General features: G+C 57.7%; 92 protein-coding genes, 2 tRNA genes and 2 pseudogenes (1 of these 96 running past the window's edge). 49 read left to right on the plus strand and 47 right to left on the minus strand.

The features are described 5' to 3' along the window. Positions 1–335: 335 nt before the first annotated feature. Positions 336–2,906 (minus strand): hypothetical protein, encoded by a 2,571-nt coding sequence (locus tag GC165_20035; protein ID MBI1335161.1) that lies wholly within the window; start codon positions 2,904–2,906, stop codon positions 336–338. Here GC165_20035 and GC165_20040 point away from each other — a divergent pair. From GC165_20040 to GC165_20050, 3 genes are all read left to right on the plus strand, one after another. Further along, entirely contained in the window at positions 2,900–3,616 is a 717-nt protein-coding gene (locus tag GC165_20040) for an SGNH/GDSL hydrolase family protein (GenBank protein MBI1335162.1), read from the plus strand. The genes GC165_20035 and GC165_20040 overlap by 7 nt on opposite strands. A 45-nt stretch (positions 3,617–3,661) precedes the next feature. Continuing rightward, the gene (locus GC165_20045; protein MBI1335163.1) at positions 3,662–4,327 is read left to right on the plus strand and encodes a CAAX prenyl protease-related protein; all 666 of its coding nucleotides are present in this window, start codon (positions 3,662–3,664) and stop codon (positions 4,325–4,327) included. Positions 4,328–4,593: 266 nt separating this feature from the next. Next, entirely contained in the window at positions 4,594–6,198 is a 1,605-nt protein-coding gene (locus tag GC165_20050; GenBank protein ID MBI1335164.1) for a DHA2 family efflux MFS transporter permease subunit, read from the plus strand. Positions 6,199–6,363: 165 nt separating this feature from the next. Here GC165_20050 and GC165_20055 read toward each other — a convergent pair whose 3' ends face one another. Continuing rightward, on the minus strand, positions 6,364–6,897 hold the full coding sequence (locus GC165_20055) for a hypothetical protein (protein ID MBI1335165.1): 534 nt from the start codon (positions 6,895–6,897) through the stop codon (positions 6,364–6,366). A gap of 124 nt (positions 6,898–7,021) precedes the next feature. Here GC165_20055 and GC165_20060 point away from each other — a divergent pair, with 124 nt between their 5' ends. Then, a complete protein-coding gene (locus GC165_20060) occupies positions 7,022–7,516 on the plus strand; it encodes a DNA starvation/stationary phase protection protein (GenBank protein MBI1335166.1) in 495 nt (164 codons plus the stop codon). Between the two features lie 161 nt (positions 7,517–7,677). Here GC165_20060 and GC165_20065 read toward each other — a convergent pair whose 3' ends face one another. After that, positions 7,678–9,201 carry a DUF1501 domain-containing protein gene (locus GC165_20065; GenBank protein ID MBI1335167.1) on the minus strand — a complete coding sequence of 508 codons (1,524 nt, stop codon included), beginning with the start codon at positions 9,199–9,201 and terminating at the stop codon, positions 7,678–7,680. Between the two features lie 2 nt (positions 9,202–9,203). Next, positions 9,204–12,131 carry a DUF1553 domain-containing protein gene (locus GC165_20070; GenBank protein ID MBI1335168.1) on the minus strand — a complete coding sequence of 976 codons (2,928 nt, stop codon included), beginning with the start codon at positions 12,129–12,131 and terminating at the stop codon, positions 9,204–9,206. Positions 12,132–12,225: 94 nt separating this feature from the next. On the opposite strand from GC165_20070, the gene GC165_20075 reads away from it, so the two are divergent. Together GC165_20075 and GC165_20080 are read left to right on the plus strand one after the other, a co-directional pair. Further along, positions 12,226–13,857, plus strand: coding sequence for a formate--tetrahydrofolate ligase (locus GC165_20075; protein MBI1335169.1), 1,632 nt, complete (start codon positions 12,226–12,228; stop codon positions 13,855–13,857). Between the two features lie 308 nt (positions 13,858–14,165). Continuing rightward, complete coding sequence (locus GC165_20080; protein ID MBI1335170.1) at positions 14,166–15,764, plus strand: FAD-dependent oxidoreductase; 1,599 nt, start codon at positions 14,166–14,168, stop codon at positions 15,762–15,764. On the opposite strand, the gene GC165_20085 is transcribed toward GC165_20080, so the two are convergent. Continuing rightward, positions 15,761–16,942, minus strand: coding sequence for a hypothetical protein (locus GC165_20085; GenBank protein MBI1335171.1), 1,182 nt, complete (start codon positions 16,940–16,942; stop codon positions 15,761–15,763). The genes GC165_20080 and GC165_20085 overlap by 4 nt on opposite strands. Before the next feature lie 73 nt (positions 16,943–17,015). Between GC165_20085 and GC165_20090 the strand changes: the two genes are divergently transcribed. The 3 genes from GC165_20090 (at position 17,016) to GC165_20100 (ending at position 22,063) form a co-directional block, all read left to right on the plus strand. Next, a tRNA-Ala gene (locus tag GC165_20090) sits at positions 17,016–17,091 on the plus strand. Beyond that, a complete protein-coding gene (locus GC165_20095) occupies positions 17,047–17,415 on the plus strand; it encodes a hypothetical protein (protein MBI1335172.1) in 369 nt (122 codons plus the stop codon). Before GC165_20090 ends, GC165_20095 begins: the two co-directional genes overlap by 45 nt. Positions 17,416–17,848: 433 nt before the next feature. Continuing rightward, on the plus strand, positions 17,849–22,063 hold the full coding sequence (locus tag GC165_20100; protein MBI1335173.1) for an alpha-mannosidase: 4,215 nt from the start codon (positions 17,849–17,851) through the stop codon (positions 22,061–22,063). Positions 22,064–22,080: 17 nt separating this feature from the next. Here the strand turns inward: GC165_20100 and GC165_20105 are convergent, their stop codons facing one another. The 3 genes from GC165_20105 to GC165_20115 are packed head-to-tail and all read right to left on the minus strand — an operon-like array spanning position 22,081 to position 23,754. Continuing rightward, complete coding sequence (locus tag GC165_20105; protein ID MBI1335174.1) at positions 22,081–22,929, minus strand: alpha/beta fold hydrolase; 849 nt, start codon at positions 22,927–22,929, stop codon at positions 22,081–22,083. After that, positions 22,929–23,411, minus strand: a complete 483-nt coding sequence (locus tag GC165_20110; protein ID MBI1335175.1) for an ATPase — start codon at positions 23,409–23,411, stop codon at positions 22,929–22,931. The genes GC165_20105 and GC165_20110 overlap by 1 nt, the downstream gene beginning before the upstream one ends. Then, positions 23,398–23,754: a helix-turn-helix domain-containing protein gene (locus GC165_20115; GenBank protein MBI1335176.1), complete on the minus strand. Its 357-nt coding sequence runs from the start codon at positions 23,752–23,754 to the stop codon at positions 23,398–23,400. The genes GC165_20110 and GC165_20115 overlap by 14 nt, the downstream gene beginning before the upstream one ends. Before the next feature lie 441 nt (positions 23,755–24,195). Between GC165_20115 and GC165_20120 the strand changes: the two genes are divergently transcribed. Beyond that, a complete protein-coding gene (locus tag GC165_20120; GenBank protein MBI1335177.1) occupies positions 24,196–25,392 on the plus strand; it encodes a DUF4236 domain-containing protein in 1,197 nt (398 codons plus the stop codon). A gap of 130 nt (positions 25,393–25,522) precedes the next feature. Continuing rightward, positions 25,523–26,935, plus strand: a complete 1,413-nt coding sequence (locus tag GC165_20125) for a hypothetical protein (protein MBI1335178.1) — start codon at positions 25,523–25,525, stop codon at positions 26,933–26,935. Between the two features lie 52 nt (positions 26,936–26,987). Here the strand turns inward: GC165_20125 and GC165_20130 are convergent, their stop codons facing one another. The 3 genes from GC165_20130 to GC165_20140 form a co-directional block, all read right to left on the minus strand. After that, complete coding sequence (locus tag GC165_20130) at positions 26,988–28,937, minus strand: hypothetical protein (GenBank protein ID MBI1335179.1); 1,950 nt, start codon at positions 28,935–28,937, stop codon at positions 26,988–26,990. Between the two features lie 85 nt (positions 28,938–29,022). After that, positions 29,023–30,288: a glycosyl hydrolase gene (locus GC165_20135; protein MBI1335180.1), complete on the minus strand. Its 1,266-nt coding sequence runs from the start codon at positions 30,286–30,288 to the stop codon at positions 29,023–29,025. 259 nt (positions 30,289–30,547) lie between these two features. Continuing rightward, positions 30,548–32,767, minus strand: coding sequence for a prolyl oligopeptidase family serine peptidase (locus GC165_20140; protein MBI1335181.1), 2,220 nt, complete (start codon positions 32,765–32,767; stop codon positions 30,548–30,550). A gap of 131 nt (positions 32,768–32,898) precedes the next feature. On the opposite strand from GC165_20140, the gene GC165_20145 reads away from it, so the two are divergent. Beyond that, entirely contained in the window at positions 32,899–33,528 is a 630-nt protein-coding gene (locus tag GC165_20145) for a VOC family protein (GenBank protein MBI1335182.1), read from the plus strand. A gap of 5 nt (positions 33,529–33,533) precedes the next feature. On the opposite strand, the gene GC165_20150 is transcribed toward GC165_20145, so the two are convergent. Further along, positions 33,534–34,253, minus strand: a complete 720-nt coding sequence (locus GC165_20150; GenBank protein MBI1335183.1) for a hypothetical protein — start codon at positions 34,251–34,253, stop codon at positions 33,534–33,536. A 37-nt stretch (positions 34,254–34,290) separates the two neighbouring features. Between GC165_20150 and GC165_20155 the strand changes: the two genes are divergently transcribed. From GC165_20155 to GC165_20215, 13 genes are all read left to right on the plus strand, one after another. Beyond that, positions 34,291–35,439, plus strand: a complete 1,149-nt coding sequence (locus GC165_20155; protein MBI1335184.1) for a helix-turn-helix domain-containing protein — start codon at positions 34,291–34,293, stop codon at positions 35,437–35,439. A gap of 54 nt (positions 35,440–35,493) precedes the next feature. Beyond that, positions 35,494–36,522, plus strand: a complete 1,029-nt coding sequence (locus GC165_20160; protein MBI1335185.1) for an alcohol dehydrogenase catalytic domain-containing protein — start codon at positions 35,494–35,496, stop codon at positions 36,520–36,522. After that, on the plus strand, positions 36,519–37,466 hold the full coding sequence (locus GC165_20165) for a gfo/Idh/MocA family oxidoreductase (GenBank protein ID MBI1335186.1): 948 nt from the start codon (positions 36,519–36,521) through the stop codon (positions 37,464–37,466). Before GC165_20160 ends, GC165_20165 begins: the two co-directional genes overlap by 4 nt. Before the next feature lies 1 nt (position 37,467). Continuing rightward, positions 37,468–39,813 (plus strand): DUF1080 domain-containing protein, encoded by a 2,346-nt coding sequence (locus GC165_20170; protein ID MBI1335187.1) that lies wholly within the window; start codon positions 37,468–37,470, stop codon positions 39,811–39,813. A 3-nt stretch (positions 39,814–39,816) separates the two neighbouring features. After that, the gene (locus GC165_20175) at positions 39,817–41,778 is read left to right on the plus strand and encodes a glycoside hydrolase family 127 protein (GenBank protein ID MBI1335188.1); all 1,962 of its coding nucleotides are present in this window, start codon (positions 39,817–39,819) and stop codon (positions 41,776–41,778) included. A 90-nt stretch (positions 41,779–41,868) separates the two neighbouring features. Next, positions 41,869–42,813 carry a diguanylate cyclase gene (locus GC165_20180; protein ID MBI1335189.1) on the plus strand — a complete coding sequence of 315 codons (945 nt, stop codon included), beginning with the start codon at positions 41,869–41,871 and terminating at the stop codon, positions 42,811–42,813. 191 nt (positions 42,814–43,004) lie between these two features. Beyond that, entirely contained in the window at positions 43,005–44,138 is a 1,134-nt protein-coding gene (locus GC165_20185; protein MBI1335190.1) for a PAS domain S-box protein, read from the plus strand. 27 nt (positions 44,139–44,165) lie between these two features. Further along, positions 44,166–45,398, plus strand: a complete 1,233-nt coding sequence (locus GC165_20190; protein ID MBI1335191.1) for a PAS domain S-box protein — start codon at positions 44,166–44,168, stop codon at positions 45,396–45,398. Further along, positions 45,399–45,884 carry a response regulator gene (locus GC165_20195; GenBank protein ID MBI1335192.1) on the plus strand — a complete coding sequence of 162 codons (486 nt, stop codon included), beginning with the start codon at positions 45,399–45,401 and terminating at the stop codon, positions 45,882–45,884. Next, positions 45,754–46,707 carry a response regulator gene (locus GC165_20200; protein MBI1335193.1) on the plus strand — a complete coding sequence of 318 codons (954 nt, stop codon included), beginning with the start codon at positions 45,754–45,756 and terminating at the stop codon, positions 46,705–46,707. Before GC165_20195 ends, GC165_20200 begins: the two co-directional genes overlap by 131 nt. Further along, positions 46,701–46,985, plus strand: a complete 285-nt coding sequence (gene kaiB / locus GC165_20205) for a circadian clock protein KaiB (GenBank protein ID MBI1335194.1) — start codon at positions 46,701–46,703, stop codon at positions 46,983–46,985. The genes GC165_20200 and kaiB overlap by 7 nt, the downstream gene beginning before the upstream one ends. A gap of 14 nt (positions 46,986–46,999) precedes the next feature. Further along, positions 47,000–48,535, plus strand: coding sequence for a circadian clock protein KaiC (gene kaiC / locus GC165_20210; protein ID MBI1335195.1), 1,536 nt, complete (start codon positions 47,000–47,002; stop codon positions 48,533–48,535). Next, positions 48,532–50,400: a response regulator gene (locus GC165_20215; protein ID MBI1335196.1), complete on the plus strand. Its 1,869-nt coding sequence runs from the start codon at positions 48,532–48,534 to the stop codon at positions 50,398–50,400. The genes kaiC and GC165_20215 overlap by 4 nt, the downstream gene beginning before the upstream one ends. Here GC165_20215 and GC165_20220 read toward each other — a convergent pair. The 4 genes from GC165_20220 to GC165_20235 form a co-directional block, all read right to left on the minus strand. After that, on the minus strand, positions 50,397–50,777 hold the full coding sequence (locus tag GC165_20220; GenBank protein MBI1335197.1) for a glyoxalase: 381 nt from the start codon (positions 50,775–50,777) through the stop codon (positions 50,397–50,399). The two genes, GC165_20215 and GC165_20220, sit on opposite strands and share 4 nt — an antisense overlap. Continuing rightward, a complete protein-coding gene (locus GC165_20225; GenBank protein MBI1335198.1) occupies positions 50,774–51,964 on the minus strand; it encodes a hypothetical protein in 1,191 nt (396 codons plus the stop codon). The genes GC165_20220 and GC165_20225 overlap by 4 nt, the downstream gene beginning before the upstream one ends. 60 nt (positions 51,965–52,024) lie before the next feature. Next, a complete protein-coding gene (locus GC165_20230; GenBank protein ID MBI1335199.1) occupies positions 52,025–54,538 on the minus strand; it encodes a DUF4965 domain-containing protein in 2,514 nt (837 codons plus the stop codon). 150 nt (positions 54,539–54,688) lie between these two features. Next, a complete protein-coding gene (locus GC165_20235) occupies positions 54,689–55,402 on the minus strand; it encodes an SDR family NAD(P)-dependent oxidoreductase (protein MBI1335200.1) in 714 nt (237 codons plus the stop codon). 38 nt (positions 55,403–55,440) lie between these two features. Here GC165_20235 and GC165_20240 point away from each other — a divergent pair, with 38 nt between their 5' ends. From GC165_20240 to GC165_20250, 3 genes are read left to right on the plus strand one after another with little or no spacing between them, the layout of a single operon-like run. Then, positions 55,441–56,862, plus strand: coding sequence for a carboxylesterase family protein (locus GC165_20240; protein ID MBI1335201.1), 1,422 nt, complete (start codon positions 55,441–55,443; stop codon positions 56,860–56,862). A gap of 24 nt (positions 56,863–56,886) precedes the next feature. Then, positions 56,887–58,044 carry an amidohydrolase gene (locus GC165_20245; GenBank protein ID MBI1335202.1) on the plus strand — a complete coding sequence of 386 codons (1,158 nt, stop codon included), beginning with the start codon at positions 56,887–56,889 and terminating at the stop codon, positions 58,042–58,044. A 31-nt stretch (positions 58,045–58,075) separates the two neighbouring features. Beyond that, entirely contained in the window at positions 58,076–58,270 is a 195-nt protein-coding gene (locus tag GC165_20250) for a DUF1289 domain-containing protein (GenBank protein ID MBI1335203.1), read from the plus strand. On the opposite strand, the gene GC165_20255 is transcribed toward GC165_20250, so the two are convergent. After that, complete coding sequence (locus GC165_20255) at positions 58,259–58,807, minus strand: DUF1439 domain-containing protein (protein ID MBI1335204.1); 549 nt, start codon at positions 58,805–58,807, stop codon at positions 58,259–58,261. The genes GC165_20250 and GC165_20255 overlap by 12 nt on opposite strands. A gap of 77 nt (positions 58,808–58,884) precedes the next feature. Here GC165_20255 and GC165_20260 point away from each other — a divergent pair, with 77 nt between their 5' ends. Next, the gene (locus tag GC165_20260; GenBank protein MBI1335205.1) at positions 58,885–59,913 is read left to right on the plus strand and encodes a LacI family DNA-binding transcriptional regulator; all 1,029 of its coding nucleotides are present in this window, start codon (positions 58,885–58,887) and stop codon (positions 59,911–59,913) included. A 231-nt stretch (positions 59,914–60,144) separates the two neighbouring features. On the opposite strand, the gene GC165_20265 is transcribed toward GC165_20260, so the two are convergent. Both GC165_20265 and GC165_20270 read right to left on the minus strand, forming a co-directional pair. Further along, positions 60,145–60,993, minus strand: coding sequence for a prepilin-type N-terminal cleavage/methylation domain-containing protein (locus tag GC165_20265; protein MBI1335206.1), 849 nt, complete (start codon positions 60,991–60,993; stop codon positions 60,145–60,147). A 128-nt stretch (positions 60,994–61,121) separates the two neighbouring features. Continuing rightward, positions 61,122–62,405 carry a DUF4832 domain-containing protein gene (locus GC165_20270; GenBank protein ID MBI1335207.1) on the minus strand — a complete coding sequence of 428 codons (1,284 nt, stop codon included), beginning with the start codon at positions 62,403–62,405 and terminating at the stop codon, positions 61,122–61,124. Positions 62,406–62,535: 130 nt separating this feature from the next. Here GC165_20270 and GC165_20275 point away from each other — a divergent pair, with 130 nt between their 5' ends. After that, positions 62,536–63,789, plus strand: coding sequence for a gfo/Idh/MocA family oxidoreductase (locus GC165_20275; GenBank protein MBI1335208.1), 1,254 nt, complete (start codon positions 62,536–62,538; stop codon positions 63,787–63,789). On the opposite strand, the gene GC165_20280 is transcribed toward GC165_20275, so the two are convergent. Next, on the minus strand, positions 63,790–64,359 hold the full coding sequence (locus GC165_20280) for a peptidylprolyl isomerase (protein MBI1335209.1): 570 nt from the start codon (positions 64,357–64,359) through the stop codon (positions 63,790–63,792). It abuts the gene before it with no gap. A 55-nt stretch (positions 64,360–64,414) separates the two neighbouring features. Here GC165_20280 and GC165_20285 point away from each other — a divergent pair, with 55 nt between their 5' ends. Beyond that, positions 64,415–65,332, plus strand: a complete 918-nt coding sequence (locus tag GC165_20285; protein ID MBI1335210.1) for an aldo/keto reductase family oxidoreductase — start codon at positions 64,415–64,417, stop codon at positions 65,330–65,332. A gap of 16 nt (positions 65,333–65,348) precedes the next feature. Beyond that, positions 65,349–66,728, plus strand: a complete 1,380-nt coding sequence (locus tag GC165_20290) for a sulfatase-like hydrolase/transferase (protein ID MBI1335211.1) — start codon at positions 65,349–65,351, stop codon at positions 66,726–66,728. Here GC165_20290 and GC165_20295 read toward each other — a convergent pair. Continuing rightward, complete coding sequence (locus GC165_20295; GenBank protein ID MBI1335212.1) at positions 66,718–67,578, minus strand: SUMF1/EgtB/PvdO family nonheme iron enzyme; 861 nt, start codon at positions 67,576–67,578, stop codon at positions 66,718–66,720. The two genes, GC165_20290 and GC165_20295, sit on opposite strands and share 11 nt — an antisense overlap. 119 nt (positions 67,579–67,697) lie before the next feature. On the opposite strand from GC165_20295, the gene GC165_20300 reads away from it, so the two are divergent. The 6 genes from GC165_20300 to GC165_20325 all read left to right on the plus strand — a co-directional run bounded on the left by GC165_20300 (position 67,698) and on the right by GC165_20325 (position 75,237). After that, a complete protein-coding gene (locus tag GC165_20300) occupies positions 67,698–69,173 on the plus strand; it encodes a sulfatase-like hydrolase/transferase (protein MBI1335213.1) in 1,476 nt (491 codons plus the stop codon). 94 nt (positions 69,174–69,267) lie between these two features. After that, the gene (locus GC165_20305) at positions 69,268–70,377 is read left to right on the plus strand and encodes a substrate-binding domain-containing protein (GenBank protein MBI1335214.1); all 1,110 of its coding nucleotides are present in this window, start codon (positions 69,268–69,270) and stop codon (positions 70,375–70,377) included. Between the two features lie 19 nt (positions 70,378–70,396). Next, the gene (locus GC165_20310) at positions 70,397–71,275 is read left to right on the plus strand and encodes a prepilin-type N-terminal cleavage/methylation domain-containing protein (protein ID MBI1335215.1); all 879 of its coding nucleotides are present in this window, start codon (positions 70,397–70,399) and stop codon (positions 71,273–71,275) included. Between the two features lie 42 nt (positions 71,276–71,317). Continuing rightward, positions 71,318–71,557 carry a hypothetical protein gene (locus tag GC165_20315; protein ID MBI1335216.1) on the plus strand — a complete coding sequence of 80 codons (240 nt, stop codon included), beginning with the start codon at positions 71,318–71,320 and terminating at the stop codon, positions 71,555–71,557. A 5-nt stretch (positions 71,558–71,562) separates the two neighbouring features. Next, positions 71,563–72,861, plus strand: a complete 1,299-nt coding sequence (locus GC165_20320) for an alpha-amylase (GenBank protein ID MBI1335217.1) — start codon at positions 71,563–71,565, stop codon at positions 72,859–72,861. Positions 72,862–72,885: 24 nt separating this feature from the next. After that, complete coding sequence (locus GC165_20325; GenBank protein MBI1335218.1) at positions 72,886–75,237, plus strand: DUF4968 domain-containing protein; 2,352 nt, start codon at positions 72,886–72,888, stop codon at positions 75,235–75,237. Between the two features lie 26 nt (positions 75,238–75,263). On the opposite strand, the gene GC165_20330 is transcribed toward GC165_20325, so the two are convergent. From GC165_20330 to GC165_20340, 3 genes are read right to left on the minus strand one after another with little or no spacing between them, the layout of a single operon-like run. Next, on the minus strand, positions 75,264–75,674 hold the full coding sequence (locus GC165_20330) for a hypothetical protein (protein ID MBI1335219.1): 411 nt from the start codon (positions 75,672–75,674) through the stop codon (positions 75,264–75,266). After that, positions 75,655–76,209, minus strand: coding sequence for a GNAT family N-acetyltransferase (locus GC165_20335; protein MBI1335220.1), 555 nt, complete (start codon positions 76,207–76,209; stop codon positions 75,655–75,657). The genes GC165_20330 and GC165_20335 overlap by 20 nt, the downstream gene beginning before the upstream one ends. Next, a complete protein-coding gene (locus tag GC165_20340; GenBank protein ID MBI1335221.1) occupies positions 76,206–76,556 on the minus strand; it encodes a hypothetical protein in 351 nt (116 codons plus the stop codon). The genes GC165_20335 and GC165_20340 overlap by 4 nt, the downstream gene beginning before the upstream one ends. A 35-nt stretch (positions 76,557–76,591) precedes the next feature. Here GC165_20340 and GC165_20345 point away from each other — a divergent pair, with 35 nt between their 5' ends. Then, complete coding sequence (locus GC165_20345) at positions 76,592–77,629, plus strand: M20/M25/M40 family metallo-hydrolase (protein ID MBI1335222.1); 1,038 nt, start codon at positions 76,592–76,594, stop codon at positions 77,627–77,629. A gap of 49 nt (positions 77,630–77,678) precedes the next feature. On the opposite strand, the gene GC165_20350 is transcribed toward GC165_20345, so the two are convergent. Next, positions 77,679–78,728, minus strand: a complete 1,050-nt coding sequence (locus tag GC165_20350; GenBank protein MBI1335223.1) for a hypothetical protein — start codon at positions 78,726–78,728, stop codon at positions 77,679–77,681. A 97-nt stretch (positions 78,729–78,825) separates the two neighbouring features. Here GC165_20350 and GC165_20355 point away from each other — a divergent pair, with 97 nt between their 5' ends. The 4 genes and pseudogenes from GC165_20355 to GC165_20370 all read left to right on the plus strand — a co-directional run bounded on the left by GC165_20355 (position 78,826) and on the right by GC165_20370 (position 81,716). Then, the gene (locus GC165_20355) at positions 78,826–79,938 is read left to right on the plus strand and encodes an alcohol dehydrogenase catalytic domain-containing protein (GenBank protein MBI1335224.1); all 1,113 of its coding nucleotides are present in this window, start codon (positions 78,826–78,828) and stop codon (positions 79,936–79,938) included. Between the two features lie 602 nt (positions 79,939–80,540). After that, the gene (locus GC165_20360; protein MBI1335225.1) at positions 80,541–81,224 is read left to right on the plus strand and encodes a redoxin domain-containing protein; all 684 of its coding nucleotides are present in this window, start codon (positions 80,541–80,543) and stop codon (positions 81,222–81,224) included. Between the two features lie 139 nt (positions 81,225–81,363). After that, positions 81,364–81,614: pseudogene (locus GC165_20365) on the plus strand (GIY-YIG nuclease family protein). A 26-nt stretch (positions 81,615–81,640) separates the two neighbouring features. Further along, positions 81,641–81,716, plus strand: a tRNA-Ala gene (locus tag GC165_20370). A 383-nt stretch (positions 81,717–82,099) separates the two neighbouring features. Here GC165_20370 and GC165_20375 read toward each other — a convergent pair. From GC165_20375 to GC165_20395, 5 genes are all read right to left on the minus strand, one after another. Continuing rightward, entirely contained in the window at positions 82,100–83,701 is a 1,602-nt protein-coding gene (locus GC165_20375; GenBank protein MBI1335226.1) for a hypothetical protein, read from the minus strand. Further along, positions 83,670–84,251: a hypothetical protein gene (locus tag GC165_20380; protein MBI1335227.1), complete on the minus strand. Its 582-nt coding sequence runs from the start codon at positions 84,249–84,251 to the stop codon at positions 83,670–83,672. The genes GC165_20375 and GC165_20380 overlap by 32 nt, the downstream gene beginning before the upstream one ends. Then, entirely contained in the window at positions 84,248–84,652 is a 405-nt protein-coding gene (locus GC165_20385) for a hypothetical protein (GenBank protein MBI1335228.1), read from the minus strand. The genes GC165_20380 and GC165_20385 overlap by 4 nt, the downstream gene beginning before the upstream one ends. Before the next feature lie 472 nt (positions 84,653–85,124). Then, entirely contained in the window at positions 85,125–85,577 is a 453-nt protein-coding gene (locus GC165_20390) for a hypothetical protein (GenBank protein MBI1335229.1), read from the minus strand. A 108-nt stretch (positions 85,578–85,685) separates the two neighbouring features. Further along, positions 85,686–86,519, minus strand: a complete 834-nt coding sequence (locus GC165_20395) for a helix-turn-helix domain-containing protein (protein ID MBI1335230.1) — start codon at positions 86,517–86,519, stop codon at positions 85,686–85,688. Positions 86,520–86,630: 111 nt separating this feature from the next. Between GC165_20395 and GC165_20400 the strand changes: the two genes are divergently transcribed. Continuing rightward, complete coding sequence (locus tag GC165_20400) at positions 86,631–87,506, plus strand: NAD-dependent epimerase/dehydratase family protein (protein ID MBI1335231.1); 876 nt, start codon at positions 86,631–86,633, stop codon at positions 87,504–87,506. Here the strand turns inward: GC165_20400 and GC165_20405 are convergent. Together GC165_20405 and GC165_20410 are read right to left on the minus strand one after the other, a co-directional pair. After that, positions 87,503–88,171, minus strand: coding sequence for a DNA alkylation repair protein (locus GC165_20405; protein ID MBI1335232.1), 669 nt, complete (start codon positions 88,169–88,171; stop codon positions 87,503–87,505). The genes GC165_20400 and GC165_20405 overlap by 4 nt on opposite strands. A 53-nt stretch (positions 88,172–88,224) precedes the next feature. Further along, positions 88,225–88,938, minus strand: coding sequence for an AAA family ATPase (locus GC165_20410; protein MBI1335233.1), 714 nt, complete (start codon positions 88,936–88,938; stop codon positions 88,225–88,227). Between the two features lie 456 nt (positions 88,939–89,394). Between GC165_20410 and GC165_20415 the strand changes: the two genes are divergently transcribed. Together GC165_20415 and GC165_20420 are read left to right on the plus strand one after the other, a co-directional pair. Beyond that, positions 89,395–90,414, plus strand: coding sequence for a LacI family DNA-binding transcriptional regulator (locus GC165_20415; protein ID MBI1335234.1), 1,020 nt, complete (start codon positions 89,395–89,397; stop codon positions 90,412–90,414). A 21-nt stretch (positions 90,415–90,435) separates the two neighbouring features. Beyond that, on the plus strand, positions 90,436–91,239 hold the full coding sequence (locus GC165_20420) for a prepilin-type N-terminal cleavage/methylation domain-containing protein (protein MBI1335235.1): 804 nt from the start codon (positions 90,436–90,438) through the stop codon (positions 91,237–91,239). A gap of 190 nt (positions 91,240–91,429) precedes the next feature. On the opposite strand, the gene GC165_20425 is transcribed toward GC165_20420, so the two are convergent. Next, positions 91,430–92,371 carry a hypothetical protein gene (locus tag GC165_20425; GenBank protein ID MBI1335236.1) on the minus strand — a complete coding sequence of 314 codons (942 nt, stop codon included), beginning with the start codon at positions 92,369–92,371 and terminating at the stop codon, positions 91,430–91,432. A gap of 70 nt (positions 92,372–92,441) precedes the next feature. Then, positions 92,442–94,184 carry a hypothetical protein gene (locus tag GC165_20430; protein ID MBI1335237.1) on the minus strand — a complete coding sequence of 581 codons (1,743 nt, stop codon included), beginning with the start codon at positions 94,182–94,184 and terminating at the stop codon, positions 92,442–92,444. Between the two features lie 87 nt (positions 94,185–94,271). On the opposite strand from GC165_20430, the gene GC165_20435 reads away from it, so the two are divergent. Both GC165_20435 and GC165_20440 read left to right on the plus strand, forming a co-directional pair. Continuing rightward, positions 94,272–95,408 (plus strand): GntR family transcriptional regulator, encoded by a 1,137-nt coding sequence (locus GC165_20435; protein ID MBI1335238.1) that lies wholly within the window; start codon positions 94,272–94,274, stop codon positions 95,406–95,408. After that, positions 95,405–95,566: pseudogene (locus tag GC165_20440) on the plus strand (prepilin-type N-terminal cleavage/methylation domain-containing protein). The gene GC165_20435 and the pseudogene GC165_20440 overlap by 4 nt, the downstream one beginning before the upstream one ends. Positions 95,567–96,297: 731 nt before the next feature. On the opposite strand, the gene GC165_20445 reads toward GC165_20440, so the two are convergent. From GC165_20445 to GC165_20490, 10 genes are all read right to left on the minus strand, one after another. Continuing rightward, positions 96,298–96,528, minus strand: a complete 231-nt coding sequence (locus tag GC165_20445; GenBank protein ID MBI1335239.1) for a hypothetical protein — start codon at positions 96,526–96,528, stop codon at positions 96,298–96,300. 277 nt (positions 96,529–96,805) lie between these two features. Then, positions 96,806–98,695 carry a Xaa-Pro dipeptidyl-peptidase gene (locus GC165_20450; protein ID MBI1335240.1) on the minus strand — a complete coding sequence of 630 codons (1,890 nt, stop codon included), beginning with the start codon at positions 98,693–98,695 and terminating at the stop codon, positions 96,806–96,808. 29 nt (positions 98,696–98,724) lie between these two features. Next, entirely contained in the window at positions 98,725–99,594 is an 870-nt protein-coding gene (locus tag GC165_20455) for an esterase family protein (protein ID MBI1335241.1), read from the minus strand. 30 nt (positions 99,595–99,624) lie between these two features. Then, on the minus strand, positions 99,625–101,976 hold the full coding sequence (locus GC165_20460) for a glycoside hydrolase family 95 protein (GenBank protein ID MBI1335242.1): 2,352 nt from the start codon (positions 101,974–101,976) through the stop codon (positions 99,625–99,627). Positions 101,977–102,011: 35 nt separating this feature from the next. Further along, entirely contained in the window at positions 102,012–103,610 is a 1,599-nt protein-coding gene (locus tag GC165_20465; GenBank protein MBI1335243.1) for a hypothetical protein, read from the minus strand. 293 nt (positions 103,611–103,903) lie between these two features. After that, a complete protein-coding gene (locus tag GC165_20470) occupies positions 103,904–105,217 on the minus strand; it encodes a hypothetical protein (protein MBI1335244.1) in 1,314 nt (437 codons plus the stop codon). Positions 105,218–105,390: 173 nt separating this feature from the next. Then, the gene (locus GC165_20475) at positions 105,391–106,950 is read right to left on the minus strand and encodes a family 43 glycosylhydrolase (GenBank protein MBI1335245.1); all 1,560 of its coding nucleotides are present in this window, start codon (positions 106,948–106,950) and stop codon (positions 105,391–105,393) included. A gap of 110 nt (positions 106,951–107,060) precedes the next feature. Continuing rightward, positions 107,061–107,849, minus strand: a complete 789-nt coding sequence (locus GC165_20480; protein ID MBI1335246.1) for a PEP-CTERM sorting domain-containing protein — start codon at positions 107,847–107,849, stop codon at positions 107,061–107,063. A 118-nt stretch (positions 107,850–107,967) separates the two neighbouring features. Beyond that, positions 107,968–108,867 carry a DUF5050 domain-containing protein gene (locus GC165_20485; protein ID MBI1335247.1) on the minus strand — a complete coding sequence of 300 codons (900 nt, stop codon included), beginning with the start codon at positions 108,865–108,867 and terminating at the stop codon, positions 107,968–107,970. 29 nt (positions 108,868–108,896) lie between these two features. After that, positions 108,897–110,849: an alpha-N-arabinofuranosidase gene (locus tag GC165_20490; protein ID MBI1335248.1), complete on the minus strand. Its 1,953-nt coding sequence runs from the start codon at positions 110,847–110,849 to the stop codon at positions 108,897–108,899. A gap of 100 nt (positions 110,850–110,949) precedes the next feature. On the opposite strand from GC165_20490, the gene GC165_20495 reads away from it, so the two are divergent. Next, positions 110,950–111,912, plus strand: coding sequence for a DUF2891 family protein (locus tag GC165_20495; GenBank protein MBI1335249.1), 963 nt, complete (start codon positions 110,950–110,952; stop codon positions 111,910–111,912). On the opposite strand, the gene GC165_20500 is transcribed toward GC165_20495, so the two are convergent. The 3 genes in view from GC165_20500 to GC165_20510 are tightly spaced (at most 15 nt apart) and all read right to left on the minus strand, a layout consistent with a single transcriptional unit that may run on beyond the window. Then, positions 111,890–113,596, minus strand: a complete 1,707-nt coding sequence (locus tag GC165_20500) for a beta-galactosidase (protein MBI1335250.1) — start codon at positions 113,594–113,596, stop codon at positions 111,890–111,892. The two genes, GC165_20495 and GC165_20500, sit on opposite strands and share 23 nt — an antisense overlap. A gap of 15 nt (positions 113,597–113,611) precedes the next feature. Continuing rightward, on the minus strand, positions 113,612–115,096 hold the full coding sequence (locus GC165_20505; protein ID MBI1335251.1) for a PH domain-containing protein: 1,485 nt from the start codon (positions 115,094–115,096) through the stop codon (positions 113,612–113,614). After that, positions 115,089–115,343, minus strand: the 3' portion of a protein-coding gene (locus tag GC165_20510; GenBank protein MBI1335252.1) for a PH domain-containing protein. Its footprint extends 246 nt past the window's final position; 255 of the gene's 501 nt are visible here — the last part of the coding sequence; the start codon falls outside the window, past its right edge — the gene reads right to left on this strand; the stop codon is at positions 115,089–115,091. Before GC165_20510 ends, GC165_20505 begins: the two co-directional genes overlap by 8 nt.

Below are 115,343 nucleotides of genomic sequence, written 5' to 3' on the forward strand. Positions count from 1 at the left end.
ACAAATCCAAAAAGACCGTCATCGTCGCATGCGCAAGGAAACTCGCACACGTCGTCTGGGCAATCCTAACGAACGACGAAGACTACAGCCAAGAGATATTCATGAAACAGGCAAGGCTCACTTGACAAGACAGCATCTAAGCTCTGCGATCCCTCCGGGATCGTTCCTGCATGGTAGTCGGCATTGGGTGCAGGGTGCTAGCTTTGCAAGAGCGCAGAACACAGTGTGCGGTAGAGTGGGAGTTGGGGGCGGCAGTCGGCAATTGGTGTGTCATCGCGGCCGCTCGGACCATCCTTTGTGCCAAGGGATAGCCTCGTTTTCGAAGGCTTTCGGCTTCAGGATTCTTTTGTTCGGTGGATGGTGGCCCAGACTTCGCGCTTGGCGTCGAGGTCGCGGAATTGTTTTCGTCCGGGGATGATGTCGAGGTAGAACGTTGCGATTTCGTGCGGTTTCATCTTGGCTTTGAGTCGCACGGCTTTGATGCTGAACGGAGCGAGTTTTTGGGGTTCGGATGTGAGGATTTCGGCGTGGTCGCAACCGAAGTAAACCTCTTCTTCGATCTCGCCCAGGAGGTTGGTTTTGTAGGCTTTGGCGATGGGGCCGGGGAGGGTGACTTCGGCGGTGCACTCAACGCCGTCGTATTCGACGAGGCGGAGGACGAAGGGGTGGCCCATACCCTCGCCGCCGTAGCTATTCAGGCCGTGCTTGCAGAAAGACTCTTGCTCACGATAGAAGGCGGTGGCGAGGACGCCCGGCGTGTGGATGGTGACAGCGGAAAAGTCATCCGGCATTTCGGGTTGGCCCTTTTCGGGTAGCTCCCGTTCCTGGTGAGAAAGCCACGTTGAAGCGTAACTCGCTCGGTGGTTTTGGCGCGATTGGCGTACGCAGTCTGCGTTGCTGAGGCCATCATGAACGTAGAGACGATAGCCCCCACCGCCTGACCACTTCTGCTTTTTGCCGTCCCACGGATCGAGGGACATGACGACATTTTCTATGTGGTCCTCACAACGGAACCATTGCTGGCTCCCGCTGTGGGTGATGAGAAGGTTAGAACCTTGGGGATAAGCGATATCTACAAAGGATTGAGCCGTGAAGGCTCCCTCGACGGATTCAAACCATTGCTTGCTGGTCATCCAGTCGCCCTCTGGATACTTTCTTTTCCCGGACGAACCGGTGCCGACTTCGTGGACGGCGAATGGGCTGTCGCTTCGAATGACAGCGTTTTGACCCAGGGGGAACAGGACTCGAACTGCGCCGCCGTAGCCGGGGTCGATCGCCTGCTTGTAGCCCATTTCGGTTTCGATGGTGAAGCCAATGTTCAGCTCGCCCGTCTCGATTCCCGCCGTAATCGTCAGATTGGCGACGTCAAACTCGCCGGTGAGTAACTCTAATTCACCGCCATCCACATGCACTGCATTCGGTCGCTTCGCCTTGGTGCCGGCGATGATCGTGTTTCCTTCGAACCCAAACGCAAAGGAAAGCTGAAGGTTTTCGATGGTGCCGTTAGCGTTGGTGAATTCGAGAATGGTCAGCGTGTCGGTATCGAATCTCACTCGCATTTCGGCGAATTCGAAGGTGGCAATGGAGCCCTCGAGCTTCCATTTCTGATCTTCACTTAGTCGCTCTGGGACGACTCGGTAACCGAACGACGGGGCGACCCGGTGATTGACGATGGCCTCGAAGCTGTTGGAATTGAACAGCATCTGGTCATCACGGTCGCGTAGAACGCGTTTTGCAAGCCTTTCCGTAGAGCTATTTCGGGCGGCGAGGTATCCGATCTTGCTTGCTTCAAACTCGGCAACATGTCCGCACAAGCCTTCGCACTCGTGATTATCGTGGTGCTGGTAGGCGAGTAGAGTCCGCCACAATTCTTCAAGCTCCCAGGTTGGGTAGACATCCCAAGGATCGTATGGGCGGCCGAAGAGGCTGAGGATTGCGGCGGCTGACTCTTCTTGGCAAATGATTTGTTCCCATTCGGCCGACTCGCTGGGGTGATGATCGCTGTTCTTGCCGAGCGTCATCCCGTGCCAAACATCGTCGAGTTTGTAGGGTCGAACGGGGAGGTCGCGGCCTGTCCATTTAGCGAGGTACTCGCCGAGGGTGAGGGCTTCTACCCGGAACCTCGGATCGGCTTTGAGTTCGGCGAGCATCGGGAGCATGAGTTCGGAACGGCACATCCAATCTTGGGTGGGCATGAGTTCGAGCCACTGGAGGACGAGGGGCGGGATGTCGTCGGTGGTCGGCGGATTGGCGGCGAGGTCGTCGAGCAGGATACGGAAGTCTTCGGGCCACTGGTGAAGGTTGAGCCGGTTTCGGGTTGCAGTCGGGATTTGGGTTCCATCGATGCCCTGCCAGGCGACGACGGGCACGTCTTCGAACGGCACTTCGGGTGTGTGCCAGGTCCATTGGAAGTAGAGGGACGCGCCGGTGTAGCCGCATCCGGCCAGCATTTGGGGGAGTTGGGGGTAGAAGTCGAACTCTTCTTCCCAGAAGGTGCGGGGCCGGGTTCCGAGTACGCGGATGGCGGTTCGGACGCCGTAGATGCGCTGACGGACGTTGGATTCGCCGCCGTGAAAGAGTCCGTAGGGCTGACCGTAACTTGCGCCGACGACCTCGATGATGCCCTGCTTGATCGCCTCGCGGAGGGCGGCCAACTGCTCGGGGCATTCGGAGGCCATTTTTTCGTATCCGATGCCGTCGAAGTTGACGTTGCCTTTGACGCCAGCCTTTTGGCAGTAGGCGAGCATGTCGTCGGTTGAGCCGGGCAGGACGTCGTAACCCCACAGCCACTGCATATCGACCCAGTGCATGTGGTTTCCGAACGTATAGGCGAGCGGGATTGGCTGGCTCATTCGGTTGGATTCTACCGAGGTGGTGGCGGTGGTACGCTGGCGGCAAGATGACATCTGCCTTGCTTGTCGCTCTTTCGCTTGGGTTTGTCTCGCCGCAGGCTTCGCCCAAGACCTATTTGTCGGACGTGGTTCAGCGGATGACGAAGGATTGGCCGAACAATCGGATGGTGGAGATTGTGTGCCACGGGCACAGCGTGCCTGCGGGGTATGCGAAGACGCCGGAGATTCGGGCGGCGGACGCGTATCCGAATCTGCTTCGGTTGGCTTTGTTCGAGCGGTTTCCGCACGCGGTGATCAATGTGACTGTGACGGCGATCGGGGGTGAAAATTCGATTTCGGGTGAGAAGCGGTTTGCCCACGACGTGCTGGAGCGACATCCCGATGTGGTGACGATCGACTATGGATTGAATGACCGAGGATTGGACCCAGTGGCGGTGCGGAATGCGTGGCAGTCGATGGTTCGGCAAGCAAAGGCACAGAACATCAAGGTGATCTTGATGACGCCGACAGCCGATCAATCGGCGAAGATGGACGACCCGAACGATCCGCTGGTCCAGCGGGCGGTGATGATTCGGGAGTTGGCAAAGCAAGAGGATGTCGGACTGGTCGACAGTTTTGAGGCGTTCCGCTTGGCAGTGGCGGGCGGGAAGCCGCTTGTGTCGCTGATGGCCCAGGTCAATCATCCAAATCGGCAGGGTCACGAGCTCGTGTTGGCGCGGCTTCTGGAGTGGTTTCCGAAGCCAGAAAGCGGTTCGGCCCGGTAGTTTTCCGATGTATTTAACCTGAAGGTTCCGTGCTAGAATGGTGCCTTGGAAGGAAATCGCGCGCCCAATAAGGACTGGCTGCCGTATGTGCTGCCGATTGCGCTTTTTCTGGCGATCACGTTTGCCGAGGGGAAGGCTCCCGAGTACTACGTTTGGATCTATTTTGCAAAGATCATCGTGGTTGTTGGCGCGCTGATTTGGGCGAAACCGACGTGGCGCGACATCCAATACGACCCAAAGCTCGTGGTGAAATCCGTCGTTCTGGGATTGATTTTGTTCGCGGTTTGGGTTGGAATCGAGAAGTATCTGAACTACCCGCACATGGGAGATCGGTCGGCTTATAATCCGTTTGAGAAGATTCCCGATGCCGGGCTTCGGACGGCGTTTATTGCCGTGAGGTTCTTGGGCCTGGTGCTCGTGGTTCCTTTCATGGAGGAGCTTTTCTGGCGGTCGTTCTTCCTGCGGTACGCCAGCAATTCCAAGTTCTCGTCTTTGCCGATTGGGACCCACAACGAGGCAGGGGCGCTGATCGCCTGCTTGATCTTTGCTGGATCGCATCCCGAGTGGATTTCTGCGTTCATTTTCGCAGTGGCGTTGACGATTTTGGTGGGGCGAACGAAGAGCATCTTTGCGTGTTTTGTGACCCATGCGGTGACGAATTTGGCGTTGGGGATTTATGTGATGTCGACCGGGTCTTGGCACCTCTGGTAGTTCATTTGATCGAATGATTTTCGGGGCTTTTGGTGGATTTTCCCCTCCCGTCACCTGACACAAGTCAGGAGACACCCATCCATATTGCAACTGCCTTTGTGGCAGTTGCAATATGGACCGTCCAAATTTCCTTCGGACAATTTGGAGAGGGAGTGGGGCTGACCTTCCATCCCTTGCTTGTTTTTTGAAAAATACTATACGCAGAGAGTATTTTTGGGGAATACTTCGTAGTAGTTACTTGGCACCCCAACCGCGAAGAGTTCCCTTTGGCTAGTTCTGCAACCTTTTCGACCGCTATTCCGAGTCTCGACATCAATCATAAGTACCGCTGGCTGATTCTCATCGGCCTGATGACGGCGGCGGTCATGGAGATTTTGGACACCACTATCGTCAACGTCGCTTTGCCGACGATGGCGGGGAACCTCAGCGCCACCACAACCGAAGTGGCATGGGTTTCGACGGGCTACATCCTTTCAAACGTCATCGTTTTGCCGATGACGGCGTACTTGACGGGCGTCTTTGGGCGGCGAAACTACCTTTCGGCTTCGATTCTGATCTTCATCATTTCGTCGTTTTTGTGCGGTGTCAGCCATTCGCTGGTCGAACTAGTGCTGTGGCGCATCTGCCAGGGCATCGGCGGCGCGGCGTTGCTTTCGACGGCTCAGGCGACGATTCGCCAGATTTTTCCCAAACAACAGCAGCCGATGGTGCAGACCATCTTCCTGCTCGGCATCATTGTGGCTCCGACGCTTGGGCCTACGCTGGGCGGTTGGATTACGGAAAACTACACCTGGAATTGGTGCTTTTTCATCAACGTACCCATCGGCATCGCGTCGTTTTTCCTGGTTTCGAACTTCCTTCAGGACCCGCCGGGGATGCGGAACGGCAGTCGGCAACCGGACTGGCTAGGCATCAGTCTGCTCGCGGTTGGGCTCGGGTCGTTGCAGTATGTTCTCGAGGAAGGCAATCAGCACGATTGGTTTCAGGACGACATGATTGTCCGGCTGGCGGTGCTTTCGGCGATCTGTTTGATCGTGCTTTTGTGGTGGCAGTTCTCGCCGCGCAACAAGCAACCGGTCATTGAGTTTCGGGTGCTGAAGAATCGGGATTTGACGGCGGCGATCCTGCTGTTTGTGTCGATGGGCTTCGGCCTGTACGGGGGCGTTTTTATTTTTCCCCTCTTTTCGCAGGGCATCTTGGGCTTTAACCCGACTGAGACGGGCTTAGCTCTTCTGCCCGGTGGCATTGCGACGGCGACTTCGTCGATGATCGTTGGCCAGCTGCTTTCCCGCACGAAGATCGACCCGAGGTACATCATCATGCTGGGGGTTGGACTCTTCATCTTTTCGATGTGGGACCTGGCGCATCTGTCGGTGATGTCGGGATTTGAGGATGTGAAGTACCCACTCTTGATCCGCGGATTTGCGCTTGGGTTCTTGTTTGCGCCGATTAATAGCGTCGCGTATGCGAATATCGATCCTCGGGAAGCGCAGCAGGCGTCGGGCTTGATTAATCTGGCGCGGCAGCTTGGCGGGTCCTTCGGCATCGCGTATTTGGGAACGTTTGTGACGACGAGGACGGCGTTCCACCGGGCTTCGCTGGTGGACCACCTTCAGCCGGATAATCTGGCGGTTCAGAATCGAATCGACATGGTGACGCACGGCGTGATGGCGCGAGGCGTTGATGCCGAAAGGGCGCACCAGGCGGGTGTGGCGATCTTGAATGGAACGGTCAACAAGCAATCGGCGATGCTGGCGTTCAACGACTCTTGGATGCTGATTTTGGCGGCGTTTGTGGTGGCGACTCCGGCGATCTTCTTGCTGAGGAAGCCAAAGGCGTCGGGCGGTGCTCCGGCGGGCGGGGGACACTAGGGTTTTAGGTTTGAGGATGGCAATCCTCACTTTCATCTCGCGAAGGCTTCGCGGTCCAAAGAACAAGTCATCCACCCCGTCGCTGCGCCACCCCTCCAATCTTTGGAGGGGAAAGGTTTGGTTTCCTCGCGCCAAAAATTAGCCTCTTAGCTCTTCGTGGATGCTTCAGAGACCTGGGCCGTCGCCGACGGGGACGCCGATCATGTGTCCGAGGGCGCCGGCCAGGACTTGGGATTCGGATTCCATATTGTGGCGAACGATCTCGCCGGGAATGATTTCGTCCCACTTCATCCAGTCGGGCCAGATGGAATTGTTGACAAAGTCGCCCTGCCCGTAAAAGCGGAAGAGGATGACTTCTTTGCCATCGCGTAACCACAGGCCGACGCGGAAGAGGTCCTCTTCGGTATGCGAGAACCAATTGCTCCCCATGATGTCGCGGTAGGTGTAGACGACTTCCTGAACCCGATCGAAGGTGATCACTTGGTTATTGCGGACGAACCAAAACGTTCGGTCCTGGATGCGCACAATGCGGTTGTTTGGGTCGATGGTGACCCGGCGCTTGCGACCGCCAAGAGTGAGGAGTGCAGTGCGCCAGCCAGACTCGATCACGAGGAATGGATTTTCGGCTCGGATGACGGGCCGAGGAGCGAATGCCTTGGTTACGAGACGAGAGAGAATGTTCTCGGTAAAGTCGCTCATCGTTAACCAATGTTAACGCTTTTGGGCCTTTTGGGTTGCAACGAAAGTAACGTCTATGAAATGCAACGGTCCCCTTAGCGCAATCGTGGGAAGAGGAGTAAAACGCAATTAGTTGGAGGAGAAAATGGCAAACAAAATCGAAAGTCTTATCGAACATTCCTTCGCCGTCGTGACGGGACCGCAACGAGAAACGAACCAGCGGGTGCTTCAGCCGATCCTCACCGACCTGATCGCTTTCAGCCTGACGGTGAAACAGCTTCATTGGAACGTGATCGGACCAAATTTCCGGCCGATTCATCTTCACCTCGACGAGATTCACGCCGACATTTTGGGAGCCATCGATACGGTGGCGGAGCGCTTGACGGCGTGCGGCCACAGTCCGGTTGGGACATTGAAAGCGACCCTTGAGAACACGGAGCTTTCGGACGTGCCGGAAGGTTTTACGAAGGATCGCGAAGTTCTGCTTTTGGCAGGGCATCAGCTTCAGGAACTTTCGGGTCTGATTCGGTCGCGGATGGAGAGCATCGAGGACGTGGATACGGTGACGGCGGACATCCTTCACGGCATCGTGGAGACGCTTGAGAAGCATCACTGGATGATCGCGGCACAGGGCGCGTAAGTTTCTCGCTTTTTGCTAACGGTTAGTGGATTGGCCCTCACCCGTCTCCTGACATAGGTCAGGAGACACCCTCTCCACACTGTAACTGCCTTTGTGGCAGTTTCAACTGTGGACCCTCAATTCAAGAAATGGGAGAGGGAATTGGGGTTGTCGAGGGCCCCTTATTTCAGAAGGTCTTTGACGACGTGGCCGTGGACGTCGGTAAGGCGGAAATCGCGGCCTTGGTAGCGGAACGTTAGTTTCGTGTGGTCGATTCCAAGTTGGTTGAGGATCGTGGCTTGGAGGTCGTGGACGTGGACGGCGCCAGGGGTGAAGTCGTCAATGCTCGGGTCGATGACTTTGCCGTCTTTGTCGACGATGTTGTATCCGTAGTCGTCTGTTTGACCGTAGACCATGCCGGGTTTGACGCCGCCACCCGCCATCCACATGGTGAAGGCGCGGGGGTGGTGGTCGCGGCCGTAGTTTTCGTGGGAGAGCGGGCCCTGGGAGTAGACGGTGCGGCCGAACTCGCCGCCCCACACGACCAGCGTTTCGTCCAGGAGGCCGGTCCGTTTGAGGTCTTTGATGAGAGCGGCGCACGCCTGATCGATGTCTTTAGCTTGGCTCGGCATGTCGATGCCAAGGTCGGTGTGGAGGTCCCAACCCCGGTGGAAGATTTGGATGAATCGCACGCCGCGCTCAACCATGCGGCGGGCGAGGAGGCAGTTGGCGGCGAAGGTTCCGGGCTCGTGGGCGTCTTTACCGTACAGCTCGAAGGTTTCGGCCGATTCTTTGCTGAGGTCCGTGAGGTCCGGCACACTGGACTGGAGCTTGTAGGCGAGTTCGTATTGGGCAATGCGAGCGGCGATTTCGGGATCACCGAAGTCCGAGAGCGATTGGTGGTTGAGGGCGGCAACCTGATCGAGCATCGCGCGGCGGGCTTCGCGGCTCATGCCGTCTGGATCGTTCAGGTAGAGAACCGGATCGCCGTTTGAGCGCAAGCTGACGCCTTGGTATTCGCTGGGCAGGAAGCCGGTGCCCCAGAGACGGGGGTAGACGGGCTGGTTGGGCTTGCCGCTAGAGACCTTGCTATGAAGAACGATGTAGGTCGGCAGGTTCTCGTTCATACTGCCGAGGCCGTAGCTGACCCACGCGCCCATGCTCGGGCGTCCGGGAAGAGTGCTTCCGGTCTGGATGAAGGTCGTGGCCGGGTCGTGGTTGATGGCCTCGGTCCACATGGATTTGACGACGCAAAGCTCATTGACGACCGAAGCGGTGTGAGGGAGAAGTTCGCTGACCCAAAGGCCGTCGCTGCCGTTGTCGTGCTGAGAGAATTTGTACTTGGACGGCGCGATGGGGAATCGCGCCTGGCCGCTCGTCATGGTGGTGATGCGTTGGCCGCGGCGGACCTCGTCGGGCAGGTCTTGGTTGAAATGGTCGTTGAGCTTTGGCTTGTAGTCCCAGAGGTCGAGCTGGCTGGGGCCACCACTCATGAAGAGGTAGATGACGCGCTTGGCTTTAGGGGCGAAGTTGGGGAAGCCGGGGAGGCCATGCTGGCCGTCAGCCGCGCTCGCCAATTCGAGAAGGCTCCCGATTCCGCCGACGGCCAGGAGGCGACCGAGCGCGGCGGTCCCAATGCCGAGCGTGGCCCGCCCGAACAACTGCCGGCGGGTCATCATCAGGTTGGCTTCTTCGATTGGGTTCATGGCTAGTGTTGGGAGAGGAATTCGTCGGTGTTCATGACGCCCGAGCAGAGGATCATCCAGACGGCTTGCTCGGTGGGCGGGGCGATGTTGGATTGAGGCGAATCGCCGACCTGTAACAGCTTCTTCGCGGCGACATCGTCGCCTTTGTAGATGCTGCGGAGGCGGGCGAGCGATTGGGTCATGAGTTGGACTTCGGCGGGTTTGGGCTGGCGTTCCAGGGTTAGGCTGTAGAGCTTTTTGAGACGGTCTTCGTCAGTGCCGGGGGCCTTCAGGACTCGCGCGGCGAGGGTTCGGCTGGCTTCCAGGAACGCGGGCTCGTTCATCATGGCGAGAGCCTGGAGGGGAGTGTTGGTGGTGCTTCGGCGGACGATGCAACTATCGCGAAGCGGGGCGTCGAAGGTCACCATGACGGGCGGTGGACTGGTGCGCTTCCAGAACATGTAGAGGCTTCGCCGATAGATGTCGGTGCCGTGGTCGCGGACGTAGATGTGGGTTGCGCTGGCCGGGTCCGAACTGCTTTCCCAAAGGCCGTCGGGTTGGTAAGGTTTGAAGCCGTGACCACCAATCTTTTCGACGAGGAGTCCGCCTGCGTAGAGGGCCTTATCACGGATGACTTCGGCATCAAGGCGGAAACGGGGTCCGCGCGAGACGAGCCGATTTTCGGGATCTTTCGCGAGCTTGTCCTTGGTGATTTTGGACGACTGGCGGAAGGCGGCCGAGGTGACGATGAGGCGATTGAGGGCCTTCACGCTCCAGCCGTGCTTGGCAAAGCTGACGGCGAGGTAGTCGAGGAGGGGTTGATCGACGGGCCATTCGCCCTGACTGCCGAAGTCCTCGGGAGTTTTGACGATGCCGACGCCGAAGTGCTGTTGCCAAATGCGGTTGGCAAAGACGCGGGCCACGAGGGGATTTTGAGCATCGGTGAGCCAGTTGGCGAAGCCGAGTCGGTTGTTGGGTTGACCGACGGGAAGGGTGCCGAGGGCGGCGGGAATGTGGCGTTGGACTTGGTCGCCCTTTTGGTTGTATTCGCCGCGCTTTAGGACAAAAGTGGGGCGGGGCTGAGCCATTTCCTTAGCGATAAGGGTCATCGGGATGGCGTCTTCGAAGTCCTTCTTGTCCTTTTGGAGCTTTCGATAGTCTTGCGAAAGCTTGGATTCGGGGCCCTCAGTCAAGAACACGTCGCGCATCTCGTCGATGGCTTTGGGGTCGGTTGGGGTCTTGCGATAGGCGGCGACAGCCATATCGCTTCGGTCGCCTTTGACCTTGCCGAAGCGGATGTTGAGCCCGTCGAAGGAGACGCCGTTGATGACCTTGGCGATCAGTTCGTTATCACCCGCGCGGAAGTCGGCGCGGACCACATCGACGCCCTGATTGAGGCCACGCCCGATCTTGTGGGAGTGGATCAGCTTACCGTTCAGCCACATGCGGATGGCGTCGTCGCTGGCGACGTTGAAGGTGACGGTCATCGCCTTGGGGAAGGTTACGGTGCCCTTGACGTAGACCGAGGAATTGTCCTTGCCGATGATGCCGGGAAAGTCTTTGCCAAGCTCGAAGGCGAACGGCTTCCAGGTGGCGGCGGGTTGGCCGGGCTCACCGGGAAAAGCCTTGTCGAAGGCTTCGTCGAAGTTGGCGGCGGTGTAAACCGGACTGATCATCCAATCCTTCGTGGCGGGAATCGGCTCGACGTGCTGATCGAACCAATCGGCGGCTTGGGCGGCATCGACCTTGGTTCGTATGTCGGCTAGATCCTTGCCCATCGCGGCGATCTTGGCTTCCTGCTCGGGCGAGGAGGCGCGAACGTAGGGCGGTGGGAGCGAGATGTTGCCATCGAGCGGCTCGTCCTGGGTGCTATCGAAGTAGGCGTAGAGGCCGTAATAGTCCTTCTGCTTGATGGGGTCGTACTTGTGATCGTGGCACTTGGCGCAACCGACGGTGAGGCCCAGCATGACGGTGGAGGTCGTGTCCACGCGGTCAAAGGTGTTGCGGGCAAGGAACTCCTCGGGGATGGCGCCACCTTCGTTCGAGGTTAGGTTCATGCGGACGTAGCCGGTGGCGACGAGTTGTTCGGTGGTGGGGTTGGGAAGCAGGTCGCCCGCGATCTGCCAGCGGACGAATTTGTCGAACGGCAGGTCCTTGTTGAAGGCTTGGATGACCCAGTCGCGGTAGGGGTAGACGGCGCGCTCGTTGTCGAGTTGGAGGCCGTGGGTGTCGCCATAGCGAACGGCATCGAGCCAGTAGCGGGCTTGGTGCTCGCCGTATTCGGGAGTGGCGAGGAGCTTATCGACAAAGCGCTCGTAGGCGTCGGGGGACTTGTCCTTTTTGAAGGCTTCCAGCAATGCGGGATCGGGCGGAAGACCGGTGAGGGTTTGGGCGGCGCGGAGGGCGAGCGTGTCGCGGTCGGCTTCGGGTTCAGGCTTGAGACCGGCGGCGTCGAGCTTGGCCATGACGAACCGATCGACCGGATTCTTGACCCATTTGGGGTCGCTGACCGGAGGAATTGTCGGCATGGTGGGCGGGACGTACGACCAATGCTTTTCGTATTTTGCGCCTTGGGAAATCCAGGTTTTGAGGGTCTCGATCTGGGCTGGGGTTAGGGGTTTGACGCCAGAATCGGACGGTGGCATTCGGTCGTCGGGATCTTTGGCCGAGACGCGCTCGATCAATAGCGAATGATCCGGTTGGCCGGGGACCACTGCCTTCTTGGTCGCTCCCTCGAAGGAATCGAGGCGGAGGCCGGACGCGGCGGCTTCGACATCGGGTCCGTGGCAGCGGAAGCAATGCTCGCTGAGGATGGGGCGAACATCCTTATCGAAGTTGACGGGTTCGACCTTGGCCGTTTTTTGGCTGATGGGCCAAGCGACACCCGCAATTGCAAGCGCAAGAGAAAACAGGGAGAGCGTGAGCTTCATTTCGACGCTGAACGCCCCCATTATACGGCGATGAGGATGTCGTCAAAAGTACTGAGTGGACATTTGAACGGGAAAGTGGACATAGCGAAGGCGTCAGAATAGGATTTGGCTCGCCATGACCAACCTGGATATTGCTCAAGCCGCTACATTGCGGCCCATCACCTCCGTTGCCGCCGATTTTGGACTCGGTGACGACGACTTTGAAGCCCTCGGCCGATATAAAGGGAAGCTAACGCTGGACGCGGTTCAGCGTCTCACCTCGAAGCAGACGGGGAAGCTGATCTTGGTGACGGCGATGAGCCCGACGCCGTCGGGCGTGGGCAAGACGACGGTGACGGTTGGGCTAGCACAGGGGCTTTGCTCGATCGGTAAGCGAGCGATTCCGGCGATTCGCGAGCCAGCTTTGGGACCGATTTTTGGGATCAAGGGTGGAGCTTGCGGGGGCGGATACAGCCAGGTTTTGCCGATGGAGGACATCAACCTCTTTTTCACCGGCGATTTCCCCGCAATTACGGCGGCGCATAACCTGCTGAGCGCGCTTCTGGACTCGCATCTGAACCATGGAAACGAGCTTGGGATCGACACAAGGGGGGACCTGTGGCCGCGGACCCTGGACATGAACGACCGGGCGTTGCGGCAGATCGTCGTTGGGCTTGGGGGACGGAGCAATGGTCCTACGCGGGAGGACGGCTTTGTGATCACCCCGGCGAGCGAGATCATGGCGATTTTGTGTTTGTCGACCTCGCTGACCGACCTGAAGGAGCGGTTGGGTGCGATTGTGGTGGGACATAACCTGCGGCGTGAGCCGGTGTATGCGCGCGACCTGCGGGCGCATGGGGCGATGGCTGCGCTGTTGGCGACGGCGATCCGGCCGAATGTGGTGCAGACGATGGAGGGCGGCTTGGCGTTTGTTCATGGTGGTCCGTTTGGGAATATCGCGCACGGGTGTTCGTCGATTTTGGGCACGCAATGCTCGCTTGGGTTGGCCGACTATACGGTGACGGAAGCGGGTTTTGGTGCGGATTTGGGAGCGGAAAAGTTTCTCAATATCCTATGTCCGCGCCTGGGGCGAGGGCCCGATGCGATCGTGTTGGTGGCGACGATTGCGTCGCTGAAACATCAGGGCAACGGCGATTTGACGTTCGGGGTTGGGAACCTACGGAGGCATGCGGAGCATCTGCGGAACTATGGGCCCGAGATCGTGGCGGCGGTGAACCGTCGGGCAGAGGATACGGACGACGAGCACGCCGAGTTGATCCGGCTTTGTGCTGAGTTTGGCGTGAAGGCGGTTTCGTGCAACCCCTGGGGAGCCGGAGGTCCGGGTTGCGCCGAGCTGGCGAAATTGGTTTGCGAAGTGGCGGAACGGACGGTGCCGACGACCCAGCTTTATGCGCGGGAGGATGCACTGGAGACGAAGCTGTTGAAGATCGTTCAGCGGGCGTACGGCGGGCAGGATGTGGAGATGTCGGATAAGGCGCGCAAGAACCTCAAGTGGCTTGAGGCGAACGGCTTTGGGAATTTGCCAGTGTGCGTGGCGAAGACACAGTACAGCCTGAGCGACGATCCGTCGCTTTTGAACGCGCCGGACGGGTTTACGTTGCACGTGCGAGAGCTTCGGCTTTCGGCGGGGGCGGGGTTTGTCGTGGCGGTTTGTGGCGAGGTGATGTTGATGCCGGGGTTGGGGAAGACGCCGACGGCGTTCGCGATCGACATCGACGATGACGGGAAGATTTCGGGGTTGTTTTAGGCTTCGCTTTCGCAAACATAGATGAGATGGTGGCGAGAGTCGCCTTCCTTCGAACGGGCCAACGGCTGGGCTTCGCCCGGGTCGTCCCGACTTTCGGGACTCCTTGGACTCTTCAAGGTCCGGTTCATAATCCAGCCCTTCGAGCCACTTTGCGGCTCTGCGGACCGGGCTAAATTAGAACGCCCCTTCAGGGCTCCATATGGACTTTTGATGTCGCAGGTTTGTGCTGAGAACAAACATCCCCAGTACTTCGACCGGCTCTGGAGGGGAGCCAGTTACGTTACACTAAAGGTGTGAAGCCCGCCGACTTGAAGTCCTCCTACGACGTTGTCGTGGTCGGTAGCGGGCACAACGGCTTGGTCGCGGCGGCGTATTTAGCGCGGGCCGGGAAGTCGGTTTTGGTTTTGGAGCGGAATTCGACTTTGGGCGGGGCGACGGCTTCGCAGAAGGTCTTTCCCGATTACGAGGCGTACCTTTCGCGCTATTCCTACCTGGTGTCTCTCTTTCCGCAGAAGATCGTCAACGACTTGGGACTGACCTTTCGGACGGAGCGGCGAACAACGGCTTCCTTTACGCCGTACGATAGCAATTCAAAGGGGCTGGTGCTTTCGAACGTCGATGAGGTGCGGTCGCGGGAGTCGATGAGGGAGATGACAGGCGGCGATCAGGCGTGGGCTGATTACGAGCGGCTGATGGCGCTGGAGACGGCTTTAGCTGGGCGAGTTTGGCCGACCCTGCTGGAGCCTTTGCGCGCGCGGAACGAGTTTGAGGCGGCGATGGAGTCGCCTTTGGAGAAGGAGGCTTGGCGGTCGTTTGTGGAGGAACCTTTGGGCGGCGTGATCGAGCGATATGCCCAGCATGACGCGTTGCGCGGCCTGGTGATGACGGACGGCAAGATCGGCGTGTTTACCCATCCCGACGACCCATCCCTGATTCAGAATCGATGCTTTTTGTACCACGTGATCGGCGGTGGGAACGGCGAATGGCGCGTGCCGGTAGGCGGGATGCGGTCGCTGGTGAATTCGCTTTTGGATGCTTGTCGGTCGGCGGGTGTCGAGTTTATGAGTTCGACTTGTGTTCAAGGTGTTTCGCTCGGCTCTGAAGTCCATGAAGTTCGGTTCGATCACGAGGGGGCTGATTTTGCGGTCGATGCTCGCTCTGTGCTGGTGAACGCGGGTCCTAAGACGTTCGCTCGGCTCTTTGGGTTGGCTTGGGAGCCAACGGCGACGGACGAGGGATCGGTGGTGAAGATCAACATGCTTTTGCGGCGCTTGCCGAAGGTTCGAGCGGCGGGAGTGTCGTCGGAAGAGGCGTTTGCCGGATCGTTCCACATCGACGAAGGATACGAGCAGATGCGGCAGTCGTTTGCGACGGCGGCGACGGGCGTGGTGCCAAACCCGGCTCCGGGCGAAATGTATTGCCATACGCTGACGGACCCATCGATTTTGAGCGATGAGTTGCGGCGTGAGGGGTACCACACGCTGACGCTGTTCGGGCTCGACATGCCTTATCGGCTGTTCGAAGAGGACCACGACGCGCGGAAGCGGCGGGTGCTGGAGCTTTATCTGGAGGGGCTGGACCGAATCTGCGCGGAGCCGTTTGCGGACTGCCTGGCATTTGATGCGGACGGGCGTCCGTGCATCGAGATCAAGACGCCGCAGGACCTTGAGATGGAGGTCGATCTTGATCTCGGGAACATCTTCCACAACTCGCTTTCGTGGCCGTTTGCCGACCGGGCGGAGGACACAGGGACCTGGGGTGTTGAGACCGAGTTTCCTCGTGTTTATCGAGCCGGGTCGTCGGCGTTGCGAGGCGGCGCAGTGAGCGGAATACCCGGCCATAACGCGGCGATGTGCCTGCTTGAGGCGGAGAGCCGTCTTGAAGCAGAACGGGTTACCCTGCGCTAGCCTCGGAAGAATCGCCTGGCGGCGTCCATCCAGGGGTCGCCCGCTTTTGGCTGGACGAGGATTTTGGGCTTCCAGAACTCACGCGGCGTGCCGTCGACGTGATAGATTTTCTCGGTAGGAAATTGGACGCGGAGCTTGGAAACGGGTAGCTCGAAGCCGGAAATTGCGCCGCGGAGTCCGGCCATGTGGGTGCCGATGACGGTTCCGGCCCTGGTAGCGTCGAAGCCGATCGCGATGCCTTCGCCCATGCTTCCGGTCCAGTGGTCAACGAGGATGGCGACCTTGGCCTTTGGAGTTTGGCTGTAGCGCGGGTTGGCGTACTCGACCCAGTCGTGGATCGTGTTGGTGTCAATCTCGTAGAAGGTGTGGCGCTGGAAGGCCCGGCGGGAGCGGACGAAGTGGCCGAGGATGGCGCGGGCGACGGAGGAATCGCCGCCGCTAGGAGTGTTGCGGAGGTCGATGACGATCCGTTTGGCTTTGAGAATATCGGCGCGGTGATGGTCGAATTCGGTGACGAGGCTATATTGGCCGAGGCTGTTTTCGGGGCGGAGGTAGAGGATTCCGCCAGGAAGGTTTTCGACGTCGAGGGCTTTGTCGAACGAGGGCTGGGCGGCAGTCGCGAAGCTGAGTTCGAAAGTTTTGCCGCTTCGCTTGACGGTGAGTTTTCGGGGCGAATCCCATCGTCCGGCGAGGGCGGCGTTGAGGCCGTATTCGGCGGCGCGTGGGTCGGTTTTGCGGACGTGAAGCCACTCTTCGGAGGCGGCTTTGGCAGTTTTACCGTTGATTTGGAGGATGACGTCGCCGTTTTTGACTCCGGCTTTCTGGGCGATGGAGTTCGGGCGGACCTCCTCGATGATGGCGTTATCGCCATGCCAGGCGGCGTAGATGTCGGCGCCGGTGGGCACGAGGCGGGGCGAATGGTCGTCGTTGGAGCCTAGGCCAGCATGGAAATCGTGAAGCTCGCCGATGAGGTCTTCGAGGGCGCGCAGGACGTCGGTTTTGGTTTTCGCGTCTCGGAAAGTCGGCTCGTAGGCTTTTTGGAGAGCGTCGAAGTCGATTTTGTCTTGGTGGGTGTAGGCACCGGCGAGGCGGATGTCCTCGATGAACTCTTTGAGGTCGGCGGTGTAGTCGGGGGCTTGGATGAAGCATGCAGCGGCGAATGCAACACAGGAGAGCATGGGAATCCAGATTTTGGCATATGGGCAGTTGCGGAGGACACAGGAATTCGGGTTAAATATAGGTCTTGACCTCGGGGGTATAGCTCAGCTGGGAGAGCGCTTGCATGGCATGCAAGAGGTCAGGGGTTCGAGCCCCCTTACCTCCACCAAAGTTTACGGCTCCTTACGGGAGCCTCTTTCATTTGTGGAGTTTTGGGGCGAGAAGTTTATCCCGCCGAGCTTGCGAGGGAAATGAGCGAAGCGAATCGGGAAGCCCCCTTACCTCCACCAAAGTTCTGATGTTCTTCGTTTACATCCTTTGGAGCGAATCTCGTCAGAGATTCTATATGGGTCATTCCGCTGATTTTGAAGACCGACTGATAAGGCATAACGAAGGGCGATCTAAAGCGACAAATCCTGGAGTCCCGTGGGTCCTGAAGTACACCGAAAGTTTTGACACAAAGGCTCTCGCAGTGCCGAGAGTTGGAGATTAAGTCGTGGAAATCGGCTGACCGGATTAAGGAGCTCATTGGAGAGCGTCCCGCTAGGCGGGACAAGAGGTCAGGGGTTCGAGCCCCCTTACTGTACTCTGCGGTCTTCAGCTATGTAGGCAAATTGCCGCACCGCGATGTGGCGTGGGTAGCGACACGGCTTGAGCACTCCATAGTGGCTGAACCCCTGTGATCTCTATTGGGCGCTTAGACGTGCTGTTGGGCAGTCCCGATTTGCTTCGCATATTTCCCTTCGGCGGGAACTTCGTGATGCCCACCCTCCCAGACACTGGTAAATCTCAAGTTCACCCACCCGTAAAGCGGCTCTCTGGATGTGAACATTATTTTGGACATTATTAAGCCTTGGAGTACCTCCGTCCTTTCCTCGGTCACAAGTATAGTAACCATTGAACCTTCGCGGTTTGGGCCCCACAAGATGAAGTTCCGATTCCTTTCTTCCGCGCTTGCAATCACTTTCAGCGCCTTCGTGATGGCGCAACAGAAGCCGACGCTTTACGTCGTGCCGTATGCCCACTTGGACACGCAATGGCGGTGGAGCTACCCTCAGGTGATTCGCGAATACCTTTGGAACACGATGGAGGACAACTTCAAGCTGTTCGATAAATACCCGCACTACACCTTCAACTTTGGCGGGTCGCGACGGTTCGAAATGATGAAGGAGTACTTCCCCGAGGAGTACAAGAAAGTCGTCGCCGCCGTCAAGGCGGGGCGATGGTTCCCGGCTCCAGCGAGCGTCGACGAGACGGAAGTGAACATAATTTCGGGCGAGTCGGTCATTCGCAACGTTTTGTACGGGAACGAATACTACAAAAAGGAGTTCGGAGTCACTAGCGACGAATTCATGCGTCCCGATAGCTTCGGCTTTCCCTATTCGTTGCCGACGCTTCTCAGCCACGCGGGGATCAAGGGGTTCTCGACTCAAAAGTTGACTTGGGGCTCAACGGTTGGCATTCCGTTTAACGTCGGTGTTTGGGTCGGGCCAGATGGAAGCGGCGTCGTTTCGGCTCTGAATCCAACCAGCTACGGCAGCCGCGTGACTGACGATCTCAGCAACGATCCCGAGTGGATCAAGCGGCTCTCGGAGGACCCGATTCCGGTGGACTATCGATACTACGGAACGGGTGACCGGGGCGGCGCGCCCGCCGAAAGTTCGGTGGCTAACGGCGAAAAGAGCGTCACCAGCGACGGGCCCATCAAGGTCATTCAGGCGGGAGCGGACGTGATGTTCAAGACGCTCACTCCCGAGCAGATTGCCAAACTTCCGAGGTACCAGGGCGAGCTTCTTCTCACCCAGCACAGCGCGGGTTCGATGTCGTCGCACAGCGAAATGAAGCGCTGGAACCGCAAAAACGAGTTGCTGGCGGATGTCGCCGAGCGGGCTTCGGTTGCCGCCTCGCTGTGGGCGCAGACTCCCTACCCGATGGCCAAGCTCAACAAGGCGTGGGACCTGACTCTTGGTTCGCAAATGCACGATATGCTTCCCGGAACCTGTCTTCCCAAAGCGTACGAATATGCTCAGAACGACGAGAACATCGCTCAGAATTCTTTCGCATCGACGGTGACGACTGCGGTCGGCGCGGTGGCCTCGCGATTGAACACCTCGGCCAAGGGAACGGCGCTAGTCGTTCAGAACCCGCTCTCAATCGCTCGCCAGGACGTGGTGGAGGCCGAAGTGCCGCTGACGGGATCGATCACGGTTTACGGTCCCGATGGACGCGCGGTTCCGACCCAGGTGAAGTCAACTGACGGTCAAACGAGTCACATTCTTTTCTTGGCCAACGTGCCCGCCAACGGGTTTGAGGTTTATGACGCGCGGCACGGTCAATCATCGCGATTTGATTCGGTTCGGGCGACGAAGAGCACCCTTGAGAATGGATATTTCCGAGTTACGCTCAATGCGGCGGGAGACATCGCGTCGATCTACGACAAGCGAGCAAAGCACGAAGCGTTCAAGTCGCCGTCTCAGTTGGACTTCCAGCATGAGAATCCGGCCGAGTGGCCCGCCTGGAATATGGATTGGGACGACCAAAACAAGCCGCCGTATGCTCACTTATCGGGTCCGGTGACGATGAAGCTCGTTGAGCATGGCCCGGTCCGATCCACGATTGAGGTCACCCGAGAGACAGGAGGCTCGAAGTTCGTCCAGCGCATCAGCCTTGCGTCGGGACAGGCTGGCGACCACGTCGAAGTGGAAAACCTGATCGATTGGAGCACGCGGGAAACGGCGCTCAAGGCCGCTTTCCACCTCACCTCGCCCAATTCGAAGGCAACCTTCGGAATGCAAGTTGGGGCTATCGTTCGGGAGAACAATAACCCGAAGAAGTACGAACTTCCGGTGCATGGCTGGATGGATGTGACCTCGCCGGACGGCAAGCACGGAGTTGGAATTCTCAGTCCGTTCAAGTACGGATCGGACAAGCCAAGTGACGACACGATCCGCCTCACGCTGATCTACACGCCGGGAACGCGAGGCGGTTATGAGGACCAGGGCGTGCAGGACTTTGGCCGCCACTCGATCGTTTACGGAATCGTTCCCCACGCGGGCGATTGGCGACAGGCCAATATGCCTTGGGAGTCGGCTCGCCTCGCTCAACCGCTTCGGGCATTTGTCACGAGCAAGCACGAAGGATCGTTGGGCAAATCGAAATCTTTGGCGTCGACTTCGAGCAATCAAGTTGAAATCCAGGCGATTAAGCAGGCCGAAGATAGAGACGGCTACATTGTGCGGTTGCGGGAACTGACCGGTCGCCCGGCGAGCAACGTCGTGGTGACGATGTCGAACGCCGTAGTCGGCGCGGAGGCGGTCGATGGCCAGGAGCGCCCTCTGGGCTCGGCGGAGACGCGGAACGGAAAGCTGATCGCCAATGTGAAGGGATTCGGCTTAGCCTCGTTCCGAGTTCGATTGGCGACGCCGAAGATCATGCTTCCGCAACCCAGTTCCAGCCCGGTGGCTCTGCCGTTCGATCTCGATGTCGTGAGCACATCGCAAAACGACAAGGACGGCGATTTCGACCACCACGGACGAACGTTGGCGGCCGAAGAGTTTCCGAGTCAGCTCAAGGTCGACAACATTGAGTTTAAGCTGGGCCCAACCACCGACGGCGCCAAGAACGCCTTGAGCGCCACGGGGCAGACCATCCGCATTCCCAAGGGATACCAAAGGCTCTATCTGTTGGCGGCGGGAACCTCGGATACCCAGACTTCCATGACCATCGGCAGTCATCGGGTGAACTTCAAAGTTCCTTCTTGGGCGGGCTACATCGGCCAATGGGACACTCGTCTTTGGAAGGGCGAACAGCCGGAACTCGCATATGGTTGGAGGCTTCCTTTCGACGGGCTTGCGCCAGGATATGTGAAGCAAACCGAACTGGCGTGGTACACGTCGCACTGCCACCTGGCGGGAGAAGGGAACGGCTACTACCAGTACACCTACCTCTTCAACCATGGATTCGATATTCCGAAGGGCGTGACCAGTGTTCGGCTTCCGGTCGATCCCAATTTGCGCATCTTTGCCATCTCGGTGGCCAAGCAAACTGAAGATCAGACCTCGCCCGCGATGCCGTTGATCGATACTCTGGACGATCATAAGCCGGGAGGCATGCCGAGCATCGTGGTACCGTCGGGCGCTTCGAGTGAAGGCGTCGATGTCACCCTGACTCCGCCGCTGTATTGGAAAGGCGACAACCTTCGATACACGACGGATGGCTCCAAGCCGACGGCCAAGTCGCTTCGATACACCGGACCGATTTTTGTGGGCCGACCGACGACCATCAAGGTTGCTCAAATCAACGATAATGGAACGTCGGGGCCGGTTGCCGAAAAGCGCGTCGAGGCCCGAGATTCGGTTCCGCCAAAGCTGGTCACCGGGACCATCATTCGGAGCCTGGGATTTGTTTCGATGGCGTTCAGCGAACCGATTAATCGGTCCGAGGGTGAGAGCGTGTCGAGCTATCAGATTTCGGGCGCGAAGATCGTCGCGGCGAAACTGTCGGACGATTCGCGATCGGTCTTCTTGACTCTCGATCGCGCCCTGGCCGATGACGCTCGGGTGACGGTTTCGACCAAGGTCCATGACCGAGTCGGAAATTCGTCCACCATCGAGTTCAATGCGGGTGCCGAAATGAAGCCGGTTTTCGACTTGCTGGAGCCGGTGCAGTCCAAGACTCAAACCTTCGACGCTCCGGTCCCCCGCAAGGGAACGGATTCCTGGACACTCAATTTCTGGGTCAAGGTTGACAAGCAACCGGAACCAAGAACGGTCCTGGCTGGATTTGGACGCGCGCGTGACGGGCAGAGCGGAACGGGTCGATACATCGCCAGCTTCCCGCGGGGCCTTGAGTTTTGGGCCGCCAACCAGGACGTTACGTCGAACGTCCGGCTCGACCTGAATCGATGGCAGATGCTCACGGCGACGTTCGACGGAACGATGCTTCGCCTCTATAAAGACGGCCAGAAGATTGGTGAGGGCACCCCGCATCTCAGCGACGACAACGGTCGGGTCAATGTGATGCCGATCGACCCTTGGCAACAACGGCGCACACTGGACGGCGAAATCAAGGACTTCACCATTTGGCCGGTCGCGCTTCCGGCTGAGGCCATCGAGAAGCTTCAAAGTCGCACTTCCGGTTAGGAGTGCGACTTTGAACGCTACGGCTTGGCGTCGAGAAAGTCGTTGACCATGGGGATGATGACGGATCCGCGCTGCATCAGCGTGACATGGGTGGTGTCGGGCAAGATGGCCAGCCGCGATGACGTGCGCGGTCCCATGTCGCCGTGGGTTTCTCCGCCTTTGAGTCGAAACATCTCGGCGATGTGCGAGAGCAGAATGCCGTCCGCGTCGCCATTGATGAAGAACATCGGCGCTTTGGTGGCCCTTATTTTGTCAGCTCCGAAGTCATACGGTTTGGAGGCCGAGGCGACGATCCGCTGGACGAACTGCGGAAAGTAGTCGGGAGTTGGGCTCAGTCGCTTGTACTCGGTCTCGATGGGCGAGCCTTTGAAGACGTCCGCCGTGAGGCCCGCGATGGCCTCGCGCGAACCCGCGACCATGCCGTCACTGCGGAAGGTGGACGAAATGATCACCGCCTTTCGTACGCGGTCGGGATGGCGGATGGCGCACTGCAACGCCACCTCTCCGCCCATGCTATAGCCGATCAGGTCTGCTTGGGAAATCTTCAGATATTTGAGTAGGGCGGCCACATCGTCGGCGAGGTTTTCGGGCGAGGGTTCTCGCGAGATGTCGGCGGTGCGGCCATGGCCTTGCATTTCAACGGCGATGACCTTTCGCGTTTTGGAAAGCTCGTCGATCCAGCCATCCCAGTTGATGGTGATGGTCATGAACGCGCCGTGAAGTAACACCACGGGTTGGCCACTCCCGTGAATCTCGTAGTACATCTTGAGCCCATTGACCGGCGCGTAGCCGGTCGTGGGTTTGGATTGGGCCGATGCAACAGTCATGACAAGCATCATGGCTAGCAACGCTGCTAACCACCGCATCAATCCGACTCCATCGTGGCGAGAAGTTCTTCGAGTTGGTCGAGGACCTCGGGCATTGCGCCGGTCGCTCCGGTTTCAACCGCTTCGGGCGACGGATAGCGATCGTGAATGATCAGAAGTGTCTGGTCTTCCATTTCTTCGAAGGTCACGGTGGTGATGGTTTGGCCCGCGTCGCCTTCATCGTTGGTCCAAACTAGGCGTGAGGTCGGTGTCACTTCGACGTAGGTTCCGAAAAATTCCATCGTCGAACCCTCGTGGAGGAATGCTAAGCGGTACTGGCCGCCGACGCGGATATCCATGTCGCAGGCGACCAGGTTCAGCCCGTACGACTTTGGAACCCACCATCGCCGGAATAGTTCGGGCGTGGTCCACGCCTTGAACACGAGGCGGGTGGGTGCGTTGACGGTGCGTTTAACAACGACTTCGCATTCAGAAATTCGCTCTACGGTCGTGTTGTTCTTGTTTTGGCTATTTAGGTGCATTTGCGTTCTCCTGCTGTTTCAATTCTTCGACTATAAGGTCCAGTTCATCAAAGCGTGCGGCCCAGAGTTGGTGATACCTCTCGATCCACGCCGCCTCTTCTTCGAGTCCGCGCTGTCCGAGCCTGCAGGTTCGGACGCGGCCGATCTTCTCGGTCCTGACGAGCCCGGCTTGCTCCAGGACGCCGACGTGCTTCTTCATGCCCGTGAGGGTCATTTGGAATTTTTCGGCAAGAGCCGTGATCGAGGCGTCGGCACGTCCGAGTTGCTCCAGGATGCCGCGCCGGGTGGCGTCTGATAGCGCGCCAAACGAGGTATCGAAGTGGGTTTGACTATACTGAACCATTTAGTTCAGTATAGCGGATGTTTGGGGAGTATGCAAGGGGATTGGAAAAATGGCTGCGTATCGTTTTGGCGTTCGATGACGAGTCAGCATTGGTGCTTTCTTGGCTTACCACTGGTAAATCCCAGCTTGCGGACAAGCAGACGTCTTTACCAGTGCCACCTCTAGCTTGGGTGGGCAAGATGCCCACCCTCCCAATGGGCTCTGGGCTTTGACTATCCATGAATCCTCCCCACCGTCCCGATGTCGCTGTGCTCCACTTCCTTTCAGCGGAATCTAAGGAGTTTGCTTCGCGATGCTCGCTCACCGACTCCACATGAATCCTCCCTGGGAAGCAGCGTGGTCAGTCGGGTATTTGACATGGTCGCTCTTATAGTGATTTTCGAGATAGCTTCTAGCCAACACTTAATCAGTCTTCATATAATGAATCACTAGCCAAGTCAAATGGGTTTAAGATTTCATCGGTCATTTAAGCTGTTTCCTGGGGTTCGGCTCAATGTTAGCAAGAGCGGATTCAGCACTAGTTTTGGAGTGAGAGGAGCCACCATTAATGTGGGACCTCGTGGTGTAAGAGGGACGGTGGGAATACCAGGTACCGGACTCTCCTATAGCGCCAAGATTGCTCCAGGCGCTCCTAGTTTGCCTGTTGGGGCTCCGTATTGGTCTCCGCCCCATTCCGCTCGACGAGGAAATCCGGTCCTACCCGTGCCGCCTCAAAACGTTCCCTACATCCCCTCGCAAGGAATGAATCAGATTTCGAGTGCGGCAGTGGAATGGCTAACTTCGGACGGATTGCAAGACTTGAGAGACATGCTCGTGGATGCTAAGAGGCAGCGTCAGGAGATTCGAGAAGACTTGCTGTCAACAAAAAAGGAATTGGCGGCTCGTGAGAGGGAGCTTCGGTGGAAGGACAGTTTCCTTAGATTTCTTTTCAAGAAAAGGGTTGCCGAACTTTCCCAACTTGTTCCTGAATTACGTCGACATATCGGTGAGCTCAACGCATGGAATGAAGCGACACACATTGATATCCAATTTGAAACAGGCAATCAGGCTCTAAGGGCATACGGAGATCTGGTTCGGGCTTACGAGGCATGCCGAAATTGCCAAGCAATATGGGATGTCACTGCCGACCGGGCCACGAATCGAGTAGTGGAAAGGACTACCGCCACGAGGTCCGTCGATAGACGCCCGGTGCGGTTCGAGTACGATGACAGCGACATTATCAGGTTCAAAGGTAGGGCGATGAGGCTTTCGAATGCCAACGGAGACGACCTGCTTCTTTATCCCGGAATCATTCTCATTCCCAGGGCAGACGGAGCTTTCGCTTTGCTGGACTTTCGTGATGTCATGTTGCATTCAGGGGCCGTTGACTTCATCGAGTCCGAACGAATTCCGGCAGATTCGAAAGTTGTCGGTCACACCTGGGCCAAGGCAAATAAGGATGGCTCCCCGGATCGACGCTTTGCTAGCAACTACCAGATTCCGGTCTGCGAATATGGGCGGCTCCATTTCGCAAGCCGGACCGGTTTGAACGAGGAGTTCCAACTGTCAAATTCCATGGCGGCCATATCTTTCGGACATGCTTTCACTGCCTATTCGAGAGCCCTTTCTATGGCACCGAGTTCAGTTACTGCGCCCTGAGTTTGCCACATTTGGTTGGCAATGGAGCGCCCTGAACGTGCGGAGCGCATCTTAACCTGGTTTATTGGCGAGGTTCATTTGCTGAGCCACGAATGGAGGGATTCATTTGCCATAATTTGAACCTAGAGCGATGGTGGTCGGTCGTATTTCCTTGTTGTTGGTTTGCCTTGTGCCGTGGTTGATGGCCTTTCGGAGCGACGAGCCGGTAGTCCGATTGCCGAAGGCTAAATATTCCAAGGAGGTTGTGGAACTTGGGCGCATGCTTTTCCGCGACAAGGGTCTTTCGAATCCGCCAGGTCAGGCGTGCATCAGTTGCCACGATCCGGCGGCAGGCTATACCTATCCCGATTCGGAGGTGAATAAGGTTTACGGCACCGTTCCTGGCGTGGTGGTGGGGCGATACGGCAACCGACGACCCCCTTCCTTGGCCTATTCACCGTTTTTGGCGGCGGGCTTGCCCCACTACGACAAGGCGGCGTTAGCGTGGGTTGGCGGGCTGTTTTGGGATGGCCGAGCGAAGAGTTCGCTTGAGCAAGTTCAATTCCCTCTGTTCAATCCGAACGAGATGAACAATCAGATTCACGGCGTCGGTCAACCGGCGATGGTGGTCGAAAAGATCAAAACGGGGCCACTGGCGGGTGCCTTTAAGAAGGTGTACGGGGCCAACGTCTTTTCGCTTCCAGTTGAGCAGGTATTTGGAAAGATTTCGGAGGCGATCGTTGCTTACGAGGCATCGCCGGAGGTGTCGCCGTTCACCTCCAAGTACGACGCGTACCTGGAGGGCAAGGCGGAGTTGACGCCTCAGGAGCTATTGGGGCTTCGGTTAGCGACGGGCACGTTGACCGGTCGCCCGGGCGGATTGCCGTTCAAGAAGTCGGCGCACTGTATGGATTGTCATGGAGCGAGCTTTGACTTGAGTGCAGGGCCGGACTTGTGGACGAACAGTTGCTATGCGAATTTAGGGGTGCCACGAAACAAGGCGAGCCTGTACTTCAAGATGAGCGACCAGAAGAAGAACCCCGATGGATACAACGCCCGTGGTGATGCTTACGTCGATATGGGGTTGGCGGGGTTCATCTACCCGTACTACGGTTGGAGTCCGCGCAAGCCGCACGGGCCCGACCCGCTCCAATTGATCGGCACGTTTAAGGCTCCGACGCTTCGCAACGTGGACAAGCGGCCTAATGCGGGATTCGTGAAGAGCTACATGCACAATGGCTACTTTAAGAGCCTGAAAGATGTGGTGCACTTTTACAATGCCCGCAATCTGACCGATGTTCCAGGCGAACTGATCGACTATACGAAGCCCGACCCTTACGCGGCGCTGAAGGGCAAGCCGCTATTCCCGCCGCCTGAGTACCTGGACGCGAATACCTTGATCAACCCGACGGGTTTGAGTGCAGCCCGAGGCGCGCCGACGACGCCCAGCAACGCGATGGACCCGGACGCCATGCAGATCGGCAATTTACACCTCACGGACAAGGAGGAGGACGCAATCGTCGCGTTTTTGAAATGCTTGTCCGACGGCTACTTTAAGCGATGAAAAAATGGCCCGCTCATCGCTGAGGCGGGCCATCTTTTCGATGTGGTTCCGGCTATTGACTGACGGTCCAGTTCAACTGATTCAGGTGGGCTTGCCAACCGGCGGCGGTGAGCGCCTTGTAGGTCACGAGGACCCGCATTTCACCAGTCGTCTGATTGACGAACCGCGATAGCTGGCCGGTTGCGCTGACGCTGACCGTTTGATCGGCGGTCGTAGCTCTTCGCGAGTCGACCTCCTCCCAAGCGTTGGTCAGGAAGTTGAACATCGAAACCACCTGACCGGGGCCAAGATTGTTGACGTTAGCGACGAACGTGATTCCAAGTCCACTCGGGTTCAGGACCGGCGAAATGCCGTTGATCTGAATCATGAACGGAGTGTCGCGGAGGTTGGTTCGGCTTGGGCCGATGTTGAGGTTCAGATAGTCGGAATCGGCGGCCGCGAGACTGGCTACGTTTCCGCTGGATACGATTCCCTGCAGAACTTGGTAGGAGGTGGGGGCGACTTGTACCGTGCCGATGTTGATCGATCGACCAGCCGAGGCGATTCCGTTGCAGACGACCTCGATGACGGATGGGCCCTTTTCGATATTGCTGGGAATGTCGAAGAAGGTCGACACGGGCAAGGAGCCGGTGGCGACGGCCATCGTGCTATGGTCGTGAGTCTTGCAGTAGCGGACGTGGCCGGTGGCGCTATTCGTGATTCTCACCAACGGGTAGTTCGAGTTGTTCGTCGAATCGTCTCCGTAGGCGCTGCCATTGGAGAGACCGTTGAACTGAGTACCGCTGATGATATAGGTCTTGCCGGTCAACGCGCCGGAAGATGGGTAGGCGCTGATGGTCGGTCGCCAGGCGTCGTTTGGTACGTTGTTGGTCGGCGAGTAGATTTCGACGTCCTTCGAGAAGTCCGTGAACATCACTTGCCCGTTGGGCAAGATCAGGAAGTTCCCCACGTAGGACGGGTTGCCGCTGGAGTTCGGTACGTTCGCGACCTCTAACAGCGAAGTTCCATCCCACTCGTAGAAGTGGCTGGGCGAGTTGAAGACTCCCGGGCTGGTGTAGGCCAAGATGTGGCCATTTGGCAACAGGACGGCGGGGCCGTCAGCGATGTCCAACTGACCGCCGACATTCGGAAAGTCGGGCGCGCTGACCCACGATCCAGGGTTGTTGGTGCCGGTCCCGGGGGTGTAGATGGCATTGTGTCCCGTTGCGCCAAAGGCGAAGACCTTCCCATCGGGCATGAGGACCATGGGGCCAAGCTCTTGGGAGGAGGAGTCCTCTAAGCGCTGGGGTGTATCACCCGCCGAAACCCAGGTGTCGAGCGACGGGATGTACTTTTCTGCATGGGGCGCGTTGATGGCGTCGCAGGTCATGATGGTGCCATCGGGGAGGAGCACCCAGCCTTCCTCGTCGAATCGGTCCAGTTTGCCGGTTCCCGATAGGTTGGTCCACTGCAAGGTGCCAGGATCCAGGATTGACAATTGCTTGTCGAACGGATGGGCGAGGAGGAATCGGCCGTCGGGCATGACTTGGCACTGCGCGTCGCCGATCTGGCTCCAACCAGAGGGCGCAGCCAACGAGGTCCAGGTGTTCGTGGCCGGATTGTAGACCGAGCCTTTGTTCGTCCAAACGGCGCCTTGGTTTAGGTTGTATTCGCCGCCAATCACGACGACACGGCCATCGGCCAGGACGGAAGAGGCGAAGTACAGGGGGCCATAGTCAGACGACATCGTGCCGATCGTCGACCAGGTTCCATCACGATAGGAACCAAGCGATGTTGGAGTGAGTTTGTACCAGGTGTTCGTCTGAGGACTGTGGCAAATGACGGTTCCGTCCGTCATGAGAATCGGCACGCCAACTGGACCCGGTGGGTTCGTGGAAGTACGTTGCCAACTTCCCGAATCGGGAGATTGAGGACGAGAATTAACCTTTCTTTGGGCATTGGCCGTGGTGACCAGGGAAAGCGCACAACCCACACATGCCGCTGCAATGGAAAAGGAACGCATGGCGAATTATAAACTAGGCCCGATAGCCGAAGTGTTATGGGATGCGTATTACCGCAAGATTGCTAGGTTCTTTCTATTGGAATTCTTATCGTACGCGAAGGATGACTGGGTGGTCGGTCAGCGTCAACGTGAGGCTTTTGGCCCGTTCGATTTCCTTGGTTGGCTTGGTGCCGATGGTTGGGTCGTAGACGACGACCGAGCTTGCAGGCTTTTCGAGGTCGATTTCGATTGAGTCTTGGCCCGGAAATCGTTCGCTCCAAACGATGAGATCGAAACTTCCGTCGGCCCGAGAGAGGAGTAGATCGTGGTTGGTTTTGGGTTGATTGGGGATCGAATAGCCCAGCGATTTTCCATATTTGCCGGTCGGGCTCTCTTGGTGGAGGATCGTGGTGAGATTGTGGAGGTATTCGCCAGCGGGTCGAATGGTGTAGTCCGGTCGGACGAGACCGAAGGCTTGATTGCCACCTCCATCGACGCGGTCGCGGAGCAGATAGAGGGCGGTGTAGCTCCAGCCTCGCTTGAACTGGGATAGGTAGAGGTCGACGATCAGTTTGCCGTGGGTCACTTCGTCGACTTGGCTGTCGATGGTGAGTCCGGTTTCGGTGGTGACCCTTGGGAGGGTTTGGAGATCATTTTCGGAATAGCCGGGAAAGTGCTTGGCCCAGGTGCGACCGAATTCGCCATAAAGGCCATCGATGGGGCAGTTGGGGCTGGGATCGGAAGTGTTCCATGCCTTGTTGTCGATCAGCTTTGGAGAGTTGGGGTGAAAGACGTAGTTGTGGACGTTGGCGAAGTCTGCGTATTGGGTTCCGGCGGGGAAGGTCGTATTTGCACCGCTCGGAATCTTGAGGAATTGGAGACCCGTATTGTCGAACTGGGCTCCGGCTTCGCTGGGGCTCCAGACGGGATATTTCTTCAGGAGCGGGTCAGCTTTGACAGCGGCGTAGAGGTCGCGCTGGAGTTCGGCGACGGGTCGCCAAGAGGTTTGTCCGCGTCCGCCGGTTGCGCCGTTGTAGGTGATCGGCCAATTGTTGGGTTCGTTGGGACCTTCGAAGGCGAGGAGCGCATCGGCTTTTGCGAGGTTGCGACCCTCGCGAAGGAGGCGTTTGAGGTCGGTGCCGCCACTGCCGAAGCCAAAACTGAATTTGGCTCCGGTTCGCTGGTGGAGTTCGAGGAGGTCAGTGATCGAGTCCATGCTTTCATAGCCGGAGCGGAACCAGCGGATGCCGATGTATTTGGCCAGGCGGGCGGTTTCGTCGAGCTTTTCGCCGCGGGCGCTGATGGCGGAGTTTGCGCCGATGCTATCCAGGAATTTCTCGACGGGGATTGCGGGGGTCGGCGGGAGCCACATGGAGGTAGTTTACAAGTTTAGGCTTCAGGATTGAGTGAGTTGGTGCTGGGGTAGCTGAGGGGCTGTTGTACAGCTGTCGTCTATCCCTCGGTTCGCTCGTTTCTCGCTCACCGATCCCTTCGCCAAGGGATAGCCTCGTTTTACGATGGCTTGCGGCTTGCGGCTTGCGGCTTGCGGCTTGCGGCTTGCGGCTTGCGGCTCGCGGCTTGCGGCTTGCGGCTTGCGGCTTGCGGCTCGCAAGAGCAGAGAGCAGAGAGTGTTACGAACCGCTCTTCAGGGGGCCACCGGGCATGTGGGATTGCAGGAATCCGAGGATCAGGTTGAACAGGTGTTCTACGGTGCCTTGGCCTTCGCTGATCTCGTGGGTTCGGTTCGGGTAGGACATCATGGTGAACTGCTTGCCCTCGGCTACCAGGCGGTCGATCAGCCACTCCGTATTTTGGTAGTGACAGTTGTCGTCGCCGGTGCCGTGGATCACGAGGAGGTCGCCATGCAGGCCCTTCACGAAGTTGACCGGGGAGTCGTTGAAGTACGCCTGCGGATGCTCTTTGGGCAGCCCAGAGTAGCGTTCCGTGTAGATCGTGTCGTAAAGCGAAATATCGGTCCCGGGGGCGACGGCGATGCCGAGCGACCAGATGTCGGGATACGAGAAAAGGGCTTGCAGGGTGTTGGTGCCGCCGGTGCTCCAACCCCACACACCGATCCGCTTGGAATCCACGTACGGGAGGGCGGCCATCTGTCGCGCAGCGGCGGCTTGGTCCGCAGCGATGATGGGATTCATATTGAGATAGATCGATTTTCGCCAAGCCCGGCCTTTGAGCGCGGGGGTGCCACGGTTATCGAATGTGCAGACGATGTAGCCTTTCTGGGCGATCAGCCACCAAAGCATTTGCTGGACGCCGAGCCACTGGTCTTTCACCTGGACGCCGGCGGGTCCGCCGTAGACCTCAAAGAAAACGGGGTATTTCTTCGTCGCATCGAAGTTCGGGGGATAGACGACGATCGCGTCCATTTTCCGCTGTCCATCGGCGGTGGAGAAGGTGCGGCGCTCGAGGGAGCCCTTGTCGATATTTTCGACCCTGAGGGTGAGGGCCTTGTTGGCGGTGATCACCCGAAGCGTGCGGTGCAGTGGGAATTCGACGAGGTCGCGTTGAGTGGGAACACCCAGACGAGAGTAGTCGTGAATGGCGAGAGCGCCGTCGGGCGAAATATCGTAGCTGTTTGTCCCGTCCAGGTTGGCGGGAGTGAGCCGATAGGGTTCCTCATTATCCAGCGAAGTTTGATACAGGTAACGCTGGGCGGCAGCGCCGGGGGACGCATAGAAGAAGATGGCGTTGCCCGCGGTCTGGATACCGTCGGTATCAACGTCATATTCGCCCGGCGTGAGGTCGGAATCTTTGCCGTTGCGGTCCACGGCATAGAGGTGCCTTTGACCGCTCCGTTCGCTCAGGGTCAGGAACTTCTGACCTTGGGCTACCCATGCCACGCCGGTTGGCGCGGTATCCATGATGTCCACCCAAGCGGGGTCTTTGTCGCTCCAGATGAGGTGTTCTTTGCCCGTTCGGGCGCTGACGAGGTAATAGTCGTCCTGATTCTGCCGACGGTTGAGAAACTGGATCAGGAGTTCTTTTGAGTTTGCGGCCCAATCCATGCGGGCAAGGTAGCCGTTATCGGGAGTCGCCTTAGGATTCATCCACTTGACGCGCCCGCCGTAGGTCGAGACTACGCCGATGCGGGCTCGGGCGTTGGGTGTTCCCGCTTGAGGATAGGGAAACTTCTTGATCACCTGTGTCTTGTTGGACTGGTCAACGAGGGTGAACATGGCTTCAGGCGAGGTGTCGAGCTGCCAAAAGGCGATCTGCTTGCTGTCGGGGCTCCAACGCCACCCGTCGCGGAGGCCAAGCTCCTCTTCGTACACCCAGTCGAAAGTTCCATTGACGGTTTTTTCGGCTCCGTCATGGGTGATCGAGCGGATTCGCCCGGTTTGCAGGGAGCACACATAGATGTTGTTGTGGTACACGTATCCCGCTGATTTTCCGTCAGGCGAGATCTTGGCGAACATCAGTTCCGATTGGGCTTTGCTGGGGCCGAGGCGGCGGAGCTTGCGCGTCTTCAGGTCGAAGACGTAATAATCCCCCCTGGTATTGAGGCGCCAAACCTTTTTTGAATTTCCATAAAGGAGGACCTTGTCGTCGGTCATCGATGCGGTTTCGGGCTTAAAACCGTCGAGGTCTTCAGCCTTCACCAAGGTTTTGATTTCGCCCGATTCGGCGTCGATTTTAACCACCGCACCTTGTTGGATGGACAGCAAGGAGTGACTTCCGGGAAGCCAATGGCCGATGGGGCCGTCGGTAGCTGAACTGTACCGGCCGTCAAACAGACTTTCTATCGAGAGCTGTTCCTGCGCCGCCGCTAGGCGGCAAGCGAAAGCGACTATGAGGGCGCAAATGGCCCGTGGGCCGCGAACGGCTCGTCTCATCTTTTCACCATGCTACCACCGCTTGACATCTTGTAGGGTGGATAGTATTCTCTTTTCGTTGCCTGTAGGGCGCGCCGACGCTTTTGTCGAAGGGGCTATGCCCGCCTACGAATCTATCCCGTAGTGCGCCTATGTCAAATCTCGAAAACCTTCGGAAGCAAGCCAAGCAGATTCTGCGGTGGCATCGCGATGGCGAAACCACCGTGGCTCCGATCCTTCGGGCTCATCGGTCCGAATTCGAATCGCTTAGCGACCAGCAAATCCTCGATGCACCGTTTAAGTTAGCTGATGCTCAAGAAGTGGTTGCGCGGCGAGAAGGCTTCGAGTCATGGTCTGCACTGCTTCACGGACATGAAACCATGAAAGCACCCGAAAATAAAGCAACCCATTCACCCTTCTTGACAGCGGCTGAACCGCAGCTTTTTGTCACCGACTTACCCGCCGCCCTGGAGTTCTATCAATCCGTCTTGGGATTCTCCGTTCGATTCTCCTACGGCGAGCCGCCTTTTTACGCTCAGGTGTTTCGCGATGCGGTGAGCCTAAACCTGCGATTGGTCCACGAGCCGGTGATGTTGGCGGAATTGGTCAAGTCAGAAGAGTTGTTGGCGGCGAGCATCACGGTCAAGAACGTGAAAGAGCTATTTCTTGAGTTCCACGAGGCAGGAGCGGAGTTTCATCAGTCCTTAGTAACCCAGCCGTGGGGCTCCCGAACCTTCATTGTGAAAGATCGGGAGGGGAACCTGCTCTTGTTTGCGGAATAGCGGTTTTAGCTCTTGCCCACGAGTTTGGCTTTGACTTCCGACCAGCCCGGCGCGTAGTCTGGCTTGATGGACCACGCCTTGAGATCGCGAATGTCGATGGTGCCGCCCTGGGTTCCGCAGAACCCGAGACCGGCGGCACCCTTGGTCGCCGGTTCTTTCAGCGTCGGATGCGTGCCGTAGAGGGTCACGCCATCGACTTGCATCAACACTTCGTCGCCCTTCTGTTCGGCCACGACGTGGTACCAGTGGCCATCTTGGAAAGTGACTTTGTCGGTGGTGGCGAGCTTGGCCTTGCCGGAGTCGGCGTCGAGGGAGAGGCCGTCCTTTTGGAAGGAGAATCGTGCTTTGTGGTGGCCGTACTCGATGAACGGGGCGAGTTTGGTGAACGTGCCGCCGCTGAATCGGATGTCGAATTCGGCGCAAAAGTCTTGCGGAGTTGAGGGGATGGCCATACGCGGCTCTAAGCCTTTGTGATCTTTCCGACCGGCTTGGTATTCAGGCGTAGAGGGTTCGCCCGAAACGATGCCATTTGCGAGTGTCCAACGCGTTTTCTGCCTTGGCGACCAGACTTTGGCGGCAAGGTCGGTTTTGTCCGGTGCGGGCGATTGAAGGACTAGTTTGTCGGGGACGGTCATCAGCGGATTGGCGAACACGAAGAGCGTGAGCATCCTCGGCGTGAACGATGCGCGGTGGCGGTTGTTTGGCGGAGTGTCCAAAGGACCCACGATTTGTTACCAGTCTTCCTGACAAAATAATGTAGTTATGCAACGACCTCGGCCCAGGGTAGCGCTAATCGTTGAGACCTCGACGGCGTATGGCCGGAAGATTCTTGAGGGAATCTCGAAGTTCGTGAGCACGCACGAGCGGTGGTCGTTGTTCGTCGATGAGAGGGAGTTGAACGCACCGCCACCGGATTGGCTGTTGGACTGGGATGGGGATGGAATCATTTGTCGTTCCACGACCCCGGAACTCGCCCAGCAACTGCGGCGACGGAAGATTTCGGTTGTCGATCTGAACGATCGGTTTGGGAATTTGGGTTTGCCGCATGTGGAGTCGGACATGCGAGCGCTTGGCGTGTTAGCAGCCCAGCACTTGGTCGATTGTGGGTTCGGGCAAATCGCCTTTTGCGGCTACCGGGACGAGAAGTGGAGCGAGTCGCGACTGGAAGGACTGCGGTCGGTAGCTGCGCCTTGCGCGACGTTTGAGAGCCCTCTGCTCAACCTTCGCAAGGGCGATTGGGACCACGACCAAAGTGAACTTCGAGAGTGGGTTCGGAGCTTGCCAAAGCCGGTGGGAATCGTGGCTTGTAACGATGTGCGGGCCTTGCATGTGTTGGATGCGTGCGAGTCACTGGGGCTGATCGTGCCGGGTGAGGTTTCAGTCGTTGGGATCGATAATTCGGAGACGTTTTGCTCGCTTTGCAATCCGTCACTTTCGAGCGTGGTGCCGAACGCATCGGCGGTTGGGTATGAGGCGGCGGCGATGCTCGATATGATTCTGAGTGGGCATCGACCAAGGTCGGAATCGGTCTTGATTGCGCCGAAGGGGATAGTGGTTCGGCAATCGTCCGATTCGGTCGCGGTTTCGGATCGGCTGGTGGCGGAGTCGCTTCGGTTCATCCGTGAGCACCTTCGGGAGAAAATCGACGTGGCTCATGTGGCAGCGTTCGCCAAAGTGTCTCGCTCCACTCTGGAACGGCGATTTTCGTCGGCGATTGGTCAGACGCCGCACGAGGCAATCGCTAGAGCTCGATTGGCCCGCGCTTTGAAGCTCTTGTCGGAGACGACTTGGCCGTTAAGCCGGGTGGCGGACGAAGTGGGGTATTCCCACGCCGAATACCTGATCACCGTCGTTGAAAAGGCGACGGGCCAAAGCCCGAGTACTTACCGAGTGACGAAAAATCGTAGTTGATTGGCGAAAAACCTCATTGCGCGTGGCCTACCTTTCGGAGGATAGTGACGTCATATGACGGCAATCCCTTCCGTGATGACGGTTCCGCACTTTGTGGGTGGCGGCAAGATTTCGACGACGGAAAAGCCGGTGCCCGAACCTGGGCCCGGCCAACTCTTGATCAAAGTTCAGGCGAACGCGCTGTGCGGGTCGGAGCGCGGGCAGTTTTGGGACGGAACCGAAGTGACGCCCGGCCACGAGGCGGCAGGGACGGTGGTGGCGGTCGGACCGGGAACGACGACGCCGGTCGGGACGACGGGCGGAGTCTTCCTCATGGACTTTTGCGGCGAGTGCCGAAACTGCCTGGCGGGCTACACAAACCAATGCCTGGCGAAGCGAGGCGACATGGGATTCAATCGCGACGGCGGGTATGGAGTCTACGAACTGATCAACGGGAGCCTCTTCTTTCCCACGCCTGAGCTGTCGGCGACCGAAGCGACGCTACTGTTGGACGTGATGGGTACAGGTGGGCATTCGATCCGGCGGGCGAAGCGAGCCCACGACGACATTCGTTCCATTCTGATTCCGGGGGCAGGACCGGTGGGATTGGGAATCTTGGCGATGGCCAAATTGATGCTGGGGCCCGACGTGCCGGTGGTGATCTCGGATGTGGTTCCGTATCGGCTCCAACTGGCCGAGCAACTCGGCGGACTTCCGGTTTTGAGTTCGGAAATGTCGCTGGCAGACGGCCTGAAGCGGCACGGCCTGAACGCGCCCGATGTGGTCATCGATGCGGCGGGTAAGGAGTCGGTTCGCGATGAGTGCATGGCGCTGTTGGCGCATCGGGGCGTGCTGGTAAGCGTGGCGCACGGCGGCGGATTGACGATCAAAAGCCTGTACGGCGACTTCGTTTTTCGAGAGATGACGCTGATTGGAAGCGAGTACTTTGCTTACTGCGAACTTGCCGCGAACTACGACCTGCTGATGAAGAACCGAGCGATGATGAATTCGATCATCACGCATCGGTTTGGAGTCGGCGAGATCCAGGCGGCGTTCGACCTTTTCTGGGCCGGAAGCACGGGTAAGGTGGTCATCGAACAATGAAAGTCGCCGTGATTGGAACGGGGGGATGGGGGCTTCAGCATGCGCGGGTGTTTTCCCAGCATCCGAAGGTTGAGCTTTGCGCGGTGACCGGGCGGAATGCCGAAAGAGCCGAGGCCCGCGCTAAGCAGTTTCACACGAAGGCTTATACCGATATCGACCAAATGCTGACCACGGAGCGGCCCGACCTCGTCAGCCTATGCCTGCCGAATCAGGGGCATTTTGAGCCGACGATGCAGGTGATCCGGGCCGGTTTTCCGCTGATTGTCGAAAAGCCGCTGGTGTTCGAACTGGATGAGGCAACCGCCTTGCTGGAGGCGGCGGGTGATCGATTCTTTGCGATCTGCTTCAACCACCGATGGGCAAACCCGGTTCGCATGGCCAAGGAGGCGATTGAGACCGGAAAAGTCGGCGACATCGTCTTCGCGTCGTGGCGATTCGGCGGCGAAGGGTCGAGCGATCACCCTTACGCGAACTTGATCGAGACTCAGTGCCACGGGTTCGATATGTTGGAGCATCTTTGCGGGCCGATCGAGGCGCTTTCGGCGGAGATGACGGCGCACCCATCGACGATGGCGCTTTCGCTGAAGTTTCGATCGGGGGCGGTAGGGAGCCTGCTGGGCTCTTACGATACGTCGTACGCCTACCCCGAGACTCAGCGGATCGAGGTGAGCGGATCGAAGGGGCGGTTTGTGATCGACGACACGGTGGCGCGGTACCGGTTCAACCAGGCGGGCAACGAGACGGGCGAGATTTGGGAAGCGGGGTACTTCAACGACTACGACCGCGAGTTCCACCGGACCTTCGATTCGTACATGGACGCCGTTATTGAGGCATTTCTGGGCGGGCAAGCCCCGCCAGTTCATGCCCGGGCGGGTTTGCGGGCGCTTGAGCTGGCTCACGCGGCAATTCGATCATCGGAAAGCGGAACTCGGGTGACGGTCTGAGATGCTCTGGGCGTCGTTGGTCCTGCTTCAGGCGAGTCGAACGGTTATCGATCCGTCGGTCGAACTAGGTTCGGTTTCTAGTTCGATGTATGGCTCGTGCATCGAGGACGTCAACCACGAAATCTACGGCGGGATTTATGCCCAGACGATCTTTGGCGAGAGCTTTGAGGAGCCTCCGGCAGGGTTGAGCCCGAAGGGTTGGAAGGTTTACGGCGGCAACTGGGTGCCGGACGGGAACGGAGTTCACGTTTCGTCGGGGCCGGGTTTTAAGCTGGTAGCTGATGGCAAGGGAGGGCAGGATCAGGAGATTGAGGCCGACGTCGCTATCGCGAACGATTTTGGGATAAATGCGGGTTTCCTGCTTAAGGTGAGCGGCGCGGGGGTCGGGGCCGACCAGTTCGACGGGTACGAGGTTTCCTTTTCGCCGCGTGAGCAGAGGGTCATTCTCGGCAAGCACGAGCACGACTTTCATCAGCTAGCGGAAGCGCCGGCCGTTTTGGCCAGCGGGCGTTGGCATCACCTTCGGGCGCAGGCGGACGGGGGACGTATACGGGTGTATATGGATTGGGAAGAGAAGCCTCGAATCGACTTTGTCGATCCTCATCCGTTGTCGGGCGCGGAGGTTGCGCTTCGGACGTGGCATTCGGATGCTTCGTTTCGCGATGTTCGGGTTGGCGGATTTTCGGCCGGGTTCAATTGGAGCGGCGCGGGGACCTCGCCCCGATGGGATGTGGTTCGTTCGCCGGGTGGGCGCGGGGCTTTGCGATTTGAGCGAGATGGCTACAACGGAACCTACGCTCAGCACCTGATTTGCCGGGTAGCCGGAGAACGGATTGGCGTTGCCAACCGGGGCCTCAATCGATGGGGGATTGCCTGCCGGAAGAGGCAAGTCATGGCAGGGGGAATCGCGCTGAAGGGAGATTCCATTCCGGTCACCATCGCCTTGCAGAGTGCAGATGGGTCGCGGACCTACGCGATGCAGAAACTGACGCCATCGACGGCTTGGAAGTACGCGCGATTTAGCTTGACGCCCAGCGAGACCGACGCGAACTGCCGATTGGCGATTTGGATCGATCAATATGGTGAGGTCGGGATTGATCAGGTCGAATTGATGCAACCGAAGTCGAATCTTTACCACGGGTTGCCGTTGCGGGCGGATATTGTGACCGAGTTGAAGCGGTCGGGAGTGACGTTCCTGCGGTACGGCGGGACGATGGTGAACACCCAAAACTACCGGTGGAAGAATATGATCGGGCCACGCAAACTCCGTCCGCCATACGTGGGGCATTGGAATTCGAGTTCCACGAATGGCTTTGGCATTTTCGACTTTCTGGACCTTTGCGAGGAGGCGGGATTCGGAAGCGCATTTGCGATCAATGCGGAGGAGTCTCCAGCAGATGTGTCTGACTTGGCCGACTACCTTTTCGGGCCTGCGACGTCAACTTGGGGGCGTCGGCGCGTGGCGAATGGGCACCCCAAACCGTACAAAGTCGACTATATCGAGATCGGCAATGAGGAATGCCTTGCGAGCCGGACGAAGGAGACTTATGGGCACTACGCCGAGCAGTTTGCTCGGGTGGCCGACGCGATCCACGCCCGGTACCCGGATGTGAAGCTGGTTAGTGCGGCTTGGTGGCTCAGCGATTCACCTTTGATGCAAGACGTGTTTCGTGCCATCGACGGCAAGGCGGCGGCGTGGGACATTCACGTCGGCGGCGACGATCCTGCTTCTGGCTTTCAGGTCGAGCGGGAGATTTCGGGCATCCGGGAGAAGTTTCGAAGCTGGAATCCGAACTCGACGATGAAGACGGTGATTTTTGAGGAGAACGGCGGGACACACTCGCTCCGGCGAGGATTGGGCCATGCGACGAACGTCAACGCGGCGCGCCGCCTTGGCGACTTCGTGCTCGTTGACTGCGCGGCGAACTGCCTTCAGCCGGTGCAACAAAACGACAATGGTTGGGATCAGGGGCAGGTCTTCTTTGACCCCTCGCGAGCCTGGCAAATGCCGCCTGCGGTGGTGAATCAGCTACTGCAGTCGGGGCATCAGCCGGTGCGAGTGGCCGCGACCACGGATAGCGGCTTAGATGTTTTTGCCGCCAAGAGTCGAGACGGCAAGACGGTATGCGTGACGTTGGTGAACATTAAGGGTGAGCCGGTGCGAACCAAGCTGTCCCTTCGCGAGGGTGCGTTCAAGTCGGCCGTAATGCGGTGTGTATCTGGCGATCTCGGGACCGTGAACTCGCCGGGAGTGAATCGAACTCCGATATTGACTCACAACCTACCCCTCGACGGCGCGGTGGAGATACCCGCCTACGCCGTCGCGACCATCGAAATGAAGCTTTAGACCATGACTCGCCGCACCCTGCTCCAAGCCCTCTCGGCCAGCGCCCTTCCCTCATTTGTGATGTCTTTTGTGCCCCGATCTGGTGATCTTCGGATCACTCCGGTTCCGATTGAAAAGGTAACCATCGACGATGCGTTTTGGGCGCCCAAGAGAAGGGTTTGGCGGGATGTGACCATCCATGATTGCCTATCGAAGTTTGAAGTGGCATTTGCTAATTTCGACCGAGTTCGCGACGGCAAGACCGGGGGGCACGTCGGCGCTCCGTGGTTCGACGGTTTGATCTACGAGATGATTCGCGGGATTGCCGACTTCCTTCGGAGCGAGCCAAGCGCAGAATTGGAGTCGGAAGTTGACTCGTTAATCGACCGAATTGTGGCGGCGGCAGACCGGCGACCGGATGGGTACGTCAACACCTACACGCAACTGCAGGAGCCTGGGCACGAATGGGGCCTGCACGGCGGACTGGAGGTTTGGCAACACGAGTTCTACAATGCGGGGGCTCTGGTCGATGCGGGAGTGCACTACTATCGAGCGACGAAGAAGACCAAACTGCTCGGTGCGGCGGTGCGGCTGGCGAATACGATTTGCGATTTGATTTCCGATGAGACGGGCCGGAACCTGGTTCCCAGCCACGAGCTTCCCGAAGAGGCCATGCTCGGTTTGTACGAACTTTTGATGGAGTATCCCGACTTGCAGTCGTCTGTCGCAGGAGCGTCGAATCCTCAACGGTATCTGGACCTCGCTGAGTTTTGGATCGAAAATCGGGGTCGGAACTGTTTGACGATCGACTGGTCGAATCGGGATCGGGCGGGCGACGAGGTTCGCGCGATGAAGGACTACGATCATGGCCGCCCTTCGTGGGGTGACTACGCCCAAGATCGCACGCCGATTTTGGAGCAAACCGAGGTGGTGGGCCACGCGGTGCGTTCGACCCTTTTGTGCTCAGCAGTGGCGGCGGTTGGGCGGGCCAATGGGAAGACTTCCTACAAAGCGGCGGCGACCCGGCTATGGGAAAACATGGTTTTCAAGCGGATGCACATTACCGGTGGGGTTGGCGCGTCGGCGAATGAAGAAGCGTTTGGCGCGGATTATCAACTGCCGAACGATGCCTACTTGGAGACGTGTGCGGCGGTCGGGGCTGGGTTTTTCCACGCCAACATGCACCAGCTAACAGGCCACGGTCGGTACGCCGACGAGCTTGAGCGAGTTCTATTCAATGGTGTTTTGTGTGGCGTCTCGGTGAGCGGGGACCGTTACACGTATCAAAATCCGCTGGTGCTCGACGAATCGCGCACCAGGTGGAGTTGGCACGAGTGTCCTTGTTGTCCGCCGATGTTCCTGAAGATCATGGGGGCGATGCCGAGCTACCTTTATTCGACGGATTCGGACTCGCTGTATGTGAATCAGTTCGTAGGGAGTCGGGCCGAGGTGGAGTTGGGCGGACGTTCTATCCAGGTTGTTCAGACGACGGAGTATCCGTGGAATGGGGCGGTACGATTGGCGATCGAGACGGATGGCCCAGCAAAGTTTTCCCTCAAGATTCGGGTGCCGGGTTGGGCCTCGAAGCCTCGGTTGAAGGTCAATGGATTGATGGTCGAAAAAGCATCGGTCGTGGATGGCTATGTGACGGTTTCCCAGGTTTGGAAGTCGGGCGACGTCGTCGAGTTTGAACTGGACATGCCCATTCGACGGGTGAAGGCGGACCCTCATGTGACCGAGAATCAGGGCAACGTGGCTGTCGTCCGAGGGCCCCTGGTTTATTGCTTTGAATCGTGCGATTGCCGTGAGCCGTCCGCGTCTCCACGACTTGCTGCCGGTGAGCCGGTGCTGGAGGCTTGGGAGGATCGCCTGGGCGGCATCGTGGCCATAAAGACTGGCCCGCACGATGCCTATGCGATTCCGTTTTTTGCGAACGGTAACCGTGGTCCAGTGAAGATGCAGGTTTGGCTGCCTGCGTCGATTTAGTCCGCGTCTTTGCGAGGAGGGTGGGACCTTAACTTGCCTTTTCGGTAAATCGTCGTATAATGGCGTTGATAGTATTGATAAAAGGATTTGATGAGAGCGGCGAATCTCTCGCTTTTCTTGTCTGACCAAGACATGGATATGTTGGGAATGAAGATTCTTCCCTATAGGATGCTGGACCGTCGGGGTTCAGTTCGAGACAAGGATGTTCGTTTTGTCGACCTGAGAGTTCGAAGGATGGCTCTTGTCGTAGGCTTTGTTTCTTTTATCATTGCGGCAAGTCTTCAGGTCGTGGCTCCTCCGTTTCTATCGGTTGGGTTCCTTTACATCGTGCCGGTAGGCGTTCTTTCGTATTGGATTGGTTGGGAAGCTGGTCTATCTTTGGTCGGCGCGGCTATGGCTGTTAGCCTCGTAGTGGACAAGTCGATGCTTGGTCTCCATCGGGATTGGCAGGTTGGTGCCTATCTGGCGACGATCTTGCTTCCACTAGCCGGGTTTTCGTTCTTTCTTGGGCGGCTAAGCGCGAAATTGCGAGAGTATCACTTCTCGTCGACGACGGACCGTTTGACGGGGCTTCCGAATAGGACTTATCTGGAGACATTCGGTTCAAGGATTTTCTCCGACCATAAGAAGACCCAAGCCGAGGTCGTCGGGGTGATGATTGACTGCGACCGATTCAAGGAGATTAACGATGCTTTTGGGCACGCGGCCGGAGATCAGGTTCTAAAGATTCTTGCCGACGTCCTTAATAGCGAAGTCAGGAAAACGGATTTGGTCTGTCGGCTAGGCGGCGATGAGTTCTTTCTCATGCTGTTCGATGTGCCGGAGAAGGTTGTGAAAGGGGTCATCGGCAGAATTGAAGATCGATTTCGGCGTGGCGTTCACGAGGTCGGGTACGAGTCTTCGCTGTCGGTTGGAGTCGCTCTGGGCGTGCAGGCTCTCGATTCCGTGACCGAGGTCCTAGCTTCAGCGGATTGCCAAATGTACGACCGCAAAGGCGAGAAGAAATCGAGTGTCGTGGCCCACTTTTGGCGGTGATCAAAAGCCAATCTAACCATAGAAATCTATAAAATGTTTTACTGAACGGCATCTCGTTGAGCCGATAAATGTTCTTTGTACCTATTGGCCGTTTTCTTTATCTTTATTTTTCGTAGAATGATTTGCGCAAATGCCTTGCCGCAAATCGCTGAGTTTCTAACAGGGTCGGCTTGAATTAAGCTCCCTGTTTAGTGTCTAATACGGGTAGGTGTTTTATCATCGTTTTTTTTCCGGAGCGTGCTGAGAATCGAACCCCTTACAGATCTACAGCAATCGCTTTGGGTGTTCTGACCGTCGTCGTTGCGTTGTTTGTATTGGCGGGCTGGACCTTCGGAATATCGAGCTTCACCAGTGTTTTGCCCGGAATGGCGACGATGAAAGCGAATACCGCGATCACCTTCGTTCTTCTCGGTTCTTGTCTCGTGGCGCGTGTCGTCAGTGTGTCCTCTCCAGCCATGCAGAAGGGTGGTCGTAATTTGTGCCTTGCATTGGGTGCGGGGGCCTTCTTTCTATCTTTGCTGACGCACTTCGAAGATCTTTTTGGATGGCAGTTAGGTATCGACCAACTGATCTTCGCGGATCGAAACTCTCCTCATGCCCTCTTTCCTGGTCGGATGTCCTCGGGAACTTCTTTATGTTTTGCCTTGGTAAGCGCCTCGCTTCTGATCGCGGAGATTTTTGGCGAACCACGACGCTGGATTGGGGACTTGTTAGCGGTTGTGGCGGCGTGCATCAGCTTGGTGGCATTAGTGGGCTACGCCTTCGACGTCATTGCGCTTTACCAAATGACGCTTTTCGGCTCGATGGCGCTCCACACAGCCGCCCTGCTGTTTGCCCTTTCAATTGGAGCCTTGATCACTTTGCCGCAAGAAGGGCTGATGAGGCACCTCACCAGTCCGCTCTTTGGCGGGAGGATGGCAAGACCGATCTTCCTCATCGGCATTATCTTTATGTTCCTCATCGGACTTCTGACGAGCCGATTTGGCCGTAATGGAACCGCCCCTGGCTCGGCCCTTGCCGTTGCGACGGTGGCAAACACCGCAGCGCTTGGAGTCGTGGTTTGGTTATCGGCGGCCTGGATGAACCAACTTGACGCCAACCGTCGGGCAACAGAAGTTGAGAATGCCAGGATTGCCGCCATGGTTAGGTCATCTGGGGCGGCGATTATCGGCAAGGACTTGGATGGCGTTATTACGAGTTGGAACGAATCGGCGGTAAAGCTCTACGGTTACACGGCACAAGAAGCTATCGGGCAGCCAATCACCCTCATCGTTCCACCGAAGATGATGGCGGAGGTTGCTCACATCATGAGCGAAATTCGGTAGGGCCGTCCGATCCTTCACCTCAACACGGTGAGACGACGGAAGGATGGAACGCTTGTGGAAGTTTCGCTTTCTACTTCGCCTACGAGAGATGCCGATGGGAATCTGGTGGGGGCGGCGGCGGTTGCGCGCGACATCACCGATTCAAAACGCATGGAGCGCCTTAATGAGATCATCGTCGAAGCTTCACCAGCTTCCATCGTCATGGTCAATGCCGATGGAGATATTGCCCTCGTCAACAGTTCGACGATCGAAACGTTTGGATACCAGGGCGACGAACTGATTGGTCAGAGTGTAGACGTTCTGCTTCCCGAACCATTAATGGCCGAGCATCAGGCTCTTCGTAGGGGGTTTATGCAGCGTCCAGTTGCCCGGCAAATGGGGGCTGGTCGCGACCTCAATGCACGGCGGAAGGATGGCTCCGAGTTTCCGGTCGAGGTCGGGTTGAGCCCGGTAGAGACAGTTCAAGGCACTTTTGTTCTTTGTACCGTTATTGACATCACGCAGCGAAAAGAGGATGAAGCCACGATCCAGCAGCATGTCGCAACACTAGAGCAGTTCAACGAGGAGCTGAAGCGTTCGAACGCCGAATTGGAGCAGTTCGCCTACATCGCCTCTCATGACCTGCAAGAGCCCTTGCGGATGGTGGTGAGCTACATGGGGTTGTTCGAGTCGAGATACAAGGGCAAGCTCGACGAGCGGGCGGATAAGTACATCAATTACGCCGTGGACGGAGCCTCACGCATGCAGCAGTTGGTCAACGACCTGCTCGCCTACTCCCGCGTGGGTTCGCAGGGGAGGCCGTTTGTCAATATTGGTGTCGATCGGGTTTTGGATCAGGTACTTCGCGGCTTGTCGGGAGCCGTTGCCGAGTCAGGGACCCAGATCAAGCGCGACCCCATGCCCGAGGTCATGGCCGACGAGTTGCAGTTGGGGCAGGTCTTTCAGAACCTGATCGGTAATTCGATCAAGTTTCGGGGAACCGAACCTCTGACCATTCATATCGGCGTGGAGGAAGACGATGCTTTTTGGACGTTTTCGGTTTCGGATAACGGCATTGGGGTCGAGCCGGCCTATGCGGAGCGAATCTTTCAAATGTTTCAGCGGCTTCACGAACGTGGCGTGTACGAAGGAAGCGGTATTGGGCTCGCGATTTCGAAGAAGATTATCGAGCGGCACGGGGGGAAGATTTGGCTGGACGCCGAGACAAAAGACGGCGCTCAATTTCGGTTCACGCTTCCAAAGAAAAGGATGGCAGCATAAATGACACATATAAAAACATTTGCCAACCGTACTGTAGAGATTTTGCTTGTCGAAGACAATCCTGGCGATGTCGACTTGGCGAGAGAGACGATGGAAGAAAGCATCATCCCTATCTCTTTAGTCGTCGCCAAAGATGGAGTTGAAGCCATGAACTACCTTAATAAAGTGGGGCTTGCCGGGGACCGAATGCCGGACCTGGTTTTGCTTGATCTAAATCTGCCAAAAATGGATGGGCGAGCTGTGCTAGAAGCAATGCGAGCTAACGAACTGCTCTTGCTCTTGCCTGTCATCGTTCTCACCTCGTCTGATGCCGAGCAGGACATCGCTGAAAGCTACAAGAAAGGAGCGAATTGCTATGTCAAGAAGCCAGGCGACATCAATCACTTCCGGAATGTCATTCGTCAAATCGAAGAGTTCTGGTTCACGATCGTCAAACTTCCGCCGGAAAATTATCCCCCTTTTGAGTTGGGAGGCACCGTTGGCTGATTTCCTCGATACGCGGGTGCTTCTCCTGGTTGAAGACAATCCGGGCGACGCCGACCTCGTGGTCGAGCTCCTCGAAGAATCGGGCAGTCATTACAAAGTTGTGCGAGCCACGCGGATGTCAGAGGCGGTGGACAAACTGAAGAATTCCGAGGTTGACGTTGTCCTGCTTGACCTACGTCTTCCCGATTCAAGCGGGCTGGACTCTTTGCGTGAGATCAAGAGCGTTGCCGAGCAGATTCCAATCGTGATTCTGACCGGATTGGAGGATGAAGCACTGGCAATGGAGTGCATCAACGCCGGAGCGCAGGACTACTTGGCCAAGTCCGAATTGAAGCCGATTTCGCTCAAACGCACGATCGGTTACGCGATCACTCGACTTCGCGAGGCCCAATTGCGCGAGTTGCAGAGTCTCCTCGACCGGTACCGAACCATGTCGACTCATGGCTCAACGACGACGGTCACTTCTGGGTTGCTGGGATCGGCTCCGGTCAAGGAGCGGCTGTCGGGAGAGTACGACGAGTTCGTCGCTCAGTACGAGCAGCTCATGAAGGAGTACCTCGACCTTTTGATCCTGAAAAGGGAGAAGCCGCGCGAGCAAATGGAGTACATGGTGACCCGTCTCGGCGACGCTGGATCCGGTCCAAGGGACCTTATTGACGTTCACCTGGAAGCTCTTGATCGAGCTTCGCACGGTCACACCCATGAGCGCACAAGATTTCTTATCGTTGAAGGACGGCTTCTTGCATTAGAGATGATGGGATTACTCGTGGACTACTACCGAACTGGAAGCCGAAGGCAGAGAACCTGGCAGGGACAATTATGAAATACAGACTAAGACTCTATATCACTGGGCGTACGATTAACTCGCAGACGGCTATCGATAATTTGAGGCAAATTTGCGAGACGGACCTCAAGGGTAACTATAGAATTGAGGTCATCGACGTATTGGAACATCCGCTACTGGCGGAAGACGAGAAGATTCTTGCAACACCTACTCTGGTTAAACAATTGCCGGAGCCGGTGCGCAAAATCATTGGCGATCTCAGCGACAGGGAAAAGGTTTTGTTGGGTTTAGATTTAATTAGCTCGACGATCAATTAAGAAAGGCTCAAAACATGAATAGTGCATCAACAAGATATGACTTGCCAAGGCTCATAACGGGCATTCCTGGTTTCGACCAAATAACGAATGGTGGACTGCCAGAAGGACGATCAACACTTATCGCTGGAACGGCGGGAAGCGGAAAGACCGTCTTTGCAATTCAGTTCCTCCTGATTGGAATTCGCGACTTTGACCAACCTGGCGTCTTCGTCACCTTTGAAGAAGCCCCAGTCGACCTGGTTCAGAATGTTCGGTCGTTCGGGTGGAATCTGGATGAACTCATCAAGCAGAAGAAGTTCGCGATCGTCGACGCGACCCCGGAGCCAGGTGAGGAAACGCTTCAGACGGGCAACTTTGATCTAGCTGCTCTGATGGCTCGAATCGAGCATGCGATCCGCGAAGTTGGAGCAAAGAGAGTGGTGCTTGACGCGGTCGGTGCGTTGTTCCCCCAATTCAGCGATTCGAACCTGATTCGTCGTGAACTTCATCGAATCGCCGGTGGACTCCGCAAGCTAAAGATGACCACGATGATTACCATGGAGCGAACGGAGGAAGATGGCCCTGTCGGCCGGTTCGGTGTCGAGGAGTTTGTAGCCGATAACGTCATCCTTTCTCGCAACCGTCTTGAGCATGAAAAGCGCCGTCGAACGCTGGAGGTTCTGAAGTTCCGCGGCGCGATCCACCAAAAAGGCGAATATCCGTTCACGATCGATCAAAAGGATGGCGTCACCATCATTCCGCTTTCGGCCACCGAGCTTAAGCAAAAGTCTTCGGACATTCGAGTGTCTTCGGGTGTGCCGGAACTAGACCGGATGTGCGGAGGCGGCATGTACCGCGACTCCATCATTCTAGTCAGCGGCGCGACCGGTACAGGCAAGACTCTGACCGTGACCCAGTATGTGAAGGCGGCCATCGAGGCCAACGAACGAGCCTTGCTTTTCGCGGCAGAAGAGAGCCGCGAGCAGTTGACGCGAAACGCCACTTCGTGGGGCGTGGATTTTGAAAAGGCCCAGCAGGATGGGCTCCTGCGCATCGTGGCTCGATATCCGGAAGTCATGGGCCTGGAAGATCACCTTCTGCAGATTCGACGGGATATCGAAGAGTTCAAGCCTCACCGGGTTGCGGTTGACAGTATGTCGGCTTTCGAGCGAGTCTCGTCCATGAAGTCGTTCCGTGAGTTCGTCATCGGTCTGACGGGGCACATCAAACAGTTGGAGATTACGGGGCTTTTCACCAATACGACCTCGATGTTGATCGGCGGCGAATCGATTACGGAGACCCACATCTCGACAATTACCGACACGATCATCCTCCTGCGATACGTGGAACTCCAAGGTGAGATGCGTCGAGGTCTGACGGTCCTCAAGATGCGGGGAACCTGGCACGAAAAGAACATTCGAGAATACGTGATCGATGGCGACGGAATGCACATCAAAGACGCCTTCCAGGGTGTCAACGGCATCATCAGCGGGACGCCGACTTACAGCTATCGCGACGAGCGTCAGCACTTGGCGACTATGTTCCCGCCGGAAGGAAGCGATGTGCCGTGATCTCGTCTTCCGTTTATCGAGTGCTCCTGGTCGAGGATAATCCAGGAGATGCGGACCTCGCTCGCGAGGGGCTGGCCGACATCACAAGTTGCTCGTTTGAGACTCGCCATGTCGTCAGCCTTCGTGATGCGCTTCAGGCCCTGAGTAAGGAGAAGGTCGATGCCGTCGTGCTCGATCTGAACCTTCCCGATTCTCAGGGTTTGGAAACTTTGCGCGCCATTCAGCGTCATGGTGAGGACTCGGCGATCGTCGTTCTTTCCGGTGCTGCCACCCACGACATGGTGATCGAAACCTTGCGGACGGGAGCCATGGACTTTGTCGATAAGAATGCGGCACCCGCCCAACTGATCGGGCGTGCTGTGGTTAGTGCGCTCCGGCGAAATGAGGCGTTTGAGCTGCATCGACAAACAGAACGACTGGTCTCGGTCAACCCAGACGCAATGCTGGTTGTCGACTCCAAGAATGTTGTTCAATTTGTCAACGAAGCCGCCTTGACGCTCTTCGGAAAAGAACGGCATGAACTTGTGGGGCAAACACTGTTCTTCTCGGTGCGGGAAGGGCGGACAACGGAGATCGAGGTTATTTCGAAGCGGGAGACACGGTTCGGAGAAATGAACGTGGTCGATATTTCCTGGAACGGTGCTCCGGCGATTTTGGCGAGTGTTCGCGATGTGACCCGACAAAGAATTCTCACCTCTCAGCTCCAGCAGTCGCAAAAGCTTCAGGCGCTCGGCACGCTTGCTGCCGGCATTGCCCACGATCTCAACAATATTCTGAACGTCGTGGTTGGCAACGCCCAACTAGCCAAGATGCAATCCGATATGGGGCAGAGCACGGAAGACACGATCGCCAGCGTCGTCGACGCGGGCAACAAAGGGCGGGAATTTGTAAGCCGAATTCTGGACTTTACGCGAAAGCGGCAATCCAGCCTTGGAGCGGTCGATCTTGAAGCGACAGTGAACGAAGTGGCCAATCTCGTTCGCACGGGTGTGCCGTTGGCGGTCAAGCTGAATGTGCGGTGTGAAGAGAAGTTGCCCAAGATTTACGCTGATCCAGTGCAGATTAATCAGGTTATTTTGAATTTGTGTTCGAATGCGGTTCAAGCGATTGGGGATGCTCCGGGGCAGGTCGATTTGGTTTGTGAATTGGTTTCGATGGGGGCCGAAGAGCGTTCTGAGCTTTTTGGCGTCTCCGAGGGTCCGTTGGTGCGGCTGACGGTCAAGGATACGGGCGCCGGAATGAGCAAGGAAGTTCAGGAGCAGATTTTTAATCCATTCTTTACGACCAAGGTGCAGGGGCGCGGGACTGGACTTGGGTTGGCGATCGTTCACAACATCATGGAAAATCATGGTGGGGCGATTACGGTGCAGAGCGAGCTTGGTAAAGGCACCGCCTTCAAGCTGTATTTCCGGCTGGTGACCGACCTGGCCGATCTCGATACAATCGAGGGCCGGTCGATGCCGATGGGCACGGCACAGAGAGTCGTTTATGTGGACGATGATGAAGCCCTTGCCCGAATCGTGCGGAATCAACTGCGGTTGCTCGGATACGAAATCATGGCGTTTACCAACTCTCAAGACTGCCTGGACTATGTTCGAGTCAAGAACGACGAGGTGGACCTTCTGATTGCAGACTATTCAATGCCGTATCTCGACGGTATTTCGTTGATTCGCGAGGTGCTGTTGGTTCGACCGGACCTTCCGGCCGTTTTGGCGTCTAGCGTGGTTCGACCCGAGGATATTGAAGCTGCCAAGGAAGTCGGCGCCATTGATTGCGTGTGTAAGCCATTCACGATTGAAGAAATGGCGGATAGCATGGCAAAAATATTTGAATTGGTTGAAGCTAGAAATGCCGTTCGGGGCTAAATTGGAAGTCGAGTCGGCTCGGTGAATTCGAGCCGATTTCCCCATGGGTCGTGACAGTAGAAGCGGCGGATGTCAGGCCGAGTCGTGTCCCATTCACAGTCGATTCCCGCTCGTAATAGACGGTCGTGCAAGGCATCGATGTTTTGGCAACAGAAGGCGGGATGGGCTTTGGGGGCTGGACGGAAGTCTTTTTGGACGCCAATATGGATTTGGGTCGGGCCGAGTTGGAACCAGCATCCGCCACGTGCCCTAAGTTCCTCTGGCTTTTCGATTTCTGGGAGGCCGAGGAGGTGACCGAAGAACTTTCTAGCCGCGTCTTCACAACCCTCGGGGGCAGCGAGTTGGACATGGTCTATGTCGTCGATGAAAGGCGTCATTTCTTGCGGCCAAAGACGTCCTTGATCGCGTCGAGGTAGGCCATTTTGTGTTCGGTGTCGGGTTCGAGGTAGCTGCCTTCGGTCCACTCGTTCCAGCAATTGATGTTGAGGATCGGCAGGCTCTTCGGGTTGGCGAGAAGGCGCTTCTTGGTCATTTCGAGGGCGGTTTTGAAGTTCTCCGGCGTGTTGTTGGCGATGGTGTTGGTGAATGGGTAGCCGTAGTTGCCAAAGTCTTGCGACTGGTCGGCGCGCGGGCTGGGGTCCCAGCCGACGGTGACGTTCGGAATGTACGGCACGTCGAAGGTCTTTTCGGCGTTGGTCCAGTAATCCATGTACCGGTCGCGGACGTAGTTGTAGTCGGTTTTTTGTTCGGGCAGGCCAGAATGGTGGACCCACACGTAGGAGGTCACCGAGTCGAAACCGAGTTCGCGGACGAGCTGACCAGAGTTCATCGTGGTCTTCTCGCCGGGCAAGATGACATGCTCCCAGACGACGGCGTTAAGATGGAGGCCAGGTAGACCAGCGGCGCGAGCTCGGGCGCGGAAATCGTCCAGAGCGGATCGGGTGGCGGCGAGGCTTCCAAAGCTCTTGATCAGGTTATTGAGGTCGTAAAACGACAGGTACGGCTTGCCGTCGATGCGCCAATAGTTCTTCTTCGAGAAGTACTTTTTGATGAGCATGTCGGTGATCTCGTGGAACTTCTCGGGGGTCACCTGGCCGGGGTAAAGCAGGGGTGGCGGCGCTCCGCGGTGGTACGGGTGAATGTCGTACCAATCGTGGTTGGCCCACATGAAGGCGAACTTGAGGCGGCCATTGTTTTTGGCCTTGAGGAAACCCTTGTCGATGGTGTCTTCGAGGAACGGACCGTCGTTGTAGTAGTACCAATCGAAGATGAAGGCGTCGACGCCGTGGTCCGATGCGGCGGCGATTTTCTGGGCCATCGCTTTGGGGTCGGACTCGTCGGTGTAGCCCCAGAGCGGAACTTTCGGCTGGTCGTGGCCCGGAAATCTTGGCTTGGCGTTCTTGATCAACTCCCACTCGGACCAAGTGGGGCCTTTGGTTTTGGCGTTGCGAGAGTCGCCCGGGTGGTAGTTGCCAAAGTAGTAGGCGGCGACGGTGATGGGAGGAACTTTGGGCGCGGCCGCGAGCGAGGCGTTCATGAGGCATCCGAGAAGCAGACCGAGCATGGGGAGATTTTACTTTCAGTTCTCGCCAGTCCGGGGTGGACCGGCGAGAACTGGGGTCGATTACTTCGAGACGGCAGCGATGCCCGCGTCGGCGTAACGGTCACCACCATCGTCGTGGACGTGGACGGCGATGACGTTTCCGGTCGCCTTGAGACTAGCGATGACCGTCTTCGGCAGTTGGTAAGTGTCGTATCCAGCGGCACCGGGAGCATGGACGGCGAGGACGCCATTGATGTACACCTCGGCGCCGTCGTCGTGAGCCAAGATCAGGCGGACATTCTCAGCCGAAACCTTGCCGAGGTCGAAGGTCGTGCGCATCCAAATGTCCTTGGTCTTCCACGGCGTGCGGATCTGCCCGCCGCGGTTGTCACCCTCGCCAAACCCGGCCGGAGCGACGTTCCAATTGGAATCATCGAAGACTGCGTTCGACCAACCGTCGCCCGGAGTGGCGTCCACGTAGCGCCAGTCCACCGCCTTTTGGGTCGAGATGGGGAGGATCGGCGTGAGCTTTGGCGGGACCGGGAGTTTGGCCCAGTCCTTGGCCGTATCCTTGTCGCGCGCGGCGTACTTCTTCCAGAACGGCGTGTCGAGCATCTTGATGAAGACGCCGCCGACGACGGATCGAGCCTGGAAGCCTTGCTGCTTGGCGTTGACGGTGTCGTACCAGTCGGACATCGGATTTCGGTCGGGCGTTTCGTTCAGGAACGCGATGACGGGGTCGAGAATCGTCTCGAAGTCGTCGCGCTTGCCGGTGAGGGTCGCGGTCCAGATTTCCCAGTCCAGCTTGGTGTAGTCGCGTCGGTTATCGAGCGGCAGGCCGTAGCCGTGCATCTTCGTTCGGTAGTACGCCATCTCTTCGGTGGCGACGGAACTCGGGAAGAGATTGAGGCCCAGCAGGCGGTCCCAAACCAGGTTGTACTTTTGGCTCCAGGTGTTGGGCTGGTCGAAGGCGAGGCGGTAGTGGTCGCCTTCCTTCGCTTCCTTCACCCATCGATCGGCAAACTCCTTGGCCAGCTTGTGGTAGGTGGCGGCTTCCGACTTCTTGCCGAGCTTATCGGCGAGGTACGCAAAGCTATCCAGGCCGACGATGGCCTTGATCGACAGGTTGACATTGTGGCCGAGGTGACCGGCGAAGTCGTCGGTGCAAAGCTGACGCTCGGGGTCGAAGCCCTTGCTAGCCAGATACTTGGCCCAGCGCGTGAGCACCGGCCAGTACTTGGCCGAGTATTCGGCGTTGCCCTCGACCTTGGCGAGCGCGGCTAAGAGAATAATCATGTTGCCCGTCTCTTCGACCGGCATTTGGTTGTCTTCGGTGAACTCACCGCCGCCGTACACCTGGCCGTTGGCCTTGGGGTAGGTGCCCATGTCGTGCGGGGCGAAGGGGAATTTCCAGCGTGGCGACGAGGCGTATTCCATCAGCGGCGTGAGCGACGCCTTCGTGAGGGTCGGGCTGAAGAAGAGCATCTGCGGCGCGGCGGGGTAGAGGACGTCGACGGTGGCGATACAGCCGTTGCTGAAGTTCTCCTTGCTGAACATCAACGGCTGTCCGTTGGCGTCGGCGACGACCTTTTGCGCGGCGAAGCTCTGGCGATAGGCAAGGCTGCCGAGGCGGCCGTAGTTTTCGCCACCGGTTTTGACGAGATCGGCCAGCAGTTGGCTGTCGAACTTCTCGCACTTGGAGACGTTGGCGGCGTATTCCTGCTCGGCGAGCGCCATCATTCGGTTGCCATCGAGGCCGTTTCGACGCCAGTAGGGACGCAGATTGTTCTGCATCAACTGGATGCTGTATTCGTCGTCGTAGCCGAAGACGATGTGGCTAGTCTTGCGGTTCTTGCCGATGGTGCCCATCGAAAGGGAAATGGCGGCGAGCGGAGCCTTTCCGGCGTTGGTTGGCTTGGACGGCTCGGTTTTGCCGACCATGCCGGTTTCAGCGAACGACTTGGCGGGAGCGGCGGCGATGGCGGCGTCACCGGAGGTGCCGATGAGTAGGTGGCCCCAGTCGATGCGCAGATTGTCTCCGCGCTTCTGCAGGGTGGGTTGATCGACGCTCGAGATGCGAAGCAGGTTGAGTTTGCCGACTTGGGTCTTGCTCCATTCGACTTGCTGGCTGGGCTCGTTAACAGCGATGACCGGACTGGCATCGAAGTAGACCGAAACCTTGTGCGACGCGCCGTCGAGAGATCGGACGGTCCAGGAGATGTAGCTGGCGGGACGGGAGAAAAGGTCGAGGTCGTCGGGCAGCATTGGGGTTGTGAACTTGAGCAGGACCTCGATGCCTCCGCCTTCGAAGCGATAGACGGTGCGAGTGGGATAGACGCCGACGCTGGTTTGCGTCATCGCCGGGAGATCAGCGGGAGCCGCGCCCATGATTCGGAACGCCTTGCCATCGACGCGAACCATACTGCGGATGGGTTGCGGAGTTCCGGTCCAGTGGCTCACCGGCCCATCGGTCAGGGCGTCGGTGCGCGACCAGAGGCTGAAGTACGGATCGTGGGTCACGAGGGGAACGGCCGGGGGGCGGAACCCATTTTGCGAAAGCGAGGCGGCGACGAGCGCAGTTGCGATATTCAGCATGATGATCTTGGGTGGAGCTAGGCCCGCGATGGGTCGATCGAGTTCGACCGATTCGATGATATCCGACCTGGAGTCAGAGTCGAACCTTAGCGGCAAAGCCAAAATATGTTTTGAACATATTTTGAAATGTCCAATTCTCTCAGACCTTTGCTACCACGGGTAATCGTTCCCTTCGTAGTCGCGAAGGGCCAGTTCAGGACTTCGGTCGGGGTCGAGGAAATAGTTGAGCGCGAAGGTCGCTCCTTCTTCGGGTTCGTAGCGGGCTTGATCGTTTCGCTCTCCGGACATATAGGTCTTTAGCCAGCCCGGGTGGTAGAGCCGCAGGTCGAAGCCTTGGGGGCCGAGGTCGTTGGACATATTCTTGACGGCCATATTGAGGGCGGCTTTGGACATGCAGTAGCCGAACCAGCCGGTGCGGGCGCTGGCGCCGATGCTTCCGGCTTCGGACGAGACGAAGCAGAGCCGCTTGGCCCGGCCCTGGTCGAGAAGGGGAAGAAAGGCGTGGACGAGGCGCAGGGCGCCGATGGCGTTGACGTTGAATTCGTCGGCCATGTTGCCGAAGTTCTGCTCCTGACGGATGGTTTGAAGTTGGTGGGAGCGATTGATGGCGGCGTTAGAGATGAGGAGGTCGATATGGTCGACCTTCGTTGCGGCGACCATTGCGGCGGCTTGGACGGACTCGTCGGAACCGACATCGAGGGTGAGCAGATGGCAAGTGTCGGGATATTGCTTGGCCAGGTCGTCGAGATCAGGCCAATCCATGTGCTTTCCGGCGAGGACGATCCACCCTTTCTCCAGCAGTTGGCGGGTGATGGCGAGTCCGAGTCCGCGGTCGGCTCCGGTGACGAGTGCGACGTTTTCCATCCGCCTTTCAGCGTAGCCGATGTGGGTAGCCTGATGGGGTGATCGATCGACGCGGATTTCTGGTGGGAGCGGCGGGACTCGCCGTTCGTCCGTGGCAGTTTTTGGACGCGGCGGGGCCGACCGTCCGGGTGGAGCAGGGGACGCTTTTGGGCCGGGACGAGCGGGGATTGCGGGTGTTTCGTGGCATTCCGTTTGCCCGTCCCCCACTTCGATTTCGAGCGCCGGAGCCGCCTGCGCAGTGGTTTGGGGCCCGGCGTGCGTTCGACAATGCTCCAGCCGCAATGCAGTCGGGTCAGGGGGATTCGGAAGACTGTCTGTACCTGAATATTTGGGCCCCGAAAGGTGAAGGGCCATTTCCGGTTTACGTCTGGATTCACGGCGGAGGCAATGTTGGCGGTGGGACCAACGGCCAGAGCGGGGCTTCGTTTGCCCGCGACGGCGTCATCGTCGTGACGGTGGCTTACAGGCTGGGAGCCTTTGGGTATCTGAAGCTCGATGATCTGCTGGGGCCGGAGTACGCGGGGAGCGGGGCGAACGGCATTCGCGATTTGATTGCGGCTCTGCGCTGGGTTCAGCGGAATATTGCCGCGTTTGGCGGCGATCCCGGTTCGGTGACGATCGGCGGGCAGTCGGCGGGGGCCAAGAATGTGGCGGCGTTGGTCGCTGCGCCGGAAGCGAAGGGGCTGTTTGCGAGGGCGATCATGGAGAGCGGGAGCGGGCACACGGTGCATACCCCCGCCCAGGCGTCGGACGTGACGCGGGCGTTGCTGGCGGCTCTCAATCTGCAAGAAAAGGATGCTGAGCGGCTGCTGTCGCTGTCGGCGAAAGAGCTTTTGGATGGTCAGCATCGGTTGCTGGACCACTATCCGCACAACTATCCGTTTCGACCAGCGACCGGGAACTCGGTTCTGTCGAAGCGGCCGGTCGACTTGGTGGACAACCGCATTCCGCTCTTGATTGGGACGAATCGCGACGAAGGGCTGTCGTTTATGGATCGATCGAGCGTGGATCGGCCGGTCGAATCGCGCGCGACCTCGAACATTCCGTTCTCGGCGGTGCCGGAGTTGGAGGCGAGATACAACAGGGCCTTTGCCTCGCTGAGTTCGCTGGAGCGGCGGATTCGGCTGATTTCGGCGGAAGAGTATTGGATGCCCAGCGTTCGATTTGCCGAGGCGCATTCGCACCGAGGCGGGAAGACGTGGATGTACCGGTTTGACCACACCAACCAGGAAGGCCACGTGATGCACGGGGCGGAACTGGATTTCGCCTGGAACCACCATGAAGGGTGGTCGATGCACGAGATTTGGGTGGACTTTATGCACGGGCGTGAGCATTCGGGCTGGCCACAGTACGACGGTCGAGATCGGAAGACCATGATCTTTGGTCAGGACGGCGGAATGTCCGTGGTGGAGGACCCGCGCGGCGACGAGCGGAGGCTGTGGGACGGCATTTTGTCGTAATGGGTGAACTGGTATCCTTCGGCGATGACTCTCGCTGAAATTCGCCACGACCTGCACGCCCACCCTCAGGTTCGATTTGAGGAGGTTTTTGCCTCGGAACTGGTTCAACGCGAACTGACGGCGCTTGGAATCGAGTTTAAGGCGGGCCTGGCGAGAGGGACCGGCGTGTTGGGCTATCTTCCGGCCACGACCGACCCAGCGACGGCACCGACCATCGCCTTGCGGGCGGACATGGACGCCCTGCCGATCCATGAAGACACCGGCTTGCCGTATGCGTCCACGATTCCGAATCGGATGCACGCCTGTGGGCACGACGGTCACACCACGATCCTGATAGGGGCGGCGCGTGAGTTGGCGGCGAAGACCCACCGGCCGAACAACATTCTCTTCGTGTTTCAACCGGCGGAAGAGGGCGGCGGAGGCGGAAACCTGATGGTTCAAGACGGGTGTCTGAACGGCTCGGTGCTCGGCAAGAGGGCCGATTTTATGTTCGGTTTGCATGGGTGGTCGACGGTCAAGCTGGGCCACGTGGCGACCCGGGTTGGTTCGCTGATGGCTTCGACCGACGACATGATGGTCGAGTTTCATGGTCAGGGCGGGCATGCGGCGGCACCAGACACGACGAAGGATCCGGTTGTGGCGATCGCCCACTTGGTGACGGCGTTACAGTCGATTGTGGCGCGCAATGTGGACCCGTTCGCGAATGGCGTGGTGACAGTCGGCCAGGTACACGGAGGGACGACGCACAACATCATTCCGATGTCGGCGTGGCTTCAGGGCACGATTCGGGCGATGAACGACGAGGTGCGCGATCGACTTTGTGAGCGAGTTCGGACGATCGCTCAGGGCATCGCGGACGCCTTTGAGATGAAGGCCGAAATCAAGGTCGAGCGAGGTTATCCGGTGGTGGTCAATGACGGAAAGGCGGTCGAGCGGTTCTTGCGGGTCGCACGAAATGAGCTTGGCGACGAGTTTGTTTCCGACGACGCGAAGCCGACCATGGGTGGAGAAGACTTTGCCTATTACGGGGCCGAATGTCCGAGTTGTTTCTATCAGTTGGGGCTCATCCCCGAAGGACGGGATGACTACGCAAGCGTCCATACGCCTTACTTCGACTTCAACGACGATGCGATCGCGGTTGGGGTCAAGCTGATGACTGGCCTGGCGCTCTCGACCGAGTAGGCGTGGAATACTCTCTTTAGAGGGTCGTCGAATGGAAAATGAGCAAGAACAGCCGCTTTTGCCGTGCCCGTCGCCGTGCGTCAAGCACTGTGGAATCGACGAGTCGCTGATCTGTTCCGGTTGCTATCGGACGGGGCGAGAGGTTGCGGCGTGGCCGAAGATGACGGACCAGGAACGATGGGATTTGTTGCTGGAACTGGATCGGCGGCGGGCCTCAGATTCCTAGCTCGATAACGACTTCGCCGTTCTTGATTTGGAGCGACTTCAGTCGGCGGCGGATTGCGAGCGCTTTTGTATCGCCTTGTCGGAGTCGGTAGATCGGGTTGCGCGAAACGTAGGTTTCGATGCCCTGGGCCAGTATCTGGCTTGCGGCGGTGCGGTAGCGATCGGGCATGCCTCCGAAATCGACTTGGGAGATGAGGGCCCGGGGATGATCGAGGAAGAGTTCTCCCATGTCAGCTTGGTAGCGCAGGTTTCCGGTCGCCGAAACGCGCGCGTGAAGGGAAGATGTGCCAATGGCGGAGGCGTCGGCGGTCACGGCCATTGACACCAGATCGGTGGCTGGGTCGATCGAAATGGTGGGCTGGTCCAGGCGATATCGATAGAGCGTTTCGTTGCGCTCGACCGGGAATTGGTGGGCGACATCGGCTTGAATTTCCGCCGGAGTTAGGCGGATGGTTCGATGCAGAATGAGGCGGAGACCGACGACCGCAAGCATGAGGAGCAGAACTCCCACGACCAGCGCTCGACGTCGATTCCTCATGGCATTCCTAGCGTAACACGCTTTCGACGAATTGGAGTTCGCAAGACAATCGTTTGACTGGTGCGGATGGGCGTATAATGACCCATCGAAACGGCACGATGGTAAGGCTCAAAGACGTTGCTTATCTGGCCGGATACGACATTTCGACCGTATCCAAAGTTCTTCAAGGCGGGAAAATTCACGCCTCAGAAGAGGCTCGACAGCGCATTTTGAAGGCCGCGGACGAGCTGGGATACCGACCAAATTTGGCGGCGCGAGCCCTGCGCACCCGGCGTTCTGGCGCGATCGTCATGGCGTTTCCGAAGTTTGGCGATCCAGTTCATCCGGCGCTGACACAAGGGGCGGAAGAGGCGGCGAACCGCTTGGGGCAAGCATTCCTGGTTTACAAATATCCCGAGCCGGTGGCGACGGAAGCGTTATTGAATCTGGTTTTGCAGGGGCGGGCGGACGGGATCATCGTCTCGGACGACCTGCCCGAAGAGCAGTTTTTGCCGAAGGCGGCGGGGAGCAAGATTCCGATTGTAACCCTGAATCGGCAGGCGGGGGAGGTTGTTCCCTCGGTCGTGTTGGACGACGAAGAAGGATTTACGGTACAGGCCAGCTATCTGCTGGGGCTGGGGCACTCGCAGATCGCGTTTGTGGCCGTTCATCCCGAGAGTCAGACTTCGCAGTTCTGCATGGCGGCGTTCTTGGAGACGTGCGCGGCGGCCGGGCATCCAGTACCGGAGGATCGAATTTTGTCGTGCTTGTACGACGGAAGCGACGTTCAGCCAGTGATTCGGGCGATTTTGGGAATGAACCCACGTCCGACCGCGATTGCGACGGCAAGCTTGGTGACGGCGATGCGGATCATTCAAGGACTGGTGGAATCGGGAATCAAGGTTCCGCAGGAGATGAGCGTGATTGGCTACCACGATTCCCCAATGGGCGAGTGGAGTACGCCACAGACCACAACTATTCGAATGCCGAGCGTAGAGCAAGGGGCTCGGTCGGTGGAGAGATTGTGTGCACTGATCGCGGGCGAGCCAGGCGACATGCAAGAAATCGTCAGCACGCCAATCATGGTGGTCGAGCGTGGGTCCTGCAGTCGAGTCACGAAGCGCTAAAGCAAAACGGACTTCCTGGAGGGAGGAAGTCCGAAAATTGCATTAGTATCGTTTGAAACTAATTCCCGTTATTGGCGGCAGGAGGAGTATTCCCGTTAGCGGTGGTACCCCGCGCCATTCCAATATTCTGTGGCCGCGTTGGCGGCGCTTTCACGATATGTTCGCCTTCGCACCCGGCGAGGATGCCGCCGAAGACGGCGGCAAGGAGAGCGAAGGCGAGAGTTCGTTTCACTAGTTGCAGGCCCATCCGGTGTTGCCGTTCGGGCACCATGCGGAGCCTTGCTTGGCGGCGAGACCCTTGAATGCCGTCGACTTTGCGTGGCCGTCGGCGTAGGTGACGTTGATCGTCGACTTGTTGTGCCGACCGGTCTGGAGGTCGCCCTTCATTTGCGGGAAGGAGTTCCATGAGACGTTGTAGAGGCTACAATCGACGCCCTGAGCATCGGGGCCGGAGGTCGGTCCGTTGGGGCATGCACCAGCAACGTAATCGAGCCCACCGTAGGCACCTGGCTGAACCATGTTGTACTGGTAGAGGACCACGTTTCCGCCATTGATGACCAGGACTTTATCGGCGACGCCATCGATTGCGGTGGTGCTGAGCGGCCAAGAGTGATTGGGATCGAAGATCGGCACACCCATGAGGTTCCAGTTGACGCCGTAGTTGCCGAGGCCGGGGTTGCCGTTAGAGTTCGGCGAGTTCGGGCTTCGGAAGATGTTGAGGCTCTTATGATAGGGCCACGTGGTTTCGCCGTAGGTCCACCAAATCTGAGTCGGGTTTTGGTCGTTATCCGAGCACCAAGTCCATGCGTGATCGGTACCGAGCATGTTGTAGTCGGGCGGAGTAGCTTGTGCTACTGGGATTGGGTCCTTGGTCATTGCCATCGGCAACAGGTCGTCGAAGTCAGTCGAGTACATCATCATCGACAGACCCATCTGCTTCATGTTGCTTAGGTCAGTGGCTTTCTTGGCCGCGACCTTTGCCTGGGCAAAGACCGGGAAGAGGATTGCAGCGAGAATGGCGATGATCGCGATGACCACCAGCAGCTCGATGAGGGTGAATGCATAAGTTCTTTTTGACATCTCTCTACCTCAGAGATTTGCCGTCGGCTTGACCCGGTCGGCTTATTTCAGTGGGAGTGTAACACTGGTTCTTAACTTTTGCGAGAGACAAAATTCGATCAATCGTTTGATTTCTCTTACACCCCTGGTTACGGCTTAATTTGAACCTGACCAAGGGTTTGCCAGCCGTCAATCTTGTCGATTTGATTGGCAAATTCGACGTCGGGAACCCGGTTGTAAGGATCGATTACGCCGAGGGCGAGACGATATTTTCCCGGCTTTGTGGCGAAAGAAACCGACCCATTTGCGCTGAAGTTTCCGGGTAGCCACTTGCGAATATCGATGGTCGAATCGGTCTGGGCGGCAACGTGGTCTTGGTCATCGAGCAGGGCGAAGCGAACGGTCCAGAGGTAGTAGAACGGGGCGACACCGTCGTTCGTTCCTTCGATTCTGAAGGCGAGATTTTTCCCGTCGATTTGAGCGAATGCTTTGGTGAGGGAAAACTGATAACCCATTGTGCGGATGAGTTGGCGGCAATTGGACTTGAACGTGTCGGACTCGATATTTTCAAGAGCTGGGCAGTAGGGACCGATCCACGTGAAGTGGACATCTTGGACGGCCTTAAGGGTGGTCGAGTATTCGTCCACCATGTACTGTTTAGACGCAAAGGGCACCATTTCGCCTCCGCGCGGATACTGCTTCCAATTCGCTCCGAGGTTGTGGGCTAAGATTCCAGGCAAGAATTTCCAGTCCTCGGAACCGACGGTGTCTTGAGGAATCATGTCGTCGTGGAAGCCAAGGTTAGTGTAGGAGCCAGCGACACCGGACGGATTGCGAGCCATCAGCTTCTTGTCGGGAAAGGCCTTCGTCATGGTGTCGAGGACCTGCTTTTGAAAATCATCGGACGCGAATAACTCCGTCCGCGGCCAGGTGTGCCACTCGCCCCAGAATCCTAGGAGGCCAACTTGGATAAAGGCTACTCTGGGATTGGAGTTATACCGGGCACCCAAAGCCTTGATGAACTTGAGAAGCGCCTTCTGCAGGCGAGGATTGCTGTAGTCTGGACTTTTGCCTCCGCCGTAATCGGTGTAGGGCGTCATCTTCAGTCCAGCATCGATCAGCCATTGGGGCACTCCCGTCTTTTCGGTGGGATAGTCCATGTTGACTCGGAAGACGACAAGTTTGCCTTTTGCGGCAGGAATATCCCAAGTCTTCTTCTCCCATTCGTCGAATTTGTACACGCCGTCCTGCGGTTCTAGTTCGTTCCATTTGACGTTGAAATAAACCATCGAATAGGGTTGTTGAATCTGAGAACCTTCGCCGACGTAGGGGGCCCAGCCCTTGAGGGGATTGACGATTGGTCCGGGGGCAGGTTTGTACGTCCACTCGTAGGTGGTGCCAAGAAAATGGGCGGCGAGGAGGGCGGTAATCATGGTCTTGTCTTCATTCTAAAGGATCGCAGAGCGAGATTCAGAAATCAAACGATTGACTGTTTGATCGTTCGGAATTCGTACGATTCGAGCCTGGAAAGCGACGTATCATCGTGGGGAGCCGCGCAGAAAAATGTTGTCTTCTTTGAAATTTGCTATCCTTGGTGCCGGTGGTCGGGGCCAGATGTTCAGCGAGTGGCTGGCGAACGAATGCGGACCAGGATCGGTGGTCGCGGTCGCCGAGCCCGACCCCGTCCGACGGGCCCTCGTTTCGGATGCCCACGGTATTCCCGCTTCGCACTGCTATGAGACTTGGGAAGAGCTTTTGGCTCAGCCGAAGCTGGCCGACATTGTGATCAACACGACTCAAGATCACGCCCATATCCGCTCGGCAGTGAAAGCGATGGAAGTCGGCTACCACATGCTTTTGGAGAAGCCAATGGCGGTGTCCTTGGCCGACTGCGAGACGATCAACGACGTGCGAAAACGCACCGGCCGAATCGTCAGCGTGTGCCACAGCCTCCGCTACCATTCGGCGTTCACCGAGGTGCGAAACATCATTCAGTCAGGCGTGTTGGGCGAGGTGGTTTCGTATGATCAGCTCGAAGCAGTCGAGCACATTCATATGTCGCATTCGTTTGTGCGAGGGAACTGGGGCAACGAAGGCGCTTCGACCTTTATGCTTCTGGCGAAGAGTTGTCACGACATCGATATTCTCATGGATATGGTCGGCTCCGAGGTCACCAGCGTTTCTTCGTACGGCAAGCTGAGCTTCTTCCGCAAGGAGAATGCCCCCGAGGGAGCGCCTAAATTCTGCGTTGAGGGATGTCCGGCCTCAGAAACTTGTCCGTACGATGCGACGAAGATTTACCTGAGCGATTCTGGTTGGGCCCGATACGTCGGTTTCCATCGCTTAGCGCGTCAGCAGGCGATCGACGCCTTACGTGTTAGTAGCTACGGCAAATGCGTTTTTCAATCGGATAACGATGTGGTGGACCACCAGGTTGTGGCGCTCAATTTTGAGTCCGGTGCTACGGCGACGTTTACCATGACGGCGTTTACGCCGACAGGTGGGCGCTTCATCCGAGTACACGGCACCAAGGGCTACTTGGAAGCCAAAATCGACGAGCGAAAGCTGACCTATTGGGAGTTTTGGCGAAGCAACAAGAAGACGGAAATCGACCTTCCGAACTCGAAAGGCGCTCATGGCGGCGCAGACGCCGAAGTGATGAAGATTCTGATTCGAGCCGTCGAGCAAAACGATCCATCGCTGGTTCGAACGGATACAGAGACATCGTTAAGGACACATACGGTGGTATTTCGAGCCGAAGAATCGCGACGGACTGGGCAAACCGTTGATTTGCGGTCCCAGATCGGCGCGCACTAGCTACTTCATTAGACGGATATTTTTGATCGTGATCGGCGGTGTGAGCGACTGCTCCTTCGACGGTTGGCCCTGAATCTTCCTGACGATCTCCATGCCTTTGACCACGTGCCCGAAAGCGGCAAACCCCTGTCCGTCGGGATTGCGCTTGCCGCCGAAATCAAGTTCGGGCTGGTCGCCAATGCAGATGAAGAAGTCGGAAGTGGCGGTGTCGGCACCGTCACGGGCCATGGAGATTGTGCCGTCGAGGTGCTTCAGACCGGTTTTGTTGGTGCGCTCAAGCTTGATCGCCGGATAGTCCATCTTTTCAAACTTGGGATTCACTCCGCCCTGGATCACCTCGATCTTGATCTTCTTGTCGGGTTGGTTGTCCATGGTCACGGTGCGGTGGAAACGAGCGTCCTTGTAGCGACCGGCATCGACGTAGCGGAGAAAGTTCTTGGTGGTGACTGGGGCCTTGTCCGGTTCCAGTTCAACCGTGATGTCGCCAAGCGTAGTTTCGATGACGACCTTTGGCTTCGCCGACGGGAGTGCGAATGGGACCAGCAAGAGGCCGAGCAAAAGCCATTTCATAATCGTAGTTTAACGCTTCGGGCGAAGCAAGATGAAGGGGAAGTAGACTTGCGGCATGAATCGTTTGCAGATTGGCACCTCGGGCGTCGAGGCGTCGGAAATCTCCATCGGCTGTATGCGGATTGGCGGCATGGAGCCGTCTGCGATCGACGAATTGATCCGCTCGTCACTGGACTTGGGAATCGACTTCTTCGACCACGCTGACATCTACGGCGGCGGCAAGTGTGAGGAGGTCTTCGCGGCTTCGGTGAAGCGCCTGGGCCTGGACCGAAGCAAGATCATTCTGCAAAGCAAGTGCGGCATCCGCAAGGGATTTTTCGACTTCTCGAAGGAGCACATTTTGACGTCGGTGGACGGAATTCTGAAGCGGCTCGATACCGACTACCTCGACATTCTGCTCCTGCACCGACCGGATACGTTGATCGAGCCGGAAGAGGTCGCCGAGGCGTTCGAGACCGTCTCCAAAGCCGGAAAGGTGAAGAATTTCGGCGTCAGCAATTTCAACCCACAGCAGGTCGAACTGCTGCAGGCGTCGCTTCCGATGAAGCTCCACGTCAACCAGCTTCAGCTCAGCGTGATGCACACGGGCATGATCGACCAGGGCTTGACGGTGAACATGAAGCATGAGAACTCGGTGGACCGCGATGGCGGCATCCTCGACTACTGCCGACTGAAGAAGATCACGATTCAGCCGTGGTCGCCATTCCAATTCGGCTTCTTCGAGGGCGTGTTCGTGGATAATCCCAAGTTTCCTGAGTTGAACAAGGTGCTCGATACGCTTTCGACCGAATACGGCGTGACGAAGACGGGAATGGCGATCGCATGGCTCCAGCGGCATCCGGCGAAGATGCAGACGGTCTTGGGAACGACGAAGCCGAGCCGAGTGAAGGAAGTTGCCGACGCGTGCAAGATCGACCTTTCGCGTCCGCACTGGTACGAGATCTACCGCGCGGCGGGCAATATTCTGCCGTAGTCGGTAATCTGGCCGAATGGTGCTCAGCATTCTGCTTGCCGGAACAATGGCGTTCCAAAAGCCGCAGAACTTCGTCGTGATCTTCGTCGACGACATGGGCTACGGCGACCTTAGTTGTTACGGCAATACACGCTACAAGACGCCGAACCTGGACCGCATGGCTGCCAACGGCGCGAAGTTCACCAACTTCTATGTGGGGTCGCCAGCGTGTAGTCCATCGCGCGCATCCCTGCTGACGGGGTGCTATCCCACCCGTGTGTCGGTTCCTCAGGTTCTTGGTCCCGACTGGAAAACGGGTCTTAATCCAGATGAGATCACGATTCCTCGAATGCTGAAAGCCAGTGGCTACGCCACGGCCTGCGTTGGCAAATGGCACCTGGGGGTCAAGAACCTGATGCCGACCCACCAGGGCTTCGACGAGTTCTTTGGACTACCGTATTCCGCCGACATGTGGCCCCCGAACGGCAACTGGCCCCGTCTCTTTCTGTACGAAGGTGATAAGCCACTAGAAGAGATTAAGAACCTCGACGATCAGGCGCAACTGACGCGCCGATACACCGAGCACGCCCAAGAATTCATCCGCAAAAACAAGAAGAAGCCGTTCTTTTTGTACATGACTCACTCTATGCCACACGTGCCGATTGCGGCAAGCAAACGATTCCTTGGCAAGAGCAGGGCGGGACTTTACGGCGACGTAGTTCAAGAAATCGATTGGTCGGTGGGCGAAGTTTTGAAGACGCTCAAAGAGCAAGGATTAGAGAAGAATACGCTCGTCACGTTCTCATCCGACAACGGTCCGTGGCTCCCTTATGGCGATCATGCTGGTTCGGCCGGGGGCCTGCGAGAGGGCAAGGGGACGACGTTTGAGGGTGGCTTCCGGGAACCAGGAATTTTCTACGAACCCGGATTCGTTCCCAAGGGCCTCGTCGTCAACGAAATGGCTTCCACGATGGACTATCTGCCAACTTTTGCGAAGCTGTCGGGAGCGACCTTGCCCAAGAATGAGATCGACGGGCATGATATTCGCGACCTGATCACGGGCAAGAAGGGAGCGAAGACGCCTTGGGACGCCTTCTACTACTATTGGCCAGGCGAACTGCAAGCGGTTCGGAGTGGAGATTGGAAGCTCCACGTCCCTCACAACCACCGACACCAGACGTACCCAGCCGGCACGGGCGGCAAGCCAGCGGGCGAGGTGACAGAGCACATCGGTTTGTCGCTGTTCAATATCACGAAAGACCCGGCGGAAACGACAAACGTGGCTGACCAACATCCCGAGATCGTCGAGCGCCTGTTGAAATTGATCGAGGAAGCTCGCCAGGATTTCGGCGACACGCTCACCAAAAGGGTCGGTTCGAAGGTTCGACCGCCCGGAAAGGTCGATCCTACGGGTTAGCGGACTTCACGCAACGGAACCCGACATGGCACAAGCCGGTGTCGGGCGAGGACTTCATGCGGGCGCTGGGGCGATAGCCGCGGCAGCAATCGGGAGCGCACAGGAACGAGCCGCCGCGCATGACGCGCTTCGGAACGTTGGGCTCGTCGGGGTCGGTGGATGACTTCGGACCCTGCGGATTGTCCTTCGGCGAACGCTTGTAGTAGTCGGGTTGGTACCAGTCGGAAGTCCATTCCCACACGTTTCCGGCCATGTCGTACAGGCCGATGGGCGACGGCGGGAAGCTTTCGACGGGGGCCGTCTCCTTGTAGCCGTCGGTGTCGTCGTTCTTTTCGGGGAACTGCCCTTGCCAAATGTTGGCTTGTGGCTTCTTGTCGTCGTAGTCTTGGTCGCCCCAAACGTATTCGGACGGCTTGCCCTCGGAGCGGGCGGCATACTCCCATTCGGCTTCGGTCGGGAGTTGCTTACCCGCCCATTTGGCGTAGGCGACGGCATCGTCCCAACTAACTTGGACCACCGGGTACTCATCCTTGCCTTTGATCGAAGTTTCGGGACCGTAGGGATGCTGCCAGTTGGCGCCCGGCATGTACGTCCAGCCTTTGCCTTCGACGAAGATTCCCGCGCCGGGTTTGAGGTCTTGGGGATCGACGCCGGGAAAATCTTTGGGGTCGGGTTGCCGCTCGGCGGTGGTCACGTAGTGGGTGGCCGAGACGAACTTGGCGAACTGTCCGTTAGTGACCTCGTGCGGGTCGATGTAGAACGAGTTGACGCTGACCGTGTGAATAGGCAGTTCGTCGCTGAGGCCGCTTTCGGAACCCATTTTGAAGGTTCCGCCCTTGATCAAGATCATCTCATCGCTGATCGTGGGCTTGGTGGCGGTGGGGAGAGCGGGAGCGGCGGTTGTTGGCGCCGACGAGCAACCGGCCAGGGCTAACCCAAAAAACAGCCATTGAGTTAGAATTGGCTTTGATGCTGGGATTGATCTCGCTCCTCGTAGCTGCACGGACTTCTGTCAGTATACAGGCACCCAGGCCGAACGTCGTTTTCTTCCTGGTCGACGACTTGGGCTGGCAGGACACGTCGCTGTCGTTCGGATTGCGGGAAAAGCTGGTAGGGCGACATTTTCGAACGCCCAACGTGGAGGCACTGGCCAAACGTGGGGTGCAAGTCAATCAAGCCTATGCCGCCGCGCCGGTGTGCACTCCATCCCGCGTGACGCTCTTGAGCGGCATCAACCCGGCCCGAAACCACATCACCAATTGGGTTTACGACGGTCGCGATACCGATGGACCCGACCCGACAATCACCTTACCTGACTGGCGAGCGATCGGTTTTCAGCCCGGCGACGCCACGACATTGCCGCAGGTCTTCCACGACTCGGGCTACTACACGGTCGAGATCGGGAAGGCCCATTTTGGCGCGTGGCATACAAAGGGCGAACGCCCGACCAACCTCGGTTTTGATCGTTCAATTGCGGGTTCGGCGGCGGGCAACCCCAACAGCTATTACGGTCTCGATAACTTTGCGCGGAAGAAAAAGAATCCCAACGATCCTCCGGCATTGGATGATATTCAGGAGCTCGACGCCTACCACGGCAAAGACATCTATCTGACCGAGGCTTTGACGGCCGAGGCGGTGAAGGAAATCCATCGCTCGGCGGAGATGAAGAAGCCGCTCTTTCTTTGGTTTGCTACCTACGCGGTACACGCGCCGATCCAGGCGAACAAGAAATACCTGAGCCATTACAAGGGCATGGACCCCACCGAGGCGGCCTACGCGACAATGGTCGAATCGTACGATGTGGCGCTCGGCCAGCTTGTCTCCACATTGAAGAAGATGGGCGAACTCGACAACACGATCATCGTCTTCACGAGCGACAATGGCGGGCTCTCGGTTTCCCAGCGGGGCGGATATCCGAACCTCCACAACCTTCCGCTTCGGAGCGGAAAAGGCTCGGCGTATGAGGGCGGAACGCGGGTGCCGCTCGTGTTTGCCGGGCCGGGAATTCCGGCGGGCAAGGTGCTGGCGAAGACCTTCATCACGTCGGAAGACTTGTTTGCCACCATGCCCGATCTGGCCGGAATCCGGGCCAATGCGCCGGACGGCTATTCCTTCAAGACCGAAGTGACCCAGGGCAAGGACAGCGAGCGGGAGCAGGTGAACGTTTGGCATTTTCCGCACTATCGCGGCGGCCGGGGGCCGGGGCTCCAGCCGTTCTCGTCGATCCGCATGGGAGCCTTCAAAGCGATCTTCTTCTACCCGGATCGAAAGTGGGAGCTATACAACCTCGAAACCGACATCGGCGAGACGCGCGACCTGAGCGCCTTCAACCCCAAACAGCTCAAGATATTGGCCGACCGGCTCCTGTTGGAACTGAGGAAGATGGGCGCACAATTCCCAACCGACCCGAAGACAGGGCAACTCATCGAGCCGGTCTATTTGTAGTCTCTGATTCGATATAGACTGATCTTTTAAGCTGCGACTTCGTCCATGAAAATATTTTGTTCTATAACGAATATTTTCATATATACTGTAAGTCGTGCAAAGCCCGCGATGGCGCGAGATCGCCGATGAACTGAGTTTTGAGATATCGACTGGCAAGTATGGTCCGGGCGACCAACTGCCATCGGCGGCGGCTTTGGCCGACGCGACGGGCGTCAGTCGATTGACGGCGAATCGTGCGTTGGAAGAGCTTCAGCGGCAGGGCGCAGTGGTCCGCGATGGGCGTCGAGGAACCGTCGTCGCCCCCCGAGTAAAGCGGCGAACGGGCCGCATCGCGCTCATCGTCGACCAGATCGACCACATCCAGAACTTTCCGAGGCCGGAACTGTTAGCGGGCATTCACGACGGGTTGGGAGACGAATTCAACCTTTTGCTTTGCGATGCCAAGGCGGACCCGAAACGAGAAATCGATCTCCTCAACCAAATGGCGGAAGAGTGCGATGGGATTCTGTGCTGGTCGACGGACGGGAGCCGCGCTGGCGAGGCGATGAATCGCCTTCGAGCGAAGGGCGTTCCTCTTGTCTTGCTGGACCGCATTCCCGACGGGGCCCTTGCCGACGCGGTGGTGCCGGACAGCGTCAAGGCCACCCGAGAAGCCCTGGAATATCTCATCGCCGAAGGCCATACGCGCATCGCGCTGTTTACGTTTGACAAGCCGGACGTCTCGACCGTCGTCGAGCGGTGCTCGACGTACGAGAAAATCATGGCCGAACACGGGCTCGAAACGAACGGCTTGGTCCGCAAGTTCGCCCCCTCGCTGGAAGTTTCGGATCGGGCGTACTTCGACCAAGCGGTGTCGGATGCGCTGTTCGCGATGGCGCGCTCGGAGGACCCGGTCACGGCCGTCCTCTGCATTCAGGATCTCATGGGCTACGCGGTGCTCGCGGGGGCCGAGAACCTGGGCCTAGAGATTCCCAATCAGCTCGAAGTCGTGACGTTCAACGATTGGCCGCCGATCTGGCTTCGCCGTCCGTGGCAGGCACATCGCATCGCGATTCTGCCGGAGCAGATGGGGAGCAAAGCGATCGAGCTTTTGCGAGCGCAGATCGATGGTCAGCCGACCGAGCACGGCACCTATCGCGTTCCGGCTAAGTTCGTCGCCGTCGACGGACTGTTCAGTACAGATTCAATTCGCACTCAATCATAACCAACGAAGGTAATCCATCATGCAACGAAAAGCATTCACTCTTATCGAACTTCTCGTCGTCATCGCGATCATCGCGATCTTGGCGGCGATTCTCTTCCCGGTGTTCGCGCAGGCGAAAGTGGCGGCCAAGAAGACGGCCAGCCTTTCCAACCTGAAGCAATTAATGACGTCCGTATTCATTTACTCGTCGGACAACGACGACTTCATCCCGCATTCCAACGAATACGAACCGTACATCTTTATGACGCGCTTGCTTCCGTACACCAAGAATCGTGAGATCTTCAAGATTCCCGCGAGCACGTCGCCGCAGGGCACGCTCCAACGCAAACAGCACGACAACGGCTTTGGCGACTATATGCTCCCGCCGAGCGACGGATGCGTCGGTCTTGGGACTTCGACGGTCGGCACGGCCAAGTGGTACAACGACATCTATCCCGCCGACGACTACAACGTCAATAAGTGCTTGTTTGGCTATCAGGGTGGGCAGTGTACGGGCGCTTACGGCTACTTCCAACCTGCGCCGAACACGGTGACGGGCTCGCCCGGTGGCGAAGGCCAGACTGGCGTGGGACCGGGCTACGGACAGACGCAATTTACGTCGGTGTCGAAGGTCGTTCTGTTCTCCGAATTCCCCGAGCATGGCAATCAATGGCCGGGTGGCGGTGGCGTTCCCTTCTGGGGCGGCAACTTCGAAGGCTACTGGAACCAAGGTAGCAATGTCGGGCACATGGATGGCCACGCGAAGTACTACAAGACCAACAAGCTTCTGCCGCCGCCGGACAACTACGGCGACACCGGCACGGGCCCTTACGGCCCTTCGTGGAACGACGGCAACCCGCGCCGAGGCACCAGCTTCCAGTGGTGGGGTACGAACTTTGCTTCGCCGGATAACCAGTAACGACCGATCCCCCTCTGGCGAACCAGAGGGGGAGTTTCCCTCATGAAAACCCGAAAGACTTCCAACACTCTTTGGCTACCCGCCGTATTACTCGTCGGTACGGTCATGACCGGTTGTAGCATTGGCAATGCGCCGCAGGCGTTGTCGCCCGAAGAGACCAGAGACGCGGTGGCGAAACTGCCACCCCAGCAACAGATCGACTACATCAACCGAAGCCCGATGTCGGCGGCGGAAAAGGAGAAGCGTATCGCAGAGATCAAGGCCAAGGCTGGGATGAACTAGTCCCAATGATTGGTGTTCTCACCGTACTTGCCGCGTTCACCAAGGCTCCGGTGGACGCGGACTTCTTGCCGCCTCTTTCGCAGACGGTGGTCTACGAGGCTAACCTGCGCGCCCTGGGGCCAAAGGGTGGCTTCCGCGAACTGACGGATCGCTTGGATGGTCTGCAGAAACTTGGCATCAATGTTCTATGGTTGATGCCGATCATGCCGGTCGGGAAGGTGAAGGCGGTTCCGCCGTTGGGCTCGCCGTATGCGGTTGCCGACTATGGCAAGGTCAATCCGGAGTTTGGAACGGCCGAGGAATTTTCGCGCTTGGTGAAGGAGGCCCATCGGCGCAAGATCGCAGTGATGCTGGACTGGGTGGCGAACCATTCGGCGTGGGATAACCCGTGGCTGACGGCGCATCCCGATTGGTACACGCACGACGCCTCGGGGGCGATCACGCATCCGCCAGGGACGAATTGGATGGACGTGGCCGACCTGAACTATGATGTTGCGCCCATGCGGCTAGCGATGATCGCCGCGATGCAGTCTTGGGTGACGACGTACGGCGTCGATGGCTTTCGGTGCGATGCGGCGGACTACGTGCCACTCGACTTTTGGAAGGAGGCGATTTCGTCGCTTCGCGCCAAGTCGGGAAAGCGCCTGCTAATGTTGGGCGAAGGCGGAAACCGTGGCCTCTACTCTTCGGGGTTCGACCTGCTTTACGGGTGGGACTTTTACGGAAAGTTGAGGTCGATTTTTGGCGGCGGTAAGGCCAATGAGTTGTCTGGAGTGACCTCGGAAGGGTTGCGCTTGGGGTTCATCACCAATCACGACGAGTCGGCGTTTCACGATCCGTACGTTCAGGTTTTTGGGGGTGAAGAAGGCTCCGAGGCGGCGTTCTTGATCACGGCGTTGTACGGCGGGGTTCCGTTGGTCTATGAGGGCCAGGAGGTCGGGTGGCCGAAGGCGATTCCGATCTTTGAACGGTCGTCGATCGACTGGAATTCGGGTTCGGCGGTGCGGGCTTGGATGACTCAGCTCTTGCAGTTGTGCCGCAAGCATGAGGCTTTTCAGACCGGAGCCGTGACGGACTTTTCGTCCGGCGATGTGGTCGCCTTTGCGCGAGTTGGCAAAGGGGAAACCGGTTTGGTGCTCGCGAATGTGCGCAACCGTCCAATCGAGTTCGAAGTTCTAACTCAATGGCAAGGCCAATGGACCGACGGGTTTACTTCGAAGCCAACGACTCTGGGAACCTCCATCCACTTACCGGCTTTTGGTACAAAAGTCTGCATCCGCCCCCGGGGTAACGGAATACACTGATTGAGTCCGCTCGAAGCGCCCATCATGACTGAATCTCGATATTTTACGAAGCTCCAACGCGTGACCGGATGGGAGAAAACGGCGACCGGGATTGTGGCCGAAGTCGATGAGGCGCGGCTGGCGATCGACCTTCTTCGACCGGATACTTTTCGGTTCGAGATCACGCCTGCCCACGGTGGGGTGGATGCGCCCCAGTACGCGGTCTGCGCCGATGTGGCGTCGATGCGAACGCCGTTTTCGGTGAAGGAAAAGAAGGGGCGAGTTGAACTGGCGACAGACCAGGTTCGAGTGACGGTCCACCTGGACCCGTTTCGGCTGGAAGCCCATCGGGCGGATGGAAGCGCAATCTTCGAGACTTCGGAAGACGGAAACTTGGGGTCGTACGCTCAACTCAACGACTCGTTCATCGTGACGCGAATGCGAGGCGAAGACGATGTGATCCTCGGGTTGGGCGAGAAGACGGGTCGGCTCAACCGGGCGGGGCGGCACATGACGCTTTGGAACGTCGATGTTTTGAACCCGTCGGCAAGGCGCGAAATCGGTGCCTGCGATTGCGCGGGCGGGCCGAGCAACGATCCGCGGAGTACGGAATACGACCCCTACTACATCTCGATTCCGTTCTACCAAACCGTGGACGAGAAGGGGAATGCGGCAGGCTTTTTCGTCGATAACCTGTGCCGCGCCGAATACGATTTTGCGACCGAAGACGAGACTCGCATCCTGTTTTACGGTGGCCGGTATGTGGAGTATTTCTTCGCTGGCCCTCGGTTGGAGAACGTTCTGGAGGCGTACACGGCGCTGACGGGCCGGATGGGAACGCCGCCGCTTTGGTCGCTGGGGTACCACCACTGCCGGTGGCATCCGTACAGCCAGGAGGACGTGCTCAAGCACGCGAAGACGTACCGAAAGAAGGGCATTCCGTGTGATTCGATTTGGCTCGATATCGACCATATGAACGGGTACCGGGTGTTTACGTGGAACCCGAAACTGTTACCCGAGCCGGCCAAGATGCTGTCGTCGCTGACGAAATTGGGCTTTCGGTCGGTGACGATCATTGACCCGGGGGTGAAGGTGGAGCCGGGGTACTCGGTGTACGATTCGGGCTTGGCCAAGAATGCCTTTTGCCGAACCGAAGGCGGGGCGGTGTATCAGGGGCAGGTTTGGCCGGGTAAGACGGCTTTTCCCGACTTCGCTTCGGCGGTCGCTCGCGAATGGTGGGGTGAGCTCAACGCGAAGCATATTCAGTTCGGTTTGGCGGGGATTTGGAACGACATGAACGAGCCCGCCACCGGTGATATTCCCGCGTCAGCGATGCGGTTCGATGGCGGTAAATATAGCCACGGCATGTACCACAACGGCTACGCAATGCTGATGGCGATGGGCACGGCGGAGGGGCTGAAGAAAGCGTTGCCGAACCAGCGTCCGTTCGTGCTGAGCCGCGCCGGTTCGGCGGGAATCCAGCGGTACGCGGCGAACTGGCTGGGCGACAATATGTCGCGATGGGAGCATTTGGCGATGAGCCTGCCGATGTCGCTTGGTCTTGGCCTCTCGGGTCAGCCGTTCATCGGGGCGGATATTGGCGGATTTGGCGAGAATTCGTCGCCGGAATTGTTGGTGCGATGGATGCAGGTGGCGACGCTGACGCCTTTCTGCCGGAACCACAACGACGCGGGAAATGTGGACCAGTACCCGTGGAGCTTTGGGGCGAAAACAGAGGCGGCGTGTCATGCGGCGATCGACTTGCGATACCGGCTGATGCCTTATCTGTACACGACTTTTGTGGAGTCGGCGACGACGGGACTTCCGATCATGCGGCCCCTGCTGATGGAGGATTTGAGCCTGAGCGAGGTGGACGACGAGTACCTGTTTGGGTCGTCGCTACTGATCGCACCGGTCCTGGCGCCGAAGGTGCGGGCGCGATCGGTGGCGTTGCCATCGGGCGAGTGGATCGATTGGTGGACCGGTGCGCGGTGCGAAGGGACGGTTTGGAGCCAGGCTCCACTGGACCGGATTCCGCTGTTCGCGCGAGCGGGGTCGGTGGTGCCGATGTGGACCGAGGCTCCGCCCTCGACGATGGGCTACCACCCCGAGGTTGTGGAACTTCGAGTGTTCGTACCGTCGGTGGATGGCGAGTGGGGCTCGATGTTAGTGGAGGACGATGGAGAATCGTTCGCGTTCGAGCGAGGCGAGCGGCTGACGACGACGATTCGGGTTGTTCGGAAAGGGAAGAAACTTTCGGTGGTGGGTTCGACGGTAGGTGTGGTTTACGCGGGATTTGCGCGCAAGGCGTTTCGGCTGGTGTTTCGAGGAGCCGACCTCGCGGATGTGGTGGTCGAAGCTGGCGTTGATGGATTCGAGTGGTCGGGCACGGTCTAGGTTTGCTGACTCTGGTGCTCAGCGCATTAGTCGGCGATGGGGACACTTATTTGCCTGATCTCGGTGAGGAACTCGTCGCCTCTTTGTTGGAAGAGCAGGTCGTAGGATTCACCCTGGTTCGTGAGCACCTGGTAGACGGCCGATGGATAGCCGTGAAAGACGTTCTGCCTTCCTGAGAGGGTCTTCTTTTTGACGTAAGCGATGTCGGCAAAAGGAATGGTGACCTTTTCGGACGGTTCGAAGATCGCGAAGATGGTGTCGGTGAACGAGTATGAGTAGTGGATCAGTTCCTTCTCGGTCACGATGAGTGTTCCGGGGCGGGAGCGGAGCGTGAGTCCCAGGTAGCAGGTATCGAGCACAAATTTGGCGTCATCGACCGGGAGGGACTTCGCCTCGCAGAACTTCTTCCACTTCTTATCAGTGATGACTTTGAACATCGGGTGCGTCGCTCGTGCCGGACAGCTCGAACCAGTATCGACGCACGGGGATGGGCCAATGTTCGGACAAGAACTCCATTTCTAGGACGCCGCCGCACCGCTCGATCGTGCGGCAAGAGCGAGTGTTTTCGGCGTCGGCGCAGACCATGACCCGGTCGAGACCGACTCGGCGGGCCTCGTCCAGACCCGCAGAAAGGGCGGCAATCGAATACCGCTTGCCTCGCTGAGAAGGGGCGACATCGTAGCCGATATGGCCGCCAACCGAGTTCAGAAACGGTGTGTCGATGGTGTACCGAGTGCGGACCACGGCGACGATCTCGCCGGCGCTATCAAGAAGCCACCGGTGAGACCCGGCCACGATGCCGGGCAGGAGGTTGAATCCGGTTTCTTCGTCCTCCAGCGAGCGGAGGTACTTTTCGAAATTGGTCGCCGCCAGGGCGTAACCGCCCACGTTGTCGGGGTCGTTCATCAGGTAGTCGTCCAGCATCCGCAGGAAGGCTTGGCGATACACGATGTCCGGCTTAACAACCTTCATGACTTGAGTTCGGTGGCGACGACGTGCAGCGGAGCGTCGCCGATATTGTGTACGTAGTGCGGGCCAAGGGGTGGGGACCAGGCTGTCGAGCCGTTGGCGGGCGTCGTGTTTGCGGTGCGGGAATCGAAGAGTTGATTGCCTTGATCGTCGTAGCGGATGAACGCGGTCCAACTGACGATGTAGAGCGCCCCGGGCCAGCAGTGGGTGTGAACGGCGGTCTTCTCGCCGGGCGGGATGAAGGTCTCGACGACGCGGACGCGATCATTCTCCAGAAGCAGGCGATGATGCTCGGGAGCGGCGAGCAAGGCGTCGAGCGACTCCGGCCAGGTAGAAGGATCATCCGTCACAGTGATCGAATGCTACCCTCAATCGTTCGGATACACTGGCAATCGTGGATTCTCTCGAGCTATTGCAGGAACTCGTCTCGTTGCCCGGACCGGCGGGACAGGAGGACCAGGTTCGCGAAGCGCTGATTCAGCACCTGGTGAAGCTCGGGATCACCAGTCAGGTCGATCCGAAGGGGAACCTGATCGTGCGGCTGGGCAAGGGTGAGAAGGCGAAGGTGGTCGTTACCGCCCACATGGATGAGATCGCGCTGTATGTGAAGCAGATCCTGCCGGACGGAAGCCTTAAGGTCGCTTCGTTGGGGGGCATTTTCCCGTGGAAGCTTGGCGAAGGTCCGGTGACAATTCTGGCGTCCGGAACGCCGTTGGAGGCGGTGCTGGGGTTCGGCTCAATTCATACCGAGAGCAACCTAAGCGCGGCGAAACGCGCCAAAACCGACGCAGTAACCTGGGACATGGCGACGGTGATGACCGGGCTGACGCCGGAGTCGCTCAAGAAGAAGGGGGTCCGTTTGGGAACGCGGGTGGTGGTGTCGCCGAGCCGACGAACGTTGACCCGATTCGAGAATTTTGTGGCGGGATACTTCCTCGATGATCGAGCCGATTTGGTTTCTTGGCTGTTGGCCCTGGCCGAGATGAAGGATGAGCCGTTGGACGTCGCGTTTGTCGCGACGACCTCCGAAGAAGTCGGCGGGGAAGGGGCGCAGTACTACTTGGCCCACGAGCAACCCGACTTCTGCGTCGCGCTGGAATTGGGGCCGCAGGTGCCGGATGCGCCGGTGGCGATTTCGGCAAGGCCGACGGTCTGGGTCATGGACGGCTATGCGGCGATGCCTCCGTTCTTGGGCGAGACGCTGGACCGCGTGAGCGAGCAGACCGGAATTGGATTGCAGTATCAGGCTCTGTCGCGTGGCGGAAGCGACGCCTCCTGCTCGGCGGCGCGAGGACTTTGCGCCCATCCGATTACGCTCGGTTTGCCGATGGAAAACAGCCACGGTTACGAAGTGATCCACACGGAATCGATGAACGCGCTGGCGGAACTGACGGTGGCCGTCGTTCGCGACCTATTCAAATAGTGAAATGTCCGGGCGTGTTTCAGCCCGGACCAATTTCAGAGATAAGTCTTTAGTTACGGGTGACCGGCGTGAGGATGCAAGCGACTGCAGTGCCGTTTTTGATGCCATAGCCGACAATTGTGCCATTGCTGCTGATTCCATAGGCCCTAGAAAAGACAAAGTTCGGTTCGGAGATGCGGGTATTGAGATCGACATATCCCGAGGCTTGAGACCAGGCAAAGGCATGGTAAGTCTGAATATTGCCATCGAATATGTTATCGGAGCCCGCTGCAATTCCGCCTGAACTAATGGACCCCAAGGTGGCATAGGTGGATGTACTGTCAGCATAGTTGGTAAGGCCGCTGCCGTTGCTGATAAAGCTGACCCAGTTTGCGCCGACCTTTTGGTTGCCGATGATGGTGCCGTCGTTTCCAATCGATCGTGCGCTAATATTCGATTGGCCCGACAACACCGTCGACCAGGTTTTCGCAATCGGGTCATAAGCCTTGAACTCAGAATTGGACCAACCGAGAATCCATCCTGAAGGACTAACGGAGGAAATGCCAAAGTTTTCGTTGCCATCGACCGTGATCGGAGTCGATGTGTTGCCCTGGGTACGGTACGAGCGATACGATCCGTCGTCGAGCCTTGCAGTTCGGTAAATGGCACCCGAGGAGTCGGCGCTGCCGCTGTATCCGTCCACCTCGTGATCGCCGTAGGGAAAGATGGTGGCGCTGTTTCCGGCGATCATGCATGCCGCCTGGGCCGTCGGCGTATCGGCTGTTGCTGCGATCACGCCGGAGTCGCTGACGTTGTTGGGATGGATATATTGGTCAGCCGGTGAGACAACCTGTATGCCGCCGTTGACGTATCGAAAGACCATTCGATAAGTGCCATCGGTATATGAACCGACGATCTGCTTTCCGTCAGGACTGATGGCATCGAACTCCATACCGAATTGGCCGGTCGGAGCCCCGAGAGTCGTGACGGTGTAGGCCGTAGCGAGGTCGGTGGCGATCACGACCGGAGCGGCAGCGCCTCCACCGCCGCAGCCTGTGAGGGAGCTGATGGCGACGAGCGAAAGGGACATCACGGCGAGATTTCTGAAACTGGTTTTCATGTCATCCATGATCCGGGTCAAGCGTGACAGGAGCCGCGACCGAGCGTTACAAAAGCGTGACAAATGCTTGTCACAGTCATCATGCTAAGATTTGCTTATGTCTATCCTTGGCCGAGCGTGTTTGCTCGAAGAACCCGGCGCGCCTGCGGTCGTGCGCGAAGTTACCGTCGACGATCCGGTCGGCGACGAAGTTCTGATTAAGGTTGTTGCGAGCGGGGTGTGTCACACCGACCTGACGGTGAAGAACCTTAACGGCAACGGCATGTCGTTTCCGATTGTTTTGGGCCACGAAGGCGCAGGTTACGTCGAGAAAGTTGGCGAGAATGTCACTCACCTGAAGCCGGGTGACCCGGTAGTGATCGCCTATCGCGCGCCATGCGGCCAATGCCCAGCGTGTTTGAAAGGCGACCCTCGGCACTGTTACATGGCGCTCCGACCTGGTTCTCGAATCAAGCGCGCCAGCGATGGAGCCGTGTGCTCGCAAGTTCTGCGATGCGGGACTTTTGCGACTCATACAGTTGTTCATGGCAAGGCCGCCATCAAGATGCCGGATGCCATGCCGCTGGATAAGGCGTGTCTGATCGCGTGCGGCGTCGTCACCGGTGTGGGGGCGGCGCTGAATACGACGCCGGTTGAGCGAGGTTCGCGCGTGGCCGTTGTGGGATGCGGTGGCGTTGGGCTGAGCGTGATTCAGGGCGCGCGCTTGGCGGGCGCAAAGCAGATCATCGCTATCGACATAAATCCGACCAAGCTTCAGTGGGCGAAAGACTTTGGCGCGACGCACCTGGTGAACGCGAAGGAAGTCGACCCGCTGAAGGCGGTGCGGGAGCTGACCGAGGACGGATGGGATGGCGGAGTAGAGTTTGCGTTCGAAGCGACGGGCATTCCGATGTGCATCGAACAGGCGGTGAAAATGTTGTCGTACGGCGGCACCGCTACGACGATCGGCTTCCCGGCTCAGAACGATTCGGTGAACCTCAATTTGGGCGACATGGCGACCGGCGTTTACTGGAATAAAGCGGCGTTGCGGGTCTGCCATTGTGGCGACACGTTGCCTTCACACGATTTTCCGATGCTCGCCGACCTGTATCTCAAGGGGCAACTGAACTTGGACCAAATGGTGACGAGGAAAATTTCGCTCGACGAAGTGGAAGATGCCTTTCACGAGATGGAAACGGGAGACGTCATCCGCTCGGTCATCATTCTGTAAGTGCCCTTCAAAAAAAGTGCCGCCCGAAGGCGGCCTTGTCTTTTTCTTGGGGGTGTTCGGTGGCGAACCACTTCGACCCTTTTGCCGCTTGGAGGGCTAATTCCGTGACGGCAAAGCGTGGATTATTTACAAATGAAACACCTCAACGGTTCGTTGACTGAAGAGGCACGAAGTTCGAATTAACTTCGATCTATCGCAACATCATTATATTACGATACTTCAATAAATACAACCCATTTTGACTTCTCCAAGCAATTATACGGGTCATTATTGGTTCGACCGAGCCGCAGTGGTCCCGGCTGAAAATTAAAAGGCCGCCCGAAGGCGGCCCTGTCGTCTTATGATGGGGTTAACGATGCCGACACATCGTGCCCAAATCCGTCGCCTGGGGGGTGAGTCCATTTGAACGACGAATCTAACACTCCCTCAAACTTGTTCGAAGGAATCGATTGGTCCAACTGCTCCTAAACAGTCTGTGCTTGCCTTGGCGAACACCGGACGTCCTCGACACAAATATGATACGCCGGGAAAGATGAAGATGTGATGAGGTTAAGACCATCGTCCTAGGACGAAAGACCGAGGTACTTTTTCGTCGCATTTTCATGGAACGAAGTAGAACTGTTGCGCATTCTGTATCCATCATGTCTGTGCACGCACGAGTTTTGCTCGTCTCTGCCTCTGTCTCCGCCGTTGCTCTCGCATCGGCCATCTTGCCCAGCGACGGCGACGTCGCAATGAGTCCGGCCGAAGCCAAGCCGCTGAAGGTCGGGGTCTCGATACCCGATTCAAACCTGAAGACCCTCGACGGCAAAGCCACTACGTTGAAGGAAGCGCTGGGCGGCAAACCGACCGTCCTGGTTTTCTACCGTGGCGGTTGGTGCCCGTTCTGCAACATGCACCTGGCCGAGCTTGGACAGGTACAAGCCGATATCATCAAGCGCGGCTATCAGATCGTCGCGATTAGCCCGGATACGCCCGCCGAGTTGAACAAGACGATGGAGAAGCACGACCTGACTTACAAGCTGCTTTCGGATTCGACGGCCGAAACGATGAAGAAGTTTGGGGTTGCGTTCCGGCTCGACGACAAGACGTTTGGAATGTACAAAGACAAGTACCATATCGACCTTGAGAGGTCGTCGGGCGGGATGACGCACCACATTCTGCCGGTGCCATCGGTGTTCCTTGTCGATAAGTCTGGGAAGATTATCTTCGCCCATTCGAATCCGGACTACAAGGTTCGGATGAAGGGGGCGGAGATTTTAAAAGCGATCGACGAAAACATGTAGACCCTCCTGAGTCCATATCAGGTCTAGATTGCCCTCTCGAGACCGAGAGGGCTTTTTGTCTTTCCTTTCGGGAGCGGCTACAAGGTCCCAGTGGGGATATAGCTCAGTTGGGAGAGCGTCCCGACGCATCGGGAAGATCGTGGGGAATTTCTACCTTTACATCCTCTCCAGCAAATCCAAACCCCGCTTCTACGCTGGGCACGCGGACGATCTCGAACAGCGACTAGCCGACATAATCGAGGACTCGTTCGCTCGACGCGACCTTATCGACCTTGGGAACGCATCTATTTCGAGGCTTTTGGTTCCCGCTCTGAGGCGATGAAGCGCGAATACGAAATCAAATCTTGGAAGAGCTCCAAAAAGATTCGGGAATTGATTGATTCCAGCTAGTGGGCGGTATCCTTTATGTAGCCTGTGGGGATATAGCTCAGTTGGGAGAGCGCTGCAATCGCACTGCAGAGGTCGTGGGTTCGAATCCCATTATCTCCACCATTCAAAATAGCAATCTGCTTCATTCTGTTTCACTCTCTTTGAATCTCTCAAGGGACCCATTAAGGGACCAAACTTTTGGGTTCGTATCGCCCTGGCGACCTTCGAGCAGCCAGCAGAGGTCCCCTGAGGGTCATCCCATTATCTTGACCGTTCTACAGATTATAGGACGGGATTTGCAACTCGCTCCTTCCAATTGCTTCCAGGAATCGCCGCGACGTTAAAACCGGTGGGTAGATATCAAGTGCCTTGGCGGCAAAACGTTTCTAAAGACCTCAACCGATCCGCAGAAGGTATCCGAATTCCGCTCGCAGGAGGGTGAATTCTTGTCCCTAGAGATTTGGGCATTCCGTTACTTGGGGTCGGCATATCTTAAGGGTCCGAGTTTAATTGAGATATTTTGGCCAGAGTGAAGGGAAGTAGCGGTCCCGCAACAGGAGGCTGATCGACACATACCCGATGAAGCCCAACGATTCAAAGAGAGCAAACGTCGTGGGCTCATAGGGCCCGTAAGGGGCATAGCCGAGCCCGTTATCCGGCACCAGATTATCGGCGAACTCAACGCCAGGGTAGTGGACGACTTCATCATGGTCAATCAGAAACTGTGCAGACGTGTCGGCAGGTTGGAAGTATTCCGGGTAGATTTCCACGGCTTTGAGATCATTGACGACATCGGTATAGAGCTTGGTATCAGTTGAATGTGCGGCAAGGTCGACAAGCGCACTCGCGAGAAGATTGGATCGCGCACTTTCCACATTGAGTCCACTAAATGGATATCCAAGCAATTGGTCTATTTCTTCTTGAACCGTAGCATCAATGTGTGCTATGCCCGCACCAAATTCAACCCGGTCGCAAAGCCATACCGTTGCCTTTTCGATCAAGCTTTTCGAGATATCCTGCCGACCGTGCCGCTCGAGAGCCAAACAAGCCGTCACGATTGAGACAGCATATCTGTCGCTGATAGGGTGACTTACACCAGGTTCGGATTCTACGAACTCGATCAGCCGACTCGCTGCGAATCTAGCCTGCTCGACATCAGACCCAAGTGCGATCAGTCCCAGTGCCTCAATCACTCGCGAACAATGTATTGGGTACGTCGCAAAGATCGACGCCGAATGTATGGCGCCATCTAGCTTCTTATCCGCCGCCGTCCAGATATTCCAAACGGCCTCTATATAGTCGGAAGCCGAACCCACTACGGTGTCAATTTGGCTTTCACAAAGGGTCAACAATTCTGCCCTTCGCGAAGGGTCTGTTGCCTCTCGTAGTTCAAACATGCCCATTCGTAAAGCAGCCAAATCACAGTATAAAGCGTCGTATAGGAGTCCTCCGTCCCGGCACTTGCCAGCCAGAATCGAAGACTCAATTGTTCCAATGAGAACGCGTTCCCGATCTGGCAGTTCTTTGTCGAGCCAACTCAGCGAATGCTCCTCGATCTCAGCCAGCTCTGGGGATTTACGTACCACCGAGCCATACAGAACGAAGAACCTTCCTTGAGCTGCCAAATCCACACCCGATAGCCGAGTTGACCGGATTCCCTGCAAGCCATGTTTCAAAAGTAACTCGATCAGCTTGTTACGATCCCAAATCTCAACTGGTGGGTACTCAAGTTTTGCAAGGGCGTCAGTACTGAACGAGTTGATTTGGTCAGCGGCCGGTTGAGTTACCGTTCCGGTTGTAACCAGGACAATTCGGCGCGAGAGATTTTTATCAAATGCAGGATGGCCCTGTTCGGTCATCGCTGCCGCCTGCAACTGGCCCATGATTCCACCATTTAGGTCCCCGACACCCAAATCTCCCTTCTTCGTCTGAAACACCCATTGCTCGCCACTTATTTTTGCGATAAAGTCCTTCCCTTTCTCGATTGTCCCGTGGGTCAGGTGAACATCGGAGAACCCCATCGCAGAGAGTAGCGCAAGGAACGGTGCGTCAAAGTCACGCTCCTTGCGGACATTATCAAGAAAGTCGGCGACGACGTTTCTTAGCATCCCACTCCTCGCGTTTGCGCTCAACAATCTCCATCACTCGTTCATCAAAGTCCACTGGTCGAATCGATTGAGCAAGGGTCTTTAAAGCGCCGCCACCTGCCTCAATCTCAAACTTGCGAGGTTCGCCATCTTCGTTGAAGCTCACATTGATATGTTCCAACGCTCGCAGAAGATTGTCCCATGTGAGCACTGGGTTACCGGGAATAATCTGGCGTGACCGCTTGACACCCTCTTCCAGAGTCTCTGCACGACTACGAGCCAATTGAACGCGGAACTTCTCACCGAGCGCTCGAATCTCCAAATGAAAGCATGCAAAATCGGATTCGCGCGTCGCTTCCCTTGGGATCGTGTAACTCGCCTCGAACCTAGTCGGCGTCCGATTCCAAATCTCTTCAAATACGTGCCGCAGTCTTCCAGAGTGATTGGTGGTGCGCTTTAGAGTCCGCCTCAACAACGGGTCCCTGGCGATTTCACCTTCTAATGCCTTCCTCATGAACACGTTGAAGGCGTAATCGTATTCATGCGATCTCAGAAAGCTTGGCTCACTCATTTGCTCTCCTTTCCAATCCGCCTGCAACGCCGTGACGCATTCCATTCGGCCAGCTTCGTAGTTCGTAATTCCTCCATACGATCTCGGTGTTCTTGAGTTTCTTCGAGTTCACGTAGCCGCGGCGCTAAATCCGGATGAACCACGAATGCCTGCCCGTCCCGAACTACATTGCCATCGTCGTCAAAGCGCCATTCAGTTTTTTCGATTAGGTCGATCAGCATGTCGATGCTTAACCGCTCACCCTTTGCATCCAGCACATTGCCGGTGGCCTCCGTGATCTGATGGAGATTCTCGAACATCATTTTTGCCATTGAGGCGACATTCGCCTTGCTAAACTCCGCGACCTGAGTGGTATGTGCATCGATGTTTCCGAGCCTCACGTCGTCTCGCTCGATAAGCATTAGGGCAGAAGCTGTTCGACCAGTGGTGTCAACGGTCTCCTCGTTTATAATGTTACGCCCCGCACCGAAGTGTCGAGTCCGCCTCGATCTGACCATCCCCATGAGTTGGTCATCAGCCGCAAATCCACGGCTCGCTCGTGTGAGCATATTCTCGTAAGCACTATCGTACTCAAGGGATTTAAGAGGGGATGATGTATGTTTGCTCATACGATTGCCTTTCCAATTTCATTTAAAACAAAAAAAACGGACCAGTCGAGAACCCCAGTGACCGTAACAAGACATGCGGCTAAGTCCCTCTAGATGCGAATCCGCGTCGCAAGTGTTGATCGTTGAGTTAGCTCTCGAACCCATCCAACTAGTTATCATGCATTTCGTCCATTGCAGCTGCAAATCGCGTCCCATTATCTTCACCATTCAACAAGTTTTCCTGTGAAGGACCATTCGTAGACGCCGGAGGCTTTGCCTTATCCGATTATGGGACGAAAAATGACGGTAGGCAGTTGATGCCTTTGTGTTTTTCCACTTCATGTCCTTTGGCAATACATTCAAATGTTGAGTCATGAAATGCAAAGACAAAGTGACGCCACGATTCGGACACTCGTGAGTCATGTCTCGGATGAACAGAGTTCATCTCGACTAAAGCTCGGATCCACGAGGAATCGAAGACTTCGTTTGCCGAATAGTGGGTTAGACCACGACGATAAAGCCGATGTCCATGGAGTGCCTCGTCATTCGGTGGTCCAAAGGTATGGGCTACCGGTGAAGCAAACTTAACGAGCGCGTATTCATTTTCGCTAGCATGCTCGACGATGTATACCAAGTAAAGGGTTTGCTCGGTAGCATAAATTCGTGGGGCGGGCACGCCGGTATCTGACTGGGGAACGTCTTCAAGCTCGACAACCCGATCCATTTTCCTGCCAATCATGCATGCATTATGATTGGACTGAAACCGTCCTCAGTTGCTTAATCTGGATAAGACCTCTCGACGACCTTCCGCGAGCCACCACTTTTTGAATTTCCAAGCGGTTTTGATTTACTCGTTCGAAGAACCGCTTTTCGCTTCCAAAAGTCGCCGGATCGACTTGACATCGGCGCTCGTCGCTGGAGTGAAAATAACCAGCCCAAGGTCAGGCTGACCGTCCACCAAGAACGACGAATAATGCACCGAGATCGGGCCGACGATCGAGTGGTGGAGATGCTTGGTTCCCTCGCCGTAATTCCGCACCTCATGGTCGAGCCACATGGCTTCGAACTCAGGACTGAGCTTCCTGAGTTCGCGGACGAGTTGTTCGGCTTGCTTGGGCGCTCCGGCTCGGGCAGTCTCGGCCCGAAACACCGCGACGGCGAACCGGGCGTGGCTTTCCCATTCTGGCATTTGCCGTCTGGCGTGGGAGCCGCAGAACAGCATCCGCAGAATATTTCGCTCCTCGGGCGGCACCGCCGAGTAGTCGGTGAGGACGGCCAAAGCCGCTTGGTTCCAGGCGACCACGTCCCACCACGCGGTCTTGACGATCGCCGGGCTGTACGGCATCGAGTCCAACACCTGTTGAAGCTGGGCAGATACGCAAGGCACCTGGGCGACCGGCATTTCGGGCAACCGCTGTTGGGCCAGCAGGAAAAGGTGTTCGCGTTCGGCGGGCGAGAGATCGAGCGCGGCTGCGATTCCCTCCAATACCTCGGATGAAGGAACTCCACCTCGCCCCTGCTCCAACCATGTATACCAAGTCACGCTGACGTTGGCTCGCTGGGCGACCTCCTCGCGTCGCAGACCGGGCGTGCGCCGTCGCGTTGCCGAGAGTCCAAGCGATGCGGGGTCGACCTTGGCACGTCGGTTCTTCAGAAAATTAGCCAGGGAATCTTTCGCCATCGTCAGCCTATCAGTTTCGATACCAGTATAACGCCACGTCTTTTCAGGTCGCGGGACCTGCGAAATACTGATTGAGTGGACCTCAAGCGGTCCCATCTACAAGGTTATACGATGCGAGTATTCGTTACTGGAGCAACCGGATTCATTGGACAAGCCGTCGTTCGAGATTTGATCGATGCCGGACATGAGGTCCTCGGGATGGCGCGAAAGCCGGAGTCGGCGGCTACGTTGGAGGAGAGTGGCGCGCGGGCCCTATTAGGCGATATCGAGGATTTTGCATGCTTGGCGGAAGGAGCCAAGGCGAGCGATGCGGTGATCCACACCGCGTTCATTCACGACTTCACGCGTTTTGCCGAGTGCTGTGAGGCGGATCGGAAGGCGATTGGGGCATTGGGTGAGGCAATGGTGGAGACGGATAAGCCGCTCATCGTGACCTCAGGGATGGTTGGCGGAAACGAAGACAACGACGCGCCGACGCCGTCGGCGTCTTACCCTCGTGCCTCGGAGCCCAGCGCTTTTGCCTTCCTCGACCGCGGCGTTCGGGCGATGGCGATTCGGCTTCCGCAGGTTCACGACCGAGAGAAGCAAGGACTCATTACCTTTCTGATCGAGGTGGCCAAGCAGAGGGGAGAGTCGGCTTACATGGAGGGAATGGATGTTCGATGGGCGGCCGCGCACCGATTCGACGCCGCTCGCCTCTATCTGCTGGCCCTGGAGAAAGGCGTCGCGGGTGGGCGTTACCATGCGGTCGCTGAAGAAGGTGTTCCGCTCCGCGAGATTGCAGAGATTGTTGGCCAGCGGCTCGGCATTCCGGTGGTCGCCAAAAAGCCCGAGGAGGCCCCGGCGCACTTTGGCTTTTGGAGCCACTTCATGGGCCTTAATCTGCGAGGATCGAGTGAGCTAACGCGGGCGCGGCTGGGATGGTCACCCACTGGGCCCGACCTCCTCGACGACCTTCGCCACGCCACCAATCTTGAGCTTAGCTAGCCCTTTCGGCTGACCATCTCGGTAATCCAGATCGGCGCAAATGGCGAGACGCATCCTTTCGAGACCGGATAGTCTTTGAATGCGCCGATCTTCTCGCCAATGGCAATCGCCCGTTCGCGATATTGCGGAAATTCGATGCCGATGGAGGCCAGGCAGTAGTTCATGATCCATTGGAGGGGTTCGGGCGCAGCGCCCATCTCCTTCTCGATGCGGTCCATTAGGGCGGGCAGGTCGAGGCCGTCCGGGCTTTTCAGCACCCGCTCGGTGGTGAGGCTCCAACCTCCGCGGGCGGCCATCAGGTTATCGTCGGCCATCCATTTGACGCGCAGCGATTCCTTTTCGGGATGAGCCTTCACAATGTTGGTGTTGAAGGCGTCGGACACTCCCTTGGAGGGAACCATGCGTTGCATTCGGTCGATCTCATCGGCGGAGAATTTCTTGGCGCTCATGATGTAGCACGCCAGGATCATGGCCTCGTAGTTGCCGTTCGCCCAGAGCTCAAGGCCCAGGGCCTGATCGCTTTTGATCTCCTTGGCCAAGGCGCGAATATCGCCCATCTTGGCTCCGAACTGCTTCTCGCCCGCACCGCCGTAGCGGGCATTGGTGGCGCGACCTTTCTCGCTGCCAAAGCTCTCAAGGCGGGCCATCACTTCATCGTGCGTCATGCCGCGATTCTACCAGGGCAAATAGCCGCCGCGAAGCACGGCGGCCGTCATGGCTAGCTGGCCTTCGCTACTTTCACTTCGCCGTTGTGGAGGAAGCACGCTCGGTCGAAAAGCGCGAGGTCGAGCGGATTCGGCAGGCGCACATCGTCGAAGTCAGGTAAAGCCTTTTGCATTGGGTCAAAGTGTCGGTCAATCTGAGAAATGAAGACGAGCACTAATCCCTTGGACTGGGCGAAGGCGCGAAGCGATCGGACCTGCGAAAGCAGATCGGGTGTCTCCCGCTTCTGGTCGAGCAGTTGAAGGTAGTCGACGACGGCCAAGGTTCCTGGTGCCGCCGACGACAAACGCGCAGCGATATGGTCGGCGCAAATGGCGTCCGATCCGTCGAACTCGAACCGATCTTTGAATTCAGTTGGGTCCACGTTGATGGACCTAAACCTGTCAAGGCACTCCTGCTCGGTGTATTCGAGCGAAAAGAAGAAGCTGTGGTGTCCGGCGCTAATTGCCTCGATGGCTAGCTGGAGCCCAAGCAAGGTTTTGCCTTGTCCGGGTCGAGCCGCCAGGAGCAGCAGACTTCCCGGCTGTAGTTGGCCATAGATCCGGCTTGCGGGAGACTGCGCCGCGTGTTGGGCAGCCAAGAGGCTCCAACTGGCCAATCCTTCTTCGACGGCGATGCGATCGAGAGCTTCGTGGAGGGGAATGTTTTCATTGCGCGACAGCGTTTTGGCCTTGCGCTTGAGGCTGAAAATAGGTTTGCTTAGTTTCATTGTTAGAACTTTGGTTTTCGCAAGCGCTGGTCGCAATCCCTCCTTATGCGTTCGCTTGCCGCGTCCGTTCTACCAACGAATTCAGCCCGACATGAAGAATGCTTTCCCGGTGGAGGGGGGAGGCGAGGGCATCACCTGGATCACTTTACCACGATGCCCTGACAAAACTTCGGGGACAGGTTTTACGCAAACCGTTGTGCAGCCTTTGGTGTCTCAAAATTTCTAACAATATTTCCATTTGGCTATAACGATTTTCAAATTTCTATACTATAATTCCCTTACGCAGGCTCCTGGGCGTCGGCTCGGGCAAAGCAAATCTTCTTTTGACCTAGGTTCGATAAATAGAGAGAAACATGCGCTGAATGCACAACGCGTTGCACAAGCGCTGATCGAGCAAAAGGTCTAAGGAAGAAGCGGTCTGCACATCGACGAACGAACGTCGGGCAACGAGGCAACATGGCGAAGAAGCCAGTATCGATAAGGGATGTCGCAACGCAGGCGGGAGTGTCTATTGGCACCGTGTCCCACGTGCTGAACGGGAACACCAAAGCCCGTATTTCCAAGGTCACGCAAGACCGAATCCGCTCGGCGGCCAAAGAGCTTGGCTACCGACCCAACCAACTGGCTCGCTCTCTGTGGCGTGGCAAGACCGATACGATCGGCCTCCTCATTTCCGGTTTCCGAAACCCATTCTTCGTCGATGTGGTGGAGTCGGCCGAAAGCGCCGTCCTCGCTTGTGGATATCGGGTGCAGTCGGCCTCGGCGCCGAGCGCGCATGGAACCTTCCGAGCCCATGCCGACGTCTTCAACTGGCCAGTCGATGGAGTCATTATGTGGGCCGACGCCGGGCAAACTTTGGCGACCTACATGGGTCCCCGCGCGGCGCAAACGCCAGTCGTCTACATCGGCTCGATCCGAACGGACGACACCGACTGGATCGGCTTTGACAGCTACGGCGGAGGTCGGCTCCTTACCGAACACCTGGTGGCCAAGGGTTACCGAAAGATCGCATATGCGTACCCCGCCGACTGGCAGCCAGGGCATGAGGACGTCCGCTTCCTAGCCTTTCGCGATGTCTGCTCCGAGGCAGGAATCACGCCGAGGACGCTTTTGACCGCCAACCGCGACGAGACGTGCTCGGCAGGTCTGGACCTTGGTCTGGCCATTGCCCGCATGCGTCCTTCCGACCGTCCGGACGCGGTCTTTTGCCACAACGACACCATCGCCATGGGCGTATACAGTGGGCTTCGGCGCGCTGGTCTACGCGTTCCCGACGACGTGGCGGTAGCCGGTTGCGACGGCATCGAGTTTGCCCAATGCTTAGAGGCTCCTCTCACCACTATCCGCATCCCCGGCGAGAAGATCGCCGAGCAAGCGATGCACGTCCTCAACACACGCCTCAAGAGCGAGGCCAAGCCGGCACAACGCGTCCAAACGATTTTGCCAACTGAACTATGGGTGGGCGGTACCACCTAAATCCTTTCATCGAAGAGAATAATCATGAGAAATCATTCCAATCGAGCCTTTACGCTCATCGAACTCCTTGTCGTTATCGCGATCATCGCGATTTTGGCGGCAATTCTGTTCCCCGTTTTCGCCCAGGCCAAGGTCGCGGCAAAGAAGACGGCGGACCTCTCCAACCTCAAGCAGTTAGGCTTGGCGGGCTATATGTACTCCGCCGACAACGACGACTACTTCCCCGGTACTGCGATCATGAGCACCACCGAATGGTGGGTTGCCCCGGGCACAGACCTTGCGCTCGGATGGATGGATCCGACGGCGCCGCAGAACTGGGCCAAGTCGCTCTTCCCGTACGTAAAGAGCCTCGACATGTACGTCTGTTCGTCGAACTACATCAACACCTATTCGCGATGGGGTAAGTCGAGCACGGCGGGTGCCGGAAACACGTCGTACGCGTTCAACGGTGCGGTCGGCTTCCGATCAGTGACCTCGCTGACCGATCCCACCAACACGATGATGCTTCAGAACATGGGTGAGACGCTGCGCTCCGCTCCAGACCGACCGTACAAGTACGACCGGACCAACGATTGGTGCAATTCGTTCGACCTGTACATCTTCAGCAGCACGTTCAACAAGGGCGGCAACCTTGCCTATTCTGACGGCCACGCTCGCTACAAGAAGCGCGCCGCCATCAACTACAAGGAGCTCGGTTCGACTCTGACGCCGGCTTGGTACTACGGCGATCAGGGCTGGCAGTGGAAGGAAGCCTATCAGGCGACGCTGACCGACCCCGACAAGTACGTGAACAACACGGGAGCTTACTACGAGTGCAAACCCTGACGCGCATCCTCGGCATCGCCGTTCTTGCGCTGGTGGCCATCGGCTGCGGAGCCGATAAGCCGCCCTACGAGCCGGGCAAGGGCGTCACGCCGCCTCCTGCTCCGGATGGCGCAAAGTCGACCAACGCGATGCCCAACCCCGGTTCGGAAAAGTAAATGCAACATCCCCGCTTCGGCGGGGATTTTTTTTTTTATAGCCCGGTAACGGTGACCGTTCGCTTGGTCGAATTCTGTGTCAGCACAAACGTTTTTGGCGGTGCCTGGTCAGCAGGATAGAATCGGTACTCGCCCACGACAGATTTTCCCGGCTCAATCGTCATGTTCCAGTCAGGACCGACCGTGAAGCTCGGATAGTAAGACGTTTCGGCGCCTTTGGCATCGCGAACGATCGCTTTTGCATATTGCCAGCCCCAGTTACCTGTCATGGGCATTGGATTGGATATTTGAACCTTAACGGCGAAGCCGTTGTCCTTAATCGGCTGACAGTCGAGGACTTTGAACGTGAGATCGTCGAGATCGAACTCTTTTGATTTGTCGATGGAGACCGAATCGACGTAGTTCATGTTGCTCTTGGCGAAGACCGAGCGAGGCGGCTCGATCTTGTCCGTCAGGTCGAACATCACCGCATTCTTGGGCATGTAGGTGTGGTAGTACATGCCGACTCGAAGATGGGGCGTCACCGAGGGAAACTCGTAGACGGTGGCGACTTCGATCGATTCGCCCGGCTTCAAATGATGATCGAGAAGGTCGCCGCCTTTCGTCAGCGCTCCCCGGTACGAAACGTCTTTAGCAGTGTAGGTGGTGTCGTAAAGCCGGAGCCCAAATGTCTTGTCGCTCGTGACGTAAATGGAGCCTTTTTCAGGATTTTTGATGGTGGCTAGGAAGATGATCAGCTTCTTTCCGGCGGGAGCGACGAAGGTCACCTTCTTTCCCCCATAGGCCAAGGCAGTTTGGACCTTTTCGAGCGTCACGAGGCGGCTTTCGCCAATCTCTGACCGATCATTGGTTCCCGAGGTAATGCCCACGATTCCAATCTTGTAAGGCGTTCCAAGTTTTGCCTTGTACTCGCGAGCTTGCGTCACGGGTTCCTTGAGCGGAAAACCCGCGATGCAGGCGATGAGGTGGCTGATCATTTTGAGAGATTATGTCCAAGCCATCACCTGCATGGGAATGAGGACCATGGTGATAGTAGGGAATAAGGAGTCAGGCTTTGACAGCGTCCTTGTTCTGCCGTATCGTGCGGATATCGCGGGAGCGTTTGATCAGTGGCAGGGACGGGTCGTACGAGGCGTCGATCCATCCGTCGTTGATCATGGCGTCCAATGTATCCGGCACCTCGGCGATGGCGCTGGCGACGAACTGGTTTGTCTTGGCGATCTGTTGAAGCGTCTGCATCAGGGCGGGGTAGCTAGAGTTTTTCGACAGCAAGTCGTGGATCATCAGCACCTGGCTAAACAAAGGCAGGACCCGCTCGCCGCGAACGTAGCAGTTCTCCTTATAGATGCGCCCGTTATGGTAAACGGCAACGTTCTTCATCTGCGCGCCTTCGTAGTTGAGTTTCAGCACATTGTTCTTTTCGATCGGCGTTTCCTGCACGAGGTCGCTGAGGAATTCGCCCATCTTGAGAGTGGTCGAAATGCTGAATCCGCCGGTGCCAATGCGCAAGTCCTGGTTGATGAAGCCGCCCTGAGCGATCCATGCCCATGCCTTTTCCGGCGTGAGTTCCAGACCGGCATCTTTCGCAAGTTCGGCCGTAAAGCCCTGGAGGTCCTTGAACTGGGCATTGGCGGTGTACCAAAAGTCGCCAAAGCGGATGTGGGTCGAGATGCGCTCCTTCTGTCCGTATTCGAACTGCTCGCGGAGCCAGTCGGCGCTGTGTTCGCCGCGTTCGATTTCGGCGATGGTGTAGGCGAGTTGGCGCGCGCTGACCTGGGCCATGGTGACGCCCGCCGACAGAATCGGATCGGCGAAGCCGGCACATTCGCCGACCAGGAACCAGTTGGGACCATAGTGGTTCTTGGCGAGGAAGGACCAGTCCTTGGTGGATTCGAGGCGATTTTCGCTTGAAGCGTTCTTGAGAAGCTCAGCGATGCGCGGCTCTTCTTCCAGCGCCTTAGCGTAGATGTCGGATGGCCTCAATCCGCTCTCCTTATAGTAGGAGGCGGGAAGGACGACGCCGATGCTCGTGCGGGTCGGGCCCATCGGGATGAACCAGATCCAGCACCATCCGAGGCTCATGATCTGGATGCGAGTTCCCCCAACGCCGATGTGGACGGCCCAGTCGGCGTTCTGCCAGTAATCCCAAATGGCGATATTGCGCAGGGTGGTGGGGCAGTCGATTTCGACTTCCAGGGCTTTGGCAAAGAGACCGGCGTTGCCCGATGCATCCACATAGTGGGTGGCGGTAACGGTCTCGCCTGAGCTCAGCGTCAGACCCTGAATCGTGTTGCCCTCGGTCTCGACTTTATTGACTTTGGTAGCTTGGCGGACCTCACAGCCGAGTTCTTCGGCACGGTCGAGGAGGATTTTGTCGTAGATGGATCGGTCGACCTGAAAAGAAGTGCGGCGGCGCTGACCCTCGAACTTGCCCGGTCGAGCCTGCTCGACAAACGTCTCGGAGGCAAGGAAGTCAAAGTCCCAAAGCTCGGGGTTTTTACCCCAGCGGTAGGTTGCGCCGACTTTGATGGGAAAGTTAGCGGCTTCGACGCGGTCCCAAACGCCCATTTCGGCCAGGATTGGCCCAACGGGTGGAAGAAGGCTTTCGCCGATATGGTCGCGGGGGAAAGTCTCGCGTTCGAGGATGAGGACGGACAAGCTGGGGTTGCACCGCTTCAGCAAGGTGCCGACCGTCGAGCCCGAAGGCCCGCCGCCAACGATTGCAACGTCGAAATGTTTGGCGCACATCTTTGTCTCTATTGAACCAGCGAACGGCCGGTCTGATGACATTATTCCCAAATTTTCCAGATTGTTTCAAAAGTATCTCAAAATCTGAGATATTGTGTTACACTAACTTTCGATTCGACGGAGAGTCCATTGCAGAAGCGTTCTTGGAAAGCCATTGCCGGTGATTTGGAAGCTAAGATTGCGTCGGGGGAGTTGACCCCGGGCAGTCGGATGCCGAGTGGCGACGCTTTGGCGGACTCCATGGGAGTCAATCGAAACTCCGTTCACCGTGCCCTAGAGGAACTGCAGCGAAAGGGCCTCGTGGTCCGACGTCAGGGCAGCGGTACCGTTGTTGCCGAAGTCAAGCACAAGCGAGTTGGCCGAGTCGCGTTACTCGTTGATGGTTACAGCGAACGCCACAACTTCCCGTCCGGAGACCTATTGCGGGGAATCCAAGATCGACTTGGCCACGAAACGACGCTGACCATCGCCGACAGTCGGCACGATCCATCCCTCGAAGCTCAGCAAATGATGCGCCTTGGGGCGGAATCTGACGGGATTCTCTTCTATCCATCCGACCCAACCAAGACCGACGGCATTACTGCGCTCTTAAAGGACAAGGTTCCCATGGTCGCCATTGACCGCCTCCCGATCGGAGTCGAGGTCGATGCCGTGACGACCGAAAACCGTGGGGCGATCTACAAAACGGTTCGATCCTTGATCGCGCAAGGGCATCGGCGAATCGGATTCCTGGCCACTTATAAGCAGAACTTTAGCTCGGTTCTCGAGCGTGTTCGTGGCTACCAAGACGCCATGACGGAAGAAGGATTGGACGCAGAGGAATACCTGCGCTGGATTCCCGAGGACGCCGATCCAGATTCAAAAGTCACCGTACAGGTTGTGCGCGACACGATTGTCAGCTTGCGAGCCCAGCCGAATCCGATTTCTGCGCTCGTCTGCCTGGAGGACAGTCTGGGGTGTGCGGCGATGACGGTCTGCACGCGCCTCGGGATTTCTGTCCCCGAGGACCTGGAGATCGCCTCCTTTAACGACTGGCATCCCCTTTCCCTGATTCAGCCATGGAATGTTTGGCGGATCGTCCAACAGAAATACAACATCGGCTATGCCGCCGCAGATTTGCTTATGAAGCGCCTTCGCACCCCGAGTCGACCCTATGAGGTCGTCCGTGTTGAAGCTGAATTCGTCCCTCTGGACGTGGATTTCCAAAAGAATGCGTCCCCGACTATCAATGAATTGATCGTGGCCAACGAAGGTCAAAAGAAATGAATACTATTCGCAGAGCCTTTACTCTTATCGAACTGCTCGTCGTCATCGCGATTATCGCGATCCTCGCCGCCATTCTGTTCCCCGTTTTTGCCCAGGCCAAAGCCGCGGCGAAGACGTCGGCCTGTCTCTCCAATATGAAGCAGATCGGTCTGGGCATCGTTCAGTACACCACTGACAACGACGACCAGTACACCGGTGGCTGGTTTGTTGGACTGTGGGGAACCCAAGACATCAGCATTCCGAACGGCCGCTACACCTGGCTCGACGTTATGCAACCCTACATCAAGAACACCCAAATCTTTACGGATTCGATGAATGCGATTCCTGACAAGCGAGGCATTTACGTTCCTCGAGAGCGCGTTCTCGCCGAAACGGGTCAAACCAGCACGGAGCGATGGGGATCGTACGGTCTGAACTGCACGTACTGGGATGGTGGCGACCAGGTCACTAGCCCGTCCTCGGACAACGGCACCGGTTGGGGCATGACCACGACCGCCGTCGAAGATCCGTCCGGTACGATTCTGGTTGGCGACGGAAACGGATCGTTCCAGTTCGCGTGGAAGAACGTTGCCGAACAGCCGACGATGCTGGTTGCTGGCGATGCCAATGCGGGAACGATGAGCTGGCAGGACAACCGCACGTTCAATCGTGAAGAGGGTGCGCTTGTTTTCCGACATCCGGGCACTCGTGCCAACATCTCCTTCTGTGATGGTCACGCCAAGTCGATCACTGGCGGCCAGGCTCTGAAGAAGAACACTACGTTGGGCTCAACCACCTATGGCGCCCTGTCGATGTTCACTTCGGCTCAGGACTAATCGATCCTGCATAAGAAAAGCGAGGACCCCGAATTCGGGGTCCTCGCTTTTCTTTCACTGGAATTTTGCTGTGTCTATGATCCGGGTCGGCTGCCTGCTTGTCCGCTAGCGCCACCCTTCTTCTCTAGGTGCGCATCTGGCGTCGCTGGGGGACCGCCGGGAGTGCCAGGCCGCTCGCCGTTCGACGATCCGCCGGGACCGGTTGTAGTCGGCTGTGCGATCGGTACATCGCTCTTATCGCCGCACCCAACCATTGCCGCCGCAATGCACGACGCTAACAACACCATCGTAAGAAAACGCTTCATCCTTGTATTTATAGACGAATTTGCTTTGCTTCAGAACCCTTATCTCGGAAAATTTCAGATATTTCTCAATAATCTGGGATATTTGACCAGAATCCGTGTAGAGATTGCTGGCGATCCTTGAACAGATGAAGACTGAATGCGAAAGTCTATGGTCCCAACAGGACGCACGACTGAGAGCGAAGGAGGAGCGATAGCACGGGTAACTCCCAACGACTATGTCGCAGATGTCGTTACCCGTGCCACCCTCGTATTCGCTAGGGCCGGAGCAATTCTGGACTTATCGAGTCACGCCCTTCAAGGCTTCGACGAGTGACTTGTCGCCCCCAACCAGCGGAAGCGTGATCTTCGTCTTGGCCAGATCAACGGTCAGCTTGGTTCCCGGCTTGGGATACAGCGTGAAGTCGTGGTCGCTCGACAGAATCATCAGGGCGATGCGCTTGCCCGCCGGAATGATCTGATCGTCGGGTTCCAGATCGAAGGTCAGATTCACGAATTCGCCTGGCTTGAGGGGAACGCCGGGGAGCATCGAATGGTAGTCCCCGCCCTTGGTGAGCGACTGGTAGTTCTGAGGGTCGGCCCAGCCGCGGGTGATGAGATTGTCGGTGCCGATCGGGCCCTTGGTCCAAGGCAGTTGCACCAAGTACACCGACAGGTTTGCCGCCGGCTTGCTAGAAGCCAAGCGGAGCGTGACCTGGGCGTAGCCAGAGAGGTGGACCGGCGCCTTAAGCTCAGGCGTCGCGAAGATGAGACGGTTTGGCGAGGCATCGGCGAGGGCCATATCAGGCGCGCTAATGTCGACGTCGTCAGTCAGGGATTCGTCGCCCTTGGCCCCTACTGCCTGAGTCGAAAGCGAGCCGACCGCTTCGCCGTTGCCGGACGGATACAGAGTGACCGGCTTGGCCTCGGGATTGGGGTAATCGGCATAAGGCGTCGGACCTGGCATCCGGTTACGCGGCGTTCCCGGCGGGACTTCGCGCACGATATAGGCTTTTGGACCGTCTTCGATGCCGTTCTTGACGCCATACAGGAAGCGGGTGAACCACTTGTTCATCAACTCGAACGGAGGGTTGCCGCCGTGCCCGCCTTGGTGGAAGTATTGGATGAGCGGAACCTTGCCTTTGATCGCCTCGCTGATGCGCACGCTATGCTCGGGGACGACGTTCCAGTCGTTGAATCCGTGGGCGATCATGACTGCGCATTTGATGCCGCCGACGTACTTCAGCAAGTCGCGTCCAGCCCAAAACTCGTTGTAGTCGCCCGTGCGTCGGTCCTGACCTTTGGCGAGTTCGCCATCGCGATAGAGCTTATTGCTGACGTCGCGGTTTGCGGGATTGCCGCTGTTGATGAAGTCGTAAAGTGCATCGACGTCTTCGCCGAGGTAGCCGCCGGGGCTCCTCACCAACCCGTTCGAGCGATAGTAGTGATAGTAAGACGTGTTGGGGGAGACGGGGATGATGCACTCCAGGCCCTTCACGCCGGTAGTCGCCGCCGCGATGGGAATGGTGCCGTTGTACGAAGTACCGGTCATGCCGACCTTGCCGGTACACCAAGTCGCCTTTACTTCCTCATTCCCGTCAACCGTCGTGTAACCTTTGGCCCGGCCATTGAGCCAGTCGATGACGGCCTTGGGGGCATATCGCTCGGGGTAGCCGCCGATGGTGGGGCTTCCGGTCGAGAGCCCGGTGCCGGGCGCTTCCGAGTGGACGACGGCAAAACCTCGCGGGACCCACGCGCCGACGAGGTCGTTGGAGATCATCGTTCGGTTTGGATTGAAGCCGATGTTCGGATGAATGGTTCGTACTGGTGAAGGGTCTCCCAACTCCTGGTGGACGTCCCAGTTGATGTCGCCCGCGCCGGTTCCCGAGAAGTACGGCGACGACTCGTAGATCACCGGCACCTTCAGGCCCTCGGTTTGCGTCTGCTTCTGGCGAATCACGTCGACGTGAACTCGATCCTTCTTACCGTCATGATCGGAATCGAAGTCGGTTTCGACCCACAGATACTCTCGAATGTAGTCGTCCGGGTTCGAAAACTCGGGGACGACCTGGGCTTGCCCGTCGGCGAAGACGGCATGCGCCGGCTCATCGTGAGCCGAGAGCGGGAGAGGGAGCGAGCCAAAGACCAAAACCCCGGCAAAACACCGGAGGACGGACGGAACCGAAGCCATGATGCTCTGATTATATTGGAACGGAGGGCCTAACCGCCCTTCTCAACAAAAATCCTCTGCGTGAACAGGTATAGGTCGTTCTTCCAGACCGGCCATTCGTGCGCGCCAGAATCGACGTGCCAAATGTGCGGGACGCCCTTCTCCTTCAGGTACTTGTGCACGCCTTGGCTGATGCCGATGAGGCCGTCCTTGTCTCCGCAGGAGACCCACAGGAAGTGAAGCGTCTTCGCCTTATCGGGATCCGAGACGAGCTTGGCAGGCGGAAAGGTGTTGGGTGCCGACGAAAAGCCGCCGACCCAGCCGAAGGTGTCGGTGTTGGCCAGGCCGAAGTCGAGGGACTGTCCGCCGCCCATCGAGAGGCCGGCAAGAGCGCGATGATCGCGGTCGGCGATCACCGGGTATTTGGACTCGATGAACGGAATGACGCTCCCCAACAAGTCCTTGTCGAACACGCCAAAAGCGGGTGCGGTCTTGAAGACGTCGCCCTCAGCCCGGTCGTTGGCTTGGGCGCGGCCGTTCGGCATCACAACGATCATGGGGACGATCTTCTTGTCGGCATAAAGGTTGTCGAGGACTACGTTGACGGCACCGCTATCCAGCCACTCGCGCTCGGTCCCGCCGATCCCATGAAGCAGATACAGGACTGGGTACTTCTTCGTCTCATCGTATCCGGGCGGGGTGTAGACGACCAGCTTGCGGGTGGTTCCGACCGACTTGGATTCGTACTCGACGGCGTCGATTTTGCCGTGCTCGATGCCGTCCTTCGGCTGGTCGAAACCCTCGGGTGCGTGCGGGAAGGCGGCCTTGTCGTCGGGCCCAAGCTCGATTTGGCGGGGTTGCTGTTGGGCCATCGAGGTGACGGCGAGCAGAGCGAGAACAACGATGGTCGTCAGCTTCATGGTTATTCCGATATTGTAATACCGATGGCGTTATCGGAGGTCGCTATTCAGCTTTTTCGAGGCGCCTTTTCGCAGATTGAGGGTCGTTTCCTTCCCGGCGTAGCGAACTTTGGCTTCCGTACCCCACAAGCTCTTGATGGTCGCCGAGGTCAGTTTGCCGTCGCTCCAGGCGAGATCGACTTCGAATCCGCCGCGTGCCCGCAACCCTTTGATCGAACCCTTCGGCCACACCGAAGGTAGAGCGGGCAAGAGGTCGAGCGCACCCGCGTGCGACTGCAGAAGCATCTCGGCCACGCCGGAGGCGAAGCCGAAGTTGCCATCGATCTGGAACGGCGGATGGGCATCGAAGAGGTTGGGGTACACGCCGCTCCCGCCGCTTTCGGCGGGGTGGAGAGCGTCCTGAATCAGCTTGTAAGCATGGTCGCCATCGAGCAAACGAGCCCAGAAATTGATCTTCCAAGCGAGGCTCCATCCGGTGCCCGCGTCGCCGCGAATCTCGAGCGTTCGTCGGGCGGCTTTGGCGAGGTCGGGGGTGGTGGCGGGGCTGATCTGCCCACTAGGGAACAAGCCGTAGAGGTGCGAAACGTGGCGGTGGGTCAGTTCGACGGCTTCCATGTCCCAATCGTTGATCCACTCCTGAAGTTGGCCGGCTTTGCCAATCTGATTCGGCGCAATCTGCCCCAAGGCGACTTCGACCTCACCCAGCGAATCCAGGTTTTGGTTGAGCGCCTTCGACGCTCCCACATAGCCGTTAAAGACGTCGCGGATGATCTGATTATCCATGGTCGGCCCGGCGCAGATGGAAACGCCCGGATGATGCTCGTGTTCGGGCGACATGGACGGGCACGTGACCTTGTACGGCGTGCCCGGCATGGGCACCATCGCCTGCAGGAAGTAGGTCACGATCCCCTTCATGATGGGATAGTGGCGCGCGAGCTCGTCTTTGTCGCCGGAGAAGAGGTAGCGTTGCCACAGATGGGTGCTCAACCATGCGCCGCCCATCGGCCAGATGCCCCAGGTTGCGCCGTCCACCGGGGCGGTGCCGCGCCAGCCGTCGGTGTTATGGTGGGCCACCCAACCATCGACGCCGTATTGGGTCTTGGCTGTCTTCGCGCCGGTCTTCGACATCTGGCCGAGAAGGTCGAACAGCGGCTCGTGGCACTCGCCCAGGCCGCAGGTTTCGGCGGGCCAGTAGTTCATCTCGGTGTTGATGTTGATGGTGTACTTGCTGTCCCACGGCGGGGTCATGCTCTCATTCCAGAGCCCTTGGAGGGTCAGCGGCGGACCGCCAGGACGCGAACCCGCGATCATCAGGTACCGACCGTACTGGAAGTAAAGGGCGGCCAGACCAGGGTCGCTGGCCTTGGCGAAGTTTCGAATCCGCTTGTCCGTGGCTTCGGCGGAGACGGGGCCAAGATCGAGCGCCATGCGCCGGAAGAGACGCCGATGGTCGGCGATGTGCTCCTTCTTCAGAGCGTCGTACGATTTGGTCGTGAGGTGCCGTTTGGCGATGGCTTCGGCATCGGCAGTGAGGTCTTCGTAGGACACGTAATTGGTGCCTGCCGAGATGAGGATGACGGCGGAGTCGGCGTCGCGAACGACGATCTGGTCGCCATCCAGCGACATCGTTCCGCCTTGCGGTTGGACCCTAGCGAGGCCGACGAATTCGACCTGGCCGGGCATCCCGGCGTGCTCGCTGCTCTTGCCTTGCAGGCGAAGCAGGTTATCGCGTGCCGAGGTCGAGGCCACGTGCGGAGTTTTGAACCTCGCCGAAAAGCTGAGGGCTCCCTTCTTCGATGCCGTGAGGCGCACGACAATGAGGTTGGCCGGATGGCTGGCGAAGACTTCGCGAGAGTATCGAACGTCGCCAATCGAGTAGGAAGCGGTCGCGACTGCGGAATCGAGGTCGAGGTCGCGGCGATAACTTTGGGCTTGGTCTCCGTGGCCCATCTCGATGAGCAGGTCGCCCAGCGGCTGATACGGAGCCTGGCGAATCGGCGTGCCCATGAACTTTTGCTGAGTCAGGTCGTGGGCCTCGTGGTACTTGCCATCGAAGATCAGTCGGCGAATTTCGGGCAGAGCCGCCAACGCCTCGGGGTTGTCGTAGCACCGCGGACCACCGGCCCATATCGACCCTTCGTTGAGGGCCAGACGCTCGTGCTGGATGCCACCGAACACCATCGCGGCGAGGCGACCGTTGCCGATGGGCAGAGCCTCGGTCCATTTGGCGGCTGGTTGTTCGTACCACAACGTCAGGTTGGAGGGCTTGGCGTCAAGGCTGGCGAGAAGATCGGATGGGTTCAAGGTGGCGATGGCGATTCCTCCGGCGATGAGATCTCTTCGGGTCACTTTCGGTGTTGGCACGTCGGCGTGGTCAGGCATGGACTTCTCTATTGAATCGGAAAATGACGCGTTCGTCAACCTTTGGCTGGGTCTTGGCGGAACGCCACGGGTACGTAGCCGACCTCCAAGCCTTTGGGTGGCTTGACGATGAGCGCGGGATCGAGGGTGGCGAGCTTGCCGCGCTTGGGCGGCGCCATGTACTGCTTGTCCGGCGTCCAATTCCGATGGATTTTCTCGACCATCGCCTGGAGCTTTGCCTTTTCGGCCTCACTGAGGTGCTCGTGCTGGAGAGTTGGCTGATCGACGAATCGATACCAGTAGTACGTGACGACGCTTCCGTCGGCGAGCTTCGCCTGGAAGGGCCCAGCTTTGGGGCCAGGGTGCATCCAAACGCCTTCGCCATTGTCAGAAGGGACGTAGGATTTGGTCTTGTTGGCGGCGGGGAACTTCGCCCCAATCAGGCTAGTTGTCCGTGGGACCACGCATTCGTCGATGGCTTCCATCGTGTGGCCAACGCGGCGGAAATAGTTTGGAAACGACGCTTTCTCTACGCCTTGCTTCCAAGGCGAAATGGCCTTGGGCGTCCACTGGAGGCCAAACGTGTGGTCGTCGAGGGCGACGGTCTTTGTCCACTGATCGACGCCGTTGATGGGCTCATTTTTGTTCTGCGTCACCTTCAGCGGGTTGGCCGTGACTTTGGGCACGAAAGCGCCGTCGGGCTGGAACGTTCCGCTCGGCATCTTGCCGCCGTTCATCCACCCTTCGACCTGGTCCCAAAGCGCCTTCTTGGAGTACGCGGTCATGTTGTGCATGAGGACGGTTTGGCCGTCCTTGTCGCACGGAAATTGAAGCTCCGGGATGCGGCTGTACTCGGTCGCGTCGGCCGCCTGGTCGATGAACTGCGGCACGGTGTTGATCTCGATCGCTCCACTTTGGGCGGTGCCGCGCAGAGCATCCATGCCCCGACCAACGGCGGGTTGGTACCGCTCGGACATCTTCGACCAGGCCGACGGCAGGTAGAACGCGACCGGGCCGCGGAAGTTGGACGCATTGAAGAAGACGGTCCACGTTTGGTTACCGGTGGCGACCGGCTCGGTTTTGGGAGCAAACAGCGGGAGGGCCATCCAGGCGTAGCCGAACAACTGCCCGCAGGTGTCCTTGTCGAAGGTCACGCCGTCGGGCGGAACCAGGATTCGCGAGCTGAGTTGGGCGATGCCCATGTAGTCGGCGGGAAGCGGGCGTCCGTAGAAGTCCCAGCCGGGGGTCGAGACCTCGTGGTTGTAGCCGTCGGTCGATCCGTTCATGCGGAACTTGGCCGTCGAATCCATGTAGCGATTGCTGGCCCAGAATCCGAGGCCGCCTTCGATGGTTTGGAAAACGGTCCAGAAGCTCGGTCCGCGCTCGGGCATCGAGTCTCTGGCCACGGTTCCGTGCGGCACCAATGGCTCTTTGAAGTTTCGGTTATCGGGCAGTATCCAGGTCGAGGCGAGGCCGATTTGGAAGTTGGCGATGGGGCTTTTGAGCAACGGCCACGCGGCGGAATAGAGGCTGACACCGTAGCCGTACTCTTCGGGCGGGTCCTGCACGCGCATGTTGATGTACCCATGCAGGCCGTCCGAGGCGAGGCGAAAAGGGGGTTGCTGGACGGCGAGCAAGGCAAGAATCCCGAGCATAGTGTCACTATACGGGATTTCGGCGTGCTGAGGAGGGCGTTAGGGTAGCTTGGCGAAGCGGTATCCCTCGACTCCACCGAAGAATATTAGGGCTGATTCTATAGGTCAAAGTCTGTAGGCGGGAAATCTAACCTGTGCTACTTGACGTGACACCCAATTTGTCTGATCGTGAAGTTTCTTTGCCTTTGCCAACCGACTGGAGTTTGGCCCTAACACTCAGGCATGAACCGCATGTCATCCGAGGCTACTTGAATCTGCAGCTCGGACACTTAATGCAAATCAAATAAACGGATTTACGTCATCGGCTTGCGAAAACTTAATATTCGATCCAGCTCATTTGGGGCAATTTCTTTAGGATCGTACACCGCCTTTTCATCAAGCATGACGTCCTTGCCAAGCTGATCTCTTAGTGCCCCCCATCTAGGAATCTCGGTCAGATCGTGTGCAATTCGCCGAAAAAGTCCCATACCTGAAGCTACTTCCTTTTCGAAATTCCCTAGAGACTCAAGCAACCCCAGAAATGAGCTTAGAGGCAACTTCGTAGCCGAGTCTGCGAGCTTAAATATTGCTGTCCCAGTAGGGTTTAGACCCCTAACCGAGTATTTCCCCATAAAACGATCCACGCTTCGTCGAATGTCTTCTTCAATCCCCTTAACATTTTTTAGACCTTTCGAGTCGTTGTCAATAACCGAAATGTACCTTCGAAAGGCTCTGAAATCGGAATCAACCTTTAGTTCCAAAGCTAATTGGATCATTGAAGGCACGTCTGCTCGTTGATTAGCCAGCCACGCCGTAAAAAAAGGCAATGGGAGATCTACATACTCAGGCTCCAGAGTCACGGAGGTGGCAATGCTCTTGATTGCATTACTACCCAGGAGACCTAGGAGCCTTGTCTTCAAGTGGTCCGAGACATTTGCATCTTGCCAAATCCTATATGCCAAATATCCATGCCTAACAGGATGCAGCGCTAGGCTCGCCGGAACAGAATTTGCAGCACTTTCGTAAAATCTAACTCTGCCAATCAACCATGACATGGCAGCAATTAGGGCTCTAAATCCTGAAGTTAGTGCGCCTGTTTGCGAGTGTGTCTTTATGTTCACATTCTCAGACCAGAAAAAATCGTTGTTGTATGTCGTATCATTTAGACCTGCCAACACTTGCGATAGCGTCATGCTGCTGGAATCTACATCCGGATTCGAGATCAAATATAACTGTAGCCAAAATGTACTGTTAGACATCTCCCAGGCGCAGTGAGTTAGGACCCCGAGAGACGTTAAAACTCTGGCCAGTTCACCTTCAATCTTTCCTTCTGAAATTGTCCGATCAAGCGCCTGAATATCTCGTTGAACTTGTCTGGAGACGGCTTTTAAGTCAAGGTCAGGGATATTTAGTTGATGAACGAATGGAAATTCGTTCTTTCTAGCCTCCCTGTATTGAGATTTATAGTCGTCGACCGAGCAAACCAAGTCACTGAATAGCAATGATTGTATAAATGTCTCTAAGGCAGCAATGTCACCATCCGTATTCTTAGTCGATCTTGTTGGAGCGGTCCCCGCAAGCCTCTGTACTGCAGTAATAGTCGAATTGTCTATAATGGTCAGCTGCATTGCAATTTTAACTCCTGAATTAAATCATACTCGGCGACAATGAAAATTGAGGTCCGTCAATTCCGTTGATTCAAGTTTTATCTTTGGTTTGCCTGGTCAGCACGATTGGAGTAGATTGGCCGGACTCCGATGCCTCAACTCTACGCAAATTGATGAAAATCGCGCGCAGGAATTCAATGACCCGACCCGATATGAAACCGGTCGAAGTCGGCCGAGCCGCCCGGGGTTTTGGTGGCGAAGTTGAACAGCCCAAACCGATAGCCCATGAAATGCGAGAGGTCGTATCGCATGTGGAGCGGTGCGCCGATGGGATTCCAGGCCTTGCCGTCCAAGCTATAGAAGAACGTGGCGAGGTCGGCGCGGTTGCGAAAGTCGCAGTCGATCCGCAGATACACGCGCTTGACCGAGATAGGGATGCTTTGGACCTCGACCGGCTTGCCGCTTTCGGCGCTGGTCATAACGACCGACAGCTCATCGCTCGACCGGCGAACGCCGACAAAGCCGTACTTGCCCTGCAAAGCGACCAACCCGGCGATGTCCCCATCCTTCAGACCGCTTGCGTCCAACAAAGTCGTGCCCGAACAGGTTGGGCCAAACGTGCGCTGCGTGAGGGTGTTGCGGGCGTGGACCACCTCATCATCCACTCGTCCCGTCGTCAGCCTCAAGAAGCCTGGGCGAGCCGAAAGCGACCAAAGGTCGTCGTCGGGATTGTGGTTCCACTGCCACGCAAGCGGTAGCGTCTTCTCGTTGAACTCGTCGCTCGCGACGATATCAGACGCTCCGAGCGAAGGTCCAGCCGGAATGTCCAGCGAGTCGGGCAGTTTGCCATCGACGCCGACGACGGGCCAGCCGTCGACCCACTTCATCGGCACCAAGAACGGAATTCGGCCCACCGCTCCATGATCCTGGAAGAGGTAGGCGTACCACTTGCCGTCGGGCGTGTCGATCATCCCGCCCTGGGCCACGCCCTGATCGTGGAACATGACCCGCCCCTCATAAGGACCGGTGATCGAATCCGCCCAATGGACGATCTCGGTTCGCATGTCGCCCTTTGGCCAAGTGATATTCCACAGATAGTACTTGCCGTTCACCTTGAACATCTGCGATCCCTCGGCGCGAAGGCCGACTTCGCCACCGGCTACCGCGCTGGCGTTGTGAACGATGACCTGATCCACGCCGCCCGGCTTGGCCCCCGACAGGTCCGACTTCAGCTCGACCAGACGGATGTCGCCCGCGCCGGTCACGAGGTAAACGCGGCCGTCGTCATCGAAGAAAAGCGAATGGTCGTGGAAGGCGGGCGAGAAGGAGATCTTCTTCCACGGACCCTTCTCGGGCGACTTGGTCGAATAGATGTAGGTCTTGCCGGTCGTGAAGGAAAAGGTGCTGACGTAGAACGTTCCTTGGTGGTAGCGGATGCAACTGGCCCAAGACCCCTTGCCGTACGCGTTCTTTCCGTCCAGCAAATCGAGGGCATCGGTGTGGTCCAGCACGTCGTAGGCGTAGCTGATCAGCTTCCAGTTCACCAGGTCGTGCGACTTCATGATCGGCACACCGGGGCTCATGTGCATCGTCGTGCTGCTCATGTAGTAGTCGTGCCCCACTCGCACGATCGATGGATCGGGAACGTCGGCCCAGATGATCGGATTCTTGGCGTTTTGAGCTTGCATGACCGGAGAGGGACGGACGCTGAGCATCGCCCCGGTTAGCAAAATGGATGCGCAGAGGATCACCATGGCCGCCCTATCCTCGCCAGGTTACCAGGAGGGAATTGATGATGCCGAAACAAAAAAAGCTCGGCGCCCAGTTAGCCCAGACGCCGAGCCCACATGCGAATACAGAAAGACTATTTATCTCGTTTTCGTCGAAGAAGAGCGAGCGCGCCGAAGCCGAGAACGGCCAGTGAAGCCGGTTCGGGAACCGCACTGCCGAGGTCAAACTCGCCGCCGAGGGTGTTGGCCACCACCATGTCACCGAAGATGACGGTATCCAGATGAGTACCGCTCGTGGTGTACTCGTCGAATTGGCCTTGGTGCTGTTGCGATCCGACCCACAGGGTGCCGGTCGAGTAATCCATCGCCAGCGCTGTCAGGTTTGTGAAGCCGGTATCGAAGCTGCCGAGCAACTGGCCGCCCATCGTGTAGTGCTCGATCATGCCACCGTTCCACTGGCTGACGTACAAACCGCCCGAACCATCGTAGGTGATGCCGAGGTACTCGCCGCTCCCGCCGCTTCCCAGCGTGAACATCGTCTGTTCGCCCTGCCAATTGCGGTCGTAAGACAGAACGCGGCTGGAGTCCCAGTCGATGGTGTAGTTGCTGCGTCCGTCGGTGGTGCCGTCGAAGATTCCAGACCAAGTACCGCTATAGCTGGTTCCGGTGGGGCTCAGGCCTAGGGTGTACTGCTTTCCATCGCCCGAGTTTCGGAACTGAGTCGTGCGAATATCGCCATCCACCGCAAGGTTGAACTCGCCATTGGTAACGGTCGGAGCCGAGGCGTCCGAAGTGCCCTGGATCGTCCAGAGATTGTTTCCGGCCCCAAGGTAGTAAGTCGAGTTCGGACCCATTTGCCCGAAAGATGTCGAAGTCGCGAGGATTCCTCCGGCAACAAAAAGAAGGTTAAGGTGTTTATTCATATTGGAAACCCCAAAAACGCCAGTATAAACCCGGGGCAGTATTTCTCCAAGCGATCTGAGAATTCACAATGCATGACCAGCAATTTTGCTGGTCCGTTGGTCCCGATTTGAACCTGGATCAGTAGACCCAGGTCGCGAGCTTGTCTGAATCTGTTGTACCGTTGGTTAGCTGGACCGGATTAGAGCCGTCGGCATTGCATCGCCACACCTGGCGCGTGCCGTTTGCCGTGTAGTAGTAAATGCCCAGTCCATCGACATCGAACGATCCATGGAATTTGTCGGTTGCGTCGGTCGTCAGTTGCGTGACGTTGGCACCGGTCAGATCCATTTGGTAGATTTGGTACGTGCCACCACGATTGGATTCGAAGATGATGTGGGTTCCATCGGGGCTGAAGGCGGGCGTGATGTCATCGGCCGAGTTATTCGTCAAACGTGTCAGATTCAACCCGTTGAAGTTGACCATATAGACTTCGTCGTTGCCGTCGCGGTTGGACGTAAAAACGACCTTGGTTCCATCCAGGCTAATTGCGGGGAAGGAGTCGTTGGCCGTCGAGTTGCTCACGTTGGTTTGACCCGATCCCGTGCCTGACATCGTGTAGATTTCATTATTGCCGTCTCGGCTAGAGACGAAGGCGATGGCGTCGCCGCCGGGGTTCACGCAAGGGCGGAAGTCTTGGGTCGATGAGGTCAGGCTGATGCCGACACCATTGACGATCTTCACGATATTGCCGTTGCTGTCGCTGGAATAGTTGTCGTAAATCTGATCCATGCTCGACTCGAATTGAGCCACGGTGCCAGGGACATCGACGATCGTGCCGCCCTCCTTCGGAATCCGGTGAATGAGGGAGGAGCCAACGACGTTGGTGTTGTTGTAGTACAGCAGGCCAGGCTCGGTGACCGAGGACCCTCCGCCGCCGCAGGCGACGCAGACGAGGACGAGAGCGATGAGATACGGAGACGGCTTTGTCATTGGTAAACCCCTAGTTGTTACCATCGTACTTGAAGCCGCCTCGCACATTCAATCCAGGTAGGACCGTGGGCCCGTGCCTACCTGGTTTCGATCTTGAGAACGGTGATGGAGTACGGGGGGAAGGACCGAGTGAACTTCGACCCGAGACCGGAGATCGTCGTCGTTTCCGGTGCGACCTTCTTTGGATCGGCGATCGAATTCATGTCCTTCGGGTCAGCGCCCGCAAGTTGAATCTGCGTTCCCGATGACCGAACGTTCGAGATTCCCTTGAGGTCGAAATCGACGGTCTGCGACGTGGACTGCGGGTTGACGACCTTCAGGTAGATCGTGCCTGTCTTGCTGTCCATCGTGGCGACGTGGAACAGAGCGGGGATGGTTTGCTTGCCGTTGCTTTGGGTTGGCACGCCGGAGTCGGTCGAGACGATCGTCTTGTCGCCGAGGTTCTCGCCGAACATCTGCTGGGCATAGTATGAAGGCGAACCAAAGCTGGTGAGGCCATCGTAGCCAATCAGGTTCACTGCCCACTGGCGTCCACCGGGATTCACGTTCACCAGCAACGGCGCGTAGCAGGACATCTCGACGATGTCCGAATTTCGCTCCATGCCCGTCATGAAGGCGGCGTCGGCGAGCGCACAGTTCAAATTTGGGGTCGGTCCCTTTTGCCCCGCGTTCGTCCACGGTTCGGGAACGTCCTGCGAGGCCCATTCACCCACAAAAATCCGCGGTCCTCGGCGGCTATAGTCGTCGTACTTGCTGGCCATCGCCATCATGTCCCAAGTGCTGGCATAGTAGTGCTCGTCAACCAGATCGGGTCGCCGGATGTTGATGGGGAACTTGACCCCAAGCCAGTCCTTGCCGCCCGTCGTCGAGATGACCTTGATCTTGGGATATTTCTTCTTGATGGCGTCGTAAAACTGGGCAAAGCGGCCTTCGTAGCTACCGGTTTCGTCGAACCCGTCTTCGTTGCCCACTTCGACGTATTGCAAATCGAAGGGCTTGGGATGTCCGTCCTTGGCGCGCCGGGCTCCCCATTTGGTGCTCGTGCTTCCCGTCAGATATTCGATTTCATTGAGGGCGTCCTCTACAAAGCCTTGCAACTCGGGACCGGCTTCGATGACGTCGCGACGGAGGACGTAACCGGCGAAGACCGCCAACACCGGCTTGGCGTTCATGTCTTCGATCCAGTTCATGTACTCCAGCAAACCGAGACCGTCCGACGAGCGATAGCCCCATGGGCACTGGTGTCCGGGCCGATCTTCGAGCGGGCCCAGCGTGTTCTTCCAGTCGAATCGCTCCTTGAATAGGTTGCCCTCCAGGTAGTTGCCGCCGGGGAAGCGAAGGAACTTCGGCTGCATGTCCTTCAACAGCTTCAAGAGGTCGGGGCGAGTTCCGTTCGGACGGTTGTTGGTGGTGGGCGGGAAAAGGGAAACGAGGCTCAGCCAAACGGGGCCGCCCTTGGCGCGAACGACGAATCGGGCGTCCGCCGTTTTGGGAGACGACGCTTTCGTGGTCAATGTGAGTTCATATTTCTTCCACTTGGAGACTACGCCGCTCACCGTGCCCTTCGCATAGATTTCCTTTCCGTCGGCGCTTTCTATCGAAACCTCGATGTCCTCGCTGGTGGCGGCGCGGGCAAAGAGCGAAACGCGGTAATCGGTGATTGGCCAGACGGGGATGCCCCAGTAGCCGTCGTTGGCGACGCCAAGCGTGCCGTCGCCTTCCATCTTGAGGCTAACGCCAAGGGCCGGTGTCGGGGCGGTGTCGTGGTCGAGCGACAGCTTGGTGTTACCTTCCGGCGTCCAATGCGGGATGGTGCGCGGGTTGTCTTTGAACGCCCGGTTCTGGATCAGTTCAGCGTAGAGTCCGCCGTCGTACGAGTGGTTGATCTCCTCCGTCATCAGACCGTAAAGCATTGGGCTGACCTTATGGCCCGGCTTGGTCAGATCGAGCGTGATCGAGGTCTGAGCGGGCACCGTCGCGGCAAGAAAGGCGGCCGCCATCGACAATGATTTCAGCTTGAGGGAGATCATGGACGGATATTACCATTCTCGTTTAGCAATATCCTGTCGTCTGCATTAGGGCTATTGATAGAACGCTTGGCCATGAAGGCGTACAATCTTGACTCTAGTTATGTTGTCGCCCGATCTTGCCCGCCGCTTTTCTAACTCGACCCTTGGTCATGTTGGGCGAAAGTATCCGTACCATATGAGCCACCTCTTTTATGGCCCGGAAACCTTAACGCCATCTGAGCGACATCCGATCTTTTACGGCAGCTTTGACTGGCATAGTTGCGTCCATGGGTGGTGGCAGCTTTTTCGAATCGCCCGGCTGCAGCCTGCCCTTTCCCACGAAATTTATGATCGAGCGGTGACAGTCTTTACGGCGGACGCTGTTCGGGGCGAGGTCGAATATCTGACCAAAAATCCGTCATTCGAGCGGCCGTATGGTTGGGGGTGGCTGTTGGCGCTTCATCAGGAGATGTGGCTCCAGACGACCGACGGCGCATCCACACTCGAACCGCTGGCCCGGCTCATCGCCGATCTTTTGAAGGACTACCTGCCGCGCCTCACCTATCCGATCCGAGCGGGCACGCATGCCAACACCGCCTTCGCGCTGATCCATGCGCGGCGCTGGTTTCATGTCTTTGATTCAGATGGACACGAGCTTGTCGTCGACTGGGCAAAGAGTCGATTTGGCAACGATTCGGCGGCGCCTTGGCTGGAGCCGAGCGGCGAGGACTTCTTGTCACCGACCCTCACCGAAGCGGTTCTGATGGCGGAGATTTTGCCTCCTGGCGAGTTTGTTAAATGGTTCGAGCACTTTCTGCCGAACTTGCCCGACAATCTTCTAGCTCCAGTCGATGTTTCGGATCGGACGGATGGGCGGATCGGACATCTCGACGGGCTCAACCTTAGTCGGGCTTGGTGCTGGCGGATTTTGGGGCTCCATATGCCCGCCATTCGCGAGCTGACAGACAAGGCGTTTCTGTCGCAGATGGACGCGGCCCTGCCGCACCTGGAGGCCAACTACATGAGCGAGCACTGGCTGTGCTCGTTCGCTTTGCTGGCGCTCACCGATAGCGGTAAAGCTTGACGCGCTGGACCTTCCAACTGCCGTCGTAGAGGTGGATGTGCCGGCCTTGGTGGGTTTCGTCCCCGTTGAGCCAGCGTCCACCGACCCATTGGCCCTGGTCATCGAAGGTTCCTTCTTGAACCGAGTCGATGCCAACCTTGCCTTGGCCATCGGACGGCGCAAAAGTGACGACGACGCCCTTTCCGATCACAAGGAATTCATCGGTGCCGGTCTGAAGGATCATGGCAGAGCCTTCGGCGACGCCAGGAGGAGTCTCCCAACGGCCAACCCCAAGCGTTGGAAGGTTGGTCGTTGTGCCTTCGGGCGCGGCGGGGGTTTTGTCGAAGTTGGCTTCGAAGACGATTCCGTCGAGCTCGGCTCGTTCAGGCTTGCCATCGGACTTCCAGTCGAAATCGACATGCGGCGTCAGGCCGATGATCCGGTTCGTAGCTTGACATTCCAAGACCGTCGGGGCGATCTTTGAGAGGATGCCGTAGCATTCGGTGATGCTTCGCGCTTTGTCGCCAGATTGGTTCTCGATGGAGAACGGACCGACGCCGATGGCGTGGTGCTTGGCGTAGGCGTACAGGGCGTTGGCGGCGGCGCGAGTCGAAGGCGCGATTTCGGGGATGAAGAGCGAGTTTCCGCTTCGCATGTAGCGGGCCGACCACTCGGGGAAGTTTGAGAAGTAGACGTCGGGAGAGAGCAGATCGAGGTGCGGAGCGGCGGTCTGCCAAAGCTCGATGAGGTGGGGAAGCGGACCTCCGCTCGGATACTGGCCGGGCTTGTAGCCAGGGCGAATGAGGGCGGCGTTGGCATACATCGGGATGTCGTAGGCGGTTTTTCCGGCCTTGGCGACATGGTCGGTGTAGGATGCGACTTGCCAGGCGGTGAAGATTTCGTCGGCTTCGGGACCGGTGCCGAAGACCTCGGCCCAGGTTCCGGCGGCGCGCTTTCCGGCGGCTTCCCAGATGGCTTGAACCTCGGGACCGAGTTCGCCTTTTTCCAGCTTCATCGTAAGGACGGACGGCACTTTGGCCTGGTAGATGGCTTCGGATTCGGGAGAGTGGTCGCGGGCGTCGGGGATCATGCCGATCTCGTTTTCGACCTGCGCCATCACGACGGTCTGCTCTTTCGAGTCGAAGTTGCGGGTCCAGGCGAGCAGGGAGGCAAAGGTCTTGGCGTCGGCGTTCCGACATTGGGCGCTGGCGGGGGACACGATCTCTTGCGCTTCGCCGTTGGCGAGGCGAACCCGCGGGAATCGCTTGGTGTCGCGCTTGACCCAGCTTGGCGCGTAGCAAGACATGCTGTTTTTCCAGGTCCCAAACCAGAGGTAGACCAGCTTGAGGTCATGCTTTCGGGCGAGTTCGATCGCGCCTTTGACCAAGCTGAAGTCGGGCTTTCCTTCTTCCGGCTCGATGCGGTCCCAGTACACCGGAAGCATGACAGTGTTGAGGTTCATGCCGTGGAGCTTGGCAAAGATGCCGTCGAGTTGCTTGAGGTCAGATGCGTTGGAGTTTCCGAGTTCGCCGCCTAGGATCAGGAACGGCTTGGAGTTCACGATAAGCTGCTTCGTCGCTCCGGCTTGGCGAAGGTGCGGAATGTTGGTCATGGTCGATTGGCCCCACGCGGTTGTGGCTGAAAGAGTCATCGTTAACCAGCAAATCAATCTCAGCGGCGAGCTCATTCGACCGCAGGTTACCATGACCGCAGGACGAGGCTAGAGTCCGCCGCGGCGAGAGCCGAGGTGGGTACGGATTGCGGCGCCGATGGTTTGCCGCATCTCTTCGGCGTCCTTCGCATCGACATCGACGACGTGGACCGAGTGTCCTCCCATCGCCGCGCTCACAGCCGTGACCGAAGCTAGCCCTCGCATTCGCTGAAACCAAGTGGCGCGGATTGAATAGTGCTGGATGCGGTCGAAGGGGATGATGGTCGCCTGCTTGCGCAGGACGCCTCGCCGCGCGGCTAGGATGTCGTTGGTCCAAGAGTAGCCAACGTACCGGTAGTTGATGATAGCGGCGACGATGCACCAAATGGCGAGGAACGGAGTTAGCCAAAGAGCGTTCCAGTGCAGCCAATATCCGAACGGGAGCGAGAGCATGATGACCCAGGTGATGAAGTGCTGCCACGCAAATCGCGCGATGCTTTTTGGGCTGATGCGCCGCCACCGCAACGCCTCGAATTCGAACTCGGGGAGGAGCAGTTTACCGATGGAAGCAGCCCCGTTTTCGGGAATGATCGGGCAAATCTTGTTAGCCGAAGCGACGTCTTTGGTGTCGAACGACCCGGCGGTGTCGGCGTACAGTTCGCAGTAACCGAAGAGGCGGTACAGCATCGGTTCGACGACGCGAACAACCTGGATCCTACCAACAGGCACGATGTTTCGGAACTGGGTGATGAGCCCATGGGTGAGCAGGAGACCCCGTTCATGCTTCTCGATACGGAAGCCGTAGTAACGGGTCGCGGAGATAACGATGGAGAGAATCCAGCCGATGACGAAAAGGCCGACAAAGGTAAGCGCGCCGAGCAGAGCGCCCATGACCGGATTTTGACGGGACAGCCAGTGAAAGAAGGGCGAGATGATCTTGCCGGAGCCTTCGAATTGGAATACGGCGACAATACTGCCGATGACATAGGCGGCGCGGTTACCCAGTGCCCCGGCGAGAAGGACCTGTCGAGGGCTGAGCTCGTACAGCGTCTCGGCTTTGGCGGCTGCGGATTCTTCTTCGGCTGGATGGCCGCCGCTACGTTTGAGGAGGGCAGATTGAAGGCTATTTGCGTCTTCGACGGAGAGCGCGCTCAGTTCGCCTTCGGCCTTGGCCCCGGCGGCGGTTTCGACTTTGATAGCGGCCGCGCCGAGGAAACGATGCCAGATGGTTCGTTCGATGTTGACGTTCTGGATGCGTGCCAGGGGGATGGTTCGCCGCTTTCGCCAGATGAAACCGGTCGAGATCACCAGCGCTTCGTTCTCGATGAAGAAGGTGGTCGAGAAGTAGTGCATGACCGTGCTGATGATGGAGATGGCGCCGACGGCGGCAACGGTAATCGCGACTTTGAGCGCCAAGTCGGTTTCGGATGAATGGCGGCCCGAAACGAAAATGGCGACGATGGGTGCGGCTAGCGACTTGATGGTCGAGACGAAGTAGGAGCCGAATTTGATGATGACGGCGGCGTAGTGCAGGCGACGCGGCTGGTCAAACATGGTCGGCCTGAGTCTCCACCAGCATCTTTCGCAACTCTTCAGCCTCGTCCGGAGTCAAACCCGGAATCTCGCCCACCGAGCCGTGAGCTCCCGCCACGTAAAGATGGACATGAACCAGACCGAACTTACGGGCGATCGGGCCCGACGTGATGTCGACGTGCTGGACGCGGTCCCTGGGTACGAAGCGCTGGATTTGGTTCCAGATGCCGTGGCGAAGGATGACCTCTTGATCCGTGATTTCGTACCG

This window comes from Armatimonadota bacterium (assembly GCA_016125185.1).
Classification (GTDB): Bacteria; Armatimonadota; Fimbriimonadia; order Fimbriimonadales; family Fimbriimonadaceae; genus Fimbriimonas.

Excerpts from the sequence above, each read along its gene's own strand:
- GC165_20115 (MBI1335176.1), bottom strand. The coding sequence starts at position 23,754 with ATGGTTCAGTATAGTCAAACCCACTTCGATACCTCGTTTGGCGCGCTA.
- GC165_20395 (MBI1335230.1), bottom strand. The coding sequence starts at position 86,519 with ATGGCGAAAGATTCCCTGGCTAATTTTCTGAAGAACCGACGTGCCAAG.
- GC165_20480 (MBI1335246.1), bottom strand. The coding sequence starts at position 107,849 with ATGAATAAACACCTTAACCTTCTTTTTGTTGCCGGAGGAATCCTCGCG.
- GC165_20355 (MBI1335224.1), top strand. The coding sequence starts at position 78,826 with ATGTCTATCCTTGGCCGAGCGTGTTTGCTCGAAGAACCCGGCGCGCCT.
- GC165_20245 (MBI1335202.1), top strand. The coding sequence starts at position 56,887 with ATGACTCTCGCTGAAATTCGCCACGACCTGCACGCCCACCCTCAGGTT.
- GC165_20455 (MBI1335241.1), bottom strand. The coding sequence starts at position 99,594 with ATGAAGCTGACGACCATCGTTGTTCTCGCTCTGCTCGCCGTCACCTCG.
- GC165_20450 (MBI1335240.1), bottom strand. The coding sequence starts at position 98,695 with ATGGCTTCGGTTCCGTCCGTCCTCCGGTGTTTTGCCGGGGTTTTGGTC.
- GC165_20265 (MBI1335206.1), bottom strand. The coding sequence starts at position 60,993 with ATGTCAAAAAGAACTTATGCATTCACCCTCATCGAGCTGCTGGTGGTC.
- GC165_20255 (MBI1335204.1), bottom strand. The coding sequence starts at position 58,807 with ATGAGGAATCGACGTCGAGCGCTGGTCGTGGGAGTTCTGCTCCTCATG.
- GC165_20180 (MBI1335189.1), top strand. The coding sequence starts at position 41,869 with ATGAGAGCGGCGAATCTCTCGCTTTTCTTGTCTGACCAAGACATGGAT.
- GC165_20490 (MBI1335248.1), bottom strand. The coding sequence starts at position 110,849 with ATGATCTCCCTCAAGCTGAAATCATTGTCGATGGCGGCCGCCTTTCTT.
- GC165_20250 (MBI1335203.1), top strand. The coding sequence starts at position 58,076 with ATGGAAAATGAGCAAGAACAGCCGCTTTTGCCGTGCCCGTCGCCGTGC.
- GC165_20035 (MBI1335161.1), bottom strand. The coding sequence starts at position 2,906 with ATGTCATCTTGCCGCCAGCGTACCACCGCCACCACCTCGGTAGAATCC.
- GC165_20400 (MBI1335231.1), top strand. The coding sequence starts at position 86,631 with ATGCGAGTATTCGTTACTGGAGCAACCGGATTCATTGGACAAGCCGTC.
- kaiC (MBI1335195.1), top strand. The coding sequence starts at position 47,000 with ATGAATAGTGCATCAACAAGATATGACTTGCCAAGGCTCATAACGGGC.
- GC165_20105 (MBI1335174.1), bottom strand. The coding sequence starts at position 22,929 with ATGCGGTGGTTAGCAGCGTTGCTAGCCATGATGCTTGTCATGACTGTT.
- GC165_20430 (MBI1335237.1), bottom strand. The coding sequence starts at position 94,184 with ATGTCATCAGACCGGCCGTTCGCTGGTTCAATAGAGACAAAGATGTGC.
- GC165_20290 (MBI1335211.1), top strand. The coding sequence starts at position 65,349 with ATGGTGCTCAGCATTCTGCTTGCCGGAACAATGGCGTTCCAAAAGCCG.
- GC165_20110 (MBI1335175.1), bottom strand. The coding sequence starts at position 23,411 with ATGCACCTAAATAGCCAAAACAAGAACAACACGACCGTAGAGCGAATT.
- GC165_20055 (MBI1335165.1), bottom strand. The coding sequence starts at position 6,897 with ATGAGCGACTTTACCGAGAACATTCTCTCTCGTCTCGTAACCAAGGCA.
- GC165_20100 (MBI1335173.1), top strand. The coding sequence starts at position 17,849 with ATGAAGTTCCGATTCCTTTCTTCCGCGCTTGCAATCACTTTCAGCGCC.
- GC165_20465 (MBI1335243.1), bottom strand. The coding sequence starts at position 103,610 with ATGCTCGGGATTCTTGCCTTGCTCGCCGTCCAGCAACCCCCTTTTCGC.
- GC165_20300 (MBI1335213.1), top strand. The coding sequence starts at position 67,698 with ATGCTGGGATTGATCTCGCTCCTCGTAGCTGCACGGACTTCTGTCAGT.
- GC165_20125 (MBI1335178.1), top strand. The coding sequence starts at position 25,523 with ATGGTGGTCGGTCGTATTTCCTTGTTGTTGGTTTGCCTTGTGCCGTGG.
- GC165_20075 (MBI1335169.1), top strand. The coding sequence starts at position 12,226 with ATGACCAACCTGGATATTGCTCAAGCCGCTACATTGCGGCCCATCACC.
- GC165_20445 (MBI1335239.1), bottom strand. The coding sequence starts at position 96,528 with ATGAAGCGTTTTCTTACGATGGTGTTGTTAGCGTCGTGCATTGCGGCG.
- GC165_20475 (MBI1335245.1), bottom strand. The coding sequence starts at position 106,950 with ATGGTGATCCTCTGCGCATCCATTTTGCTAACCGGGGCGATGCTCAGC.
- GC165_20200 (MBI1335193.1), top strand. The coding sequence starts at position 45,754 with ATGTCAAGAAGCCAGGCGACATCAATCACTTCCGGAATGTCATTCGTC.
- GC165_20320 (MBI1335217.1), top strand. The coding sequence starts at position 71,563 with ATGATTGGTGTTCTCACCGTACTTGCCGCGTTCACCAAGGCTCCGGTG.
- GC165_20405 (MBI1335232.1), bottom strand. The coding sequence starts at position 88,171 with ATGACGCACGATGAAGTGATGGCCCGCCTTGAGAGCTTTGGCAGCGAG.
- GC165_20160 (MBI1335185.1), top strand. The coding sequence starts at position 35,494 with ATGACGGCAATCCCTTCCGTGATGACGGTTCCGCACTTTGTGGGTGGC.
- GC165_20335 (MBI1335220.1), bottom strand. The coding sequence starts at position 76,209 with ATGAAGGTTGTTAAGCCGGACATCGTGTATCGCCAAGCCTTCCTGCGG.
- GC165_20380 (MBI1335227.1), bottom strand. The coding sequence starts at position 84,251 with ATGAGTGAGCCAAGCTTTCTGAGATCGCATGAATACGATTACGCCTTC.
- GC165_20325 (MBI1335218.1), top strand. The coding sequence starts at position 72,886 with ATGACTGAATCTCGATATTTTACGAAGCTCCAACGCGTGACCGGATGG.
- GC165_20155 (MBI1335184.1), top strand. The coding sequence starts at position 34,291 with ATGCAACGACCTCGGCCCAGGGTAGCGCTAATCGTTGAGACCTCGACG.
- GC165_20270 (MBI1335207.1), bottom strand. The coding sequence starts at position 62,405 with ATGATTACCGCCCTCCTCGCCGCCCATTTTCTTGGCACCACCTACGAG.
- GC165_20225 (MBI1335198.1), bottom strand. The coding sequence starts at position 51,964 with ATGCTCGGTCTGCTTCTCGGATGCCTCATGAACGCCTCGCTCGCGGCC.
- GC165_20095 (MBI1335172.1), top strand. The coding sequence starts at position 17,047 with ATGGCATGCAAGAGGTCAGGGGTTCGAGCCCCCTTACCTCCACCAAAG.
- GC165_20275 (MBI1335208.1), top strand. The coding sequence starts at position 62,536 with ATGTTGTCTTCTTTGAAATTTGCTATCCTTGGTGCCGGTGGTCGGGGC.
- GC165_20070 (MBI1335168.1), bottom strand. The coding sequence starts at position 12,131 with ATGGGGGCGTTCAGCGTCGAAATGAAGCTCACGCTCTCCCTGTTTTCT.
- GC165_20085 (MBI1335171.1), bottom strand. The coding sequence starts at position 16,942 with ATGCTCTCCTGTGTTGCATTCGCCGCTGCATGCTTCATCCAAGCCCCC.
- GC165_20145 (MBI1335182.1), top strand. The coding sequence starts at position 32,899 with ATGTCAAATCTCGAAAACCTTCGGAAGCAAGCCAAGCAGATTCTGCGG.
- GC165_20505 (MBI1335251.1), bottom strand. The coding sequence starts at position 115,096 with ATGTTTGACCAGCCGCGTCGCCTGCACTACGCCGCCGTCATCATCAAA.
- GC165_20415 (MBI1335234.1), top strand. The coding sequence starts at position 89,395 with ATGGCGAAGAAGCCAGTATCGATAAGGGATGTCGCAACGCAGGCGGGA.
- GC165_20330 (MBI1335219.1), bottom strand. The coding sequence starts at position 75,674 with ATGTTCAAAGTCATCACTGATAAGAAGTGGAAGAAGTTCTGCGAGGCG.
- GC165_20135 (MBI1335180.1), bottom strand. The coding sequence starts at position 30,288 with ATGTGGCTCCCGCCGACCCCCGCAATCCCCGTCGAGAAATTCCTGGAT.
- GC165_20310 (MBI1335215.1), top strand. The coding sequence starts at position 70,397 with ATGCAACGAAAAGCATTCACTCTTATCGAACTTCTCGTCGTCATCGCG.
- GC165_20235 (MBI1335200.1), bottom strand. The coding sequence starts at position 55,402 with ATGGAAAACGTCGCACTCGTCACCGGAGCCGACCGCGGACTCGGACTC.
- GC165_20470 (MBI1335244.1), bottom strand. The coding sequence starts at position 105,217 with ATGCAGCTGACCATTATAGACAATTCGACTATTACTGCAGTACAGAGG.
- GC165_20500 (MBI1335250.1), bottom strand. The coding sequence starts at position 113,596 with ATGGTAACCTGCGGTCGAATGAGCTCGCCGCTGAGATTGATTTGCTGG.
- GC165_20065 (MBI1335167.1), bottom strand. The coding sequence starts at position 9,201 with ATGAACCCAATCGAAGAAGCCAACCTGATGATGACCCGCCGGCAGTTG.
- GC165_20425 (MBI1335236.1), bottom strand. The coding sequence starts at position 92,371 with ATGATCAGCCACCTCATCGCCTGCATCGCGGGTTTTCCGCTCAAGGAA.
- GC165_20140 (MBI1335181.1), bottom strand. The coding sequence starts at position 32,767 with ATGAGACGAGCCGTTCGCGGCCCACGGGCCATTTGCGCCCTCATAGTC.
- GC165_20485 (MBI1335247.1), bottom strand. The coding sequence starts at position 108,867 with ATGTGCGAGGCGGCTTCAAGTACGATGGTAACAACTAGGGGTTTACCA.
- GC165_20390 (MBI1335229.1), bottom strand. The coding sequence starts at position 85,577 with ATGATTGGCAGGAAAATGGATCGGGTTGTCGAGCTTGAAGACGTTCCC.
- GC165_20295 (MBI1335212.1), bottom strand. The coding sequence starts at position 67,578 with ATGATCTTGATCAAGGGCGGAACCTTCAAAATGGGTTCCGAAAGCGGC.
- GC165_20375 (MBI1335226.1), bottom strand. The coding sequence starts at position 83,701 with ATGCTAAGAAACGTCGTCGCCGACTTTCTTGATAATGTCCGCAAGGAG.
- GC165_20165 (MBI1335186.1), top strand. The coding sequence starts at position 36,519 with ATGAAAGTCGCCGTGATTGGAACGGGGGGATGGGGGCTTCAGCATGCG.
- GC165_20315 (MBI1335216.1), top strand. The coding sequence starts at position 71,318 with ATGAAAACCCGAAAGACTTCCAACACTCTTTGGCTACCCGCCGTATTA.
- GC165_20280 (MBI1335209.1), bottom strand. The coding sequence starts at position 64,359 with ATGAAATGGCTTTTGCTCGGCCTCTTGCTGGTCCCATTCGCACTCCCG.
- GC165_20350 (MBI1335223.1), bottom strand. The coding sequence starts at position 78,728 with ATGAAAACCAGTTTCAGAAATCTCGCCGTGATGTCCCTTTCGCTCGTC.
- GC165_20130 (MBI1335179.1), bottom strand. The coding sequence starts at position 28,937 with ATGCGTTCCTTTTCCATTGCAGCGGCATGTGTGGGTTGTGCGCTTTCC.
- GC165_20385 (MBI1335228.1), bottom strand. The coding sequence starts at position 84,652 with ATGCTTATCGAGCGAGACGACGTGAGGCTCGGAAACATCGATGCACAT.
- GC165_20170 (MBI1335187.1), top strand. The coding sequence starts at position 37,468 with ATGCTCTGGGCGTCGTTGGTCCTGCTTCAGGCGAGTCGAACGGTTATC.
- GC165_20220 (MBI1335197.1), bottom strand. The coding sequence starts at position 50,777 with ATGACGCCTTTCATCGACGACATAGACCATGTCCAACTCGCTGCCCCC.
- GC165_20175 (MBI1335188.1), top strand. The coding sequence starts at position 39,817 with ATGACTCGCCGCACCCTGCTCCAAGCCCTCTCGGCCAGCGCCCTTCCC.
- GC165_20260 (MBI1335205.1), top strand. The coding sequence starts at position 58,885 with ATGACCCATCGAAACGGCACGATGGTAAGGCTCAAAGACGTTGCTTAT.
- GC165_20120 (MBI1335177.1), top strand. The coding sequence starts at position 24,196 with ATGGGTTTAAGATTTCATCGGTCATTTAAGCTGTTTCCTGGGGTTCGG.
- GC165_20230 (MBI1335199.1), bottom strand. The coding sequence starts at position 54,538 with ATGCTGAATATCGCAACTGCGCTCGTCGCCGCCTCGCTTTCGCAAAAT.
- GC165_20495 (MBI1335249.1), top strand. The coding sequence starts at position 110,950 with ATGTTGTCGCCCGATCTTGCCCGCCGCTTTTCTAACTCGACCCTTGGT.
- GC165_20460 (MBI1335242.1), bottom strand. The coding sequence starts at position 101,976 with ATGCCTGACCACGCCGACGTGCCAACACCGAAAGTGACCCGAAGAGAT.
- GC165_20410 (MBI1335233.1), bottom strand. The coding sequence starts at position 88,938 with ATGAAACTAAGCAAACCTATTTTCAGCCTCAAGCGCAAGGCCAAAACG.
- GC165_20040 (MBI1335162.1), top strand. The coding sequence starts at position 2,900 with ATGACATCTGCCTTGCTTGTCGCTCTTTCGCTTGGGTTTGTCTCGCCG.
- GC165_20360 (MBI1335225.1), top strand. The coding sequence starts at position 80,541 with ATGGAACGAAGTAGAACTGTTGCGCATTCTGTATCCATCATGTCTGTG.
- GC165_20285 (MBI1335210.1), top strand. The coding sequence starts at position 64,415 with ATGAATCGTTTGCAGATTGGCACCTCGGGCGTCGAGGCGTCGGAAATC.
- GC165_20060 (MBI1335166.1), top strand. The coding sequence starts at position 7,022 with ATGGCAAACAAAATCGAAAGTCTTATCGAACATTCCTTCGCCGTCGTG.
- GC165_20195 (MBI1335192.1), top strand. The coding sequence starts at position 45,399 with ATGACACATATAAAAACATTTGCCAACCGTACTGTAGAGATTTTGCTT.